Origin of the sequence: Spelaeicoccus albus (assembly GCF_013409065.1) — a bacterium.
GTDB lineage: Bacteria > Actinomycetota > Actinomycetes > Actinomycetales > Brevibacteriaceae > Spelaeicoccus > Spelaeicoccus albus.
Genome location: NZ_JACBZP010000001.1, coordinates 3,907,453 through 4,021,715, shown reverse-complemented (window position 1 = coordinate 4,021,715; position 114,263 = coordinate 3,907,453). Strand labels below are relative to the sequence as shown.

General features: G+C 65.9%; 107 protein-coding genes and 4 tRNA genes (2 of these 111 only partly in view). 82 read left to right on the top strand and 29 right to left on the bottom strand.

The genetic code is table 11. The features are described from left to right. The 12 genes from folE to BJY26_RS18650 form a co-directional block, all read left to right on the top strand. Window positions 1-241 carry the 3' end of a GTP cyclohydrolase I FolE gene (gene folE / locus BJY26_RS18705; RefSeq protein WP_179429659.1) on the top strand. 353 nt of this gene lie to the left of the window's left edge, so only the last 241 of its 594 coding nucleotides appear in the window; its start codon lies off the left edge, out of view; its stop codon occupies window positions 239-241. Window positions 242-245: 4 nt separating this feature from the next. Further along, window positions 246-1,103 (top strand): dihydropteroate synthase, encoded by an 858-nt coding sequence (gene folP / locus BJY26_RS18700; protein WP_179429658.1) that lies wholly within the window; start codon window positions 246-248, stop codon window positions 1,101-1,103. Then, window positions 1,103-1,465 (top strand): dihydroneopterin aldolase, encoded by a 363-nt coding sequence (folB, locus tag BJY26_RS18695; protein ID WP_218852502.1) that lies wholly within the window; start codon window positions 1,103-1,105, stop codon window positions 1,463-1,465. Before folP ends, folB begins: the two co-directional genes overlap by 1 nt. After that, window positions 1,465-2,115, top strand: a complete 651-nt coding sequence (gene folK / locus BJY26_RS18690) for a 2-amino-4-hydroxy-6-hydroxymethyldihydropteridine diphosphokinase (RefSeq protein ID WP_237248884.1) — start codon at window positions 1,465-1,467, stop codon at window positions 2,113-2,115. The genes folB and folK overlap by 1 nt, the downstream gene beginning before the upstream one ends. Beyond that, window positions 2,115-2,582 carry a DUF3180 domain-containing protein gene (locus tag BJY26_RS18685; RefSeq protein ID WP_179429657.1) on the top strand — a complete coding sequence of 156 codons (468 nt, stop codon included), beginning with the start codon at window positions 2,115-2,117 and terminating at the stop codon, window positions 2,580-2,582. Before folK ends, BJY26_RS18685 begins: the two co-directional genes overlap by 1 nt. 1 nt (window position 2,583) lies before the next feature. Further along, window positions 2,584-3,114, top strand: coding sequence for a PH domain-containing protein (locus tag BJY26_RS18680; RefSeq protein ID WP_237248892.1), 531 nt, complete (start codon window positions 2,584-2,586; stop codon window positions 3,112-3,114). Further along, window positions 3,111-4,547, top strand: a complete 1,437-nt coding sequence (locus tag BJY26_RS18675; protein ID WP_179429655.1) for a PH domain-containing protein — start codon at window positions 3,111-3,113, stop codon at window positions 4,545-4,547. Before BJY26_RS18680 ends, BJY26_RS18675 begins: the two co-directional genes overlap by 4 nt. Beyond that, window positions 4,511-5,449: a Rossmann-like and DUF2520 domain-containing protein gene (locus BJY26_RS18670; RefSeq protein WP_179429654.1), complete on the top strand. Its 939-nt coding sequence runs from the start codon at window positions 4,511-4,513 to the stop codon at window positions 5,447-5,449. Before BJY26_RS18675 ends, BJY26_RS18670 begins: the two co-directional genes overlap by 37 nt. Before the next feature lie 34 nt (window positions 5,450-5,483). Beyond that, window positions 5,484-6,953 carry a lysine--tRNA ligase gene (gene lysS, locus BJY26_RS18665; protein WP_237248893.1) on the top strand — a complete coding sequence of 490 codons (1,470 nt, stop codon included), beginning with the start codon at window positions 5,484-5,486 and terminating at the stop codon, window positions 6,951-6,953. 310 nt (window positions 6,954-7,263) lie between these two features. Further along, window positions 7,264-7,599, top strand: coding sequence for a histone-like nucleoid-structuring protein Lsr2 (locus BJY26_RS18660; protein WP_179429652.1), 336 nt, complete (start codon window positions 7,264-7,266; stop codon window positions 7,597-7,599). Between the two features lie 285 nt (window positions 7,600-7,884). Continuing rightward, on the top strand, window positions 7,885-10,386 hold the full coding sequence (locus BJY26_RS18655; protein ID WP_179429651.1) for an ATP-dependent Clp protease ATP-binding subunit: 2,502 nt from the start codon (window positions 7,885-7,887) through the stop codon (window positions 10,384-10,386). A gap of 69 nt (window positions 10,387-10,455) precedes the next feature. Beyond that, a complete protein-coding gene (locus BJY26_RS18650; protein ID WP_237248886.1) occupies window positions 10,456-11,106 on the top strand; it encodes an amino-acid N-acetyltransferase in 651 nt (216 codons plus the stop codon). Here the strand turns inward: BJY26_RS18650 and BJY26_RS18645 are convergent. After that, window positions 11,103-12,086, bottom strand: coding sequence for a LacI family DNA-binding transcriptional regulator (locus BJY26_RS18645; protein WP_179429650.1), 984 nt, complete (start codon window positions 12,084-12,086; stop codon window positions 11,103-11,105). The genes BJY26_RS18650 and BJY26_RS18645 overlap by 4 nt on opposite strands. Before the next feature lie 136 nt (window positions 12,087-12,222). On the opposite strand from BJY26_RS18645, the gene BJY26_RS18640 reads away from it, so the two are divergent. The 3 genes from BJY26_RS18640 to BJY26_RS18630 are packed head-to-tail and all read left to right on the top strand — an operon-like array spanning window position 12,223 to window position 15,444. Next, window positions 12,223-13,659: an extracellular solute-binding protein gene (locus tag BJY26_RS18640; RefSeq protein ID WP_218852500.1), complete on the top strand. Its 1,437-nt coding sequence runs from the start codon at window positions 12,223-12,225 to the stop codon at window positions 13,657-13,659. After that, window positions 13,659-14,585: a carbohydrate ABC transporter permease gene (locus tag BJY26_RS18635; protein WP_179429649.1), complete on the top strand. Its 927-nt coding sequence runs from the start codon at window positions 13,659-13,661 to the stop codon at window positions 14,583-14,585. Before BJY26_RS18640 ends, BJY26_RS18635 begins: the two co-directional genes overlap by 1 nt. Then, complete coding sequence (locus BJY26_RS18630) at window positions 14,569-15,444, top strand: carbohydrate ABC transporter permease (protein ID WP_218852498.1); 876 nt, start codon at window positions 14,569-14,571, stop codon at window positions 15,442-15,444. The genes BJY26_RS18635 and BJY26_RS18630 overlap by 17 nt, the downstream gene beginning before the upstream one ends. Here BJY26_RS18630 and BJY26_RS18625 read toward each other — a convergent pair. From BJY26_RS18625 to BJY26_RS18610, 4 genes are read right to left on the bottom strand one after another with little or no spacing between them, the layout of a single operon-like run. Next, window positions 15,430-17,706, bottom strand: a complete 2,277-nt coding sequence (locus tag BJY26_RS18625) for a GH116 family glycosyl-hydrolase (protein WP_179429648.1) — start codon at window positions 17,704-17,706, stop codon at window positions 15,430-15,432. The two genes, BJY26_RS18630 and BJY26_RS18625, sit on opposite strands and share 15 nt — an antisense overlap. A 26-nt stretch (window positions 17,707-17,732) precedes the next feature. Then, window positions 17,733-18,827 (bottom strand): glycoside hydrolase family 172 protein, encoded by a 1,095-nt coding sequence (locus BJY26_RS18620; RefSeq protein ID WP_179429647.1) that lies wholly within the window; start codon window positions 18,825-18,827, stop codon window positions 17,733-17,735. 16 nt (window positions 18,828-18,843) lie between these two features. Continuing rightward, entirely contained in the window at window positions 18,844-20,478 is a 1,635-nt protein-coding gene (locus BJY26_RS18615) for a fucose isomerase (protein WP_179429646.1), read from the bottom strand. Beyond that, a complete protein-coding gene (locus tag BJY26_RS18610) occupies window positions 20,475-22,019 on the bottom strand; it encodes an FGGY-family carbohydrate kinase (protein WP_179429645.1) in 1,545 nt (514 codons plus the stop codon). Before BJY26_RS18610 ends, BJY26_RS18615 begins: the two co-directional genes overlap by 4 nt. A gap of 121 nt (window positions 22,020-22,140) precedes the next feature. Between BJY26_RS18610 and BJY26_RS18605 the strand changes: the two genes are divergently transcribed. Next, entirely contained in the window at window positions 22,141-23,055 is a 915-nt protein-coding gene (locus tag BJY26_RS18605) for a methyltransferase domain-containing protein (RefSeq protein ID WP_237248888.1), read from the top strand. Here BJY26_RS18605 and BJY26_RS18600 read toward each other — a convergent pair. Both BJY26_RS18600 and BJY26_RS18595 read right to left on the bottom strand, forming a co-directional pair. After that, entirely contained in the window at window positions 23,052-23,444 is a 393-nt protein-coding gene (locus tag BJY26_RS18600; RefSeq protein ID WP_179429644.1) for a YybH family protein, read from the bottom strand. The genes BJY26_RS18605 and BJY26_RS18600 overlap by 4 nt on opposite strands. A 2-nt stretch (window positions 23,445-23,446) precedes the next feature. Beyond that, on the bottom strand, window positions 23,447-23,980 hold the full coding sequence (locus BJY26_RS18595; RefSeq protein WP_179429643.1) for a MarR family winged helix-turn-helix transcriptional regulator: 534 nt from the start codon (window positions 23,978-23,980) through the stop codon (window positions 23,447-23,449). 54 nt (window positions 23,981-24,034) lie between these two features. Between BJY26_RS18595 and BJY26_RS18590 the strand changes: the two genes are divergently transcribed. Next, window positions 24,035-24,649 carry a mycothiol-dependent nitroreductase Rv2466c family protein gene (locus BJY26_RS18590; RefSeq protein ID WP_179429642.1) on the top strand — a complete coding sequence of 205 codons (615 nt, stop codon included), beginning with the start codon at window positions 24,035-24,037 and terminating at the stop codon, window positions 24,647-24,649. 59 nt (window positions 24,650-24,708) lie between these two features. Here BJY26_RS18590 and BJY26_RS18585 read toward each other — a convergent pair whose 3' ends face one another. Then, window positions 24,709-25,665 (bottom strand): HhH-GPD family protein, encoded by a 957-nt coding sequence (locus BJY26_RS18585; RefSeq protein WP_179429641.1) that lies wholly within the window; start codon window positions 25,663-25,665, stop codon window positions 24,709-24,711. A 71-nt stretch (window positions 25,666-25,736) separates the two neighbouring features. On the opposite strand from BJY26_RS18585, the gene BJY26_RS18580 reads away from it, so the two are divergent. Further along, window positions 25,737-26,438, top strand: a complete 702-nt coding sequence (locus tag BJY26_RS18580; RefSeq protein ID WP_179429640.1) for a hypothetical protein — start codon at window positions 25,737-25,739, stop codon at window positions 26,436-26,438. 29 nt (window positions 26,439-26,467) lie between these two features. Here the strand turns inward: BJY26_RS18580 and disA are convergent, their stop codons facing one another. The 3 genes from disA to BJY26_RS18565 are packed head-to-tail and all read right to left on the bottom strand — an operon-like array spanning window position 26,468 to window position 30,058. Further along, window positions 26,468-27,550, bottom strand: coding sequence for a DNA integrity scanning diadenylate cyclase DisA (gene disA / locus BJY26_RS18575; RefSeq protein WP_308191230.1), 1,083 nt, complete (start codon window positions 27,548-27,550; stop codon window positions 26,468-26,470). A 51-nt stretch (window positions 27,551-27,601) separates the two neighbouring features. Beyond that, window positions 27,602-28,993 carry a DNA repair protein RadA gene (gene radA / locus BJY26_RS18570; RefSeq protein WP_179429639.1) on the bottom strand — a complete coding sequence of 464 codons (1,392 nt, stop codon included), beginning with the start codon at window positions 28,991-28,993 and terminating at the stop codon, window positions 27,602-27,604. A gap of 42 nt (window positions 28,994-29,035) precedes the next feature. After that, window positions 29,036-30,058, bottom strand: coding sequence for an NADP-dependent oxidoreductase (locus tag BJY26_RS18565; protein ID WP_179429638.1), 1,023 nt, complete (start codon window positions 30,056-30,058; stop codon window positions 29,036-29,038). Between the two features lie 247 nt (window positions 30,059-30,305). Here BJY26_RS18565 and BJY26_RS18560 point away from each other — a divergent pair, with 247 nt between their 5' ends. The 6 genes from BJY26_RS18560 (at window position 30,306) to proC (ending at window position 36,410) form a co-directional block, all read left to right on the top strand. Then, window positions 30,306-31,802 carry an MmgE/PrpD family protein gene (locus tag BJY26_RS18560; protein ID WP_179429637.1) on the top strand — a complete coding sequence of 499 codons (1,497 nt, stop codon included), beginning with the start codon at window positions 30,306-30,308 and terminating at the stop codon, window positions 31,800-31,802. Next, a complete protein-coding gene (prpB, locus tag BJY26_RS18555; protein WP_179429636.1) occupies window positions 31,802-32,695 on the top strand; it encodes a methylisocitrate lyase in 894 nt (297 codons plus the stop codon). Before BJY26_RS18560 ends, prpB begins: the two co-directional genes overlap by 1 nt. 19 nt (window positions 32,696-32,714) lie before the next feature. After that, on the top strand, window positions 32,715-33,836 hold the full coding sequence (locus tag BJY26_RS18550) for a bifunctional 2-methylcitrate synthase/citrate synthase (protein WP_179429635.1): 1,122 nt from the start codon (window positions 32,715-32,717) through the stop codon (window positions 33,834-33,836). Between the two features lies 1 nt (window position 33,837). Further along, window positions 33,838-34,584 (top strand): enoyl-CoA hydratase/isomerase family protein, encoded by a 747-nt coding sequence (locus tag BJY26_RS18545; RefSeq protein ID WP_179429634.1) that lies wholly within the window; start codon window positions 33,838-33,840, stop codon window positions 34,582-34,584. Between the two features lie 175 nt (window positions 34,585-34,759). Further along, a complete protein-coding gene (locus tag BJY26_RS18540; RefSeq protein WP_179430075.1) occupies window positions 34,760-35,593 on the top strand; it encodes a sugar phosphate isomerase/epimerase family protein in 834 nt (277 codons plus the stop codon). After that, entirely contained in the window at window positions 35,580-36,410 is an 831-nt protein-coding gene (proC, locus tag BJY26_RS18535) for a pyrroline-5-carboxylate reductase (RefSeq protein WP_179429633.1), read from the top strand. Before BJY26_RS18540 ends, proC begins: the two co-directional genes overlap by 14 nt. Before the next feature lie 70 nt (window positions 36,411-36,480). Here proC and BJY26_RS18530 read toward each other — a convergent pair whose 3' ends face one another. Then, window positions 36,481-37,152, bottom strand: a complete 672-nt coding sequence (locus BJY26_RS18530) for a potassium channel family protein (RefSeq protein WP_179429632.1) — start codon at window positions 37,150-37,152, stop codon at window positions 36,481-36,483. Continuing rightward, window positions 37,145-38,563 carry a TrkH family potassium uptake protein gene (locus tag BJY26_RS18525; protein ID WP_179429631.1) on the bottom strand — a complete coding sequence of 473 codons (1,419 nt, stop codon included), beginning with the start codon at window positions 38,561-38,563 and terminating at the stop codon, window positions 37,145-37,147. Before BJY26_RS18525 ends, BJY26_RS18530 begins: the two co-directional genes overlap by 8 nt. Window positions 38,564-38,666: 103 nt before the next feature. Here BJY26_RS18525 and BJY26_RS18520 point away from each other — a divergent pair, with 103 nt between their 5' ends. From BJY26_RS18520 to BJY26_RS18510, 3 genes are all read left to right on the top strand, one after another. Further along, window positions 38,667-39,863, top strand: coding sequence for an acetoin utilization protein AcuC (locus BJY26_RS18520; RefSeq protein WP_179429630.1), 1,197 nt, complete (start codon window positions 38,667-38,669; stop codon window positions 39,861-39,863). Between the two features lie 134 nt (window positions 39,864-39,997). After that, window positions 39,998-40,225, top strand: coding sequence for a helix-turn-helix domain-containing protein (locus BJY26_RS18515; RefSeq protein ID WP_179429629.1), 228 nt, complete (start codon window positions 39,998-40,000; stop codon window positions 40,223-40,225). Window positions 40,226-40,569: 344 nt separating this feature from the next. Next, window positions 40,570-40,668 (top strand): 30S ribosomal protein bS22, encoded by a 99-nt coding sequence (locus BJY26_RS18510; protein ID WP_003792170.1) that lies wholly within the window; start codon window positions 40,570-40,572, stop codon window positions 40,666-40,668. A gap of 72 nt (window positions 40,669-40,740) precedes the next feature. On the opposite strand, the gene BJY26_RS18505 is transcribed toward BJY26_RS18510, so the two are convergent. After that, on the bottom strand, window positions 40,741-41,556 hold the full coding sequence (locus tag BJY26_RS18505; RefSeq protein ID WP_179429628.1) for an HAD family hydrolase: 816 nt from the start codon (window positions 41,554-41,556) through the stop codon (window positions 40,741-40,743). A 63-nt stretch (window positions 41,557-41,619) separates the two neighbouring features. Here BJY26_RS18505 and BJY26_RS18500 point away from each other — a divergent pair, with 63 nt between their 5' ends. The 13 genes from BJY26_RS18500 (at window position 41,620) to ccsB (ending at window position 54,400) form a co-directional block, all read left to right on the top strand. Further along, complete coding sequence (locus BJY26_RS18500) at window positions 41,620-41,880, top strand: glutaredoxin family protein (protein WP_179429627.1); 261 nt, start codon at window positions 41,620-41,622, stop codon at window positions 41,878-41,880. Window positions 41,881-41,974: 94 nt separating this feature from the next. Continuing rightward, window positions 41,975-42,721: a redox-sensing transcriptional repressor Rex gene (locus BJY26_RS18495; protein WP_237248889.1), complete on the top strand. Its 747-nt coding sequence runs from the start codon at window positions 41,975-41,977 to the stop codon at window positions 42,719-42,721. Next, on the top strand, window positions 42,718-44,133 hold the full coding sequence (locus BJY26_RS18490; protein ID WP_179429626.1) for a glutamyl-tRNA reductase: 1,416 nt from the start codon (window positions 42,718-42,720) through the stop codon (window positions 44,131-44,133). Before BJY26_RS18495 ends, BJY26_RS18490 begins: the two co-directional genes overlap by 4 nt. Beyond that, the gene (hemC, locus tag BJY26_RS18485) at window positions 44,130-45,095 is read left to right on the top strand and encodes a hydroxymethylbilane synthase (protein ID WP_179429625.1); all 966 of its coding nucleotides are present in this window, start codon (window positions 44,130-44,132) and stop codon (window positions 45,093-45,095) included. The genes BJY26_RS18490 and hemC overlap by 4 nt, the downstream gene beginning before the upstream one ends. Continuing rightward, entirely contained in the window at window positions 45,092-46,702 is a 1,611-nt protein-coding gene (locus BJY26_RS18480) for a bifunctional uroporphyrinogen-III C-methyltransferase/uroporphyrinogen-III synthase (RefSeq protein ID WP_179429624.1), read from the top strand. Before hemC ends, BJY26_RS18480 begins: the two co-directional genes overlap by 4 nt. Then, on the top strand, window positions 46,699-47,679 hold the full coding sequence (gene hemB, locus BJY26_RS18475) for a porphobilinogen synthase (RefSeq protein WP_179429623.1): 981 nt from the start codon (window positions 46,699-46,701) through the stop codon (window positions 47,677-47,679). Before BJY26_RS18480 ends, hemB begins: the two co-directional genes overlap by 4 nt. Beyond that, window positions 47,676-48,170, top strand: a complete 495-nt coding sequence (locus tag BJY26_RS18470; protein ID WP_179429622.1) for a MarR family winged helix-turn-helix transcriptional regulator — start codon at window positions 47,676-47,678, stop codon at window positions 48,168-48,170. Before hemB ends, BJY26_RS18470 begins: the two co-directional genes overlap by 4 nt. A 100-nt stretch (window positions 48,171-48,270) precedes the next feature. Further along, window positions 48,271-49,635 (top strand): glutamate-1-semialdehyde 2,1-aminomutase, encoded by a 1,365-nt coding sequence (gene hemL / locus BJY26_RS18465; RefSeq protein WP_179429621.1) that lies wholly within the window; start codon window positions 48,271-48,273, stop codon window positions 49,633-49,635. Window positions 49,636-49,697: 62 nt separating this feature from the next. Further along, complete coding sequence (locus BJY26_RS18460; RefSeq protein WP_179429620.1) at window positions 49,698-50,327, top strand: histidine phosphatase family protein; 630 nt, start codon at window positions 49,698-49,700, stop codon at window positions 50,325-50,327. Further along, on the top strand, window positions 50,324-50,935 hold the full coding sequence (locus BJY26_RS18455; RefSeq protein WP_179429619.1) for a TlpA family protein disulfide reductase: 612 nt from the start codon (window positions 50,324-50,326) through the stop codon (window positions 50,933-50,935). The genes BJY26_RS18460 and BJY26_RS18455 overlap by 4 nt, the downstream gene beginning before the upstream one ends. Continuing rightward, entirely contained in the window at window positions 50,932-51,711 is a 780-nt protein-coding gene (locus BJY26_RS18450; protein ID WP_179429618.1) for a cytochrome c biogenesis CcdA family protein, read from the top strand. Before BJY26_RS18455 ends, BJY26_RS18450 begins: the two co-directional genes overlap by 4 nt. After that, window positions 51,711-53,387 carry a cytochrome c biogenesis protein ResB gene (gene resB, locus BJY26_RS18445; protein ID WP_179429617.1) on the top strand — a complete coding sequence of 559 codons (1,677 nt, stop codon included), beginning with the start codon at window positions 51,711-51,713 and terminating at the stop codon, window positions 53,385-53,387. The genes BJY26_RS18450 and resB overlap by 1 nt, the downstream gene beginning before the upstream one ends. Continuing rightward, on the top strand, window positions 53,387-54,400 hold the full coding sequence (gene ccsB, locus BJY26_RS18440) for a c-type cytochrome biogenesis protein CcsB (protein ID WP_179429616.1): 1,014 nt from the start codon (window positions 53,387-53,389) through the stop codon (window positions 54,398-54,400). Before resB ends, ccsB begins: the two co-directional genes overlap by 1 nt. Window positions 54,401-54,439: 39 nt before the next feature. On the opposite strand, the gene BJY26_RS18435 is transcribed toward ccsB, so the two are convergent. Then, on the bottom strand, window positions 54,440-54,739 hold the full coding sequence (locus tag BJY26_RS18435; protein ID WP_237248890.1) for a PLD nuclease N-terminal domain-containing protein: 300 nt from the start codon (window positions 54,737-54,739) through the stop codon (window positions 54,440-54,442). A 44-nt stretch (window positions 54,740-54,783) separates the two neighbouring features. Between BJY26_RS18435 and BJY26_RS18430 the strand changes: the two genes are divergently transcribed. Further along, window positions 54,784-55,110 (top strand): DUF4229 domain-containing protein, encoded by a 327-nt coding sequence (locus tag BJY26_RS18430; protein WP_179429615.1) that lies wholly within the window; start codon window positions 54,784-54,786, stop codon window positions 55,108-55,110. Between the two features lie 63 nt (window positions 55,111-55,173). On the opposite strand, the gene BJY26_RS18425 is transcribed toward BJY26_RS18430, so the two are convergent. The 3 genes from BJY26_RS18425 to BJY26_RS18415 form a co-directional block, all read right to left on the bottom strand. Continuing rightward, window positions 55,174-56,109, bottom strand: coding sequence for a 1,4-dihydroxy-2-naphthoate polyprenyltransferase (locus tag BJY26_RS18425; protein WP_179429614.1), 936 nt, complete (start codon window positions 56,107-56,109; stop codon window positions 55,174-55,176). A 100-nt stretch (window positions 56,110-56,209) separates the two neighbouring features. Beyond that, entirely contained in the window at window positions 56,210-57,376 is a 1,167-nt protein-coding gene (gene menE, locus BJY26_RS18420; protein ID WP_179429613.1) for an o-succinylbenzoate--CoA ligase, read from the bottom strand. 5 nt (window positions 57,377-57,381) lie between these two features. Then, window positions 57,382-58,365, bottom strand: coding sequence for a 1,4-dihydroxy-2-naphthoyl-CoA synthase (locus BJY26_RS18415; RefSeq protein ID WP_179429612.1), 984 nt, complete (start codon window positions 58,363-58,365; stop codon window positions 57,382-57,384). Window positions 58,366-58,382: 17 nt separating this feature from the next. Between BJY26_RS18415 and BJY26_RS18410 the strand changes: the two genes are divergently transcribed. The 3 genes from BJY26_RS18410 (at window position 58,383) to menD (ending at window position 62,551) form a co-directional block, all read left to right on the top strand. Further along, window positions 58,383-59,492, top strand: coding sequence for an o-succinylbenzoate synthase (locus tag BJY26_RS18410; protein WP_269151136.1), 1,110 nt, complete (start codon window positions 58,383-58,385; stop codon window positions 59,490-59,492). A gap of 123 nt (window positions 59,493-59,615) precedes the next feature. After that, window positions 59,616-60,542: an LLM class flavin-dependent oxidoreductase gene (locus BJY26_RS18405; protein ID WP_179429611.1), complete on the top strand. Its 927-nt coding sequence runs from the start codon at window positions 59,616-59,618 to the stop codon at window positions 60,540-60,542. 173 nt (window positions 60,543-60,715) lie between these two features. Then, complete coding sequence (gene menD, locus BJY26_RS18400; RefSeq protein WP_179429610.1) at window positions 60,716-62,551, top strand: 2-succinyl-5-enolpyruvyl-6-hydroxy-3-cyclohexene-1-carboxylic-acid synthase; 1,836 nt, start codon at window positions 60,716-60,718, stop codon at window positions 62,549-62,551. A 52-nt stretch (window positions 62,552-62,603) separates the two neighbouring features. On the opposite strand, the gene BJY26_RS18395 is transcribed toward menD, so the two are convergent. Next, window positions 62,604-63,911: an isochorismate synthase gene (locus BJY26_RS18395; RefSeq protein WP_179429609.1), complete on the bottom strand. Its 1,308-nt coding sequence runs from the start codon at window positions 63,909-63,911 to the stop codon at window positions 62,604-62,606. 140 nt (window positions 63,912-64,051) lie between these two features. Here BJY26_RS18395 and BJY26_RS18390 point away from each other — a divergent pair, with 140 nt between their 5' ends. The 3 genes from BJY26_RS18390 to BJY26_RS18380 are packed head-to-tail and all read left to right on the top strand — an operon-like array spanning window position 64,052 to window position 67,185. Further along, a complete protein-coding gene (locus BJY26_RS18390) occupies window positions 64,052-64,813 on the top strand; it encodes a demethylmenaquinone methyltransferase (protein WP_179429608.1) in 762 nt (253 codons plus the stop codon). Next, window positions 64,810-66,135 carry a geranylgeranyl reductase family protein gene (locus BJY26_RS18385; protein WP_179429607.1) on the top strand — a complete coding sequence of 442 codons (1,326 nt, stop codon included), beginning with the start codon at window positions 64,810-64,812 and terminating at the stop codon, window positions 66,133-66,135. Before BJY26_RS18390 ends, BJY26_RS18385 begins: the two co-directional genes overlap by 4 nt. A gap of 12 nt (window positions 66,136-66,147) precedes the next feature. Then, complete coding sequence (locus BJY26_RS18380; protein ID WP_179429606.1) at window positions 66,148-67,185, top strand: polyprenyl synthetase family protein; 1,038 nt, start codon at window positions 66,148-66,150, stop codon at window positions 67,183-67,185. On the opposite strand, the gene rarD is transcribed toward BJY26_RS18380, so the two are convergent. Next, window positions 67,182-68,153 (bottom strand): EamA family transporter RarD, encoded by a 972-nt coding sequence (gene rarD, locus BJY26_RS18375; protein WP_308191232.1) that lies wholly within the window; start codon window positions 68,151-68,153, stop codon window positions 67,182-67,184. The two genes, BJY26_RS18380 and rarD, sit on opposite strands and share 4 nt — an antisense overlap. Before the next feature lie 218 nt (window positions 68,154-68,371). Between rarD and BJY26_RS18370 the strand changes: the two genes are divergently transcribed. Next, entirely contained in the window at window positions 68,372-69,733 is a 1,362-nt protein-coding gene (locus tag BJY26_RS18370) for an FAD-dependent oxidoreductase (RefSeq protein WP_179429605.1), read from the top strand. Here the strand turns inward: BJY26_RS18370 and BJY26_RS18365 are convergent. Beyond that, window positions 69,730-71,139 (bottom strand): MDR family MFS transporter, encoded by a 1,410-nt coding sequence (locus BJY26_RS18365; protein WP_218852496.1) that lies wholly within the window; start codon window positions 71,137-71,139, stop codon window positions 69,730-69,732. The two genes, BJY26_RS18370 and BJY26_RS18365, sit on opposite strands and share 4 nt — an antisense overlap. Window positions 71,140-71,169: 30 nt before the next feature. After that, on the bottom strand, window positions 71,170-71,748 hold the full coding sequence (locus tag BJY26_RS18360; RefSeq protein ID WP_179429604.1) for a TetR/AcrR family transcriptional regulator: 579 nt from the start codon (window positions 71,746-71,748) through the stop codon (window positions 71,170-71,172). 86 nt (window positions 71,749-71,834) lie between these two features. On the opposite strand from BJY26_RS18360, the gene BJY26_RS18355 reads away from it, so the two are divergent. Beyond that, window positions 71,835-72,749 carry an SDR family NAD(P)-dependent oxidoreductase gene (locus BJY26_RS18355; RefSeq protein ID WP_179429603.1) on the top strand — a complete coding sequence of 305 codons (915 nt, stop codon included), beginning with the start codon at window positions 71,835-71,837 and terminating at the stop codon, window positions 72,747-72,749. Window positions 72,750-72,808: 59 nt separating this feature from the next. On the opposite strand, the gene BJY26_RS18350 is transcribed toward BJY26_RS18355, so the two are convergent. Next, window positions 72,809-73,300 (bottom strand): YajQ family cyclic di-GMP-binding protein, encoded by a 492-nt coding sequence (locus tag BJY26_RS18350; protein ID WP_179429602.1) that lies wholly within the window; start codon window positions 73,298-73,300, stop codon window positions 72,809-72,811. Between the two features lie 171 nt (window positions 73,301-73,471). Here BJY26_RS18350 and BJY26_RS18345 point away from each other — a divergent pair. The 4 genes from BJY26_RS18345 to BJY26_RS18330 all read left to right on the top strand — a co-directional run bounded on the left by BJY26_RS18345 (window position 73,472) and on the right by BJY26_RS18330 (window position 77,552). Then, a tRNA-Tyr gene (locus BJY26_RS18345) sits at window positions 73,472-73,556 on the top strand. Window positions 73,557-73,726: 170 nt separating this feature from the next. After that, window positions 73,727-74,998 (top strand): MFS transporter, encoded by a 1,272-nt coding sequence (locus BJY26_RS18340; protein ID WP_179429601.1) that lies wholly within the window; start codon window positions 73,727-73,729, stop codon window positions 74,996-74,998. Between the two features lie 90 nt (window positions 74,999-75,088). Continuing rightward, window positions 75,089-75,850: a VOC family protein gene (locus BJY26_RS18335; RefSeq protein WP_179429600.1), complete on the top strand. Its 762-nt coding sequence runs from the start codon at window positions 75,089-75,091 to the stop codon at window positions 75,848-75,850. Between the two features lie 46 nt (window positions 75,851-75,896). Beyond that, window positions 75,897-77,552 carry a S53 family peptidase gene (locus tag BJY26_RS18330; protein WP_179429599.1) on the top strand — a complete coding sequence of 552 codons (1,656 nt, stop codon included), beginning with the start codon at window positions 75,897-75,899 and terminating at the stop codon, window positions 77,550-77,552. Between the two features lie 33 nt (window positions 77,553-77,585). Here the strand turns inward: BJY26_RS18330 and BJY26_RS18325 are convergent, their stop codons facing one another. Continuing rightward, on the bottom strand, window positions 77,586-78,767 hold the full coding sequence (locus tag BJY26_RS18325; protein ID WP_237248891.1) for an ArsB/NhaD family transporter: 1,182 nt from the start codon (window positions 78,765-78,767) through the stop codon (window positions 77,586-77,588). 112 nt (window positions 78,768-78,879) lie between these two features. On the opposite strand from BJY26_RS18325, the gene BJY26_RS18320 reads away from it, so the two are divergent. The 6 genes from BJY26_RS18320 to BJY26_RS18295 all read left to right on the top strand — a co-directional run bounded on the left by BJY26_RS18320 (window position 78,880) and on the right by BJY26_RS18295 (window position 82,099). Next, on the top strand, window positions 78,880-79,737 hold the full coding sequence (locus BJY26_RS18320) for a glycerophosphodiester phosphodiesterase (protein ID WP_179429598.1): 858 nt from the start codon (window positions 78,880-78,882) through the stop codon (window positions 79,735-79,737). Between the two features lie 186 nt (window positions 79,738-79,923). After that, window positions 79,924-79,996 (top strand) — tRNA-Thr (locus tag BJY26_RS18315). 37 nt (window positions 79,997-80,033) lie between these two features. Then, window positions 80,034-80,107, top strand: a tRNA-Met gene (locus BJY26_RS18310). A gap of 50 nt (window positions 80,108-80,157) precedes the next feature. Then, on the top strand, window positions 80,158-80,601 hold the full coding sequence (locus BJY26_RS18305) for an FAS1-like dehydratase domain-containing protein (protein ID WP_179429597.1): 444 nt from the start codon (window positions 80,158-80,160) through the stop codon (window positions 80,599-80,601). Next, window positions 80,598-81,041, top strand: a complete 444-nt coding sequence (locus BJY26_RS18300) for a MaoC/PaaZ C-terminal domain-containing protein (RefSeq protein ID WP_179429596.1) — start codon at window positions 80,598-80,600, stop codon at window positions 81,039-81,041. Before BJY26_RS18305 ends, BJY26_RS18300 begins: the two co-directional genes overlap by 4 nt. Beyond that, entirely contained in the window at window positions 81,038-82,099 is a 1,062-nt protein-coding gene (locus tag BJY26_RS18295; protein WP_179429595.1) for a UDP-N-acetylmuramate dehydrogenase, read from the top strand. The genes BJY26_RS18300 and BJY26_RS18295 overlap by 4 nt, the downstream gene beginning before the upstream one ends. Here the strand turns inward: BJY26_RS18295 and BJY26_RS18290 are convergent. Further along, window positions 82,096-83,118, bottom strand: a complete 1,023-nt coding sequence (locus BJY26_RS18290; RefSeq protein ID WP_237248895.1) for an adenosine deaminase — start codon at window positions 83,116-83,118, stop codon at window positions 82,096-82,098. The two genes, BJY26_RS18295 and BJY26_RS18290, sit on opposite strands and share 4 nt — an antisense overlap. A 46-nt stretch (window positions 83,119-83,164) precedes the next feature. On the opposite strand from BJY26_RS18290, the gene BJY26_RS18285 reads away from it, so the two are divergent. Continuing rightward, entirely contained in the window at window positions 83,165-84,856 is a 1,692-nt protein-coding gene (locus BJY26_RS18285) for a metallophosphoesterase family protein (protein WP_179429593.1), read from the top strand. A gap of 38 nt (window positions 84,857-84,894) precedes the next feature. Here BJY26_RS18285 and BJY26_RS18280 read toward each other — a convergent pair whose 3' ends face one another. Continuing rightward, the gene (locus BJY26_RS18280; protein WP_179430068.1) at window positions 84,895-85,398 is read right to left on the bottom strand and encodes a methylated-DNA--[protein]-cysteine S-methyltransferase; all 504 of its coding nucleotides are present in this window, start codon (window positions 85,396-85,398) and stop codon (window positions 84,895-84,897) included. Then, window positions 85,398-86,321 carry a tRNA glutamyl-Q(34) synthetase GluQRS gene (gene gluQRS / locus BJY26_RS18275; protein WP_179429592.1) on the bottom strand — a complete coding sequence of 308 codons (924 nt, stop codon included), beginning with the start codon at window positions 86,319-86,321 and terminating at the stop codon, window positions 85,398-85,400. Before gluQRS ends, BJY26_RS18280 begins: the two co-directional genes overlap by 1 nt. Before the next feature lie 145 nt (window positions 86,322-86,466). On the opposite strand from gluQRS, the gene BJY26_RS18270 reads away from it, so the two are divergent. The 6 genes from BJY26_RS18270 (at window position 86,467) to BJY26_RS18245 (ending at window position 90,378) form a co-directional block, all read left to right on the top strand. After that, window positions 86,467-86,539 (top strand) — tRNA-Trp (locus tag BJY26_RS18270). Between the two features lie 49 nt (window positions 86,540-86,588). Next, a complete protein-coding gene (gene secE, locus BJY26_RS18265; protein WP_179429591.1) occupies window positions 86,589-86,855 on the top strand; it encodes a preprotein translocase subunit SecE in 267 nt (88 codons plus the stop codon). A 60-nt stretch (window positions 86,856-86,915) separates the two neighbouring features. Beyond that, window positions 86,916-87,764 (top strand): transcription termination/antitermination protein NusG, encoded by an 849-nt coding sequence (gene nusG / locus BJY26_RS18260; RefSeq protein WP_179429590.1) that lies wholly within the window; start codon window positions 86,916-86,918, stop codon window positions 87,762-87,764. Window positions 87,765-87,909: 145 nt separating this feature from the next. Further along, a complete protein-coding gene (gene rplK / locus BJY26_RS18255; protein WP_179429589.1) occupies window positions 87,910-88,341 on the top strand; it encodes a 50S ribosomal protein L11 in 432 nt (143 codons plus the stop codon). Window positions 88,342-88,419: 78 nt separating this feature from the next. After that, window positions 88,420-89,115: a 50S ribosomal protein L1 gene (gene rplA, locus BJY26_RS18250; protein WP_179429588.1), complete on the top strand. Its 696-nt coding sequence runs from the start codon at window positions 88,420-88,422 to the stop codon at window positions 89,113-89,115. Window positions 89,116-89,256: 141 nt separating this feature from the next. Continuing rightward, window positions 89,257-90,378: a GNAT family N-acetyltransferase gene (locus BJY26_RS18245; protein ID WP_179429587.1), complete on the top strand. Its 1,122-nt coding sequence runs from the start codon at window positions 89,257-89,259 to the stop codon at window positions 90,376-90,378. Here BJY26_RS18245 and BJY26_RS18240 read toward each other — a convergent pair. Then, window positions 90,368-91,123: a DedA family protein gene (locus BJY26_RS18240; protein WP_179429586.1), complete on the bottom strand. Its 756-nt coding sequence runs from the start codon at window positions 91,121-91,123 to the stop codon at window positions 90,368-90,370. The genes BJY26_RS18245 and BJY26_RS18240 overlap by 11 nt on opposite strands. Before the next feature lie 390 nt (window positions 91,124-91,513). On the opposite strand from BJY26_RS18240, the gene rplJ reads away from it, so the two are divergent. From rplJ to BJY26_RS19670, 10 genes are all read left to right on the top strand, one after another. Beyond that, the gene (gene rplJ / locus BJY26_RS18235) at window positions 91,514-92,104 is read left to right on the top strand and encodes a 50S ribosomal protein L10 (protein WP_179429585.1); all 591 of its coding nucleotides are present in this window, start codon (window positions 91,514-91,516) and stop codon (window positions 92,102-92,104) included. A gap of 122 nt (window positions 92,105-92,226) precedes the next feature. Then, on the top strand, window positions 92,227-92,616 hold the full coding sequence (gene rplL / locus BJY26_RS18230; RefSeq protein WP_179429584.1) for a 50S ribosomal protein L7/L12: 390 nt from the start codon (window positions 92,227-92,229) through the stop codon (window positions 92,614-92,616). A 124-nt stretch (window positions 92,617-92,740) separates the two neighbouring features. Then, on the top strand, window positions 92,741-93,874 hold the full coding sequence (locus tag BJY26_RS18225; RefSeq protein WP_179429583.1) for a hypothetical protein: 1,134 nt from the start codon (window positions 92,741-92,743) through the stop codon (window positions 93,872-93,874). After that, a complete protein-coding gene (locus BJY26_RS18220) occupies window positions 93,861-94,595 on the top strand; it encodes a hypothetical protein (RefSeq protein WP_179429582.1) in 735 nt (244 codons plus the stop codon). The genes BJY26_RS18225 and BJY26_RS18220 overlap by 14 nt, the downstream gene beginning before the upstream one ends. Further along, window positions 94,592-95,944 carry a hypothetical protein gene (locus BJY26_RS18215; protein ID WP_179429581.1) on the top strand — a complete coding sequence of 451 codons (1,353 nt, stop codon included), beginning with the start codon at window positions 94,592-94,594 and terminating at the stop codon, window positions 95,942-95,944. The genes BJY26_RS18220 and BJY26_RS18215 overlap by 4 nt, the downstream gene beginning before the upstream one ends. Next, window positions 95,941-96,807 carry a hypothetical protein gene (locus BJY26_RS18210; RefSeq protein WP_179429580.1) on the top strand — a complete coding sequence of 289 codons (867 nt, stop codon included), beginning with the start codon at window positions 95,941-95,943 and terminating at the stop codon, window positions 96,805-96,807. Before BJY26_RS18215 ends, BJY26_RS18210 begins: the two co-directional genes overlap by 4 nt. Continuing rightward, on the top strand, window positions 96,797-98,047 hold the full coding sequence (locus tag BJY26_RS18205; RefSeq protein WP_179429579.1) for a hypothetical protein: 1,251 nt from the start codon (window positions 96,797-96,799) through the stop codon (window positions 98,045-98,047). The genes BJY26_RS18210 and BJY26_RS18205 overlap by 11 nt, the downstream gene beginning before the upstream one ends. A 331-nt stretch (window positions 98,048-98,378) precedes the next feature. Continuing rightward, window positions 98,379-101,873, top strand: a complete 3,495-nt coding sequence (gene rpoB, locus BJY26_RS18200) for a DNA-directed RNA polymerase subunit beta (protein ID WP_179429578.1) — start codon at window positions 98,379-98,381, stop codon at window positions 101,871-101,873. An 82-nt stretch (window positions 101,874-101,955) separates the two neighbouring features. Continuing rightward, window positions 101,956-105,837: a DNA-directed RNA polymerase subunit beta' gene (locus tag BJY26_RS18195; RefSeq protein WP_179429577.1), complete on the top strand. Its 3,882-nt coding sequence runs from the start codon at window positions 101,956-101,958 to the stop codon at window positions 105,835-105,837. Between the two features lie 135 nt (window positions 105,838-105,972). After that, the gene (locus BJY26_RS19670; RefSeq protein ID WP_308191234.1) at window positions 105,973-106,716 is read left to right on the top strand and encodes an NUDIX domain-containing protein; all 744 of its coding nucleotides are present in this window, start codon (window positions 105,973-105,975) and stop codon (window positions 106,714-106,716) included. A gap of 173 nt (window positions 106,717-106,889) precedes the next feature. Here the strand turns inward: BJY26_RS19670 and BJY26_RS18180 are convergent, their stop codons facing one another. Further along, window positions 106,890-107,903, bottom strand: coding sequence for a type IV toxin-antitoxin system AbiEi family antitoxin domain-containing protein (locus BJY26_RS18180; protein ID WP_179429576.1), 1,014 nt, complete (start codon window positions 107,901-107,903; stop codon window positions 106,890-106,892). Window positions 107,904-108,238: 335 nt separating this feature from the next. Here BJY26_RS18180 and BJY26_RS18175 point away from each other — a divergent pair, with 335 nt between their 5' ends. The 6 genes from BJY26_RS18175 to fusA form a co-directional block, all read left to right on the top strand. Continuing rightward, window positions 108,239-109,264, top strand: coding sequence for a 6-phosphofructokinase (locus BJY26_RS18175; RefSeq protein ID WP_179429575.1), 1,026 nt, complete (start codon window positions 108,239-108,241; stop codon window positions 109,262-109,264). Between the two features lie 246 nt (window positions 109,265-109,510). Beyond that, window positions 109,511-110,830: a glycosyltransferase gene (locus tag BJY26_RS18170; RefSeq protein ID WP_179429574.1), complete on the top strand. Its 1,320-nt coding sequence runs from the start codon at window positions 109,511-109,513 to the stop codon at window positions 110,828-110,830. Then, a complete protein-coding gene (locus BJY26_RS18165) occupies window positions 110,827-112,965 on the top strand; it encodes an ArnT family glycosyltransferase (RefSeq protein ID WP_179429573.1) in 2,139 nt (712 codons plus the stop codon). Before BJY26_RS18170 ends, BJY26_RS18165 begins: the two co-directional genes overlap by 4 nt. 310 nt (window positions 112,966-113,275) lie before the next feature. Then, window positions 113,276-113,650, top strand: a complete 375-nt coding sequence (gene rpsL / locus BJY26_RS18160; RefSeq protein ID WP_179429572.1) for a 30S ribosomal protein S12 — start codon at window positions 113,276-113,278, stop codon at window positions 113,648-113,650. Further along, window positions 113,650-114,120 carry a 30S ribosomal protein S7 gene (rpsG, locus tag BJY26_RS18155; protein WP_179429571.1) on the top strand — a complete coding sequence of 157 codons (471 nt, stop codon included), beginning with the start codon at window positions 113,650-113,652 and terminating at the stop codon, window positions 114,118-114,120. Before rpsL ends, rpsG begins: the two co-directional genes overlap by 1 nt. Before the next feature lie 67 nt (window positions 114,121-114,187). Then, a protein-coding gene (gene fusA / locus BJY26_RS18150; RefSeq protein ID WP_179429570.1) for an elongation factor G crosses the window boundary here: on the top strand, window positions 114,188-114,263 show its 5' end (the start). The gene runs 2,027 nt beyond the window's last position; only the first 76 of its 2,103 coding nucleotides appear in the window; it begins with the start codon at window positions 114,188-114,190; its stop codon lies beyond the right edge, outside the window.

Here is a 114,263-nt window from a genome sequence, read left to right as displayed (position 1 = left end):
CGTTGAAATGTTTGCCCGGCGCCCGCAGGTGCAAGAGCGGATGACCACCCAGATCGCCGACGCGCTCGTGACGAACCTGGCTCCGCGCGGTGCAATTGTCGTCATTGAATGCGAGCATTTGTGCATGTCCATGCGCGGCGTCCGCAAGCCGGGCGCGTCAACCGTGACGTCGGCCGTCCGCGGCCAGCTGCGCGATCCCTCGACGAGGGCCGAAGCCATGAGCCTGATCCTGAGGCGTTAACCGGATGAAGTCGGCCGAGCGCACCCGGATCATGGGCGTCGTGAACGTGACGCCCGATTCGTTCAGCGACGGCGGAAAATACTTCAAACAAGGTGACGCCGTGCGGCACGGTCTCGACCTCCTGGGCGAGGGGGCGGACATTTTGGACGTCGGCGGCGAATCGACCCGTCCGGGCGCGGTCCGCGTCGATGAAGACGAAGAGCTCCGCAGGGTGATCCCCGTCGTCCGCGCGCTTGCGGCCGAGGGGGCGCCGATCAGCGTCGACACCATGCGCGTGAGCGTGGCCGAGCGCGCCCTCGATGCCGGCGCCACGATTTTGAACGATGTCTCCGGCACCCGCGCCGAGCCGGAAATGGCGTTGCTGGCGGCGCGCAGCGGGGCCCGTCTGATAGTCATGCACTGGCGTGAGCACAGCGTATCGATGCAGAATGCCGCCCACTACGACGAGGTCCGCGCCGACGTGGTGCGCGAGTTGAGCGAGCAACTGGCGATCGTCCGGCATGCCGGCGTGCCTGCCGAGAACATCATCGTCGACCCGGGTCTGGGGTTTTCCAAGACGGGGGAGCACAACTGGGAACTGCTTGCCGGCCTGGCGCGCATCCAAAGCCTCGGGTATCCGGTGCTCGTGGCCGCCAGCCGCAAACGATTCCTTTCCACTATGCTTGCCGCAGCGGACCTCGACCGGAACGCCCGGACGGACGCCGGCCAGGCCGACGGCAGGGACGACGCGACGGCCGCGATCTCGGCATTGTCCGCGGCGTCCGGCGCTTGGGCGGTGCGCGTGCACGCCGTACGCGCCAGCCGTATCGCCGTCGAAGTCTGCGCCGAATGGAACGCGCGTCGAACGGCCGGGGAGGTCTGATGGATCGGATTGCGCTGCGGGGCCTGACCGTCTTCGGCAGACACGGCGTCTTCGACCACGAACGCCGCGACGGGCAGGACTTCGTCGTCGACCTGGTCTTGAGCGTGCCGCTCGAGCATGCGGCCCGCACCGACGATGTGGCCGATACCGTCCATTACGGCGAGCTGGCCGACGCGGTCGCCGGAATCGTCGCCGGCGAACCCGTGAACTTGCTGGAAACGCTTGCCGACTCGGTGGCGACCGAGGTGCTGCGCGACACGCGCATTGCGGCAGTGGACGTGACGATCCACAAGCCGCACGCGCCCATCGAATGGCGATTCTCCGACGTCAGCGTCACAGTCAGCCGGAAGAACGGACGTTAATGGAACTGACAACGCAGCAGCAGGCGGCCGGCCGCGATCTCGCACGCAAGGACATGCGCCGTCGCCAGGCCAAGGATGCGGCAGTCGAACGGTTCGGTAAGAAACCCAAAACCGGCAAACGCAGCGGAAAGGACACGATGAGCGACAGTGTGACGGTGGTGTTGGCGCTTGGCGCGAACCTGGGAGATCGCGCCGACACGCTCTCCTCGGCAGTCCGTGCGCTTGCAGCCCATCCGCGGATCGATCTCACCGGAGTGTCGCCGGTCGTCGAAACCGAGCCGGTCGGCGGCCCCGACCAGCCCACGTACCTGAACGCCGTCGTCACGGCCGACGTCACGCTCACGGCCCACGCGCTGCTCGATGCGGTCCACCGGATTGAAGCGGAGCACGGCCGCGTCCGGATCGAACGCTGGGGGCCCCGCACCCTCGATATCGACATCATCGACTTTGGCGGAACCCTGCTGTCCGAGCCCGACCTGATGCTGCCCCATCCGCGGGCCAACGAGCGTGCGTTCGTGCTCGAACCATGGCGCTTGCTCGACCCGGACGCCGTCCTCCCGGGGGCCGGGAAAGTGGCCGACCTGGCCGTGGCCGCTGCGGACGCCGACGGGCTGCGGCTCCGCCGCGACGTCGAGCTGCCGAGCGGCTGATGCAACCCACGAAAGTCCGCACTCTGCTGATCGCCGGACTCGTCGGCGGCGTCTTGGGGTGGTCGTTCTACCGGGTATGGGAGTCCGCCGGGCAGAAACTGCCCGGCCTGCCCATCTACGCGATCATCGGCATGGTGGTGCTGGGCATCATCCTGCTGGCGGCCGGCTGGCCCATCCGTCGATGGGTGCGCGGCGATCGCGACAGGCCGCTCGACCCGCTCCGTGCCGCGCGCGTGCTGGTCCTGGCCAAGGCGGCAAGCGCGGCCGGATCGGTGTTGACGGGATGGTACGTCGGAACTGCCGTGTACTTCTTCACCTTCGCGTCGAACCCGGCGCGCGTGAATACCGGTCTGGAAACGCTTTTCGTCGTGGGCGCCGCGCTGTTCCTGGTCGTCGTAGGATTGGTCGTTGAATACTTTTGTCGGCTGCCGCCCGACGATGAGGACGAAGGAAAACATAGTGCCTGAGATCCCGCCGATCCCCGACCACGACCCCGCCGCCGGCCCGGCGCCGGAAGCCGGCGACCCGCTGAGCCCGCCCGGCCTGACCTGGATCGGAGTGTCGCCCGCGCTGACGAAGGTCCGCGTCATCACCGAAACCATCTCGACCGGAATCCCGTTGCTGGTTTGCCTGGTGCTGGCGCTGACCGTCACGGCGTATCTGTGGATCGGAGTCGGCGTGTTCGCCGTCCTGCTCGTCTGGCTGCTGTGGCTCATTCCGCGGCAGGTCCGCGCAATCGGATACGCCGAGCGACACGAAGACCTGCTGATCAAACGCGGCATCATGTTCCGCCGGCTGGTCGTCGTACCGTACGGCCGCATGCAATACGTGGACATTGCCGCGGGTCCGATCGCCCGCAAACTGGGTATCGCCGATGTCAAGCTGCACACGGCTTCCGCTGCCACTGACGCATCCATTCCGGGGCTTCCGGCGGCCGAAGCCGCGCGGCTTCGCGAACAGTTGGCCTCGCGCGGCGAGGCACGTCTGGCGGGACTGTGACCGACGACAGGGACCGGGCGGCGGACGACGGCTGGCGGCACGTGCATCGTGCGACGCCGTTGCTGCGCAGCTGGGGCATCTTTGCGGTCATCATCGTGGCCGGCGTCCGATCGATGGCCGAAAACGCGGGGCAGGACGACAGAGGGGTCGGCTGGCTCTTCACCTCCGGTATCACCTGGCTTCCCATCGCGGTGATCGGCGGAATCGTCGTCATCGTTGCCGTGGCCGGCCTCTGGCTGTACGTGTCGTGGCGGCACATGCGCTACCGGGCCACCCGCGAGGCAGTGCACATCGAACAGGGCGTGTTCTTCAAACAGCAGCGTCAGGCCCGGCTCGACAGGGTTCAATCGATCGACGTCGCCCAGCCGTTGCTGGCCAGAATATTCGGATTGGCGCAGCTGAAGTTCGAAGTCGCCGGCGGCAAGGACTCCCGGGTGGTGCTGTCCTATCTGTCGCTGTCCGTGGCCGAGGAACTCCGCGCCTCCCTCTTGGCCGGCGCCGCGGGGATCGACGTGGAGGAAGGCGCTGCAGCTCCGCGTGCCCCCGAAAACGAACTGCTCAGCGTATCGCCGCTGAAAATCCTCGGAGCGCAATTCCTGACATTCTGGGGGATCATCCTGCCGGCCGTCGTCCTCGCGCTGATCGTCATCACGATCGTCACGGGGGAGCCGGCGATCCTGACAAGCGTCATCCCGGTGGGCATCGGAGCGGCGGCGGCCATCTGGAAGCGATTCGCGACCGAGTCGAACTTCTCCATCGCCGCCTCTCCGGACGGCATCCGGATCCGCAGCGGCCTCTTGGAGACCAACGCGCAAACCGTACCGCCCGGCCGCATCCAAGCAATCGGTTTTTCGCAACCGTTCTTGTGGCGCTTGCCGGGATGGTGGCGTGTCAGCGTCAATCTGGCATCGCTGTCCGATCAGCAAGGTATGGCCCGCGGAGTACTGTTGCCGGTCGGCAGCAGGGCCGACCTCATGGCCGTGATGAGCCTGGCCCTTCCGGAGCCGGGCGTGGACGACGCCGGCGCGCTGGTGACGGCGCTGATGTCCGGCCGGCGCGACGACGGCGACATGGTGCCGGTGCCGCTGCGGGCCCGGTGGCTCGATCCGCTGTCGTATACGCGCACCGCCTACTTCGTCACCGAAACGGCTGTCGCCGTGCGGACCGGCCGGATCAACCGCGCAGCGACGTGGGTGCCGCACGCCAAGACCCAAAGCCTGCACCTGCGGCAAGGACCGGCGCAGCGCTCGTTCACGCTGGCGACCGTCACGTTCGACACGACGAGCGGCCCCGTCTCGCCGGTCATCAAACATCTGGCCACCGACGTCGCGACCGCGTTCATCGATGCGCAGGCCGAACGCGCCAGGGGAGCGCGCGGGACGGCCGGCCCGGAACAATGGATGCGCCGCCGGACCGCGGGAGGGACGACGTGAGCGCCGAGCGTCCGGGTCGGCTCGGCGTCGGCATCATCGGGGCCGGCAAGGTCGGCGCCGTGCTGGGCAGCGCACTTCGCGCGGCCGGTCATTCGGTCGTCGGGGTCAGCGCAACAAGTGACGCCAGCCTGGAACGGGCCGAAACGCTGCTGCCCGGGGTACCGGTGCTCGACATTCCGGCCGTCGTCGAGCGTGCCGAGCTCGTCTTGCTGGCCGTGCCGGACGACGTGTTGGGACCGCTGGTGGCCGGCCTGGCCGAGACCGGTGCATGGCAACCGGGCCAACTCGTGGCCCACTGTTCGGGTCGGTACGGTGCCGGTGTGCTGCGTCCGGCGGCGACGGCCGGAGCCATACCGTTGGCGTTGCACCCGGCCATGACCTTCACGGGCACCAGTCTCGATATTGCGCGTCTTGCCGATACGGTGTTCGGCGTCACGGCGCCAGCGCCCGTCCTGCCCGTCGCGCAGGCGCTCGTCGTTGAAATGGGAGCCGAGCCCGTCGTCATCGCCGAAGCCGACAGGGCCGCCTACCATGCGGCTATCGCACACGCATCCAACCACACGGTCACGATCATTGCCGGCGCGGCCGAGTTGCTGACCTCGATCGGCGTCTCCGACCCGGCTGCAGTGCTTGGACCGTTGCTGCACGCCACCATCGACAACGCGCTCGATCGCGGCCAAGAGGCCTTGACCGGGCCGGTGGCCCGCGGCGACTCGGGCACAGTTGCGGCACATCTGGCCGCGCTCGACGAACATGCGCAGGCCACCGGCAGCGAAGAGCTGCTGCAGACGTACCGATTCTTGTCCAGACAGACCGCCGACCGGGCATTGGCGGCCGGAATGATCGATGCCGAGACCGGTGAGCGGCTCCTCGGGATTCTTCAGCAGGGCACCGACCGGTAGCCTAGGACTCGTGCCTGAATCAACTGATCTCGAAATGCCCGAACAACTGCGCATCCGCCGGGAAAAGCGCGACCGCCTGATCGCCGCCGGCCGGGAAGCTTACCCGGTGAGCGTGCAGCGCACGCATTCGCTGGCGCAGGTACGACAAGCGCACGGCGATCTTGAAGCCGGCCAGGAAACCGACGACGTCGTCGGCGTGACCGGCCGGGTCGTCTTCGGGCGCAACACCGGCAAATTGTGCTTTGCCACTCTGCAGGCCGGCGACGGAACGCGGTTGCAAGCCATGCTGAGTCTTGCCGAGGTCGGCGCCGATTCGCTGCAGGCATGGAAGGACGACATCGACCTCGGCGACCACGTGCTGGTGCACGGACGCGTTATTTCCTCCAAACGAGGTGAGCTGTCGGTTCTCGCCGATTCCTGGCAATTGACGTCAAAGGCGCTGCGCCCGCTTCCGACCTTGCATAATGAATTATCCGACGAAGGCAGGGTCCGCCGTCGGTATATCGACTTGATTGTGCGCGACGAAGCGCGGGCGGCGGTGCGCACGCGCTCAGCAGTGATGAAAAGCCTGAGATCCACATTCGATTCTCGGGGATTTCTCGAAGTGGAAACGCCGATGCTGCAGACTTTGCATGGCGGGGCCGCAGCCCGACCGTTCGTCACGCATATGAATGCATACGATATTGACCTTTACCTGAGAATTGCCCCTGAATTGTTTCTCAAGCGTGCAGTCGTCGGCGGCATTGACAGGGTCTTCGAGATAAACCGCAACTTCAGAAACGAAGGCGCGGATTCGACCCATTCGCCCGAGTTCGCCATGCTGGAGGCATACGAGTCATACGGCGATTATCACTCGATCGCCGATTTGACGCAGACACTCGTGCAAAATGCGGCACGCGATGCGCTGGGCACTTTGACGCCGACGCTTACCGACGGCACCGAATACGATTTGAGCGGAAAATGGCGGCGAATCGAAATGTACGGTTCGCTCTCCGATGCCGTGGGAATCGCTGTGACACCGGAAACGTCGATCGACGAACTGCGGGACCTTGCCGGAAAGCACGACGTCCCGCTTCCGGCCGGGCACGTCACTCACGGCAAGCTCGTGGAAGAGCTGTGGGAGCACTTCGTCGGACACGATTTGTACGAGCCCACGTTCGTGTGCGATTTCCCGGTGGAGACCTCGCCGCTGGTTCGCGACCACAGGTCGACGCCGGGCGTCGTGGAGAAGTGGGATCTCTACGTCCGCGGCTTTGAATTGGCGACCGGCTATTCCGAACTCGTCGATCCGGTAATTCAGCGCGCCCGCCTGGTGGAGCAGGCCAAGGCCGGGAAAGCCGGCGACGTCGAGGCGATGGCGCTGGACGAGGACTTCCTGACTGCCATGGAGCAGGGTATGCCGCCGACCGGCGGCATGGGGATGGGGATCGACAGGCTCCTGATGGCGCTGACCGGCCTCGGAGTGCGTGAGACGATCATGTTCCCGCTGGTCAAACCCGAATAGTCTCGTACGCCCCGGCGGCGGTAGAATCGAGTCGTGCAGTACGTAGCGGTAATATTTCCGACGGTCGGCGTAGCGGCGATTTTCTATGTCGCAATGCGGGCGATCATTTTGGCCGATCGACGCGAGCGTGCGGAATTGGCCAAGTTGGAACGGAAAGAGCACGCTCACGATGACATAAATAACGAGAGTCATCAAAACACCCGGTAACGCTACTTGAGAATCATTGATTTTGCCGGCACTTCTTTGGCGCGTATTATCAAAGACGTCAACCGACTAGCAGAATTCCAATAGCTCTGGGGGATAGCCTCTAATGGCACAAAAAGTCCAGGTCATCTTGATTGACGATTTCGATGGCGGCGACGCGACCGAGACGGTTCGCTTTTCACTTGATCGCGGAACCTATGAAATCGATCTGTCGACGAAGAATGCGGATGCGCTGCGCGAAACCATGGCGCCGTGGATTGCGAAAGCTCGCCGGGTAGCAGCCGATAAGCCGGCTCGCCGCGGAAAGAGCAGCGGCTCGTCGGCTGCCCGGAAGGAAACCGGAGAAATCCGCGAATGGGCAAAGCAGAACGGCCATAACATTGGCGATCGGGGCCGAATTCCGACCGAGATCGTGGAGGCATTCCGCGCAGCCAAGCGGTAAATGAATTTGCGGTAATTCAGCGATAAAGGCGGGCGGCTCTTCGAGTCGCCCGCCTTTCGCGTGCAGCGAACACATTTTCGGAACAGGCGGGCGGCCGGTCATGGTTGACATAGATGTCTTCAATGTCAGCAGCCTTCCGGCCGATCGTCGGCGGGAAGAATCTCTCACGCTGATGGCGAAACTGGAGCGCCGGCCCCGTTTGGGTCGATAGCATCGAAGTAAGCAAGAGGGCAGTAAGCGACATCGGCCTTACCGGTGTGATGGCGAGGAGTGAAGGAAGTGCCCATGTTCGAACGATTTACCGACCGTGCGCGTCGTGTCGTTGTTCTGGCTCAAGAAGAAGCCAGGATGCTCAACCACAACTACATCGGCACCGAGCACATTCTGCTTGGTCTCATCCATGAAGGTGAGGGCGTTGCGGCCAAGTCGCTTGAATCGCTCGGCATCTCTCTTGATGCCGTTCGCGAGCAGGTGCAGGAGATCATCGGTCAGGGCCAGCAGGCGCCGAGCGGTCATATCCCGTTCACGCCGCGTGCCAAGAAGGTGCTCGAGCTGAGCTTGCGCGAGGCGTTGCAGCTCGGCCACAACTACATCGGCACCGAGCACGTCCTGCTCGGCCTGATCCGTGAAGGCGAAGGCGTCGCGGCCCAGGTTCTGGTCAAGCTCGGCGCCGATCTGACCCGGGTACGTCAGCAGGTCATTCAGTTGCTGCAGGGGTATCAGGGCAAGGAGCCGGCGAACGCCGGCGGAGCCACCGAGGGACAGCCGTCCGGATCGCTGGTCCTCGATCAGTTCGGACGCAATCTCACGGCAGCCGCACGCGAACGCAAGCTCGATCCCGTGATAGGGCGCGAAGGCCAAATGGAGCGCGTCATGCAGGTGCTCTCGCGTCGCACCAAGAACAACCCGGTGCTGATCGGCGAGCCGGGAGTCGGCAAGACCGCCGTCGTCGAAGGGCTTGCTCAAGCCATCGTGCGCGGCGAAGTACCGGAGATGCTCCGGGACAAGCAGCTGTACACGCTCGACCTGGGGTCGCTCGTGGCAGGCTCGCGCTACCGCGGCGATTTCGAAGAGCGCTTGAAGAAGGTGCTCAAGGAGATCCGCACCCGCGGCGACATCATCTTGTTCATTGATGAGATTCACACGCTCGTCGGCGCGGGCGCCGCCGAAGGCGCAATCGACGCGGCATCGATCTTGAAGCCGATGCTGGCGCGCGGCGAATTGCAGACCATTGGCGCCACCACCATTGACGAGTACCGCAAGTACATCGAAAAGGACGCGGCTCTTGAGCGGCGCTTCCAGCCGATCCAGGTTCCCGAGCCCTCGCTGGCGCACACCATTGAGATCTTGAAGGGTCTGCGCGACAGGTATGAGGCGCACCACCGCGTGACGATCACCGACGGCGCGTTGACCTCGGCGGCCAATCTGGCCGACCGGTACATCAACGACAGGTACCTGCCGGACAAGGCGATCGATTTGATCGACGAGGCCGGAGCCCGGCTGCGCATCCGCCGGCTCAGCGCCCCGCCCGAGATGAAGGAGTTCGACGAGAAGATCGCCCACGCCAGGCGTGAGAAGGAAGCCGCTATCGACGGCCAGGACTTCGAAAAAGCCGCAGGCCTGCGCGATAAGGAAAAGCAGCTCATCGAGGAGAAGTCCGAACGTGAGCGGCAATGGAAGGCCGGCGATATGGACGTCATCGCCGAGGTCGACGAGGAATTGATCGCCGAGGTTCTGGCGAACGCGACGGGCATCCCGATCTTCAAGCTCACGGAAGAGGAATCCTCCAGGCTGCTGCGGATGGAAGACGAACTGCACAAGCGCATCATCGGCCAGGACGACGCCGTCAAGGCGCTGTCGCAGGCGATCCGACGCACCCGTGCGGGCCTGAAGGATCCGAAGCGCCCGGGTGGATCGTTCATCTTTGCCGGGCCGACCGGTGTCGGCAAGACTGAGCTGGCCAAGGCGCTTGCCGAGTTCTTGTTCGGTGACGAGGATTCGTTGATTCAACTCGATATGAGCGAGTTCAGCGAAAAGCACACCGTCTCGCGGTTGTTCGGTTCGCCTCCCGGCTACGTCGGATACGAAGAGGGCGGCCAGCTGACCGAGAAGGTCCGCCGCAAGCCGTTCTCCGTCGTCCTGTTCGACGAAGTGGAGAAGGCCCACGCGGACATCTTCAACTCGTTGCTGCAGATTCTTGAAGACGGGCATCTGACGGACTCGCAAGGCCGGCTCGTCGATTTCAAGAACACCGTGATCATCATGACCACCAACCTCGGCACTCGGGACATCTCGAAGGGCCAGCAGATGGGCTTCCAAATCGAAGGCGATCACAAGACCGACTACGACCGGATGAAGCGTCGCGTCAACGACGAGCTCAAGCAGCACTTCCGTCCCGAGTTCTTGAACCGTGTCGACGACACCATCGTGTTCCCGCAGCTCAGTCAGGAAGAGATCGTGCAAATCGTCGATCTGTTCGTGGCCCGGCTCGATGAACGGTTGCACGACAAGGACATGGGGATCGAGCTCACCAGCGCGGCCAAGAGGATTCTTGCCACTCGCGGATACGACCCGGTGCTCGGCGCCCGGCCGTTGCGTAGGACCATCCAACGCGAGGTCGAGGATCAGATCTCGGAGAAGATCCTTTACGGGGAGCTCAACTCCGGGCAAATCATCCTGGTCGACGTCGAAGGCGAAGGAGACGACGCCGTGTTCACGTTCCGCGGCGAAAGCAAGCCGGAGCTGCCGGAGGTCGCTTCGGTCACGGGAGCATCCGACGAGGAGTAACCGAAACAAGCACACTCGATCCACGGGCCGCGGCGGGGGCGCCGCGGCCCGTGGTGCGAAAATTCATCTATGATGTCTCAACCCGCCGGCCACCGCCCGCACGACTTCATCGATTCCGGCCACTCGCCAAGAAGGCCGCAGAGCGCAGGTGAGGGCGCCGCCCGGGCCGACAACGCGGCGGGCCCGGACGGCATCGAATTCGAAGTACGCCGGGCACGCACGTCCGATGTCAAAACGATCCGCCGGCTTGTCGAGCCGCTTGCCGAAGATCGGATTCTGCTCGGTAAGGACGCTGTGTCGTATTTCGAAGGCCTACAAGAATTCAAAATCGTCACGGCCGGCCCTACGCGCGCGGTGGCCGGAAACGGCGGCGGGGAAACCGTCGCGTGCGGCGCCCTGCACGTGTTGTGGGAGGATCTGGCCGAAGTGCGCACCGTTGCCACTGACGCACGGTGGCGCGGCCGCGGGATCGGCCGCCGGCTGATTGAATCCCTGCTGGCCGATGCGGCCGATCTCGGCGTGCGCCGAGTGTTTTGCCTGACGTTTGAGGTGAGCTTTTTCACGGGGCTCGGCTTTACGCCGATCGATGGAGCCCCGGTGGAGCCCGACGTGTACGCCGAACTGCTGCGCTCGCACGACGAAGGCGTTGCGGAATTCCTCGACCTGGCGCGCGTGAAACCCAATACGCTCGGCAACACCCGGATGTTGAAAATCCTCTAGCGGCGCGAGCTCTCGCGCACTATCAACGTGGCCGGCAGGTATTCGTTGCGAGGCTCGGCCGGGCCCGAGCCGCTCAGCCGATCGAGCAGCAACTCGCCGGCGCGGCCGCCCATCTCGTACGCCGATTGCGACACCACCGAGATCGCGGGATCGAGCAGCCGAGCCCACGGCGCGTCGTCGAACATGACAAGCCCGACGTCCGAGCCGACCCGCAGTGCCCGGCGTCGCAGCTCGCCGAGAACGCCGAGTGCCAACATCGAATTGGCCACAAAGAACGCATCGGGCCGCGCGTCGGAATCAAGCAAATCAGCCGCGGCGGCCCTCCCGCCCTCGCTGTCGTAGGAAACATGCCGCGTGAGATCGTCGGTGCCGTGCGCGTCCACGGCGAGCACGGAGCCGGCATGTCTGGCCTCGGCAGTCTCGGCGTCCGCGGGGCCGGTAATGCATGCCGGACGACGCCAGCCTTCAGCCAGTAAATGCTCGGTAGCGATCCTCGCCCCCTCGGACGACTTGGTGCGAACCGTGTCGAGTTCGGCGCCGCACGAGCGATCGACAACGACAACCGGGATCCCCGCGGCACGAAGCTCGGAGACGTCCGTCGACGCATTGCGCGGCGCCAAAATGAGGCCGGCGACATGCTCGCCGGCCGCGACTTGCAAGTAGCGGGCCTCCCGCTCCTGGTCCTCATCGGAATTGCAAAGCAGCACCGAGTATCCGTTGCTGCGGGCGGCATCCTCCACGCCGCGTGCCACGGCCGTGTAGAAGGGGTTTTCGATGTCGGTGATGACAAGCGCCCATACGGATGTCCGGCGGCGGCGAAGATTTCGCGCGACGGCGTTCGGGCGGTAACCCAGGGACTCCGCGGCCGCCCGCACCCGTTCGGCAAGAGCCGGGTCGACGGTGGAGTTGTTGTTCAAAGTGCGTGACACCGTCGCCACGGATACGTCGGCCGCTGCAGCGACATCGCCGATCTTGACCACGCTCACTCCAATCGTCGTCCGGGGTTTTCACTCATTTTCCGTTCAGGGAAAGCTGCCTGCAATCGTAGCGCCGTACACCCTTGACGGGTCCATACCGACGTGGTTCTATGGACGGTAATCGATTACCGAGAGTGTGGTGGTCGAATACCGAAGGCTCTTTCCGCACGGTGCGGACGAGGCGGCCGCAATCATTGGGGGCAAAGTGATCGAGTCTGACAACCAGCAAGTCGCGGCACGGCCGGACGGGCTCGACAGGCGCGGATTCCTTCGCCTGGGAGCCGGAGCGGCAGCTGTCGGAGCGGTCACTCCGTTGTTGGCGTCCTGTGGCGGAAGCAGTGGCGGCGGCAGTGCAAAAGAACTGACGTTCTGGAACTTCTACGGCCCGGCACCGGACAAGAACCCGGCGAGTAAGTGGTTCGTCAAAATGGCGTCGGACTGGAACGACAGCCACGACGTCAAGGTCAAGCTACGGTATATCGCCAACAAGGACTACGTTTCCGGCAATACGCTGCAAAGCTCGTTTGCGGCGGGCAGCGGCCCGGACATTTTCCTTTTGAGCCCGGGCGACTTTCTGCGCTATTACAACGGCGGCGTCCTGAAGGACCTGACGCCGAGTCTGAAGAAGGAAGTCATCGACGATTTCCTGCCCGGGACGCTCGACACGCGCAAAGTCGACGACAAGATCTTTGCCGTCCCCATGGAGAGCGAGCCGCTGGCCATCTATTACTCCAAGAAGCTCTTTGACCGCGAAGGCATCAAACACGAACCGCGGACATGGGACGAACTGCTTGACGTGGCGAAGCAACTGACGACGAAAAAGCGGTTTGGAATGCTGTTCGAACCGGAGCCGAGCGTGTATCAGAATTTCACGTGGTATCCGTACATGTGGCAAGGCGGCGGAGCACCGGTCGACAAGAACAACAAGGGAACCTTCGACTCCGATCCGGTACGTGCGGCCTTGAAACTGTGGGGCGACTCGGTCAAGACCGGGGTGGCCCCCAAAAAGGCGCTCGGCACCGGCAGCAACGACGCGCCGGCCAACCTGGCGAGCGGATATTGCGCCATGCAGGAGACCGGCATTTGGAGCATTGCCGATTTGAAGGACAAGAACCCGGACTTCGACTACGGCATCTTTCCGCTCCCGACCCCTCCGGGCGGCAAGCCCACGACGATCATGGGCGGGTGGGCTTTTTGCGCAAATGCGAAAGGCGGAAACCCGGACGCCGCCGCGGAGTTCATCGCGTGGGCGCTGGGCTCGATGGACAAGGGCAGCATCGAACGCGGTCGCACGTGGAACACGGGAGCGAAGTCGAACATCCCGGTGCGTGCTTCGGTGCAAAAGGCAGCGGACGCCCGGGGAGCCTTTGACGATCCGAACATGAAGTTCTTTGCGCATGAGATCGCCCCGACCGGCCAAAGCGAGCCGCGGTATCCGCCCAAAATGATCAAGGCGATTTCGAACGCCATCCAGAACGTCCAGCTCAGCGGCGAGGACTCCGTCAAAGCAGCAAAGACGGCGGCGGCGAACATCGACAACTTCCTGAAATCCTATAAGGGAGCACCGATCCTCTAGTGGCACTTCGCACCGGGCGCGGCCAACTCAGTGCGCGCCGGCGCCGGCGGGAGGCGCGAGCCGGCATCCTGTTCCTGCTGCCCGACGCCGTCGGCCTCATCGCGTTCGTCGGGATCCCGATGGTGCTGGCCCTCATCGTGTCGATGTTCTCGGCCGACGGGTTTGGAAATTTCCGGTTCGTCGGGATGGCGAATTTCGAGCACATGGTCGCGGACGACCTGTTTTGGCGCAGCGTGCGGGTCACAGCGCTTTTCGTGCTCGGGTTCGTTCCCGTGACGTTCTTCCTTGCGCTGGGACTGGCCGTGTTGGTGAAGGACAAATTTCCCGGGGTCGGGGCGGTTCGGGCCATCCTGTTTCTGCCGAACGTGCTCAGCCTGGTGGTCATCGGAGTGCTGTGGCAATTCATGCTTGTCGACAAACGCGGCGTGCTGACACAGCTCGGCGGACTCATCGGTCTTGGCGACGTGTCATGGCTCGGCACGCCGAGCCTGGCCCTTGGCACCCTCATCGTCGTGAGCGTGTGGTTCACGATGGGCTACCAGATGTTCTTGTTCTTGGGCGGGTTGACCGATATCCCGCCCGAATATCTCGATGCGGCGCGCATTGACGGCGCGGGGGCGTGGCGCCGGTTCTGGACAGTCACATGGCCGCTCCTGGCACCCACCAGCTTCTTCGTGCTCGTGACATCGCTGGTCGCGGCCGTCACCGGTGTCCAGGCTTTCGACCTCGTCTACGTGCTGACAAAGGGCGGGCCGGCGAATGCCACGTCGACGATAGTGTTCTACATCTACCAGCAGGCATTCAATTTCGGCGATTACGGCTATGCCGCCGCCCTGACGGCCGTGACGGTGATCTTCCTTGTCATTGTGACGGCGGTGCTGCTTTACGTGACGAGAGGCGGACGATTCAATGCCGACGCTGACTAAGCCGCAGACGACCCCGGCTCGGGTGCGTCCGGCACGGCGCCGGAATGCCGAAGTCGGGCGGCGCTCGATGATAGTACGAGCCCTGGTGGCGTGGGCCATCGCGCTGATCACAATGTTCCCGGTCGCTTGGCTCGCGCTTGGCGCGTTCCGCGATTCCGGCGATGTCTTCTCCGGCAAGATCTTCACGCCGCTCACGGTGCACAACTTCGTCTACGTGCTCACCGAGATCCCGTTTCCGCGGTACCTGCTCAACAGTGCGATCGTGTCGGTCAGCGTCACCGTCGTGGCGCTCCTGTTCCATTCGATGGCCGCGTACGCACTGGCCAGGCTCAGGTTTCCCGGCCGAGATCTTGGCTTCACCATGATCCTTTCCACAATGCTGGTCTCGATGCCGGTGATCCTGGTCCCCTTGTTCTTGATCATCAAATGGCTCGGCCTCGTCGACACGTACGGCGGACTCATCGTGCCGGCCATCTTCAACGCATTCGGCATCTTCTTGCTGCGCCAGTACTACCTGAATATTCCGCGCGAGCTCGAAGAGGCAGCGGAATTGGACGGCTGCGGGTATCCGCGGTTGTACTGGAACGTCATTCTGCCGCTCAGCCGCCCGATTCTTGCGTCCCTTGGCGTCTTGTTCTTCCTGGCGAATTGGAACTCGTTCATTTGGCCGTTGGCAATCACCCAGGATCCCAAGCTATGGGTCATCCAGCTGGGCATTTCCAGCCTGCAGGGGCAGTACTCGTCGTCCTGGGGATATATCCTGGCCGGCGCGCTACTGGCGGCCGTCCCCACCGTCGTCGTGTTCTTGCTCGGACAGCGGTGGCTGGTGGATTCGTTGAAGACGTCAGGAAGCAAATAGGCCGAGCGCCTCGGCAACGCCCCACGACGCCATCGAGCGCACGTAGTGGCTACCGCATTCGACTTCGTCGAAAGGGTTGCGCGCCCGGCCGTCGTAACGGCTCCGGACGTCCGCCACGACTCGGAGTCCCTCGTCTCGTCGTCCGGCAAGGATCAGCCCGATGGCTGCCGAATACTCCAGACCGGTCCACACCTCGTTGCAGTACGGCAGCGGCCTGGCCGGCCTATCGCCGTAGGGGAACGTGCAGACCAACAGGCCCGCCTCGTCGCCGGCCGCGAAGGTGCGCATGTGATTGAAATGCCCGTGAAAATCGTCCCGGTGGTTGAACCGGTAGACGCTTCCCATGGCCGTCCGGACGCGGGCCGGGTCCAGACGGGTGTCGAGTCCGCCAAGGGCGGCCATGGCGTGACCCACGAGCTGATCGGCCGTGCATCCGCCGGCGATCTGCAAGTCCGGTGATTCGAGGTCTTCGGAGCCGACGTCGGCATCCGGATCGGGGTACCGGATCCGCAGTCCGTCGGCGATGTTCTTATCCGTACCGGCCGGGATCACCCGCTGCCGGTAATAGTCCCCATTGAACAGTTCACTGTCGGTCAGGCGCGCCCCGCTTGTCAGCACGCGCTCGCAGTCGTCGGCGAAATCGTCGCAGCCGAGCGCCCGAGCCATCTCCGTGCCGGCCGCAAGAGCGGCAAGATACCAGGACTGGATCACACCGGACGGGCCGTAGTACTCGACGTCCATGGTGTTGTGTTGGCAGCCTTCCATCAGGCCGTCCTTGTCGGCGTCCCAGCCTCCCGGGATCCACGCGAATTCCAAGGCGCTGCGCACTCCCGGCCACAGCTCGGCCAGCCGCGCGTCGTCGCCGGTGATCTTCCACAGTCGGTGCATCCGCACTATCGCACCCATCTGACCGTCGGCCGCCCCGGTCGGCCACGCATTGGCGTACTTCTCGGCGGGAAGGCCGGTGCGAAAGCTCATCATGCCGCGTTCGTCGAGCGAATCGACGAACTCGGTACGGCGCATGCTCCAGGCGAGTTCGGGGAAGAGTCGTTCGAGGGCGTACTGGTAGTTCCATACGTGCGTGCAACTGCCGTGGCAGCTGCCCTCGTGCGGCCAGCATCCTTCCCACGCGTAAAACCGGCCGTCGGCAGTGCGAAAGCAGGTAGGGGACTTCAAAACGGCGAGATTGGCAAGCGCGGCGTCCGCGACGGAGGCCGGCAGCGCATCGGCTACTTTCCGAACGAACTCGATGGTTCGCTGCTCGTCGCCGGCCAGGCGGGGCGCGAGCCGTGCGGCGACGGCGGCGGCGTCCGAGTCCATGCCGCAGTAGTGGTTACCGATGAAATCATCGGAATAGGGGCCGAGCCCGTAGGAATCGAACGCGTGGGTCCACGCTCGCCGATGCGGGAAATGCCAGGTGATGAGGAATCGGAACGAGACAGTCTCGCCCGGTGCAATTCGCTTGCCGACCGTCAGGGTGCCGGTCGGGGTGTCGGCTCCGACGTCCGGCTCCGTCACCCGGCCGTCTTCCGTGAAATCGTCCCAGAACTCGAGGAGTGAATCGCCCCACGTCCGTTTGGCCCAGTTCAGTCGGTGTGACGCCGGTACGTCGCCGAGCACGCTGAGCCCGACGGTCCCGTCCGATTCGCCGGGCGCGTCGGAAGTCGAGTGGGAACCGAGCAACGTCGTCACGCCGTCCGCTTCAACCAGTCGAAACGCTCCTCCCGCGCGGATTTGCTTGCCCGTGGCGGCACCGGCGACATTTTGCATGTTCGCGCACACCGAGACCGCCAGTTCGGCGTCACCGGTGTTCGTGATGTCCGCCCGGTAGCTCAGCGCCGGTGCACCGCTGGCATCGGCATCGCCCGGGACGAGCGGATTGAACACGTGCAAGTCCGCGGTCACGGGCAGGTCCGGGTCGGTGAGGTGCACCTGGCCGAGCGGGTAGGCGTGGGCAAACGTGCTGCGGCGGAACCGTGGTAGGCCGTGCATGGTGGCCTCGGATCCGCCCGGACCGGAGCGCTCGGCCGGCCCGAGTTCGCTTTCCAGCACCCGGGTGGCGTGCAGCGACGACGAGCGCAGGTCGACGGCGAAGAACGCGGCAGGGTTGAAGCCGACGCCCGGGCGATTGAACAACTCCCAGTCGACCAGCTGGCCGCGACCGCCCACACTGATGCAGCCGGTGCCGATACCGCCGACAGGCATTTTGACGGCGGCGAGTGCGTCGCCGGCGAACTGGCGGACGTGCGGCCACGCATGCATGTGATCCTCCTGAAGCGGGTCGGTGATCAGGTCAGCGGGTCCATCGGCTCACCCGCCGTGAGTAAAAAATCGGCGCCCGGAAAATCGGGACGGCGCGCGGTGTCCCGGTCGAGGTAGAAGAACGCCGTGGACGCGATGTCGTCGTGCAACGGGTTGTACCGGTGGCCCGGTTTCCACCCGAGCGCCTGGATGTCGACGGTGAGATCCTCGTGGAACCGGATGGGGTCGGGGACGTGCCACCTGTACATGCCGAATCGCTGTTGCGAGTTGTAGAGGCCGTCCGGGCGCAAGACCTGCGGCATTCCGAGGTACGGAGTGCTGAATTCGGTATATCCGGTGCCCGGTACGTCGAAATTCCAGGCGCCGCCAAAGTAGTCCTCGGTGCCGGTGCCGCAAATCGTCGGGTACTCCCGATCGCCGTCCAAGTAGAACTTGATCTCTCCTTCGCCCCACCAACCCGGCGAGTTCACGCCCCACGCCATATACGTGCCAACGTACTGTCCGCGGCCCGTCACGCCCGTGACTATCGGGTGGGTCTCCTTGTCCGGCAACGGGTTCGAGCGCCGGAACTGCGCGTGCAGGACTCCGGACGCCGCTGCCTCCTCGGCGATCGGCGCCCCCTGGTCGTACGTCACCTGGTAATAGAGCGTGGCAACGCTGTCGGCGAGGTTTTCAATTGTCAGTCGGGCCGATCCGGTGAACGGCATGGGCCAATAGCTGTTGAACCCGCCGTGCGGATTCGCGGCAACCATCGCCGAGCCGACCTGGGCGAAGGTGCCCCACCCGTTGGCGAAGAAATCGCCAAGCGGCACTTCGATTGCCGGCTGCTCGGCGCCGTTCCAATACGCCCGCAACACCAGGGAACGCCAGTTGTTGCGGTGGGTGGTGAGCCAGATGTGGGTGATCTTGGCCGGACCGGCGATCGACGCCATCTCGAACGTGGACGACGCGGGGATGTCGACGCTGGGGGAGACCTTCCATCCGGTGCCCAAGTCGGCGGCCGGGGCCGCGCCGGTGCCTTCGGTGGCACGGCCGCCGCCGGCTTTCGCGCCGTCGAAGTTCTCGGGGCTGATCGACCTGGTCTCGATGTCGCGAAGCACTGCGATGCCGGTGGGGAGCATGAGGAGTCCTTTCGAGCTAAAGGGCGACGTCGCCGCACAGGTGCACGTGCAGGCCGAGGGCGTCGAAGAGCGCGGCCTTCGCCGTGAGCGCCTTATCCGCCGTCGCCCCGTCCGGTGCGTACACGACTTGCGCGTGATTGGCCCGGTGGCGGCCCATCAGCTGATTGCGCGAAACGCCGTGCAAGACGGCGTGCATGATCGGCCACTGCGGGTCGGTCGCATCCAAGCGGCGCCGGGTCTCGGCGGCCGGGAGGTCGGCAACGTGTCCGCGGCCGATGTCGACGTGCAATTCGCCGCCCATGATGAACACGCGCGACCACACGATCTGCCCCGGTTTGGAGCAACCGCTGAGGGTGCCGCCGCCGAGCGGGAAGAACATGGGAGGCTGCCGCATGCTGTAGGTCTTGTCGTAGCCGCCGTTGTGGCTGGCCGGCACCGAGCCGGAGATCTCGAAGACCCAGACGAATTCGCCGTCGTATTCCTCGCCCCACCGGATATCGTGCAAGGTAGTGGCAGGGTCGAGCCCCATCGCCGTCCACACCCGGTTCGTCACGAGCGCATCGACGGCCACGCCCTCGTCGACCTCGTTGAAGTGGGGAAGCGGCCGGCCGGCGAACAGTTCACGGGAGCCGTCGCGCGAGAACGCAGGCGGACGGGCGACGTTGTTGAGCAGCCCTTCGGCCAGATCGGACGCCGGTACCGTGTCCTTGAGTCCTTGCTGGTACTGGATGCCGACGGCGTCCAGCCCGAAATCGTCGGATATGCGCAGCGCCGCGATGTACATTTTCATCTGGCTGTGCACTTGCGCCGGCGTGAGGTCGGTCTTCTCGTCCTGTCCGAAGTGGAAGATCAGGCCGGCTTCGTCGAGCCATGTGCGCGCAGCAGCGGCTTCGTCGTCGGTCACCCGGTTCATCTCGGCGACAAGAGCGCTTTGCGACAGTCGTTCCTTGTAAATGCCCAGCGGATTGAGAAGTTCGTCGTCGAAGATGGCGTTGTACATGCCCATGCAGCCTTCATCGAAGACGCCGATGATCGCTTTTTCGTCCCGCAATTGCACGGCAAGTGCGCGGCCCAGTTCGACCTCTTCGGATGTGCCGTCCAAAGCGGGAAGATCGCGCACGTGCGAAGCGTCGTGCGTGATCCGTCCATTGCCCAGCCAGTCCTCGAGCTTGTCGAGGGCCCACTCGTCGGTGAATTCTTTGCTCCACAGGGCCGAGTAGTCGACACCTGCCTTGGTCATCGACCCGGTGAGATTCAACAGTCCGACGAGGCCGGGGAATTCGCCCGCCCAATTGGCCACGACAAGGATCGGCCCCCGGTGGGTGCGTAGGCCCGGCAGCACGTGGTGGCTGTATTGCCAGACCGCTTCGACGACGATCAGCGGGGCATCCGGCGGGATGTGTTTGAATATCTCGATACCGGCGCGCTGGGAGTCGATGAAGCCGTGGCCCTTTTCCGAGTCGACCGGGTGGGCGCGGACCACCGAATACCCCAGGCCCGTCACGGCGCGGGACAGATCGTCTTCAAGCTTCGCTTGCGTGGGCCAGCACTTGACGTTGGCGGCCGGCCGCAGATCTCCGCTTGCCACCGTGTAGACGGCGCCGGGTTCGGCTTTCGAAACCTGCGGGCTCGGCGGGAATGTGTAACTCATTGAGTGCTCCTGTTCCGTGGAGAGGGCCGGTCGGTACGTTCCGGGAAGCCGGCCAGTTCGTGCATGATGTCGGCAGTCGCCGGGTACAGCCGGCGATAGGCGTCGTACAGGCCGTCGTAGACGCGCACAGCGGCCGGTTCGGGCTCTTGGACGTGGGAGATCGGATTCCAGTCGTCCATCACGACGTCCGCTTGCGTTCGGGCGGCCAGGAACGCGGCGCCAAAGCTCGCGCCGATGGTCTTTTCGCGGATCAACTGCGGCCGGCCAGTGACGTCGGAGACTATCTGCGTCCAAATCCCGCCCTGTGTACCGCCGCCGGCAGCGACTATCCGTTCGATGCCGGCCCCTGCTTGTTCCATCGTCTCGATGTTGTGTCGGACGCCGAAGGCCGTCGCCTCGAGTGCGGCCCGGTAGACATCCCCGCGGCCGTGGCTGAGCGTCAAGCCGGCGATGACGCCGCGGGCATCCGGGTCCTGGATGGGAGTGCGCTCGCCGGCGAAGTACGGCAACATGAGCAGCCCGCGTGCTCCGGGCCCGGAGCTCTCGGCATCGGCCAGCAGCGAGGCGTAGCCGGGGGAGCCGAACAATTCGTTCAGCCAGGAGGTGATGGCGCCGGACGTCGCCATGCCGCCGGCGAGATTGCGGGTGCCTTTGAAAGCGCCGACGGTGCCCCACAGGGTCGGTGCGGTGATCTTGCTTTGCAAGGTGTGCACCAGGAACATGGTGGTGCCGTACATGAGCAGGAGGTCGCCGGGGTTTTGTCCGTCGACGCTGACGGCTTCGCTCCACGCGTCGATGGTGCCGGCGATGACGGGGATTCCGGCATGCAGGCCGGTCTCCGCGGCCGCGGCCGCCGTGACGACACCCGCGACGTCGCCCGGCCATACCAGCTCGGGTAGTTCGACGGGACCGGCTATCTCGCTTGCCCACGGCTGCAGCCAGGTCAATGAATCGGTGTCGTACATCGGGGTCGACTGGGATGCCGAATGGTGGTCGAGCACGTATGCGCCGGTGAGCTTGTGGGCCAGGAATGAGCTCGGCATGAAGAGCCTGCGCGCACGGGCGAACGCATCCGGGTCATTGTCGGCGACCCAGGCGATCTTGGGCCCTGCGGCTTGGCTGGAAAGGGCCGATCCGCAAGCAGCTGCTATCCGATCGGCGCCGTAGGTGCGGTTCATGGCGTCTATTTGGCTTGTCGCGCGCGTATCGACTCCGTAGAGGATTGCAGGGCGCACGGGGTGTGCATCGGCATCGGTCAGCAATACGCACGGGCCCATGCCGCTGACTCCGATCGCGACGATTTCGGCGTCGGACGACGCGGTGAGCTTACCGGCCAGACGGACGAATTCGTGCCACCAGAGCTCTCCGTCCATCTCGACCCAGCCCGGATGGGGCCGGGAGACGTCATGCTCGGCTACCTCGGTACCCAAGATTCGGCCATCGAGGCCGACAAGAACTGCCTTGGAGCTGGACGTGCCGATGTCGACTCCCAAGACGGCAGGCACCCGAGCGCGCGTCTGCTTGGAATCGTCCAATGGCATGCTTCCTCCTTGCGGCACCCGGGCAGCTGTCGTGTGCGTTCAGGCTATCCGTAAGAAATCGATTACACAACCGTTGGGCGATGATGATGTCCTCATTGGACGGAATGCTCGGCGTGGCCGCATGAGTCGAGTAGACCACTGCGTCGACACGTTCGTCCTCGTTTCGGGCATCGTGAAAAACAGTGCGGCGACAATTCCGATCAGCGTAGTGTCCGGACACATGGAAGCCGATGGCATTGAACGGGATAATCTCGAGTCACAACAGCGGAAGGACGATCCGGCCGACGAGTGGTTCCCGGAAAGCGTCGCAGCGGATTACGACCTTCCCGGCGGCGCCAACGCGCCGGACGTGATCGAGCCGGTTGTCGAATTGCTGTCCGGTCTCGCCGGCAACGGCCCGGTGCTGGAGTTCGCAGTAGGGACGGGACGGATAGCGGCTCCGCTGGCAGCCCGCGGGGTCGAGGTCAAGGGAATTGAACTCAGCCGGGCGATGGCACCCCGGGTCGTCGAGAAACCCGGTGGCAATGCGGTGGACGTCGCGATCGGGGACATGACAACCACTCGGGTGGCAGGTGAGTTCTCTCTCGTCTATCTGGTGTTCAATACGATCAGCAACCTCACGACGCAGGACGAGCAAGTAGCCGCCTTTTGCAACGCATCCGCGCACTTGCGCCCGGGCGGGTTCTTTCTGATCGAGGACGGCCTACCCGATCTACGACGACTCCCGCCGGGGCAAAACACCGTTCCGTTCTCCGTGTTGCCGGGCCGGGAAGGCGGTGGATACGTGGGGTTTGATCAGTACGATGTGGTGACGCAGAGGTTCACCTCGAACCATGTGAGCGTGTCGGCCGACGGTTCCGGGTCGTTTCGACGGATTCCGTTCCGCTTCGCATGGCCGGCCGAGATGGACTTGATGGCCCGTATTGCCGGAATGAAGCTGAAACATCGTTGGTCCGGCTGGGATCGGTCGGAACTGACCGAAGAGAGCACGAGTCATGTGTCGGTTTGGGTGAAATCGGGCTCGACGCTGCGCTAGGGCATATCGGCGTGCCGGTGGACGAGTTTCCATTCGTCGTTTTCAAAGCGGAAGATCTCGGTCGTGCGCAGCACCATCGGCACGGGGAGCTCCCGGCCTTTGATGTCCATCGTGGCGATCTGCCGCCCCGTCCAGTATGCGAGGTCGCCGCTGGCACCGTGACCGAGTACTTCGAAATGTCCGGTGCTTGCCGGCCCGAATGACGCTGCGCCGGCAATTTGCGCTCGTGCCGCCTCGCTCGCTCCGACTGCCACGTCTCCGCCGGGGGACATGAATGTGGCAGGATCCCGCTTGGTAAGGAGGGATTCCAGTGCTGTCGCATCGCCGCGAATGTAGTCGCCCGATGCCGCTTCCCGCTCGCGCATGAATTCCTCGAACCGTGCTCCCATTGTCAGATTCCTTCCTGGCCGTTGTCGGCTTCGATGTGATTCAGGATTCGGGCGAGCAGGCCGGCGAGCTGGTCTTGTTCGGCGTCATCGAGTGCGGCGATGACCGTCGCTTCATTGGCCATGTGCTCGTTCATGAGGCGATCGGTGAGCGTTCGTCCTCGACCGGTCAACGCGATACTGCGGCCGCGCCGGTCGGACTCGGACGCCTCGCGTGTCACGAGCCCGGCCGCGGCCAGCCGGTCGACGCGCTTTGTGGCCGCGCCCGGGGTGACGAGCATCGCCTCCGCAAGATCGCCGGCCGGCACCGGCCCCGCGGGGTCCCGGCGACGTAGCGCGGCAAGAACGTCGAAGTCTCCGGCGCCCAACCCGGCGGCGGCGAAGGCGGGCCGCAACGATGCGTCGCTGCGGGCCACGATGCGTTGCAATCGGCCGAGGACAAGCAGGGGCCGGGTATCGAGATCGGGCAGCACGTGCTTCCACTCATCGGCCATGCCGGCGACGGCATCCGCTGCCGGTTGGTTCGAACTGCCGCTCATGAAGCGTGCCTCTTTCCTTGACAATTAGTTTCCGTGGAAAATAATATCGTTTCCATGGAAATTATTCAAGAATCGCAGGCAATTGTCTTCGTCGATCCGCAGTGCCCATTTGCGTGGATCACGGCCGGATGGCTGCTTGAAGTCAGTCGCCGGTCACCGCTTCGGCTTCGAATCGAGTTGATGAGCTTGGCCTGCGTCAATGAAAACCGCGAGTTGGATGACTGGTACCGCGACTACAACGACCAGGCGTGGCGTCCGGCCCGGGTCGCGGCCGCGCTGCTTGCCTCGCCGGCCGCGAATATGTGGCAACGCTTTTACTCGACATTTGGCAAGCGTCGCCACGTCGACGGAATGCGTGAGAATGCGACAAATCTGGCCACGACGCTTGCCGAGTTGGAGTTGCCCGCAGTTCTTGCAGAGGCGGCCGAGGACCCCACCTGGGACGACGACCTGAGAGCGCGTACTCGAGCGGCAGTCGAGCCTTCCGGCGGCGAAGGAGGAACCCCCATGGTCCACACCGGCGGTAGGGCGTTCTTCGGCCCGGTCCTCACGGCCATCCCTCGCGGACGTGATGCCATCCGCATGTGGGACGCCGTCAGTACTCTCGCGGGCACTGCCGCCTTTGCAGAGATTCGCGGAGCTCGCGCCGATGGCCTGAACACCGTCTGACTCGGGGAAAGCCCATCGGGGAAAGACGAGCCCAAGCCAACGAAGGCCGCGCTGACGGATCATTGCGGTAGCGACAAGCTGCCGTCGCGCGTTACGGCCAAACCGTCGGCGCACAAGTCGCCGATCAAGCGGTCGACTCTGGCGTCGTCCGGGTTCAAATCGCGTAGGCGAGCCAGCGCATCGATTTGCGCAGCGCCGAGGCCGGCCTCCGGCACCTCGGCTCCGGACGCCGGGTCGGCGCGGAAATTCTCGAGCACGACCGGCCCGCCGGCCCGCAGTACCGCCATGATGGCGCCGCGAAGCTGGCGGTCGGTACCGTGCCATGCCTGCCGTGGCCGGCCCGGAGTCTCGGCGGCAGGCCGACCGGCGCGGAGCCATGCGCAATCGGTCCGCAGCGGACAATCGTCGCAGCGCGGCGTGCGCGCCGTGCACACCAGCGCTCCGAGCTCCATTACTGCGGAGTTCCAGCGGGCCGCCGCGTTCCCGGTCGCCGGCAGCAACCTGGCGGCCAGTGCGTATTCGGCGGCGCTCGGCGACGCCGACGGCTCCGGCGTGGCGGTCAGGACGCGTCCGAGTACTCGCCGGATGTTCGTATCCAGCACCGGATGAGCTTGCTGAAAGGCAAAGGAAGCGACGGCGGCGGCCGTGTACCTGCCCACGCCCGGAAGAGCCAGCAGCGCGTCGTTGTCCGGCGGAACCTCGCCCCCGTGATCGCGCACGATGGCAGTTGCCGCCGCGTGCAGTCTGAGCGCCCGGCGAGGGTAACCAAGGCGTCCCCATGCGCGAACGGCATCGCCGGTCGGCGCGGCGGCCAAGTCGGCCGGAGCCGGATAGGTCTCCACCCACGATCGCCAGACCGGCAGCACTCGGGCGACCGGAGTCTGCTGCAACATGAACTCGCTGACGAGTACGCCCCACGGACTGCAGTCGCTGTGACGCCACGGCAGATCGCGGGCATTGCGCCCATACCAGCGCACCGTCTTGCGGCGCAGGGCAGAAGCGTCGACGTCATTCATGGCATGCAACAGTCTGCCAGTCGGCGCGCCGAGGCGCGATCCGGGCGCCAAGTGCATAGGGTGTGAAGCAAATGAGTAACAATCGAGATCCGCGGCGGCCGTCGCCTGCAGTCTATCGGCGCCGGCGCATCGTCGTCCTCATCATCGCGCTTATCGTGGTAGCGGTTCTCGCGGTCGGCGTGACGACAATAGTGCGCGGCGTGAGCGGCCTGTTCGGCGGCGATGAGGAAACCTCGACGGCGCCGTCACCGAATGACGCGGCAGCCTCGCAAAACCCCTCGGGTGGCTCGTCCGCCAGCCCGTCCGCCAGTCCGTCCGCCAGCGCCGGAAAAGCCGGAACTGCGAGCCCCAGCGGGGCGAAGAAGAAGACGACGAAATGTTCGCCGGACAGCATCGAGGTCACCGCGAGCACCGATAAGAAGTCGTATTCCGGCAAGGCCAAACCCAAGCTGACGCTGAGTGTGAAGAACGTCTCGGATACGGCGTGCATTATCGACGTCGGAACCAAACAGTTGGAATTCGACATCACCTCGGGATCCGACCGGATCTGGTCGAGCCGCGACTGCCAGGACGACTCGAAAAACCCGGACGCCACCGTCAACAAGATCAAGTTCAAGTCCGGCGACAAGAAATCGGCAAGTATGACCTGGCAACGGATCCGATCGGTCAAGGGGTGCAAGGCCGGGCTTCCGGACGTCAAGCCCGGAACCTACCGGTTGGAGACCAAGGTCGGGTCGAACGAGTCGAAGGGTGCTTACTTCATCCTGAAGTGAGAGCCCCGAAATGGCGACCGCCGACGCGGTTACGAATACCTGTCGACGAGCGAGACCTCGGCGAGCCTCGACAGCGCCTCGCGAACGGTACGGGCACGCTGTTCCCCGACGCCTTCGACGGCCATGAGGTCGTCGACGTTCGCGGCGAGCAATTGTTGAAGGCCGCCGAAATGTTCGACGAGCCGGTCGGCGATCGCACCGGGGACGCGTTGGATCCGCGCCAACAGCCGGTGGCCCTTCGGGCTCACCGTCGAATCGAGCGCGTCGCCCCCGACTGGAGCGCCGAGGATTCGAGCCACCTGTGTAATGTCGACAAGCTCGGTCGATGACAGCTTGGAAACATCGGCGAGGATATCGGCGACGGCGCGGGGTGATTTCATCGCGGTGTGATAATCGCGCACCAGTAATTCCTGCGCCGGGCCGAGATTGCCGATCAATTCCTCGAGCTGCAATGTCAGCAGTCGGCCGTCGGTCCCCAGCTCGATGATGTACGTCGAGATTTCGTCGACGATGCGCCGGACCATTTCCAGTCGCTGCAAAACCGTGCAAATATCGCCGACCGTGGCCAGATCCTCGATCTCCAGCGCCGTGAGCGACCCGGTCACCTCGTCCAACCGGGACTTGTACCGCTCGAGTGTCGCCACTGCCTGGTTTGCCCTGGCCAGGATGACCTCCGAGCCTTCGAGGACGTGCCGCCGATCGCCGGCGTACAGCTGAATGATCTGCATCGACTGGCTGACGGAGATGACCGGGAGCCCCGTCTGCTTGGCGACGCGTTCGGCGGTACGGTGCCGGGTGCCCGATTCGCTGGTTTCAATGGCCGGGTCGGGCACGAGCTGCACTGCGGCCCTGACGATCCGCGTCGCATCGCGTTCGCAAATGATCGCGCCGTCCATTTTCGCCAATTCGCGCAGCCTGGTGGCCGAGAAATCGGCGTCGATGATGAAGCCGCCGGTGCAGATCGACTCGACTGCGCGGGTCGCGCCCAAGACGACGAGTGCGCCGGTGCGGCCGCGAAGGATTCGCTCGAGCCCGTCCCGCAATGCGGTGCCGGGAGCCATTGCCGCGAGGGTGGATCGCAGCAGCTCGTCCGTCGTCCGTTCGGTCGGCACGAATGTTCCCCTAGTTGTCGGCTTGTGGTCGGCGCAGGTCTCGCTGACATTCTACGCGGGCGTGTTCGGCAAGGCCGCGTGAAGTGCCTCGTAAAGCTGGGAGACTTCGAGGACCTTCATGTTCTCCGGAGTCGGGGTGCCATCGGCCGTGCCGGCCGGAACTATCGCATGAGTGAAGCCCAGACGTGCTGCTTCCATCAACCGGCGATGGCAGCCCGGCACCGTGCGCACTTCGCCCGACAGCCCGACTTCGCCGAACGCGACGAGCCGGAACGGGAAAGTTTGTTCCAGATGTGCCGACGCCAAGGCCAGCGCCGTTGCCAGATCGGCCGTCGGTTCGGTGACCTTGGCGCCGCCGACGGTCGCCGCGTACACGTCCTTTCTGGCCAGTGGAATGTTCAGGCGTTTGCCGAGTACGGCAAGCACCATGGCGACGCGGTTCGTGTCCAGCCCGCTCGTGGCCCGCCGGGGCGCGCCGCCGGCGCACTCCGACACGAGGGCCTGAATCTCGGCCACCAGGGGCCTTCGGCCCTCGAGGGAGACTGTCACGCACGTTCCGGAGACCGGCTCGGTCATCCGGGACAAGAACAGCCCGGACGGATCGGGAAGACCGGTGATCCCGCTTTCGTTCAGGTCGAAGCAGCCGACCTCATCGGTGGGGCCGTACCGGTTTTTCACGGCGCGCACCATGCGCAGGCGCGAGTGCCGCTCGCCTTCGAACTGGCAGACCACGTCGACAAGGTGCTCGAGCATGCGCGGTCCGGCGATCGACCCGTCTTTCGTGACGTGTCCGACGAGGATGGTGGCCAGACCCTTGTCCTTGGCCTCGCGGATCAGGCAACCGGCGACCTCGCGCACCTGGGTCACCCCGCCGGCCGACCCGTCGACCTGTGAACTGGCGATGGTTTGCACCGAGTCCACGACGAGCAGATCGGGCTCGGATTTTTCAATGTGGCCGAGCACGGTGCCCAGATCCGTTTCCGAGGCCAGGAGCAGCCGCGGCCGCAGCGCGCCAATCCGTTCGGCGCGCAACCGTATTTGTGCTTCGGATTCCTCGCCGCTGATGTAGAGCACGGTCCGGCCGTGCGATGCGGCGCGGGAGGCGACGTCCAGCAGGAGAGTCGATTTGCCCACGCCCGGCTCGCCGGCCAGCAGGACGACGGCTCCCGGCACTATGCCGCCGCCGAGCACCCTGTCGAGCTCGCCGACGCCGGTGGGCGCCGCCGTCGCGGATTCGACGCTGACTTCGGCGATCGGGCGGGCCGGCACCGCCACGCGTGCGGCGGTGGTGCTGCGCGTCGCGGCTCCGCCGACTTCCTCCACCGTGCCCCATGCCTGGCATTCGCCGCAGCGGCCGGCCCATTTCGCCGTCGTCCAGCCGCACTCGGCACAGCGGAACTGTGCGGCGCTTTTACGTTTGGCAGTGGCGGATGAGGAGCTCATGTGTGACAAGGTATCGGACGGTACCGACACCGGCCCGAATCGCTAGTCGGCGGCGCCGGTGCGCACCAGCATCTTGCCGGTGTTCTTCCCGTGCATCATGCCGAGGAACGCTTCGACGGCGTTCTCGATTCCCTCGACGACCGTGGTGTCCCAATTGATGCGGCCTGCCGCGAGCCAGCCGCTCATTTCGCGGGTGAATTCCGGCTGGTGTTCGGTGTAATTGCCGACCGTGAACCCCTTGAGCATCAGCCCGCGCGTGACAAGATTTGCCATGTTCGACGGGCCGGGGGTCCGTTCGGTGGAGTTGTAGGTCGAGATGGCGCCGCACAGCGCGGCCCGGCCGCCATCGCGCAGGCGGGAGATCGCCGCTTCCAGGTGTTCGCCGCCGACATTGTCGAAATACACGTCGATGCCGTCGGGCGCGGCGTCCGCCAGTTGATCGCGCACCGGGCCGTCGTGGTAATTGAATCCGGCGTCGAATCCGTAGCTGTCGGTGAGCCGGCGGACCTTGTCGGCCGAGCCTGCAGATCCGACGACGAGTCCGGCTCCCTTGATCTTGGCGATCTGCCCGACGATGCTGCCGACCGCGCCGGCCGCTCCGGACACGAAGACCGTGTCGCCTTCCGTGAATTCCGCAATAGTGAGCAGCCCGACGTACGCCGTCAGGCCGGTCAGTCCGAGTACGCCCAAATACGCCGACAGCGGGATGTCGGGCGATTCGGGGGAGAGGCGCGTGAACTGCTCGGCCGGCCCTTGTGCGACGTCCCGCCAGCCTTGGAAATGCAGGACGGCGTCGCCGGGCGACAGCGCGTCGTCCGATGATTCGACGACTCGGCCGACCGCGCCGCCGGTCATGACCTCGTTCAGGGCAAAGGGAGGAATATACGATTTCACGTCGTTCATCCGCCCGCGCATGTATGGATCGACCGAGATGTACTCGTTACGCACGCGCACTTCGCCGGCGCGTGGCGGCTGGAGGGAGACCGTCTCGAGCGAAAAGTTCCGCTCCGTCGGCCAGCCGGTCGGCCGGGATCGCAAATGGACTTGCGTGCTTACTGAATTCATGGTGCCTCGTGCTTCCTGCGCCGTGCTTCCCGGCCTTGCTTCCCGGGCCGGCGCCCCGGCTCGATGTGGGCGGACCGACAGTCTATCGGCCAGGGGTATCCGAGGTGGGGCATCGGTGACAGAATGACGTCCACGGATGGCCGATCCTGGCTATTTTGCTTGCCATTAAGTATCTTGATGACAAGGTAAAAATGGGTCCGGAAAGGACTCCGGACGGTCCGGCAAGTCGAAGGGGATACGAGGACAGATGGTCGAGCACGAGGTACGCACATATCGCAGCAGCGAGGAGCTTCCCCGCGAAAAGCAACTTGCCTGGAAGATCGCCGAGGTGGCCACCGACCCGGTCGCCGTCCAAGCCGACGTCTCCGACATGGTGGTCAACCGGATCATCGACAACGCCGCGGTCGCGGCCGCGTCGATTTCCCGCAGGCCGGTCGCCCATGCCCGTGAACAAGCGCTTCCGCACGTGCTGGAGCCCGGGGCGCGCGTCTTCGGCATGCCGGAGAGCAGGAGCGTCTCTCCCGAATGGGCGGCATGGGCCAACGGCGTCGCAGTGCGCGAACTGGATTTCCACGACACGTTCCTGGCTGCCGAGTATTCGCATCCGGGCGACAACATTCCGCCGATCCTCGCCGTTGCACAGCACAAGTCGATGGCCGGGGCCGACCTGATCCGCGGCATCGCGACCGGATACGAGATCCAGGTGGCATTGACCAAGGGCATTTGCCTGCATGAGCACAAGATCGACCATGTGGCGCATCTCGGCCCGTCGGCCGCGGCCGGCATCGGCACGCTGCTGGGCCTCGACACCGAAACCGTTTACCAGGCGATCCAGCAGGCCCTGCACGTCACGACCGCCACTCGCCAGTCCCGCAAGGGCGAGATTTCGAGCTGGAAGGCGCACGCTCCGGCGTTCGCCGGCAAGATGGCAGTGGAAGCCGTCGACCGGGCGATGCGCGGTGAGGGAGCGCCGTCCCCGATCTATGAAGGCGAGGACGGGTTCATCGCGTGGATCCTCTCCGGCCCGGACGCCCGCTACACGGTTCCGCTGCCGGCACCCGGCGAAGCCAAGCACGGCATCCTCGAGACCTACACCAAGGAGCACTCGGCCGAGTACCAGTCCCAAGCCCTGATCGACCTGGCCCGCAAAATGGGTCCGAAGATCGGCGACCTGTCCAAGGTCAAGAAGATCACCATCGCGACGTCGCACCACACGCATTACGTGATCGGCACCGGCTCGGGCGATCCGCAAAAGATGGATCCGAATGCCAGCCGCGAGACCCTCGACCACTCGATCATGTACATCTTCGCCGTTGCGCTCGAGGACGGCGGCTGGCATCACGAGCGCTCCTACGCGCCGGAACGCGCACGTCGCCCGGAGACAGTCGAATTGTGGCACAAGATCTCGACGACCGAAGACCCGGAATGGACGAAGCGGTACCACAGCACGGACCCGAACGAGATAGCGTTCGGCGGCCGGGTCGACGTCGAACTGGACGACGGCACCGTGATCAGCGACGAGCTCGCGGTGGCCGACGCGCACCCGCTCGGTGCCCGGCCGTTCGCCCGCGAGCAGTACATTGCGAAATTCCGCACGTTGGCCGACGGCGTGCTGACGGGCGACGAGCAGGACCGGTTCCTCGGGCTTGCCGAGAACCTTGCGCAGCTCGGGCCGGACGACGTGGCACGGCTGAGCTGGTCGCTCGCCTCGGCGCCGGCCATCACCTCGAAAGGAATCTTCTGATGCTTGGAGCACACACATCGGCGGCCGATCGCCGACTCCGGCTACGCGAGGAGCTTGCCGGCGACGCCATCCTGCGGTTCCCCGGCGCCATCAACCCGTTGAACGCCCAGCTCATCGAGCAGATCGGGTTCGAAGGCGTCTACATCTCGGGCGGGGCGTTCTCGGCCGCCCAGGGCTTGCCGGACATCGGCCTGACGACGCTCAGCGAGGTCACCGAGCATGGTAGGACGATCGCGGGGATGACGAACCTTCCGGCGTTCATCGACGCCGACACGGGATTCGGCGAACCCATGAACGTGGCGCGCACTATTCAATCGCTTGAGGACGCCGGACTCGCGGCCTGCCACCTCGAGGACCAGGTGAATCCCAAGCGTTGCGGTCACTTGGACGGTAAAGAGGTGGTTGCGACAAGCGAAATGACCAAGCGGATCACCGCTGCGGCGGGCGCCCGGCGCGACCCGAACTTCGTGATCTCGGCGCGCACCGACGCCCGGGCCGGCGAAGGTCTGGACGCCGCGATCGACAGGGCCAAGGCGTACGCCGATGCCGGTGCCGATCTGATCTTCCCGGAAGCGATGCGGGACTTAAGCGAATTCGAGACGTTCGCCAAGGCGCTCGATGTGCCGATCCTGGCCAATATGACCGAATTCGGCAAGAGCGAGCTCTTTACCGCCGATCAGCTTGCCGACGCCGGCGTCAAGATGGTCATCTATCCGGTCACGACCCTCCGGCTGGCCATGGGCGCCATCGAGGACGGCTTGCGCACCATCATGGCCGACGGAACGCAGTCCGGCGTTGTCGATAGGATGCAGACGAGAGCCAGACTGTACGAAGTGCTCGACTACGAGTCGTACAACGCCTTTGACGAGAACGTATTCAACTTCACCGTTTAGGTTTAAGGAAGTCACACCGATGGAAGACACCGAAATTCACAAAGGTCTCGCCGGAGTCGTCGTCGACACCACGGCCATATCCAAGGTCGTCCAAGAGACCAATTCGCTGACGTATCGCGGCTACCCCGTGCAGGAACTTGCCGCGAACTGCTCCTTTGAAGAGGTTGCCTATCTGATCTGGAACGGGGAGTTGCCGACGGCCGATCAGCTGAAGGAATTCACCGAGCGGGAGCGCGCCGACCGTCAAGTAGACCCGAAGATCGTCGATCTGATCCTCGGCCTGCCGACCGATTCGCACCCCATGCAGGTGCTGCGCACGGCGATCTCGTATATCGGCGCCGTCGACCCGGACGGAGAGGCCGCGGGACCGGAAGCGAACCAGAAGAAGGCCGAACGACTGTTTGCGCAGATCCCCACGCTCGTGGCAATCGATCACCGCCGCCGGCACGGCCTCGATCCGATCGCGCCCGATCCCTCGCTCGGGTTCAGCGCGAACTTCTTCCACATGACGTTCGGCGAAGTGCCCGAAAAAGAGGTGGTTCGCTGCTTCGACGTTTCGATGATCTTGTACGCCGAGCACTCCTTCAACGCCTCGACGTTCACCGCTCGCGTCGTCACGTCGACATTGTCCGACCTCTACAGCGCCGTGACGGCGGCCGTCGGAGCACTCAAGGGCCCGCTGCACGGCGGTGCCAACGAAGCGGTGATGGCAGCGCTCGAAGAGGTCGGAACCGCCGACAACGTCGGGGCTTGGCTTGACGATGCGCTTGCCGAGAAGAAGAAGATCATGGGCTTTGGTCACCGCGTCTACAAGCACGGCGATTCGCGCGTTCCCACCATGCGCAAGGCGTTCGAGGACATGGCCGCCATCAAAAAGGCCGACGACCTCTTGGCCCTGTACAACACGTTCGAAGAGGACTTCGTCTCCCGCAAGGGCATCTACCCGAATCTCGACTATCCGTCCGGCCCGGCCTACCATCTGATGGGCTTCGACACCCAGGCGTTCACTCCGATCTTCGTGATGTCGCGGATCACCGGCTGGACGGCGCACATCATGGAACAGCAGGCCTCGAACGCCCTGATCCGTCCGCTGAGCGCATACGACGGCGCGGCCCAGCGCGAGGTCCCGGCCGAGCGCTGACGTGGAGGGATTCATCGTCACGCGCCGCGAGCGGGTGGCAACTCTCACCATCGACCGTCCGGAGAAGCGCAATGCGCTCACGACGGCGATGTGGGAGGGGCTGCCCGCAGTCCTGGCCGAGATCGCCGAAGACCCGCTGACCGACGTCCTCATCGTCACCGGCAGCGGCGGCCACTTCTCGGCCGGCTCCGATATCCACGACCTGCCGGGGGACCTCGAGAAATTCTGGTTCATCAATACCGCCGCCGAGGACGCCGTGGCTAGATTTCCGAAGCCGACGATCGCTGCCGTGCGCGGCGCGTGCATTGGCGGCGGCACCGAGATCGCCGCGGCTTGTGATATCCGGATCGCCGACGACAGCGCGAAATTCGGTATCACGGCAAGCCGGCTGGGGGTGCTCTACCCGAAAGGGCCCATCGACAGACTCGCCGGCCTGATCGGACCCGGTGCGGCGAAGTACCTGTTGTTCACCGGCGCGCACGTCGACGCGCCGGCGGCGGCACGCATGGGACTGATCGACGAAGTGGCCGAGGACGCGGCGCTCCGTGCCGCCGAGCTCGCCGGCGACCTGGTGGCGCGCTCGCAACTGTCGATCCGGTTCATCAAACATGTCATGCTGGGCGCCGACCCTGCCGCGACACGCGATCTCAAGGACGCGGCTCGGGACGAGCTCGACGAAGGACGGCGGGCGTTCGCGGAGAAGCGTCGTCCGCGGTTTCCGTCCGGATCGAACGAGTGGCCGACGTGAATATTGGCCCAAACCCGCCGGCGCGGAATAACCTGACTCCGTGAGCCGCGATCCATTGAGCAGAGGAACCGACGATACCCGTCGCAGTGGGAAATTGAAGCTGACGACCCGGAACCGGGCAAAGGTGAACGGCACCCGGTACCGGGAACGGGACGAGACCCGCCGCGTACCGGACATCAGCCGGCCGGCACGACGCATTCCCGTCGGCCTGGCGTCGTCGTCCGTCTACCCGCTGTCGGTTCCCGAGTGCTTCACGGTTGCCTCGCATCTGGGGTATGACGGCGTGGAGATCATGGTGTCGATGAACGCCATCAGCCAAAACGCGGCCGCCATCAACGAACTCAGCCATCACTACGGGCTGCCGGTCCTGTCGATCCATGCCCCGACCCTCTTGGTCATGCAGCGCGTCTGGGGCAAGGACGCCTGGACAAAGGTCGCGCGGTCGGCCGAGCTGGCCGCCGAGGTCGGCGCCGACACCGTCGTCGTCCATCCGCCGTTCCGTTGGCAATCCGACTATGCCGAGAACTTCGTGTCCGGCGTCCGATCGATAGCCGCCGACACCGGCGTCCACATTGCAGTCGAGAACATGTTCCCGTGGCGAACCGGTCTGCGCGAAGTCATGGTGTACCTGCCCGGCTGGGACCCCGTGGGGCAGGACTACGACGACGTCACGCTGGACTTCTCCCACGCGGCGACGGCGGGATCGGATGTGCTGCACATGATCGAATCGCTGGGCAGTCGATTACGCCACATTCACTTGGCTGACGGATCCGGGTCGCTCAAGGACGAGCATTTGGCGCCCGGCTACGGCGCTCAGCCGGTGGGGCACGCGCTCGAGCTTTTGGCCGAACGCGGCTGGCACGGATCGGTGGTCGTCGAGGTCAACACCCGCAAGACCAAATCGCTCGTCGAGCGGGACGAACTGCTGGCGCACAGCCTGAAGTTCGCACGCGAACACATGGGACACGAACGGGCCGGCGAAAGGACGCAGGACAATGGCAGCCGCTGATCAGGGCAATATCGCATTTCTCGGTGCCGGGTCGATGGGCGGGGCGATCCTGTCCGGCCTGCTGGCATCGGGATACCCGGCCGCATCGATACGCGCCACGACCTCCTCGCGTGCCAGCGCCGAGAAACTTGCCGCGGACCACTCGATAGTGGCGGTATCCGGCGAATCCAACGAACGGGCGAACCTCGACGCGGCCGAATGGGCCGATGTCGTGGTGCTGGGCGTGAAGCCGTACCGGATCGTTGAACTGGTCGGCCGGATCGCCCCGGCGCTGGCGTCGTCCGGCACGCTCGTCGTCAGCGTGGCCGCCGGAATCACCATTGACGCAATAGTGCAGGCCGCCCCGGGCGCCGCCGTCGTCCGGGCCATGCCGAATACGCCGTCGCTGATCGGACGCGGAATGGCCGGCGTGGCTGCCGGTGGCTCCGCCTCGGACGACGATCTCGAGGCGGCACGTGCAATTTTGCGTTCCGTCGGGGACGTGCTGACGGTGGACGAGGCGCAGATGGATGCCGTCGGCGCGATCTGCGGCTCCGGCCCGGCCTACTATTTCGCGTTCACCGAGGCTCTCATCGAGGCCGGGAAGGCGCTCGGACTGAGCGCCGAGGACGCCGGGACGCTCGCCGTCCGCACGGCCGCCGGCGCCGGGGCGCTGATGGTTGAATCCGGAACGGACCCGGCGACCCTGCGCAGCAACGTGACGAGCCCGGGAGGTACTACCGAGGCCGCGTTGAAGCACTTCGGCCCGCTTGCCGGAATGATTGCCGATGCGACGGCGGCGGCTGTCGACCGTTCGCGTGAAATGTCCCGGCCCTAGCCGCACTGTTCCGCCCGCCGCGAGTGGTGGCGAATGGCTCCCGGCCCGCCGCGAGTGGTGGCGAATGGGGTTACGGACGGGAGGCGAACCGATTGAGCAAGTCGGTCTGCCCGGCCACGATGATGGTGTCCTGCTTGTTCACCCGGGTGTCCGGCTGCGCGTACGTGAAGTCCTGACCGGGCGACTTCACGCCCACGACCGTCACGCCGTATTTGCGGCGCACCGACGACTCGCCGAGCGTGAACCCCTGGATCTCCTTGGGCGGGCGCATTTTGACGATGCCGAAGTACCCCTCGTCGAATTCGATGTAATCGAGCATCCGGCTGGACACCAGGTGGGCCACGCGGTCTCCGGCGTCCGTTTCCGGATACAGCACGTGATGCGCGCCGATACGTCCGAGGATCTTGCCGTGCGACGGGCTGATCGCCTTGGCCCAGATCTGGCCGATCCCCAAGTCGACCAGATTGGCCGTCGTGAGCACGCTTGCCTCGATCGACGTGCCGATGCCGACCACCGCGATGGAGAAATCGCCGGCGCCGATATGGCGCAGCGCTTCGATGTTCGTCGAATCCGCCTCCACCACGTGGGTGAGCTGGCCGGACCACTCCTGAGCCAGCTGCGGATCGCGCTCGACGGCAAGCACTTCGCGGCCCAGCTGCGTCAGCCGGTTGGCGGTCGCGGCGCCGAACCTGCCGAGTCCGACAACGAGAACCGGTGCGTGCGGTGCTGATCGTTCAGCCAACTATCGGCCTCTCTTCCGGATACGTGTACAGGCGCCGGCGTTCGCGCAAGGCAAGCGCGGCGGCCAGGGTGATGGTGCCGGTGCGTCCCACAAACATAACCGCAGCAAGCACGTATTGCCCAGGAGCGTCCAGCTGGGTAGTCACGCCGGACGACAGCCCGCACGTGGCGAAGGCGGAGATCACGTCGAGCAGCACGTCGTCCAGGCTCAAGCTCGACATGGCGACGATTGCCATGGACGCCGACGCGACGATAGTGGCGCCGGCCAGGGTGACTGCCACGGCCAATCGCAGCGACCCCGGCGGGATGCGGCGTCCGAAAGCTTCGACGTGCTCGTTGCCGCGTGCTTCGGCATACGCCGCCAGAAACAGCACGGCCAGGGTTGTGACCTTGATGCCGCCGGCTGTGGAGGCCGAACCGCCGCCGATGAACATGAGCATGTCCAGCACCAGATGCGTCGACTGGTGCATGCTGCCGACGTCAATCGTGGCAAACCCGCCCGAACGCGGCATGACGGCGGCGAATACCGTGTCGAGCACGTCCTGGCCGCCGCTCATGCTCCCGAGCGTCTTTGGATTGTTGAGCTCGAATCCGCCGATCAGGATGGTGCCGAGGACGACGAGAATCACGGACGTCGTCAGCGTCATCTTCGCGTGCAGATCCCAGCGACTCGGAGTGCGCCAGTGCAGCGCGACGGTCAGGATGACGGGGAACCCGAGGGCGCCCACGAACACGCCGAGCATCAGCGGGATGAGGATCCACGGGTCCCCGCCGAACGTGGCGAGCCCGCCTTCGTGGATGTTGAATCCGGCATTGTTGAACGCCGAGATGGAGTAGAAGACGCCGTGCCAGACGGCCTGACCGGCGTCCTCGCCGCGGACCATGAAGCGCGGCGTGAGGAACGCGGCAAGCACGACCTCGCTGAGGAGCGATGTCACGATGACGCCGCGCAGCAGCGTGCCGACCTCGCCGAGCCGCAGCGCCTTCGTCTCTTGCGCCGCCACAAGTCGTTGTTTCAGGCCGAGTCGACGGGAAACGGCCAGGCCCATGATGGACGCCAGCGTCAAGATGCCCAGTCCGCCGACCTGCACGCCGACGATGATGACGACTTGGCCGAAGGTGGACCAGTAGTCCACAAGCTCGACGGGGCTCAGCCCGGTGACGCAGACGGCCGAGATGGCGTCGAAGACCGCATAGGAAAACCGCGGGGAATGGCCCGACCGGGTGGAGATCGGCAAGGTCAGCAAGGCGATGAAGACGACGTTGACGAAGGTGAAAGTGATGAGCGCGAGGCGGGCGGGGGAGGACTTCGCCAGGTCGTCGACGACGTCGCGTACCCAGGCCAAGCCGATGGAACGCCGGCGCCGGCCGGGAAGCCGGCCGGTGTACCCGTGATTGCGTGCGCGAGCCATCGCCCTCCCTCCGATCGCCGCGGCCCGGCTGGTGCCGTGCCTACAAGAGTCTAAGCTCAGGCCGGCACGGTTTTCACGCACCAAGCCGGTTAGGGTGATGTGCATGACATCTCGACCCGTCTACGTCGTATGGGATGACGTCTTTACGAAATACAATTTCGGACCGGCTCATCCCATGCATCCGCTGCGGTTGGAGTTCACTGCGAGCCTGTGCCGGGAATTCGGGCTCTTCGACGATCCGGCCGCGGATCTGCATACGGCCGGCGTGGCGAACGACGAAACGCTTTTGACGGTGCATTCGCGCGAGTACATCGATGCAGTGCGCGCCGCGTCGGCGCCGGGAACGCGCGATGCAGCGCAGTTGCGGCGGTACGGATTGGGAACCGACGACGTGCCGTACTTCGACGAGATGCACGACGCGTCGGCCCGGATCGTGTCGGGAACCGTCGATGCGGCGTCGGCAATCGCGTCGGGCGCGACGGATCGCGCCGTCAACTTCTGCGGCGGCATGCACCATGCCAAGTCGTCGGCGGCAAGCGGGTTCTGCGTCTACAACGACGCGGCCGCCGGGATCCGCCGGCTGCAAGCCGAAGGGTTTACCCGGATCGCGTACATCGACATCGACGCGCATCACGGGGACGGCACCGAGGCGGTGTTCTGGAACGACCCCGGCGTGCTGACCATCTCGCTGCACGAAACCGGCCGGATGCTCTTTCCCGGCACCGGGTTCGCCACCGATGTCGGCGGCGACGGGGCCGAAGGCCAGACGGTCAACATCGCCTTGCCGCCGCGGACGACGGACGCCGGGTGGTTGCGTGCGTTCGATGCGTGCGTGCCGCCGCTGATCCGGGCCTTTCAGCCGCAGGTCATCGTCAGCCAGCACGGCTGCGACGGTCACAGCCGCGACCCGCTCACACACCTCCAGTTGAGCGTGGACGCCGGCCGGGAAGCCGCCCTGATGATCGAGGGGCTCGCGGACAGATACGCCGGCGGACGGTGGTTGGCAGTCGGCGGGGGCGGATACGAGCTGGTGGACGTCGTCCCGAGAGCGTGGGCGCATCTGCTTGCCATCGCCCTGGGCCGACCGATCGGAGTTGCCGAGCCGACGCCCGAAACCTGGCGGGCCTTTGTACAGGCGCGTGTGGGCAGGACGGCGCCGGCGACCATGGGGGACGGCGCCGACTTGTGGTGGCGCTCATGGCAGGTGGGGTTCGACCCTGCCGATGCGACGGACCGCGCCATCATGGGCACCAGGAACGCGGTATTTCCGTTGAACGGTCTCGATCCGTACTTCGATTGAGGTTTCTCATATACCACGTGAGCCACTAGCGTGTAGTATCGACACGCGGTATAACTTGTGAAACTTGCGACAATTCCCGAGTGTATGCCGCTTATCCCCAAGCAGGGCGTGTCGACTGACGTTAGGAGACGGAGATGGAAACGAACGGACGGCAGGGCCTGTCCGACATCCGGTTCCTCACCGTCGCCGAAGTGGCGGATGTCATGCGCGTGTCGAAGATGACCGTCTACCGGCTTGTGCACTCGGGGGACTTGCCGGCAGTGCGGTTCGGCCGATCGTTCCGGGTGCCCGAGCGCGCCGTGCACGACTACTTGGAATCCTCTTTCGTCGATCGCCGTTCCGGCGGTGACTCCGCCGGCTGACGGCAACGACCCGTTGATCGAATGGGCGGGCCCCGTCGATGCCGCCGGCACCGCTCGTCGGCGGGCGCTCGGGGGTGCGATTGTGGGCTGGGCCGGGCGAACCGGTATTGTAGAGGCCGGACTGGCGCTTGGCTGCATGCGGCAGTGCGGTAACCGGTGCCCGAGGTCGTCAACGTCAGGGGATCGGCCGCCGCCGGTGCACGTGCGTTTTGGCCGAGTGCGCCGGTATGACCGGGCTGCATGTACTGGGCCGAAATTATCGGGCCGAACGCATGGGACCGGGATTATCGGCCCCTTGAACATCGGGTCGACCGAACGTGACTTAAGAAAGTTAAGGAGATCTCATGGGATCCGTTATCAAGAAGCGCCGCAAGCGGATGGCGAAGAAGAAGCACCGCAAGCTGCTGCGCAAGACGCGTCACCAGCGTCGCAACAAGAAGTAGCGCCGAAAAGCGCCCGCCGGCCGCGTGCCTGCGGGCGCTTTTGCCGTGTCGGGACAGTTCAAGGCGGAAGCTCTATCCGGTCCGGCCGCGCCGGGACTTCAAATATCTGTATCCGCCGTAGATGGCGCCGACGCCGACCGCACCAATCAGATTGCGACGGGCGGAGCGCCTGCGCCCCCGGAAATCGCGGATCTCCCACCCGTGCTCGCGAGCGTACTCGCCAAGGATCAGGTCGGGGTTCACGGCGAACGGGTGCCCCACCAACGACAACATCGGGATGTCATTGGCCGAATCGCTGTACGCATACGCATCGGCAAGATCGAAACCGCGCTGCTCGGCCATCCCGCGAATCGCCTCCGCCTTGGCCTCGCCGTGCAGCACCTGACCCTTCAGCCGGCCCGTGTACACGCCGTCGATATGCTCGGCGACCGTCCCGATTCCGCCGGTGACGCCGAGCCTGTCGGCGATGGTGGACGCGATCTCGTCGGGAGTGGCGGTGACGAGCCACACCTCGTCGCCCCGGCGTAAGTGCTCGGCGGCCAGCTCGCGAGTTCCCGGCCAGATCTTCGAAGCCATCAACTCGTCGTACACCTCTTCGCCGATTCGACGAATCTCCGGGACCGTGTAACCGGCAACGAACGACAGCGCGCGCGTACGGATCCGGTCCAAATTGATCACGTGTTCGCCCTTGGAGATGAACCTGAGCTGCTCGAGCGCAAACCGCACGAGCTCGCGGTACGTCAGCAGCTTGCGGCGGCGCATTCCGCGGGCCAGGTGATACAGGCTCGCCCCGCGCATCACCGTGTTATCGACGTCGAAGAACGCGGCGCGCCCGGACGATCCGGCCGACGGGGAGCCGGGGGAATGCGGCTCGGGATTCGATGGCATACCACCACTGTAGCGGCCCGAGTCGTCCGCTCGGCCGGATTCGAGAGCGGTACGCTGGCGACTATGACACGAGTCGAATTACTGACCCGGCCGGGCTGCCATTTGTGCGATGCGGCCCGGGAGACGGTGCTGCGGGAGGCTGCCGCGGCCGGCATCGAGGTCCGCGAGACGAACATCGACGACGACGCCGAACTGACGAGGCGGTACGGCGAAGAGATTCCGGTAGTGCTGATCGACGGTCGCGTGCACACCTATTGGCGCGTGGACGCCGGCCGGTTTCGGGCCGCTCTCGAAGGGTTGGACGTCAGCGGCGGGAGAGCATGATACGCCGTGATGCGTCACTTTGTGCAAACGACCCGTGACGCTTAAGGTTGGGGCAGTATTACATCCATCAGTTTGGTAGGAGACACCGACCCCCTTGTCCCAGCCTGAGTACGCTGAGCTGCCTGCGGTCAACACGCGTCGAATCGCACCGGGCAGCGCTGCCGACGGCAGCGGAATCGACGAGATTCGCGGCATTCCGGACGCAACCGTGGCCCGGCTCCCCGTATATCTACAGGCGCTGGGCACCTTTGCGGCCACCGACACCGAAACCGTGTCGAGCGAGGACTTGGCCGAGCTGGCCGGGGTGGGCGCGGCAAAGCTCCGCAAGGATTTATCGTACTTGGGCTCGTACGGCACCCGCGGCGTCGGTTACAGCGTCGGCAGGCTTGTCACGCAAATCTCCGAAACCCTCGGCCTGACGCTCGATTGGCGCGTCGTCATTGTCGGCGTCGGTCATCTGGGCCGCGCTTTGGCCGGCTACTCGGGATTCGCCTCCCGCGGATTCTCGGTGGTCGGCATGTTCGACGTGGACGAGTCGGTGGTCGGCAGCAGCGTCGGCGGGCTCACGGTACGCGACGCCGCCGAACTTGAAGCCGGCATCGCCGAGGCGCAGGCCCAACTGGCAGTGCTGGCGGTTCCGGCGGATGCCGCGCAGGGCCTCTGCGACAAACTGGTCGGCGCCGGCATCCACGGAATTCTGAACTTCGCGCCGTGCGTGCTGCAGGTTCCTGCGCACGTGCAATTGCGGCGCGTCGACTTGGCGACGGAACTGCAGATTCTCGCTTTTCATGCGGGACGCCGCGAGGCCGCCGATCTTCTCGCAGGAAAGGTGTCATCGTGACCGCACTCATCGTGGGCCTGTCGCACCACTCCGCGCCCATTGGCGTTTTGGAGTCGGCGGCGCTCGGGGCGACGCGTGCCGAAGAGCTTGCCGGCGGAATGCTGGCGGGCGAGTACGTCGACGGCGCACTGGTCGTCTCCACGTGCAATCGGCTGGAATTGATCGCCGACGTGACGTCGTTCCACGGCGGCCTGGCCGACTTGGGCGGCGCACTGGTCGATGCGCTGGCCATGGACTGGACGTCGCTGACCGATCACTTGTACGTGCACTACGACGAAGCCGCGGTGCGGCACGTGTTCTCGGTGGCGTGCGGCCTGGATTCGATGGCTCTGGGCGAAGCGCAAATCCTCGGCCAGCTGCGCACGACGCTCGCGCGAGCGACATCGGCCGGGCACGTCAGCTCGAATTTGTCACGGTTGATGCAAACCGCCCTGCGCGTCGGTAAACGGGCGCACGCGGAAACCGATCTCGACCAGGTGGCCCGGTCGATGCTGGACGACGCACTCGAACCCGCGCCGAACTGGATCGGCGACCTGTCCGGCGCCCACGCTCTCGTGCTGGGGGCCGGCGCCATGAGCGGCCTGGTGACAGCGGAGCTTGCCCGCAGCGGCGTGAAAAGCATCACAGTGGCCAACCGGACGCTTGCCAGAGCCGAGCGTCTGGCCGCCGGCGTGGGCGGGCGCGCCGTGCCCATGACCGGAGAAATACTGGACGCCGAGTTGCCGCACGCCGACCTGGTAGTGGCCTGCACGGGCGCCCGCACGACAGTCATTTCGGCCGACCGGGTCGCCCGGGCCGACAGGCCCGACCGGCAGTTCTTCGTCGACCTGGCGTTGCCGCGCGATATCGACGAAGCCGTCGGCGAGCTGCCCGGCGTTCAAGTCGTCGGTCTGCGTCAGCTGTCCGAGTTGATCGACCGCGGGGCCGACTCCCCGGCCTCCGCCGCGCTCATTCGCGCCGACGAGATAGTCGCCGAAGAGGTCGAACGGTTCTTGTCAGCCAAGCGCTCGAAGGCGGCGCTGCCGACTGTCATTGCCCTGCGCAAGCGCGCCCAACGCGTGCTCGACGCCGAAATGGAGCGCTTGAACTCCCGGTTGTCCGGCGTGGACGAACACGTCCTGACCGAAGTGCGCACCAGCTTGAACCGGATGGCCGACAAACTCATGCACACCCCGACGGTGCGGGTCAAGCAATTGGCGTCGCAGCCGGGCGGCTCCGGATATGCCGACGCGCTGCGCGCCCTTTTCGACTTGAAGCTCGACCAGCCCGATTCGGACACCGCGGCGGGGCAATCCGGCGGCCATTCGTTGACCGCGCCGGACGACACCGCCGCGTTGAATGCCATGCCGTCGGCCATGTTCGACGCCGGGGCCCTTTCCGACGCCACAACAGGCCCGGGGGAGGAACGATGACGGCGCGTCCCATTCGGCTGGGCACCCGGCGGTCCGCCCTGGCACGTACCCAGTCCGGACTGATCGCGGACCGGCTGCGCGAGTTGACCGGCCGCGAGGTCGAACTCGTCAACGTGACCACCGAGGGCGATACCAATCGGGCGCCGCTTACGTCGATGGGCGGCGCCGGCGTGTTCGTCTCCGCCGTGCGCGGCGCGTTGACGGACGGCACCGTCGACGTCGTCGTCCATTCGCTGAAGGACCTGCCGACAACCCCCGAACCCGGTATCCGGCTGGCCGCCGTGCCGCGCCGCGCCGACCCGCGCGACGCTCTCGTCTCGGCCGGCGGCAAGAAACTCGTCGAACTGCCCGCCGGCGCCGTCATCGGCACCGGCTCGCCGCGGCGGCATGCCCAGTTGAAAGCCCTCGGCCTCGGATTCGACGTCGTCGACATCCGCGGCAACGTCGAGACCCGGATGGGGTATGTCACGTCCGGGCGGCTGGATGCGGTGGTGCTGGCCATGGCCGGCCTCGAACGGCTCGGCAAACAGGCCGACATCACCGAGAAGATCGACCCGATCAACATGCTCCCGGCACCCGGACAGGGTGCGTTGGCCGTGGAGACCCGGGACGAATCCGGCGGCGCCGTCGACGACGAGCTGGTCCGGGCGCTGGCCGAGATCGACGACGCCGACACCCGCAGTGCCACGACCGCCGAACGGGCGGTGCTTGCCGAGACGGGAGCGGGGTGCTCGGCTCCTCTGGGAGCGTTGGCGGAGATTGTGGAAGACGAAGACGGCCCGGCGCTGTCGCTGCGTGCGGCATTGTGCCCCGAAGAGAGCATCGACGACGGCGACGTCGTCCGGCTGTCGGTGCAGGGCGGCGTCGCCGACGCCGACCGGCTGGGCCGAGAACTAGCTATCGAATTACTTGACCGATTGTCGATCGGTGAGAAGACAAACGACCAGGAGCGTGAAGCGTGAGTAAGGGAACCGTGGCCCGCGCGGCCGGAACCGTGACGTTTGTGGGAGTGGGCCCGGGCGACCCGGGGCTCTTGACGGTGAAGGCGATCGATGCGCTGGGCGTGGCCGACGCGGTGGTGTACGAAACCAGCCTGCACGTCGACGTGGCCGGTAAATACGCGCCCGGCACGGCCGATCTGACGGCCGCCGTCGATCCGGGCGGGTCGACCGCCACGGCCGTGCGCGCCAAGCGCATCGTCAAGGCCGCTAAAACCCACGCGCACGTGGTGCGGCTGTTGGACGGCGACGCCGCCACCTTTGCCGGGCTCGCCGAAGAAGCGCATGCGTTGCACAAGGAAGGCATCCGCTTCGAAGTGGTACCGGGCGTTTCCGCACCGTCGGCCATCGCCACCTATTCGGGCGTGCCGCTGACCACCAACACCGTGAAGGCCGTGCACGTGGTGCACGCCGGCGGCAATGTGGCCGGCAACATCGTCAGCAGCAAACGCGCCTCGACGGTGCTGGTCGGCGATGCCGGCGAACTTGCCGACGCCGCCGAACAACTCGTCGCCGGCGGATGGCCGTCCGACACGCCGGTAGTCGTCGCGGTCGACGGGACCCGGTCGGACCAGGTGTCGGTCGCCACGACGCTTGACGGGCTCGCCTCCGAGCTCGCCGCGTTGGGCCGGCGCCGCGAACTCGGCGCCAACGTGCACGCCATGATCGGGCCCGGCACGTCATCGCGCGACGAATTCTCGTGGTTCGAGTCGAAATCGCTGTTCGGCTGGAAGGTGCTCATTCCGCGGACCAAGGACCAGGCGGCATCGACGATCGACAGGATCCGCGAACACGGCGGCGTACCGACGGTCGTGCCGACCATCTCGGTCGAGCCGCCGCGTACGCCGCAGCAGATGGAAAAGGCCATCAAGGGCATGGTGACGGGCCGGTACGAATGGGTCGGCTTCACCTCGGTCAACGCGGTGCGTGCCGTCAAGGAGAAGTTCACCGAGTTCGGCCTGGACGCCCGGGCATTTGCCGGCTTGAAGATCGCGGCCGTCGGCGGCGTGACGGCTGCGGCGTTGCGCGACTGGGGAATCGAACCGGACCTCGTGCCGTCGTCCGAGCAGTCGGCGCACGGCCTCTTGGCCGACTGGCCGCCGTTCGACCCGGTTCTCGACCCGGTGGGGCGCGTGTTCTTGCCGCGAGCCGATATCGCCACCGACACGCTTGTGGCCGGGCTGCAGGAGAACGGCTGGGAGGTCGACGACGTCACCGCATACCGGACGGTTCGTGCGGCGCCGCCGGCGGCCCCGATCCGCGAATCGATCAAGAACGGCACATTCGACGCAGTGCTGTTCACCTCGTCGTCCACCGTGCGCAACCTGGTGGGCATCGCCGGGAAGCCGCACACCTCCACCGTGATCGCGTGTATCGGCCCGGCCACGGCCAAGACGGCCGAGGAACACGGCCTGCGGGTCGACGTGCTGGCCGGCACTGCCGACGCCGCCACCCTCGTCGAGGATCTGGCCGACTTCGCACGAGCCTCCCGCGAGAGCGCGCTGGCGGCCGGCGAGCCGGTACTCCGGCCCAGCCAGCGTAAGGGTGCGGCCCGGCGGCGCGCTCGATGAGAATCCTCGAACGGCCCCGCCGGCTGCGCGCGACCGCACCGCTGCGCCGACTGGTCAGCGAGAACAGGCTGCACGCGGCGGATCTCGTGCTGCCCATGTTCGTGCGCGAGGGTATCGACGAACCAGTCGCGATCGAATCCATGCCGGGCGTGTACCAGCACACCCTGCCGTCGCTGCTCGAAGCGGCCCGCGCGGCGATCGACGCCGGCGTCGGCGGCCTCATGCTGTTCGGCGTCCCGGCCCGGCGCGACGCCATCGGCTCGGGCGCCGACGACCCGGACGGGATCTTGAACAGGGGCTTGAGCGCCCTGGTCGACGAATTCGGCGACAGGACAGTCGTCATGGCGGACTTGTGCCTGGACGAATTCACCGACCACGGCCACTGCGGCGTCCTCGATGACGACGGCCGGATCGACAATGACGCGACGCTCGAACGCTACGCCGACATGGCTCTGGCGCAAGCGGCTGCCGGCACGCACGTGCTGGGGATGTCCGGCATGATGGACGGCCAGGTCGGCTATGTGCGTGAGGTGCTCGACGCGCACGGCTACACCGACGTGTCGGTGCTGGCCTACGCGGCGAAATACGCCTCCGCGTTCTACGGGCCGTTCCGCGAGGCGGTCGACTCGCAGCTCACCGGGGATCGCCGCACGTACCAGCAGGACGCTGCAAACGGGCGTGAAGCGTTGCGCGAAGTACGTCTCGACGTGGCCGAGGGCGCCGATATCCTGATGGTCAAACCGGGTATGCCGTATCTGGACGTGCTTGCCGAAGTAGCCGCCACCCAAGACATCCCGGTCTTCAGCTATCAGATTTCCGGTGAGTACGCCATGATCGAGCTCGCCGCCGAGCGCGGCGCGATCGACAGGGACGAAGCGATCATGGAATCGCTGCTCGCCTTCCGACGCGCCGGCGCCGATGGAATCCTCACCTACTGGGCGACCGAAGTCGCATTGAAACTCCGAGCGGAACAATGACCAAGACGACTTCTCCCGACACCGTCCGATGGCTCACCTCGGACCAGCAGCACGCGTGGCGTAATTATCTCGAGGCCAGCCAGCTTCTGATGGCCCAACTGGACAAGGAATTGCGCGAAACGCACCAATTGGCGATCGGCGAATACGAACTGCTGGTGCGACTGTCGGAGCAGCCGGAGCACTCGATGCGGATGGCGCGGCTGGCCGCCGAAGTGGCGATCTCCCGGTCGCGACTGACGCACATCGTCTCGCGAATGGAATCACGCGGCCTGTTGGCGCGCAGCACCACGTGCGGCGACGGCCGCGGCGTCCTGTGCACGATGACGGACGCCGGCTACCGGCTGCTCGAGGACGCCGCACCCAGCCACGTGACGAGTGTGCGCGAGCATTTCATCGACCGCACCGACGACGCTCATCTCGACGCGTGCGGCGAGGCCATGGAGGGCATCGTCACGCACTTGCGCCACGTGCGCCGCATCGACCGCGAATAACGCTCGAGGCCGACGGGGCATTTTCACAGACAGGGCAATTGCACAGACAACTCTCACCGCCGGAACCACGGCGGCCGTTCAACCGAAAGGTGCCGACATCATGACCAACCGCACGGCCGGCAGCTCCGCGCCGACCGCCCAGTCGTCCGCATTGTTCGCCCGCGCACGGGCGGTCACGCCCGGCGGCGTGAACTCGCCGGTGCGCGCGTTCGGCGCGGTCGGCGGCGACCCGCGGTTCATCACGTCGGCCAAGGGCGCTCTGATCACCGACGTCGACGGCAACGAGTATGTCGATCTCATCTCGTCGTGGGGGCCGATGATCTTGGGGCACGCGCATCCCGACGTCGAGGCGGCAGTTGCCGAGGCGGCGTCCCGCGGGTTCTCCTTCGGCACTCCCAGCGAAAACGAAGTGGCGCTGGCCGAGGAGATCGTCTCCCGCGTCGACCCGGTCGAGCAGGTCCGGCTGGTGTCGTCCGGCACCGAAGCGACGATGAGCGCCGTCCGGCTGGCCCGCGGCGCCACCGGCCGCGCCAAGATCGTGAAATTCGCCGGCTGCTACCACGGCCACGTCGATGCCCTGCTGGCTTCGGCGGGCTCCGGAGTCGCCACCTTCGGCCTTCCGGACACGCCCGGTGTGACCGGAGCCAGCGCCGCCGACACGATAGTGCTGCCCTATAACGATGCCGACGCGCTGCGCCGGGTCTTTGCCGAGAACGGCGACGAGATCGCCGCAGTCATCACCGAGGCGTCGCCCGGCAATATGGGTGTCGTCCCGCCGCTGCCGGGATTCACCGAGCTGATCCGCAACCTGAGCGCCGGCCACGGCGCGCTCATGATCTCCGACGAGGTGATGACCGGGTTCCGCGTGTCGGCCGCCGGCTGGTACGGCCACGAGGGCCCCTACGACAGCGGGCCGGCCGACCTGTTCACCTTTGGCAAGATCATGGGCGGCGGGTTCCCGGCTGCCGCGTTCGGCGGCCGCGCCGACCTGATGGCGAAATTGGCGCCCGACGGCCCCGTCTACCAGGCCGGCACCCTGTCCGGCAACCCGGTCGCGACGGCCGCCGGCATCGCGACCTTGCGCGGCACGGTGTCCCACGACGTGTACCCCAAGCTGACCCGCGCCGCCGATGCGCTCCGCGGCGCCGTGCACGACTCGCTCGATGCGGCGGGAGTGCCGCACGCCGTCCAATCGGCCGGATCGATGTTCAGCGTGTTCTTCCTGGATCCGGACGCCCCCGGATTCGACGAGCGCCGGACCCGCGGCGTCATTGACTACGACGACGCCCGCGCGCAAAACGTGCCGGCGTACGCCGCGTTCTTCCACTCCATGCTGGACGCCGGCGTGCACCTGCCGCCGAGCCCGTTCGAAGCGTGGTTCTTGTCCCTTGCCCACGACGACTTGGTGCTCGACAGGGTCATCGACGCGCTTCCGGCGGCGGCTCGCGCCGCTGCCGCCGCGTAACTTCTACACGCCGTCGAACCCCGGATGCGTCACGGGGACCGACATTTGAGAAAATTGGAGCTATGGCCACAGCGACCATCCATCTGTTACGCCACGGTGAGGTATTCAACCCGGAAGGCGTGCTGTACGGGCGCCTGCCGGATTACCACTTGTCCGACCTGGGTGCGCGGATGGCCGACCGAGCGGCCGACTATCTCGGCGGGCGCGATATTCGCGCCGTCGTGGCCTCGCCGCTGGTGCGCGCGCAAGAAACCGCGGCGCCGCTCGCGCGCGCGCTCGCTCTCGACATCGACACGGACCGGCGTGTCATCGAGGCAGCGAACGAGTTCGAGGGTCTGGTCTTCACGCCGGCAAAACTTCTCGACCCGTCCATCGCCCGGCGCGTGTGGAACCCGCTACGCCCGTCCTGGGGCGAGCCCTACGCCGACCAGGCCTTGCGCATGTGCGCCGCCATCGCGACGCTCCGCGCCCGCGTGGAGGGCCACGAGGGAGTCATCGTCAGCCACCAACTGCCGATCTGGGTGACCCGCCTCCGGGCCGAGGGGCGCCGACTGTGGCACGACCCGCGTCGGCGCGAATGCGCTCTGGCCTCGGTCACGAGCCTCCGGTTCGACGCCGGCCGCCTGATCGGCGTCGACTACTCCGAGCCGGCGCGTGACCTCCTGCCGGACAAGGCGGTGCCGGGAGCATGATCGGCCCGGAGACCCCGCGCCGCACCGTATTGCGCTCGGCGCTGGCCGCAACCGGAACCGCCGCTCTCGGCGTCGCCCTGGCAGCGTGCGGCGACAAGGACTCGCTGTCCGAACAAGCCAACTCCGGCAGCGACAAGGGGTACATCGCCGGCGACGGCGTCGTCACCCAACTGCCGCCGTCGAAGCGCGGGCATCCCGTCGAGGCCGGCGGCAAACTGCTGAACGGCAAACACTTCGATCTTGCCGACTGGCGCGGCAACATCCTCGTGCTCAATCTCTGGTACGCGGCCTGCCCGCCGTGCCGCAAGGAGGCCAAGGACGTCGAAGCCGCCTACCGTGCGTACAAGGACAAAGGCGTGCGCTTCCTGGGCGTGAACGTGCGCGACGGCGCAGCAGCCGCGAAATCGTATATGCGCACGTTCGACATCACGTACCCGGTCATGCTCGACACTGCCGGACGAGTCGTGTCGGCGCTGCACGGCGTCCTGCCTCCCGAAGCGACACCGTCGACGTTGCTGCTCGACCCGAAGGGCCGCATTGCCGGCCGCGTCGTCGGCGAGGTCGACAAGACAACGCTCAAGGGCATGATCGGCGACCTGCGCACATGACACTCCTGGCATCGATCTCGAGCGACTTCGCCGATACGGTACTCGGCGGGCCGATGCTGCTGGCCATCCCGATCGCCGCATTGGCCGGGCTCGTGTCGTTCCTGTCGCCGTGCATCCTGCCGCTCGTGCCGGGCTACGTCGGCTACGTGACGGGGCTGACCGGCGCCGATCTGGTGCAGCACAAATCCCGTCGGATCTTTGCCGGGGTCGGCTTGTTCGTGCTCGGATTTTCCGTCATCTACATTGCCTACGGCCTGGCGTTCAGCATTGCCGGTGCGGCCCTGCGGCCGTGGGTCGAACCGGTCACCCGCGTGCTCGGCGTCGTGGTCATCCTGGCCGGCGTCGTGTTCATGGGCGGCATGAAGTGGTTCCAGCGCGACCGCAAGATCACCCGGCGGCCGCCGGCCGGACTGTGGGGCGCCCCGGTGCTCGGTGCCACGTTCGGGCTCGGATGGGGGCCGTGCATCGGGCCGACCCTTGCGGCGGTGCTCAGCTTGTCGTACACGATGGGGCCGGACGCCGGCAGCGGAGTGGCTCGCGGCACGCTCTTGACGTTCGTGTACTGCCTGGGCCTCGGCATTCCGTTCGTGGTAGTCGCCCTGCTGCTGCGCGCCGGGATGGGCAAGATGCAATTTTTCCGTCGACACCGCGTTTCCGTCATGCGAATCGGCGGTGTCATGTTGATATGTGTGGGTGTGTTGTTGGTCAGTGGCGTGTGGACGGACCTGGTCGGGAACCTCCAGAACACTATCGGTACGTTCAGGCCGGTGATTTGATGAGTGACCCGCACGGTCCCGAGGACAGGCGCGACGAATACGGCGCCGTCGGCACCCTGGAACGATCGAAGCGCGAGGCCGCGCAGCCGAAGCTCGGATTCTTCGGCTGGATCCGCTGGGCCTGGCGGCAGCTGACCACTATGCGGGTGGCATTGTTCCTGCTGCTCATGCTCGCACTTGCCGCGGTCCCGGCGTCGGTGTTCCCGCAGCGCGTACAGGATCCGACAGCCGTCGCCGACTATATCGATGCGCACGGGCAAATCGGCAGGATCATGGACAAACTCCAACTGTTCGATGTGAATTCGTCGGTCTGGTTCTCGGCCATCTACATTCTGCTGCTCGTATCGCTCGTCGGATGCATCCTGCCGCGCACCAAGGTGCATTGGCGGGCCTTGCGCGCCGATCCGCCCAAGGCGCCCCGCCGGCTGTCGCGGATGCCGGCCCACGTGCCCGCCCGCGACGTGCAGGTCGACGAGCAGACGGCTCTGAGCGCCGCTGCAGCAGCGCTGAAGCGTCGTGGCTACCGGGTGAAGACGAACTCCGACCATGTTGCGGCCGAACGCGGCTACCTGCGCGAGACCGGCAACCTGGTGTTCCACATTGCGGTGCTGGGCGTCGTGGTCACGGCGGCCATCGGCGGCATGCTCAGTTATTCGGGCCAGCGGATCCTCGTCGAGGGCGATACGTTCAATGACTCGCTGCCGGCGTACGACTCGTTCACCAAGGGCACGTACTTCAACCCGGACCGGCTGCCGAAATATTCGGTGAAGCTGGACAAGTTCGATGCGACGTTCGACACGACGTCCAGCGGGAACCAGGCAGGCGAGCCGCGGTCGTTCGTCGGCCACGTGACGACCCGCGAGGACGGACAGACGAAGAAGCAGCTGCTCAAGGTCAATGACCCGCTGCACCTCGGCGGCGCGAACCTGTACCTGTCGGGCAACGGGTACGCCCCGGTCGTCACGGTGAAGGACGGCACGGGCCACACCGTCTACTCCGGGCCCACCGTCTTCCTGCCGCAAAACGGCAATTACGTCTCGCGCGGCGTCGTCAAGGCGCCGGACGCCGCTCCCAAGCAGCTCGGCTTCGTCGGGGTCTTCTTCCCGACGGCCGGCGAGGACAAGGCGACCGGCACCGCCACGTCGATATTCGCCGGACTCGCCAATCCGGTGCTGCTCTTGTCCGGATACTCCGGCGATCTCGGGCTCGACAACGGCACGGCGCAATCCGTGTACTCGCTCGACCCGACGAATATGACCGAGATGACAACGGCGGGCGGCAAGCCATTGACGGTGCAGCTGAAACCGGGCCAGTCGAAGAAACTGCCGAACGGGTTGGGCAGCGTCCGGTTCGACGGGGTCAAACGGTATGTGTCGATGGACGTTCGCGCGGATCCGTCCAAGATGTACGTGTTGGTGTTCGCGCTGCTCGGCATGCTGGGCTTGGGCGGATCGCTGTTCGTGCCGCGCCGTCGGATCTGGGTCCGCGTGGCCGCCGCGGACGACGGTTCGAGCGTCGAGGTGGCGGGACTTGCCCGCGGGGAAGATAATCGATTGAACGGCGAAGTCGATTTGGTCGCGAAAAGCGTACTGACACGGCTGGGACACGATCCCGCTGCGGCCGAGGACGAATCGCTTGGGGATCGCCGTCCCGGGGAAGGCGACAAGGGAGAGTAATGACCACCAACGAAACGATGGCCGGCCTGTCGAATACGCTCGTGTATTCGGCGATGACCGTCTACATGATCGCGTTCGTGCTCTACGCCTTCGACCTGGTGCAGGGCAGGAACCGGGTGGTGCGCACGAGCGCGAAGGCACGGACCGAACGCAGCCGCGAACTCGTCGGCAACGCCGGTACCCAGATCGAAACGCCGGCCACCAGCGATTACGGGGCCGTGACCGAAGAGGACGGCGGGCCGCGTCGGCTGGCTCGCATCGCCACGGCGCTGACCGTCTTGGGCGCGCTCGTCCACATCGGCGCCGTCGTGACGCGCGCCCTGTCGGTGGACAGGGCGCCGTGGGGGAACATGTACGAGTTCTCCATCACGGCATCGGCAGTGCTGATCACCGCGTACCTGATAGTGATCATCGCCAAGGACCTGCGCTTCCTGGGTACGTTCATCACCGGATTCACGCTTGTCATGCTCGGCATGGCAGTCATCGCGTTCTACACGCCGGCCGCCGAACTGGTGCCGGCGTTGCAAAGTTATTGGCTCCTCATCCACGTCTCCATCGCGGTGGTGGCGTCGGCAGTGCTGACGATTGCGTTCGCGCTGGCCGTGCTGCAGCTGATGCAGACCTGGCGGGAAAACAGGATCACCGGCGGCAAGGGCGAAGTGATGCGGTTCCTGCGCGCCATTCCCGGCTCGGTCGAACTGGAGAACCTCGCCTACCGGTTGGCCGCCGTCGGATTCATCCTGTGGACGTTCACGCTGATCGCCGGAGCCATTTGGGCCGAGAAGGCCTGGGGGCGGTATTGGGGCTGGGACTCCAAGGAGGTCTGGACCTTCGTGGTCTGGGTCGTCTACGCCGCCTATCTGCACGCCCGTGCCACGCGCGGCTGGAGCCGCACCATGATCGCCGTCCTCCTGATCATCGGGTTCGCTTCGGTCGTGTTCAACTTCACGATCGTGAACGTGTACTTCCACGGCCTGCACGCGTATTCCGGACTGGATTCCCCGTCCAGCTGACCTCGGCCCCGGGGCGGGCGGCCGGTGCCCGGCGGCGGGTCAGTGATCGCGACGTCCGGACGGACCGAGCCCTCGCAGGAAGTCCGGATCGTCGTCCGGCGCCACCGGCCCGCGCCGGCCGCGCTGTCCGCCGGGAGGACCTTGTCCGTCGACCGGCCCCCTGCCCAGCAGGAACCAGAGAATAGTGCCGATCGCCGGCAGCAGGATGATGACCGCGACCCATGCGACCTTCGGCAAACTGCGCACCTCCGCCGGATCGCGCCGCACGCAATCGATGACCGAATAGATCATCATCGCGATCACGATGACTATCACGAATAGCAAACCCCGTACGCCCATGACACAAGTTTAGGCGAAAGCTTCTTCGGCGTACCCTGGTGTGTATGAATCCCGTGCTCAAATACAGTGTGCTGCGCATTGGCATCTTCGCCGTGCTCCTCGCAATTTTCTGGATGGTGCACCTGCTGAGCCTGCTCACGATCGTCGCGGCGGCGGTGCTGGCGTTCTTGATCTCGTTCCTGGCCTTGCGCGGCGCCCGGCGGGACATGATCACGTATCTGGACGAACGCAGGCGGTCAAGGGCCGAAAAGGCGGAAACGCGCGTCAAGCGCCGCGACGCCGACGAGAACTACGAGGATTCGCTGTTCGACGACGACCTGCCGGCCACAGACACCGCCGACTCACGGCCCGGGACGGCGTCCGAGACCTGACCGGTTTCGTGCTCGACGGCCCTGTTCCGCATGCGTGCCGGCGCCGGGCCGTTACCGTTCGAGTCAGAGAGACAGGCCGAGGGCCAGCAACGCTCCGTAAGTCAGCGCGACGATTCCGGTTTGCTTCAGGACCGGCACCAATGCCGCACCCGTCGCACCCGACAGGACGGTGCGCACCGGCGTCACGGCAGTCGTCAGGGCCAGCAGCGCCAGTGCCGCGCCCCAATGCCCGAAGGCGATCGGCACGAGCAGCAGCAGGAACGGCAGCGTGAGCATGACGGCATAGCTATGGCGAGCTCGCACGTCTCCGATCCGTACGGCCAGCGTGGTCTTCCCGGCCTCGCGGTCGGTGGGGATGTCGCGCAAATTGTTTGCCATCAGCAATCCGCACGAGATCAAGCCGATGCCGACGGCGCCTCCCCACGCGCATGCAGAAAGCGAATGCACTTGCGTGTACGTGGTCCCGAGCGTGGCGACCAGGCCGAAGAACACGAAGACGAACACCTCGCCCAAGCCGATATATCCGTAGGGATGCTTGCCGCCCGTGTACAGCCACGCGGCCGGCAAGCAGATGGCGCCGATCAGCAGAAACCACCATGCCTGCGATAACACGACAAGCACCAGTCCGAGGACGGCGGCCGCGGCGAATGCCCCGAACGCGGCTCGTTTGACTGCGTGCGGTGCGGCCGCGCCGCTTGCCGTCAGCCGGAGCGGGCCGACGCGCTCCTCATCGGTGCCGCGCACGCCGTCCGAATAATCGTTGGCGAAGTTCGTGCCGATTTGCAGAAGAAGCGCCACGCCGAGCGCCAGCACGAACCGCAAGGTCCACTGGCCGGCGCCGATCTCGGTGTGCCCGGGGGCATCCACGGCGCCGATGAATTGCTCGGACAGCCCGCCCGTGAGCCCCAAAGCCGCACCGGTTCCGATGATTACCGGGGCGATAGCCAACGGAAGGGTCCGCAGCCGGGCACCGGACACCCACTGGGCTGCAGTGGCCATCGAGCTCCTTTTGTTGAATTTTTTCAAGAAGGTGACGGACGAGTGACGTCCCGTTCAAGTTTACTCACCGGTAACTCGGGTCGAGCCACCCGGTGGACGCTTACTCGAGCGCCTCGAGGATGCCCGCGGCCGCCAGGTTCGTTGCGGCCTTCCGGTCAGGTTTGCCGAGGCTGCGCAGCGGCAGCTCGTCGACGATCAAGACGGTGCGCGGCGTTGCGGCGGGGCCGACGAGCGGCTTCAACATCGACCGGATCCGGGCAAGCTCCGGGACGCCGCTCGCGGTCCGCCGGTCCGGCACGATCAGCGCCGTCACGGCCGAACCCCATTCGGCATCCGGCACTCCGACGACGAGGGCCTCGCGGATACCGGGCAATGTGACCAAGGCGGCCTCCACCGGCGCCGGGGCGACGTTCCGACCGCCGGAAATGATGACGTCGTCGGCACGCCCCGTCAGCTCGAGCCGTCCGCCCGACATCGAACCCAGATCGTTCGTCGTGAACCAGCGCGTGCCCGAGTCGTCGATGCTGAACCCGGCGGTGTCGAACCGGCCGTCGTTGAGATATCCGGCAGCGACGACCGGCCCGCCGAGAGCGAGTCGCCCGGCGTCGTCCGCACGAACCAGCACGCCGTCCAGCGGCTGACCGTCGTAGAGGCAACCGCCGCACGTCTCGCTCATGCCGTACGTGGTGACGACCCGGATTCCCGCGGCCGCGGCCTCCTGCGCCGTCGCCTCGGCGAGCGACGCCCCGCCGACCAGGATGGCGTCGAACGAGGCCGCCGCGTCCCTGGCCCGGGCGTCCTGCAGCACGCGGATCAGCTGGGTCGGGACGAGTGAGGCGTACCGGGTGCCGGCGGGCATGCGGGCCACGGCGTCGGCGAAGTCGCGCGCCGTGAACGGCTTCGAGGTGTCCTGCACCGTCGGGGTGGTGCCTGCCAGGACGCTGCGGATGAGTACTTGCAGTCCGGCGACGTGGGCCGTCGACAAGGCCAGCAGCCAGTGGCCCGGTCCGGCGAGCCGCGCGGACGTGCCGTCGGCCGAGGCACGCAGCGCGTCGGCAGGCAGCAAGACAAGCTTGGGTGAGCCGGTCGAGCCGGAAGTGCGCACGGCGACTGCCGGATCGGGCACGTCGACCTGGTCGTCCGGCGCGGCCGGGCCGGAATCGTCGACGCAGACGGCCGGCCCGGCGCCGAGCGCGGCTTCGATGGGGTCCAGCAGCGTCAGAGCCGCTTGCCCGCGCGGCTCGACGTAATGGCGGATGGTGGTCATGCCGGTCAGTAGTACCAGGGGTACGGGGAGAAGTCGGGGTCGCGCCGCTGCAAGAACGCGTCCCGGCCCTCGACCGCCTCATCGGTCATATACGCCAGTCTCGTGGCTTCTCCGGCGAACACTTGCTGACCGGTCAGGCCGTCGTCGGTGAGGTTGAACGCAAATTTCAACATCCGCTGCGCGGTCGGCGACTTTCCGTTGATCTCGCGCGCCCATTGCAACGCCGTCTGCTCGAGATCGGCGTGATCGACCACTTCGTTGACCGCGCCCATGGCCGCCATGGACTCGGCATCGTAGGCGCGCCCGAGGAAGAAAATTTCCCGGGCCTTCTTTTGACCGACCATCTTGGCAAGATATGCCGAACCGTAGCCGGCATCGAACGAGCCGACGTCGGCGTCGGTCTGCTTGAATCGGGCGTGTTCGCGGCTGGCCAACGTCAGATCGCACACGACGTGCAGGCTGTGCCCGCCACCGGCGGCCCAGCCGGGGACCACCGCCATCACCACCTTGGGCATGGTGCGAATGAGCCGCTGGACCTCGAGGATGTGCAGCCGTCCGGCGCGGGCAGGATCGACCGATTCGGCCGGAGCATCGGCGTCGTTATCGCGCTGGTACTGATACCCCGAGCGGCCGCGAATACGCTGATCCCCGCCCGAACAAAACGCCCAGCCGCCGTCCTTGGCGCTCGGCCCGTTGCCCGTCAACAGGACGGCGCCGACGTCCGACGTCTGCCGGGCGTGGTCAAGCGCCCGGTAGAGCTCATCGACAGTATGCGGGCGGAAGGCATTGCGCACTTCGGGCCTGTCGATGGCGATGCGCACAGTGCCGAGATCCCGCACTCGGCCGGCCTCATCGCGTTCAACGGCACGGTGATAACTAATATCGGAAAAGGAAAAGCCCTCGACCTCGCGCCAGGATTCCGGGTTGAAAATCTCCGAGACCTTGGCCGGACGATCGCGGCCGGACGGTTGAGAATCTGTGGTCGTCATAGTGGAATCAAGGATAGATGCCGAATATTTCGTCGCCGTGCCCGCCGTCCCCGAACATGCCCCACCGGCAGGGCCCGTACGCGCCGGACGGCGGGCCGTCCGGCTGGGGCGAGGGAATCGAATGGCCGGATTGGCGTGAACTTGTCGCGGGAGCGCGGGTCGTGAGCATTCCGATGCCCGTGCGCTTTCGCGGCATCACCATTCGCGAAGCCTTGCTGGTGCGCGGCCCCGCCGGGTGGGGAGAGTTCGCCCCCTTCAACGAATACGGCGACGAGGAGTCATCCCGCTGGTTGCTATCCGCCATGGAAGCCGGATGGGCCGGCTGGCCCGAGCCGCGACGCGACAGGATCGCCGTCAACGCCACGGTGCCGGCCGTTCCGGCCTCGGAGGTCGCGTCGGTACTGGCCAGATTCCCCGGCGCCCGCACTGCCAAGGTGAAGGTGGCCGAACCCGGGCAGAACCTGCGCGAGGACGTTGCCCGCGTCGAGGCGGTGCGCGAGTTGCTGGGCGACGATGCGCAGGTGCGCATCGATGCAAACGCCAAGTGGAGCATGGACGACGCCCGGGCGGGCTTGCGCGCGCTGGCCGGCGTGCGGCTCGAATACGCCGAGCAGCCGGTGGCGAGCGTGCCGGAGATGGCCGGTTTGCGCTCGTGGTTGGCAGGCGAGGGGATCGACGTGCCGATCGCGGCCGACGAGTCGATTCGTAAGGCCGACGATCCGATCACGGTGGCGAGGGCCGGTGCTGCCGACATCGTCATCGTCAAGGTGGCGCCGCTCGGCGGTGTGCGGGCGGCGCTCGCGGTTGCTGCCGAATGCGGGCTGCCCACCGTCGTGTCTTCGGCATTGGACACATCGGTCGGTATCCGGGCCGGCCTCGCTCTGGCCGCGGCGTTGCCGGAGCTGGACCATGCGTGCGGACTGGGAACCATCGGATTGTTCAGCAGCGACGTGGCCGACCCGCCGTTACTACCGTCCGGCGGCGAACTCCGGGTCGGCAACCTGAACGTGGACGAAGAGCGGTTGGACGCGTTGGCGGCCCCGACGGATCGTCGCGACTGGTGGCTGGACAGGCTGCGTCGCTGTTACACGCTGTTGACCAGCCGCAAAACGCGCCGGCGAGTATAGAACGCGCCGTCATGACGGCGCGTTCTATACGCGCTGGCGCGTTTTGCGGAAATGGCGGAGACGGGAATTGCGCAATTGGCGAAAGCCGAAGCAACCGGACACCGATCGTGCTCTACTGGCCGAATGAGTATCGAATTCTCGGTACAAGGCTCGCCCGGCAACCCATCGGCATGGCTGGCGTTGGCACGCCGGGCAGACGAGGGGTCGGTGCAACGCTTGTACTGTCCCGACCATCCGGGGACGACGCTTTCGCCGGTGCCGGCGCTTGCTGCCGCAGCCGCCGTCACATCACGTGTCCGGCTCGGCGCACTCGTCATGAACGCCGGAGTGCGGGAACCTTTCGACGTGGCCGCCGATGCGGCAAGTCTCGACGTGATCTCCGGCGGCCGCGCGGTGTTGGGCCTCGGCGCGGGACATACGCCTGCCGAATGGGAATACTACGGCCGTACTCGGCCCGGTCCGGCCGAGCGTGTCGACCGGTTGATTGAAGTCGCGGATGCCGCGCGGCGGTTGTTGGACGGCAGCACCGTGACGGTTCGCGGCAAGCATGTCGCACTGGACGATGCAGTCCTCGAATGCCCGAGACCCGTGCAAAGTCGCGTGCCGCTGCTGGTGGGCGGCAATAACTCCCGGCTTTTGCGGTATGCCGGGCAGCACGCCGATATCGTCGGCCTCTCCGGCCTGGGGAAAACTCGCGCCGACGGGCATTCGCACGAGGTGCGATGGACGCCGGCGGAAATCGAAAGGCATCTCGATGCAGTTCGCGACGGTGTTGAGGATGGGCCGGGGCCGCAGCTGGAGGCACTGGTGCAGTATGTCGAGATCACGGACGACGCGGAGCGCGCCGCGGCAGCGCTCCTGGACCGATTCGACGTCGACTCAATGACCCCGGCCGAACTATTGGACGCCCCGTTTGCGTTGATCGGCACGGTCACGGAGATCGCCGACCACGTGCGGGCCCAAGAACGCCGGCGAGGGATTGGAGGCTACGCGGTCCGCGCCGATTCGATTGATGCCCTCGAACGAATCCAACGGGCGCTCACGCAGTAGCTGCTCCGAAGTCCCGCCCGGCCACCTGCGCCACGCTCCCGTCCGCGCCCCGGCAAAACGCGCCGGCGTGTATAGAACGCGCCGTCATGACGGCGCGTTCTATACGCCGCGGCGCGTTTTGCGGCGAGGGATGCGAGAAGGTATTGCGGCGAGGGGTGCGAGAAGATGGCGGGGTGAACGTTTCCACCCTGACCGCCCGAGCCCTCGTCACCGAGCTCATCCGCTCGCGAATCCGCCACGTGGTGCTCTCACCGGGCTCGCGCAGCGCCCCGTTGGCGTATGCCTTGACGGCTGCAGCGGACCGGGGCCTCATCCGGTTGCACGTGCGTATCGACGAGCGCGTCGCCGGATTCACGGCGCTGGGCTTGGCAAAGGGCGAGTTGGTTCAGAATGCCCTGATCGGCGGCGACCCGGTCGGTGAGGGCGCGACGCCTTCGGATCCGGTCGCGATTGTGACGACGTCGGGCACGGCCGTGGCGAACCTCCACCCGGCCGTGCTCGAAGCAAGTTACGGGGGAGTGCCGCTGATCGTCCTGAGCGCCGACCGGCCGGCCGAGCTGCGCGGTACCGGCTCGAACCAAACGCTACGCGCTCAGCACACGCTCTTCACGACCGACGTGCGGCACGCCGTGGATGTGCCTGCCGTCGGGCAGCCGAGCGACGTCGCCGAGCCGGCTGAGGCACTGCGCACGGCAATCGCGCTGGCGCGGGGAGGCGCCGGGCCGGCCGCGGACGGCGCGGATCCTCGCCCCGGGCCGGTCCACGTGAACGTATCCTTTCGGCCGCCGCTGGTGCCGGACGACGAACCGTACACCCCGGAGCAGAATGCGGACGGTCCGGCGACCCCGGGCAGCCCCCGGGTGCGGCAGCGGCAGACGGCGGGCTCCGAGACGGGGCAGTTACGTCTTCGACGGGGGCCGCGGACCGTCATCGTGGCCGGCGACTCCCCGAATCCGGCGACCGGCCGGGCGGCCTGCCGTCTTGCCGATGCCGCCGGCTGGCCGGTTCTTGCCGAGCCGACGTCCGGCGCTCGCCGCGGATCCGTCGATGCCTACCGGCTCGTGCTGGCCGAGTCGCCACTGACCGAACGGATCGAACGGGTAGTCGTTTTCGGCCACCCCACGTTGAGCCGTCCCGTGAACGAGCTTTTGTCCCGCCCCGACATCGAGCACGTCGTGGTGACCGCCGACCCCCGAGCGTTTGGCGCGGGCGTGCCCGGCGGCCGGTGCGTCCCGGGCGTGACTTTCGATCCGGGCAACCCGGATGCCTCGGGCGACGCGGACGCTGCAGTCGGGGAATCGGCCGACCGAGCCTGGCGGGACGCGTGGATCCGCGAAGGCGCCCGCGCCTTGTCGGCGGTTGCCGACGTGCTGGACGACGCCGTCGAACTCACGGGGCCGGCAGTGGCGGCCGACGTCGTGGCCGCCACCGGGCCGCGGGACGTCCTGGTCGTCGGTTCGTCGAACCCGATTCGCGACGTCGACCTGGTGATGCCCGCCGAAGAGCGGACGGTGGTGGCCTCGCGCGGGCTGGCGGGAATCGACGGCACGATCGCGACGGCGTCCGGCATCGCCTTGGCGCTTCCGCAATCGAGAGTCCGCGTGCTGGTGGGCGACCTGACCGCGTTGCACGATTCCGGCGCCCTCATGATCGGGCCGCTCGAGGACGCCCCGGATCTGGAAATCATCGTCTTCAATGACGACGGCGGCGGCATCTTTGCGACCTTGGAACAAGGCGACGACCGGTTGGCGGCCTCGTTCGAACGGATCTTCGGCACGCCGCACGGCGCCCGATTCGACCACCTGGCCGCCGCTTACGGGCTGGAGTATGAATGCGTCGACTTGGCGGCGGGGCTGCGCCGCGCCTTGGGCACCTGGACGTGGGGACGACGCCGGCTCATCGAGGTGCGCGGCGATCGGCTCGGTCGTCGCCGGTTGGATCGCCGCATCCGTGCCCGTGTCCACGCCGCGCTGGAAGCGCCGGCCCGGCCGGACGTGCCCCCGGCCTGACCCGGCCGGACTTGTGAATCCGCCCGGCCGGCGAGAACGCCGCCGAGGCCGGCTATCGTTCGGTCCGGACGCCGAGCGCGGCAAGCATGGGTGCCAGTTTGGCAACTGTCTCGAGCCACTCGTATTCCGGCACGCTCTCGCCGACGATCCCGCCGCCGGCGAACAACCGAACGCCGCGGCCGTCCTCGTCCAGACGCCCGCCGCGCAGAGCAAGGCCCCACTCGCCGTCGCCGGACGCGCCGATCCAGCCGACCGGCCCGGCGTACCTGCCGCGATCCGTTGCCTCGAGTTCGTCGATCAGTTCGAGGGCACGGCCGCGAGGGGTGCCGCCGACCGCTGCCGTCGGATGCAGCGCGGCAGCGATTTCCAGCGAGCTGACCCGGCTTCCGTCGGATCGATGCGTCAGGTGCCCGCGTGCGTCCGAGGCCAAGTGGATGACGTTGGGCAGTTCGAGCAGGAACGGTTCGCAGTCGACCTCGAGCGAGCTGCACAGCGGTGAAAGGGTTTCGACAAGTGAATCAACCGCGTACTTGTGTTCGGCGCTGTCCTTGGATTTCGCCAGCACATGGCGGGCCGCCTCGACATCGACGTCGTGATCGCCCGAGTTGTTGTAGAACGTGCCGGCCAGCACCCGCGAATGCACCGCCCCGTCGTGCGAGCTCACCAACAACTCCGGCGTAGCGCCGAGCATTCCGTCGACGTGGTAGGTCCAACAGGTCGGGTAGTGTGCGTTCAAATGGCCGAGAAGGAACCGCACGTCGAGCGGCTCGTCGCTGCGGGCCGCGGCGTCCCGGGCCATCACCACCTTTTTCGCTTCGCCGGCGCGGATACGGTCGACCACCTTCCCGACGGTTTCTTCCCAGTCGTCGCGGCCGCCGGCCGTCACGGTGACGGCGCGCGGCCGCTCCAACGGGGACGGCGCTCCCAGCCGCTCCGGCGCGGGCTCGTCGTCAAAACTCATGGTCGTCACCCATACGCGGCCCGAATGCCTGCCCAGCACGACGCGCGGAACAATCAGGACGGACGGGATATCGGTTCGGTCGGAGAAGCCGAACGAGCCGAAAGCGACGGGCCCCGACCCGGGGAGCCGGACGGCGTCGTCGACGTCCGCGCCGGCCGAGAGTTGTTTCCAGAAGTCCGACGCATCGGCGAACCTGTCGGCGCCCTTGGTCTCGAACCGGGAAAGCTCGCCCCATCCGACGAGCCCCGAATGTCCGCGCACCCACGCCGAGAGGCCGCTCGCGGGCAGCCGGGTCAGGAAATCGGTCAGGTCGGTCGGCAGCTCGCTGTCGAAAGGCGAGACGGCCGAGCCGACCCCGTCGATGAAGTACGAACGAGCGTGCAAATGCTGCTTTGTCATCGTAAGCACAAAGGATAGTCTCCCTCACCGGCCCGGATGTGCTGCCGGCGTGTGCCGGTGGGCAACCTCACAGCCTTCCCGCGCCGGATTCGGCCCTCCCGATTCGCTACTCGACTGGCTTCCTTGCGATCATGGGAGATATGAATCGGGCTCACCTGGACAAACAGCCGAGCGAGGTCGCCGCAATGTTCGATCGCGTCGCTGCCCGCTACGACGTCACCAATGACGTGGCGTCGCTCGGCCAAGCCAGGCTGTGGCGTACGCAGGTGGTCCGCGCCGTGCACGCCGTCCGCGGCGAATCGGTGCTTGATCTGGCTGCCGGCACCGGCACCTCCAGCGAACCGTTCGCCGACCTCGGCGCGCGCGTGGTGGCCGGGGACATCTCGGAAGGCATGCTTGCCGAAGGCCGCCGCCGACGTCCCGATATCGATTTTCGCTACGCCGACGCCATGGATCTTCCGTTCGGCGACGACACTTTCGACGCCGTCACCATCTCGTTCGGCCTGCGCAACGTGCATGACACGATCCGCGCGCTCAGCGAGATGCGCCGGGTGACGAAACCGGGTGGACGCATTGTCGTGTGTGAGTTCTCCACTCCGACATTCGCCCCGTTCCGGCGGGTCTATTTCGAATACCTGATGCGCGCGTTGCCGTCCGTGGCTCGCACCGTCAGCTCGAACCCGGACGCGTACGTGTACTTGGCCGAGTCGATCCGGGCGTGGCCCGATCAAGACGGACTCGCCGCGCTCATGTCGGACGCCGGCTGGGCGCGCGTGCGCTATCGGAACCTCACGGGCGGCATCGTCGCCTTGCACCGGGCGGTCAAGCCGGACGCCGCGAAGCCGGACGCCGCGGCACGCGATGAAGACCGGCGGAGCGGATCGGCGGCCGGAGCCGAGTGAGCACACCAGCAGGCGGGCCCTCGCGGCAGGCAGATGTCATAGTGGTCGGCGCCGGACCGGCCGGCGCGACAACCGCGTACTACTTGGCCAAGGCCGGCCTCGACGTGCTGGCCGTCGAGAAGTCGAAGTTCCCGCGCGAAAAGGTGTGCGGGGATGGTCTCACGCCGCGCGCGACCCGGGAGATCGAATGCATGGGGCTGCCGACGACGTACGAGCGCGGGTGGCGTCGCAATAAGGGGCTGCGCCTGATCGGCGGCGGGCATTCCTTGGAAATGCCTTGGCCCGATGTCAGCGCCTTCCCGAACTATGGGCTCGTGCGCACCAGGCTCGGATTCGACGCCGAACTCGCCGCCCACGCCGAACGGGCCGGAGCGCGCTTGCTGCAGCAACACGCCGTGACGGCGCCGATCGTCGATGAGAAGACCGGCCGGGTGTCGGGCGTCCGCGTGCGCGAAACCGACGACGCCGGACGCAAGACCGGCCCGGAAGCCGACTTCCGAGCGCCCGTCGTCGTCGCGGCCGACGGCATCTCGGCGCGCATGGCGCTGGCCCTCGGTCTGGAAAAACGCGACGACCGCCCCATGGGGGTGGCAGTGCGCACCTATTTCACGTCGCCGCGTCACGACGACGACTGGCTGGAAAGCTGGGTGGAGATCCGCGCCAAAGGCACGGCCGGGCACCCGGGACCGGTGCTGCCCGGATACGGGTGGGTGTTCGGCGTCGGCGACGGCACGTCGAACGTCGGACTGGGCATTTTGAACTCCTCCAAGCAGTTCGGCAAGGTCGACTACCGGCGGGTGCTGCGCGACTGGACCGACTCGACGCCCGAAGCGTGGGGGTTCCGCCCGGAAAATCAAGTCGGACGGGTGCGCGGGGCCGCGCTGCCCATGGCATTCAACCGGACGCCGCATTACGTGCCGGGCATGCTGCTGGTCGGCGACTCGGCAGGTATGGTGAACCCGTTCAACGGCGAAGGCATCGCCTACGCCATGGAAGCCGGCAGGATCGCCGCCGACACGATCGCCCAGGCATTCACCCGCCGTCCGGCAATGAACGCCGACCGCGAACTTGCCGCCTATCCGGACCGGATCAAAACCGCATGGGGCAGCTATTTCACCCTGGGCCGCGGTTTCGTCCAAGTGATCGGCAGGCCCGCGCTGATGGCACTGGGCATCAAATACGGAATGTCGTCACGCACCCTGATGCGGTTCGTCGTCAAGCTCTTGGCTAACCTCACGGAGGACCCCCGTCACCGTCGGGACGGATACGATCGAGTTATTCATGCCTTGGATCGTTTAGTCCCGGCCACCTCGAACCAGTGAATGTGAAAGCTCATGAACCAGGCTGAACCGCAGACGTCGCCCATTAACGTGGGCGCGGGATTTGCTCTCGCCCCGGACGACCCCGTGCTGGCGAAGAACATGACGGACGGTCTGGCAATCGTCGAGGACCGGCTGCGCGCCGCCGTCGCGCAGACCGACGACATCGCCGACGCCAGCTCGAAACATCTGATTGACGCCGGCGGCAAGCGCGTTCGCCCGCTGCTCGTCCTGTTGGCCGCGCAGTTGGGCGATTCGCGGCACCACGAAGTGGTTGAAGCGGCGGTCGTGACCGAACTGACCCACTTGGCCACCCTGTACCACGATGACGTGATGGATTCGGCGCCCATGCGCCGCGGCGCGCCCAGTGCGCACGAGGTGTGGGGCAACTCGATTGCGATCTTGACCGGCGACCTGTTGTTCGCCCGTGCGTCGAGCATCGTTGCCGAGCTCGGTCCCGAGGCCGTCTCGTTGCAAGCGAAGACCTTCGAGCGGCTTTGCCTGGGCCAAATGCGCGAAACGCTCGGCCCGGACGACGGCGCCGACCGGATCGAGCACTACATCGGCGTGCTATCCGACAAGACCGGGTCGCTGATTTCGGCGGCCGGCCAGTTCGGGACGCGTTTTTCCGGTGCCCCGGCGGCATATGTGCCGGTTTTGGCCGAATTCGGCGAAAAGATCGGCGTGGCGTTTCAACTGGCCGACGACGTCATCGACCTGACAATCGACGCGGCGACGTCCGGTAAGACTCCCGGAACCGATTTGCGCGAACGTGTGCCGACCCTGCCGGTTCTGCTGGCGCGCAAGGCCGCGGACGACGGCGACGCGGCAAGCCGCGATCTGGTCGCCTTGTTGGACGCCGATCTATCCACCGACGAGGCATTGGCCGGCGCAGTCGCGGCCATGCGGGCGCACCCCGCCGTCGCCGAGGCGTCCGCTGAAGCGCGCAAATGGGCGGATGCGGCAATTGCCGCGTTGGCACCGCTGCCGGACGGCAGCGTGAAGGATGCGTTGAGTGCGTTTGCACGCACCGTCGTCGAGCGGACGGCCTAGCTCGCGTCTTCGCACGGCTCATTTGCCCGGGCACGGCTACGGAGCTGACGCTGCCGGCGTCGGCGCAGCATGTCGGTCGTGAGCACGGCAAGCGCCGTCCAAACGAGGAAGAAACCGATCCACCGGGCCGGCGCCATGTGCTCGCCGAACACCGTGACGCCCAGGACGAACTGCATGATGGGCGTGATGTACTGCAGCATCCCCATCCAGACCAGCGGCAGACGCCGTGCTCCCGCGCCGAAAAGCAGCAACGGGATCGCCGTGACGGCTCCGAGCCCCATCAACAGCAGCGTGTGGCCCGCCCCGTTGCCGGTGAACGTGCCGTGGCCGGCCGCTTCGATCCACAGCACGTAGGCCAGCGAGATGGGGGTCAGCACGAGCGATTCGATCGACAGGCCCTCGAGCGAGCCGACCGACTTGCCGACCCGGTTCTTCAGCAATCCGTACATGCCGAAGCTGAACGCCACAACGAGTGCGAGCCAGGGAAGACGCCCGTACGCGACGGCGATGACGATGACGGCCACCGTACCGATGATCACGGCCGCCCATTGCGTCCGCGAGAGGCGCTCCCGGAGCACGACCACGCCCAACAGCACCGTGAACAGCGGGTTGATGAAGTAGCCGAGGGATACCTCGACCACACGCCCGGTCATCACGCCGTACACGTACGTCAGCCAGTTGCCGGCAATGAACACCGATGCGGCGGCGATGGTCAGCAGTACGCGCGGTGAGCGCATAAGGGCGAAGACTCGCCGGTAGCCGCGGGTGAAGATCAGCGCTATCGCGCACAGCACGAGGCACCACAGCACCCGGTGGGCGACGATCTCGATGGATCCGGCCGGCTCCAGAATCGCAAAGTAGAGCGGAATGAACCCCCACGACACGTACCCGAGCATGCCGAAGAGCAATCCGAGGCGGTCGGTGTTCTCTTCGGGGGCAGCCGTGGTGGAAGTCTCGATCTCGGGCACGCCACCAGCTTATGCGCGCCCGGTCCGAAACGTGCCGGTATTTCAGTGCGTGGAACGCCTGCCGGCCGGACGTGGCGAAGCTCACGAACCCCTCGCGGGCGTTCGGCAAGCGCGTTAGGCTTGAATTACGATAGATTTGCCTACCCTAAACGGGTGGATTTTTACGGCGCCGCTTCATGGCGCGTTGCAGGCCCCGAGGGCCGAGGGAGGACATTTTTATGCGCCCAATGCGGGTGGCAATTGTCGGCGCCGGTCCGGCCGGTATCTACGCGGCGGATCTGCTGACGAAGGCCGAACGCGATTTCGAGGTCAGCATCGACATGTTCGAGAGGCTTCCGGTACCGTTCGGGCTGGTCCGCTACGGCGTCGCGCCGGATCATCCCCGCATCAAACTGATCATCAATGCACTGATCAAGGTGCTCGACCGGGGCGACGTGCGCGTATTCGGCAATGTGGAATACGGCCGTGACATCGACCTTGCCGAACTGCAGTCGATGTACGATGCGGTGATCTTTTCGACCGGGTGCGTGCGCGACGCCGACCTCGACATCCCCGGGATCGATCTGCCCGGGTCGCACGGCGGAGCCGAGTTCGTCAACTGGTACGACTCGCATCCGGACTACTCGCAGGAATGGTCGCTGGACGCCGGGCAGGTGGCGGTGATCGGCAACGGGAACGTCGCGCTCGACGTTTCCCGGATGCTCTCGAAACATGCCGACGACCTGCTGCCGACCGAAATTCCGGACCACGTGTACAAGACGTTGAAGAATTCGTCGGTCACGGATGTGCACGTGTTCGGACGGCGCGGGCCGGCCCAGGTGAAATTCACGCCGCTGGAGTTGCGCGAGCTGGGCAAGGTTCCGGACGTCGACGTCATCGTGTATCCGGAGGATTTCGATTTCGACGACGCATCGATGCGGCAGATCCACTCGAACAATCAGACCAAGCAGGTCACGAAGACTTTGACCGACTGGACGTTGCGCGAGCCCTCGGGCGCCTCGCGCCGGCTGCACCTGCATTTCCTGCACGCGCCCGTCGAAGTGCTCGGCGAGGACAAGGTCGAAGGTTTGCGCACCGAGCGGATGGAACTCGACGGCAACGCCGGCGTCAAGGGGACCGGCGAGTTCCACGAGTGGCCGGTACAGGCCGTGTATCGCGCGGTCGGCTACTTCGGATCCCCGCTGGATGCGTTGCCGTTCGATTCAAAGCGCGGAGTCATTCCCAATGACGGCGGAGTCGTGTTGTCGTCGACGGAGGCCGGCGCGGAGCCGGTCCCCGGCGTCTACGCGACGGGCTGGATCAAACGCGGGCCGGTCGGACTGATCGGGCACACCAAGGGCGACGCACTGGAAACCATCACGCACGTGATCGAGGATCGGCCCGGCCTGCCGGAACCGGAGAATCCGGATCCGGCGGCGATAGTGGACTTTTTGGAAAGCCGCGGAATCGAAGCCACCGACTGGTCGGGCTACCACGCCATGGACGATCAGGAGCGTCGCAACGGCGAGGCCCGTGGACGCGAACGCATCAAATTCGCCACCCGCGAGGAGATGTTGAAGGCCGCGCACGCGCCCAGTTAAGCGGAGTGCGCGTCGATGGTGGGGAAGTGCCGCGGCACGACTATCAGCAAAATCGCCGCCGTCACCGCTGCCGCAACCAACAGCCCGATGAACGTGGCGTGCGTTGCCGCGTTCGTCGCCACGTCGAGCGGCGCGCCGTGGTGACTCCGTAGCACGTTGTTCGTGACGGCGCCGAACACCGCGGCGCCGATGCTCTGCCCGAAGAACCTGGCGAACATGGCGCCGCCCGTGATTGTGCCGCGTTCGGACCAGCCGACGGTGCTTTGCAGTCCGACGAGCAGCGGCGAGACGATGAGCCCCATTCCGGCGCCCATCAGGGCGCTGCCGAGCACCGGCTGCCAGATGGGCGACGTCGTGCCCAAAAGGCTGAACACGATTCCGGACGCTATCGCGAATCCGGTGCCGACAAGCGCCGTGTTGCGGAATCCGATGCGCAGGTAGAGCCGTGCCGAGAGACCGGACGCGGTGGGCCAGGTCAGGCTCATGACCGCCAGGACGAACCCGGCCTCGACCGCGTTCAACCCCAGGACGTGCTGGCCCCAGTTGGGCAGGTAGATCGAGAGGCCGATCACCATCAGCCCCGCCGTCAAGGTCGCGGCATACGATCCGGCCGGCAGCCGGCGGGTCCACAAATGGCCCGGCAGAATCGGTTCGCTGGCGCGTCGTTCGCAGGCGATGGTGACGATCAATGCGGCGACGGCCGCCGCGAAGGTGGCGATGCTCGGCACCGACAGCCACGGCCACGCCGTCCCGCCTTGTAAAAGGCCGAGAATGAGCGCGCACGCCGCGACCAACACGGCGGAAGCACCGGCGTAGTCGATGCGGTGACGCTGCGGGCGTACATCCTCGTGCAGGCCGCGCACTATCAAGACCAGCGCAAAGACGCCGATCGGCAGATTGACCAGGAAGATCCATCGCCACGATGCGTATTGTGCGAAGACGCCGCCGATAGCAGGTGCCACGACTGCCGAAATTCCCCACACGCTGGACAAGTAGCCCTGTATCCGGCCGCGCTCTTCAATGGTGTAGATGTCGCCGGCCACCGTGTTCACCGTTGCGCCGATCGAGCCGGCGCCGAGGCCCTGCAGCGCGCGGAAGACGATCAGCGCCACCATCGACCACGACAGCGCCGACAGCAGTGAACCGGCAAGAAAGATCACCACGCCGATGACCAGGATCGGCTTGCGTCCGAACAGGTCGGCGAGTTTTCCGTAAACCGGGATGGTCACGGTCTGCGCCAACAGATAGACGGAAAAGACCCAGCCCACCAGGGCGAACCCGCCCAGGTCGTCGACGACCTGGGGGATCGCCGTGGCGACGATGGTGGTGTCCATGGCCACGAGTGCCATGGCAAGGATCAAGGCAAACAGCACGGGCGTGCGGTGATCGCGAGCGGAACGGGCCATGGCACCAGAATGTCACGCCCCGCCTTGGCGTTAGTGAGGTCGCAGCCCGGCCACGAGGATCTCGAGGTATCGCGAAGGATCGGCTACCGGCTCGGTGCCGGCGTGCGTGGCCGCAGCGAGTCCGCAGAGCAGCCGGCGAAGGTCGTCCGGCCCGACGTCCTCGCGCAGCAGCCCTTCCCGGCGCGCACGCGCCAGCACGTCGGTGAACGCCGTGACGAGATCGCTCGCGATCGCTGCCGTATCGGCACAGGAGAACGCACCGGAACTGAGGATCTTGGCCAGCGCGGCGTCGCCTCGGAGCTCATTGAAGGCGGCTTGGAGGGCCCCTCGCAGTGCGGCTGCCGTATCGGTTCCAGAGGCGACGATTGCAGCGCTGACTTGTTCCAGCAATGCCTCGAAGGCGTCAATAGCCAGTGCTTCCAGTAGCGTTGCGCGGTTCGGGAAGTGCCGGTACGCGGTTCCCACGCCGACCGCTGCCTCGCGGGCGATCGTATTGAGTGGCAGGTCATTGCCGGCAAGCAGGTGAGCTCGGGCGACCTCGAGGAGTCGGGCGCGATTCCGGGCGGCGTCGACCCGTTGTGCCTGGGGTCTGGCAAGAATCTCGGGCATACGACAACAATACCGGATGAATAATCCGGTTGTGCTAGGCTTACCGGATAAGGCATCCGCTTAAGTCTTTTGAGGAGTACCCACTCGTGCCCACCACCCCCTTCGATTTCAGCTTTGCCGACATTCCGGACCAACGCGGTCGTACTATCGTGATCACCGGCGCCACGAGCGGTCTCGGTTTCGTCGCCGCTCGCGAGCTCGCGAAAGCGGGCGCCCACATCATCATCGGGGCGCGCAATCGTGACAAGGCCGCGCATGTTGCCGCTGCTCTGGCCGGACGGGGCAGCGTCGAAATTCGACCTCTCGATACCGCCTCTCTCGACTCCATCGCCGCCTTTGCGCACGATGTGTTGAGTGAGGGTCCGAGGATCGGGGCGCTCATCAACAACGCCGGGGTAAGCGTGGCGAGATTCGACAAGGGAGTCGACGGGACCGAGCTCACCTGGGCGACGAACGTCGTGGGTCCTGCCGCTCTCGCCGAGCGGCTGCTTCCGGCGATGACCGGGACGGATCCGCGAATAGTGCTCGTCGGCTCGAACCTTTCTCAGCGGACGACGGCGGTGCCGGATCTTTCCGGCATCGACGACGCATCCGCATTTGCCCAATTGGGCACGTACCGGAGTTCGAAGACGGCTGCCGCCGCCGTTGCCGTTGACTTGACCGACCGACTGGAGGCGACCGGGTCGCCCATCCGCTCCGTGATCGCGCATCCCGGCGTAGCGGCGACCGCCATGAACCAGCAGGCGACGACTCCCATGAGCCGGGTGACCGCCCGTGCCGTGGATGCGCTCCTCGCTCGCACGCCGGATGATGCCGCCCGATCGATTGTCTGGGCCGCCGTCGCGCCGGACGTACCTCAGCGGACGTTCATTGGGCCACGGCTGCGCAGAGGCGATCACCGCCTGCATACCGTGCCGGTTCGAGGAGCTGCCGCCGACCCGGAGTTCCGGGCGCAGGTGCGCAATTTCGTGGCACAGCGAACCGGGCTGACGGTGCCCTGACGTCCGTGCGGCGCACGTCGGCTCCGGGGGAGAGCGCCGGTCCGGTCAAATTTTGTCGACTACCGGTAGTTGGTGAACTGCAGGTCGATGTCCAGATCCTTGCCTTTCAACAGGGCAATGACATCTTGGAGGTCGTCGCGCTTTTTCGAACTCACGCGCAGCTCGTCGCCCTGGATCTGCGATTTGACGCCCTTGGGCCCTTCGTCGCGGATGATTTTGGAGACCTTTTTGGCGTCGTCCTGCCCAATGCCTTCCTTGAGTGCGGCCTCGAGGCGGTACTCCTTGCCCGACGGGTACGGGTCGCCGTCGTCGAGGGATTTCAGCGAAATGCCCCGCTTGACCAGCTTCGACTGGAAGACGTCCAAAACGGCTTTCACCCGGTCTTCGCTAGCCGCTTTGATCATGATCTTCTCGCCGCTCCACTCGATCGACGCGTTCATGCCGCGGAAGTCGTAGCGCTGCGACACTTCCTTGGCCGCCTGGTTGAGTGCGTTGTCGGCTTCCTGCTTGTCGACCTTGCTGACGATGTCGAACGAGGATTCGCTTGCCATGGATGATGCTCCCTACTGGTCGGGGTGGGCGGACTCCTTCGGCCAGCTTAACCAAGACGGCGGTGCCGCGACGAAGTGCCGGGCGACGCGCCCCGGAAGGCCCGGCGGACCCGATTTCCTAGTCGGCGCCCTGGGCTAGTATTCTCTTCTAGGTGCATGAAGCACCCCCACGGCAGGTTGCCCGAGCGGCCAAAGGGAGCTGACTGTAAATCAGCCGCGTTACGCTTCGAAGGTTCGAATCCTTCACCTGCCACCAGGGAGAGGAAGCCCTCGCCGGATTGAGTTCCGGCGGGGGCTCTTCTGTATCCGCGTGGCGGGCCCGTTCCCTCGCTCCAACCGTTCCGCGTGGGCGCGTCCTTCTACCGCTCCGGCGAACGGACGCCCACGCGGAACAAGCCGCGGGAACGTGGGCCGTACACTAAGTCGGTGCCCCGACTCCTTGCCGATCTGACGCCGCTGCGGGAAAACCCCGACTACCGGCGGCTGTGGACCGGACTGGCGTTGTCGTCGATCGGCACTCAGTTGACGACCGTTGCGGTCAGCCTGGAAATCTACGCCATCACCAAATCCACGTTCGCGGTCGGCCTGCTCGGGGTGTTCGCGCTGGTCCCACTCGTGGCCTCGGGGCTGTACGGCGGTTCGGTCGTCGATGCGCACGACCGTCGCAAGGTCGCCATTTACGCCTCGCTCGTGCTCTGGGCGGTCACGATCGGCATTGCCGCCCAGGCATGGTTCGGGCTTGGCAATGTGTGGGTGCTCTACTGCCTCGTGGCGGTGCAGAACGCTGCGGCCGGGTTGAATCAGCCCGCCCGCAGTGCCATCATCCCGCGATTGGTGCGCAAGGAGATGCTCCCGGCCGCGAACGCGCTCGGGTCGATCATCTTCAGCGTGTCCATGACGGTTGGACCCATGCTGGCCGGTGTCCTCGTCGCCTCGGTCGGCTACGGCGCCACCTATACGATCGACGTCCTCACGTTCTCGTTCGCGCTGTGGGCGTTGGTGAAACTGCCGCCGATCCCACCCGAAGGCGAAGTCCACAAAGCCGGACTGCGATCCGTCGTACAGGGATTCACATTCCTATCGACTCGGCCCAATATCCGAATGACTTTCTTGTCGGACATGTGTGCCATGATCTTTGCCCAGCCGCGTGCCTTGTTGCCGGCCGTGGGGGAGGCGGTGCTGGGTGGCAACGGCACGACCGTCGGTTTCCTGCTGGCGTCGACGGCACTTGGATCGATGGGAGCCGCGCTGTTCTCCGGACCGCTCGGCAGGGTGCGCCGCCAAGGCATGGTCGTCATCAACTGTGTCGGCCTGTGGGGGCTTGCGATAGCGGGCTTCGGCGTCGTCATCGTGATCGCGCACCGCACCGGCCCGAACCCGTCGGATTTGTTCCTCTGGCTGGCGGCCGCGTGCCTGCTGGTGTCGGGCGGGGTCGATTCGATCAGCATGGTGTTCCGCAATACCATCCTGCAGGCAGCCACGCCGGACGCGATGCGCGGCCGGCTGCAGGGAATCTTCATCGTGGTGGTCGCCGGCGGCCCGCGCATGGGGGACGTCGTGGCCGGAGCCGGCGGATCGCTGCTCGGCGAAGGGCTGGAAGCGCTCGCCGGCGGACTTGCCTGCGTGCTGGCCGTGCTGATCCTGGCAAAGCTGCAGCCGGCTTTCCGTCGCTACGATTCGCGCAACCCGCAGCCGTGACACGCAAGACTGTTGCTAGCAAACTAATACACGACTACGCTCGTGGAGCAACAGGTGTCAAGACCCGGTGTCCCTGGAAAGGAATGAGCGATGACCGAACGCGCTGCGGCGTCCGACTATCGGGTGAGCCCGTATCGGTTCACCGACGGGCCCGCCGAGATGCGGCGCTTCCTGGAAGCCGTCGGGCTCCGTCCGGTGGTCACGAAGGACGACTTCGCGGTGCTGGGCGGCGCCGGCGGCATTGTCGCCGTCCACCCGCTTGCCTCTGCCGAGACGGCTGAGAGCGTGACCACGTCATTCGGCCTCGAAACGCCCGACGCTCGCGCGGCAGCAGAGGATCTTATTCGCGGCGGGCTTCACGCGCGTTGGTGGGACGAGGCATTTGGCCGGCGGGCGGCGGTCCTCGGACCCGGGCACGAGATCGGCGTCCGCGAGCCGCCCGATGACTTCTACGGCTTCAGCAAGCACTCGTCCAACGATCGGCCGGGCGGCCGGTCCGACGGCGGCACGGCCGACGGACCGGCCGTCGACGTGGTGGCCGTCGTCTTCACCCCGGACCTTGACGGGTGGCAGGCGTTCTTCGACCGCCTGGGATTCTCCGTCGCCGCCACGGCGTCCGGGTGGCGTGAACTCCGCGCCGGCGCCGAGTCGGGGGTGATAGGGCTGCACGCAAGCGAGACGGGCACGGAATACCGCTGCGGACTGAGCTTCAAAACCTCCGAGCCGCTTGCCGATTTCGTGCACCGGATGCGTGCCGAGGGATACGCGGTGACCGAAGAGCCCGAGGCGCAGGCTCCGCACGTCACCGTCACCGATCCCGACGGCGAACTGATCGAGATTCACCGGCGCTGAGCACGAGCCCATCGACGTTGTCGGTGATGAAGCGCACAATGGCCGTATGACCACGGACCAGCCCCGCAACCAGTCGTCCACCCAGCCGTTCGAACTCTCGGCCAGCCACCGGCAAGCCGCTCCGGACGTCCGAATCTTGGGGGAGGTCGACAAATCGGAACGAATCGGTCTGACGGTGCTGCTTCGCCGCAAGGCCGAACTGCCCGACGACGTCATGGCGGCCGGCGCGCTGACGCCCGCCGAACTGGCGGAGAGCTATGGCGCGTCGGACGCCGATATCGGCGCGGTGACCGCCGCCTTGACGTCCGCCGGGCTGGCGGTGACCGCGGTCGACCCCGGTGCGCGCACCATGCGCGTCGAAGGACCGGCCGGGGCGCTCGCCACCACGTTCGGTGTCCGGTTGAACCGCGCCGAATCGGCGGACCCGGCGACCGGACGCCCCATGACACACCGGCACCGGGAAGGGACGTTGAGTGTTCCGTCCGGTCTGCGGGACGTCGTCACGGGCGTGTTCGGCCTGGACGACCGGCCGCAATCGCGTGCTCACTCGTGGGCGTCCGCGAAACCGGACGCCAGCTACACCCCGCTTGACCTGGCGAAGATCTATTCAATGCCGGACGGCGACGGTGCAGGCCAATCGATCGGCATCATCGAACTGGGCGGCGGCTTTGGCGATGACGACTTGACGCACTACTTCTCGCACCTCGGCATCGACAAGCCGAAGGTCACGGCCGTCGGCGTTGACGGCGCCAAGAACAATCCCGGCAAGGACCCGAAGGGCGCGGATGGCGAAGTGCTCCTCGACATCGAAATAGCCGGGGCCATTGCGCCAAAAGCCGATATCGTCGTGTACTTCGGTCCCAACACGGATGACGGATTCATCGACGCCGTCTCCAAGGCCGTGCACGCCGATCCCACCCCTGCCGCAATCAGTATCAGCTGGGGTCAGAGCGAGGACGCATGGACGGCGCAGGCCCGGGGCGCTCTCGACGACGCGTTCGCCGATGCGGCAGCACTTGGCGTGTGCGTCACGGCCGCGGCCGGGGATCACGGCAGCAGCGATGCCGCCGATACCGGTTCGGCCGATACGGGTGCGGCAGGGCCGCACGTCGACTTCCCGGCGTCCAGTCCGCACGCATTGGCATGCGGCGGCACGACGTTGCACGCTGACGCGGACACCGGCACCGTGACGAGCGAAACGGTGTGGAACGTGCAAGGCGGCGGCGCCACCGGCGGGGGCGTCAGCGACGTCTTCGACCAGCCCAAGTGGCAGGCCGATGCCGGAGTTCCGCCCAGGAAAGGCGCATCGACGGCCACCTCGGCGGAGGCGTCGACCGGGAAAGGCGGCAGGGGAGTGCCCGACGTGGCGGCGACGGCCGACCCGAATACCGGATACCAGGTGTACGTGGACGGAAAATCGGCGGTCTACGGCGGAACCAGCGCCGTGGCCCCGCTGTGGGCCGGGCTGCTCACGCGCATTGCCGCGAACGCCGCGGGCTCGGACGGCAGTGCCGCGGGCTCGCCCGGCAAACGACCGGGCCTGATCCACCCGGTCATCTACAAGGGCGTGACACCGGGGCACACCACGGATGGATTTCGCGATATCACGTCCGGCTCGAACGGCGCCTACGAGTCCGGTCCGGGATGGGACGCGTGCACGGGGCTCGGCGTGCCGGACAAGTTCACGTTGGGAGGGAAATAGCACGGGGGCGACCGGCGGCCGCGCCGTGCCGTGCTAACCGGGCAGCCCGTGCGCCAGCCACAGCGCGCCCACGGCGGCCGGCACGAGCACCACGGTCAACCCGAGCCCCACGAGTGAATACCGGCGCCACGACATCCGTACTCCAAGGGAGGCGACCCTCTCATGCCACAACAGCACGGCCAGTGACGCCCACGGCGTCACGATGGCACCCAGGTTGACTCCGATCAAGAGCGCCCCGAGGCGGATCGGCGTGCCGGCAGCCGGCTCAAGTGCCAGGTATGCCGGCAAGTTGTTGACGACGTTTGCCGCCAACGCTGCGACGCCCGCCAGCCGCAGCAGCTCCGGATAGCCGTTGCCGGTTCCTGCCAGTGTCAGGACTGCCGTGGTGAGACCGTGCGCCGCCGCGGCCTGCACCACGATGAACAACACTGCCGCAATCGACACGGCACGCCACGGAATCAGCGCGGGCCGCAATGTCCCCGGACGGCGCACGGCGAACGCGGCCGTCAGCAAAACGGCGGCCGCCGTGGACGGGATCCAGACGGGAACCCCGGACACCAGCGCGGGCAACAGGGCGGCCACAACAGTGCCGCTTGTCACCAACAACGGCTTGTCGGCAGCCACATGGCGCGGCGGAGGCGAGTACCGGTGTGCCAGCCGGCGGCGGTAGAGCAGCCAGACCAGCGCGGCAGGAAGTGCCACACCGACGACGAACGGCGCCCACATGGCTCCGGCGAACCCGATCGGGTGCACGGGCCAGCGATGCCACGCCAGCAGGTTCGTCACATTCGATACCGGCAACAGCACGGACGCCGTATTGGCCAGCCACACGGTTGTCAGTGCAAACGGCAGGGGAGACATCGACGCCTTGCGGGCCAGCAGAACGACGATCGGAGTGAGCACGACTGCCGTCGTGTCGAGGGAGAGGAACGCCGTGCTGACGGTGGCCGCGCCGACGACCAGCAGCCAGATCAACCATCCGGTATGCCTGCCCCACGCTGCAATCCGGTCTCCCACGACGTCGAAGAGTCCGGCCGAGGTGGCAAGCTCGACGACCACGGTGATGGACGCGACGAACCCCAGGATCGGCCCAACTCGCCAGGCGAGCGCCGCAAAATCGTCCGGCGGCAACACGCCCGTGACCACGACCAGGACGCCGAGCAGCCACCAGGCAAGCCACCGGGCAAGCTGCCGGCCGGGCCACTGCAACGCCACGTCGTCATCTCAATCCTGTTCAAACGCCCGCTGTCGGGCGCGCGCCGGGCCCGTGCCGCGGCGTCGCCTAGCGGACATCCTATTCGCCGCCGGGCTCGGCTAGGCTGACGGGATGGAATCCGAATGGCAGAAATTCCAGCAGCGGATCGGCCTTCCCGATCCACACGAGACCGGACGGCCGTGGGTCAGTGCCCATCGCGGATACTCCGGCGCCGTCCCCGAGAACACGCTGGCCGCCGTTGACGCGGCCCGCGCCGTCGGCGTCGATTTCATCGAGTTCGACGTCACCCGCACCTCGGACGGCGTGCCGATCATCATCCACGACGACACGCTCGAGCGCACAACCGACGGCACCGGAACCGTCGAGCAACAAACGCTGTCCGAGCTGGCCGATATCGATGCCGGCTCGTGGCTCGGGCCGGGATTTGCCGGCGCCCGGATCCCGACGCTGGAGTCGATGCTTGCCGGATTTGCCGAGCACGGCGGCCGGATGCTTTTCGAATTCAAGGGCCTGTGGGAGCCCGACGGGGTGAAGGCCGTGTGCGAGCGGATCCGGAGCGCCGGACTGGACGATCGCGTGCTTGTGCAAAGCTTCAACGTCAGAACGGTGCGCAATCTGTTGAGCGTTGCGCCCGATCTGCCGCGCGGACTGTTGCGCAGTGCGCCGCGGCAAAGCGACCTCGAACTCTTGCCGGAACTCGAAGTTGCAGCGTACAACCCCAGCGTGCAGGGCCTGCTGCACCGACCGGACGAAATGCGCGCCATCGTGGATACCGGCGTCGGAAGTTTCGTGTGGTTCGTGGACGAACAAGATCAGTGGCGCCGGCTGCTCGACTTCGGCGTGAGCTCGATCATCACCGACCATCCGGCCCGCCTGCAGGGCTACCTGGACGCCGTCCTCGGCGAAGCCGGTCATCCGGCCCCGCCGCGCTCGGTGCCGTACCGGCTGCCGGCGAATCTGCCGAATTGACGTCATCGAGTGGTGGCGAATGGTCGTGTGCCGTCATCGAGTGGTGGCGAATGGTCGTGATTTTTAAAAAATCACGACCATTCGCCACCACTCGGCGAAAAGGGGGAGCCATTGGCCGCCACTCGGGAGCGTGTGGAGGCGCCGATTTTCTAATGCGCGACATTGCCTGTAAAGTTTTATGGCGTTGCCCCGATAGCTCAGTCGGCAGAGCGTCTCCATGGTAAGGAGAAGGTCAAGGGTTCGATTCCCTTTCGGGGCTCGGTACGTCAGAATGACTGTGTCAGCCTGATGAACGCGGCGGGGTAGCTCAGTTGGTTAGAGCGCACGACTCATAATCGTGAGGTCGCGGGATCGTGCCCCGCCCCCGCTACAGACACCTCCAACGGGTCTCTAGCCGCGCCGGATCGACATGGAGGTTGGATGAATTCCGATATCGAAGGCCGGCAGTATCCTGCCGGCGACGTCTACGAAGTTGGACGCGAGCAGATCCGCGCATTTGCCGCCGCCACCCACGCCGACCACGCGGCGTACACGGATCCGGACGCCGCTCAGGCGCTCGGCTACTCCGACGTCATCGCCCCGCCCACCTTCGCCGTCATCCCGGCGCAACGCTCGGACGCGCGGCTGATCGCCGACCCGGACGCCGGCATCGACTTCTCCCGCGTCGTGCACGGCTCGCAGCGCTTCACCCACCACCGTCCGATCGTCGCCGGCGACCGGCTCGTCGCCGAGCTCTTCGTCGACTCGGTGCGTACGGTCGGCCCGAACGCCATGGTCACCACCCGTTCCGAGATCGAGGCGGAGGACGGCGAGCGCGTCGTCACTGCCATCTCGTCCATCGTGATCCGAGGAGACGACTCATGAGCGCCCCGCAAGTAACCGACCTGAGCGTCGGCGACGAAGTCGCATCGGCCGAGTACCCGGTCTCGCGCGGCGACCTGGTGCGCTATGCCGGCGCGTCGGGCGACTTCAACCCGATCCACTGGAACGAGCGGTTCGCCCGGGAAGTGGGCCTGGACGGCGTCATCGCGCACGGCATGTTCACGATGGGCGCCGTCGTGGGCGTCGTCGTCGACTGGGTCGGGGATCCCGGACGCGTCCGGGACTACCAGGTCCGGTTCACCCGCCCGGTCCCCGTGCCCGATGCCGCGAGCGGATCGCCCGATGAGGCTACGGCGGTCATCGCCGTCACCGCCGCTGTCGGCGCGTTGGATGTCGACGCCGGCACGGCCCGTATCGACCTGACCGCGACAACCGGAGGCAAGACGGTGCTGGGCAAGGCGCAAGCCGTCGTCGCACTATGACCGGTGAAGGAGCGCCGTCGCTGGCCGACCTGACCACTTTCAAGGTCGGCGGCCCGATCGGAGACTACCGCCGGGCCGCGACCCGCGAGGAGCTCGTGGGGCTTCTGGCCGAGCACCCCATGCCGGGCGGGGCGTCCGGGCGCGACGTGCTGGTGCTCGGCGGCGGATCCAATCTGCTGGTCGCCGACGAAGGCTTCACCGGCACGGTGATCCACGTGCGTACCCGCGGCATCACCGTCACCCCCGACGGGCCCGGCCGGGCGTTGGTCCGCGTCGAGGCCGGTATGACGTGGGACGACGTCGTGGCCCGCACTTTGGAAGAGGGACTGTCCGGGCTCGAGGCCCTCTCCGGCGTGCCCGGCTCCGCGGGCGCCACGCCCGTGCAGAACGTGGGCGCCTACGGCACCGAAGTCGCGACCCGCATCACGACGGTGCACGTGTGGGATCGGCAGGCCGGCGCCGAATTGGAACTCTCCGGCTCCGAATGCGAATTCGCCTACCGCGATTCACTGTTCAAACGTACGGCGCGCGCACTCGGACAACCGCGGTACATAGTTCTCGACGTCGAATTCGCCCTGGACGTGTCCGACGGGAGTGCACCCGTCGCCTACGCCGAACTCGCCCGAACGCTCGGCGTCCGGATCGGCGAGCGTGCATCGGCACAAGCCGTCCGGCACGCCGTCCTGCGTCTGCGCGCCGGCAAAGGCATGGTCCTCGACAAGAACGATCCGGACACGTACAGCGCCGGCTCGTTTTTCACCAACCCGATCATCGAGCCGTCCGCCGTGCCGGACGGCGCCCCAACGTGGCCGGTCGACGGTGGGCTGGTGAAGTCCAGCGCGGCGTGGCTGATCGATCACGCTGGATTTGCCAAGGGGTTCGGCATTGACCCGTCAGTCGCGTCGCTGTCGACCAAGCACACGTTGGCGCTGACGAACCGGGGGAGCGCGACGGCGTCCGATCTGATCGAACTGGCGCGTGTCGTCCGGGCCGGCGTCCGGGATGCGTACGGCATCGACCTGCGCCCCGAACCCGACCTGATCGGCTGCCGGCTCTAAGAGGAAGAGGCCAGCCAGTCGTCGATCCCGGCCAAGACGTTCGTCTTGAACGCGTCCGGCGCCCGGGAGGCGCGCACCGAGCCGCGCGCCAATTCGGCAAGTTCCGGATCGGAGAAGCCCGCAGCGTCCCGCGCCGTCTCGTATTGAGCCAGCAGTCGGCTGCCGAACAGCAGCGGATCGTCGGCGCCCAACGCAATCCGGGCCCCGGCGTCGAACAACCTCCGCAACGGTACCCGGTCGGGCCCGTCGTACACGCCCAAGCTGACATTGGACGCCGGGCAGACCTCGAGTGCGATCTGCTCGTCAATGACGCGTGCCAGCAGGTCCGAATCTTCCGTCACTCGGACGCCGTGACCAAGCCTGTCGGGGTGCAAGGTCGCGAGTACTTCGCGCACGTGATCGGGGCCGAGCAGCTCGCCGCCGTGCGGCATCGATCCGAGTCCCGCTCGACGGGCGATATCGAACGCCCTGCCGAAATCGGTGGTGACGCCGCGGCGTTCATCGTTGCTCAATCCGAAACCGACGACGGTGCCGGGTCGGTCGCCGGCGTACCGGGCCGCCAGTCGGGCCAGGGCGCGTGCATCCAGGGGGTGGCGCGTGCGCGAAGCCGCAACGATGACGGCGACGCCGAAATCGTCGTCGGAAGCCTGTGCGGCGGCATCCAGCACTATCTCGAGTGCCGGCGTGATGCCCCCGACGTGCGGCGCGTACGACGTCGGGTCGACTTGCAGCTCAAGCCACGCCGACCCCTCGGCCCTGTCGTCCTCCGCGGCCTCGGCGACGATCCGGCGCATGTCCGATTCGCTGCGCACGACCGCGCGTGCGGCGTCGTAAATGCGTTGGAACCGGAACCAGCCGCGCGCATCCGGCGTCAGGTCGGGCAGTTCCTGCGTGCGCACGCTTGCCGGTACGGGGATGCCGTGTTGCTCGCCCAGATCGACGACGGTATCGACCCGCATCGAGCCGGTGAAATGCACGTGCAGATGCGCTTTGGGCAGTGTCGCCAAATCCAAGACCATTTCTCGAGTTTGCCTCATCCGCCCGGCTGTCCGGCAGTATGGTCTCATGAGCATTCGCGGCCGCCGGCTCCCAAGCGTGCGATCGGCCGCCACCTCGCCGGCCGCCCGGCGAGTCTGGGCACTACTCGTCGTTTTCGCGATCAGTGCTGTCCTGATGGCGCCGTGGGCGATCTTATCGGCCCGCGCAACTGCCCAGTTCGGTCCGCATACCGCCATCGTCGAGGTGACGGCGTCGAACATTCTGGACGTTGATCTCGGGCCTCTCGGCACGATCGAGATGCCGCTGCCGCAGGTACCCGGGCCGCTGGGCGTGCACGTGCAGGTCGAAGAGATCGAAGCCGATCTGTCCGCCGTCAACAAGCCGTCGACGATGGACGACTTGTCCAGCGATGTGCAAAGTTATTCGCTGTTCTTCGCCGACCCGGACGCGCAAATTGACCGGGCGGTGCGAGAAGTGGTCCGTGACGTCGTGTTTCGCGATGTCGTGGGCGCCCTCGCCTTGACGGCCGCAGCGGCCGGGCTGTCCGTGTTGGTGGGGCGCGCCCGGCGCGACGAGATTCGTGGCCGGCTGCGCCGGCGTCCGAAGATGACCGCCGGCGGCATCGCTGCGGCTGCGGTGGTCGCGCTCGTCGCCGGAGTACTGACCTGGCCGAGCTCGCCGGCGCCGTTCGAGGGTGACCCGCTGTTTGCCGGGACGCCGCTCGAAGGGGCTCGCGTGACCGGCCGGTTCAGTTCGATTGTCGATCGGGTCGGCGGCACGGTGGTGGACTACTACGACGCCAACGAAAAATTCTACGCGAAGGCGTTGTCCAATTTGAACGACGAGCTGGCTTCGGAGCCGGCGGCAATGAACGCGCTCAACCCGCCCCCGTCGTCCACTTCATCGCCGAGTCCCGGCGGTATCCCGGATCCGGACGAGACGCCGCTTCCGAACGACATCGCCACATTCCTGATCGTGTCGGACATTCACTGCAACGTCGGAATGTCGCGGATCATCGGCCGTGTTGCGGGCGCCCGCCAGGTCGATGCCGTGTTGGCGGCCGGCGATGCCACTATGACGGGAACGCCGACCGAGAAATATTGCGTCGATTCGATGACCAAGGCGATTCCGCACGGTATCTCCAAGGTCTGGGTGAAAGGCAATCACGATTCCGCGGCCACCGTGGACGAGGAGAAGAAGGCCGGCGTCACGGTCTTGGAAGGCAAAGCCGTCACCGTAGACGGTATCCGCATCATTGGCGATGCCGATCCGCGGCGCACCATTTTCGGCCAGGGCACCAAGCGTGTCGGCAAGGAGACGGTGCAGAGCCTGAGTGCCCGCATGGCCGACACGACGTGCCGTGCCGCCAAACCCATCGATTTGCTGCTGATCCACGACCCGCTGGCCGGAGCGGCAACTACCGACAAGGGATGCGTGCCCTTGCAGATTTCCGGACACTGGCACCGGCGCGTCGGCCCGGAGCAAGTGGGGAAGTCCATCCGCTACGTCAATTCGACGACCGGCGGCGCACGTGCCAACGCGCTCACGCCGGGGCCGTTGAAGATGGATGCGGAAATGACGCTGTTCCGCTTCGACAAGAGCACGGGCCGGGCGCTCGACTACCAATTGATCACCGTGCATCCGGATCGCAGCGTGACAATCGCGCCGTGGAAGCCGGTGCCCGGCATTGCGCCGGGTACCGTGAAGAAACACGACAAGGTCCCGGAGCCGGTCAAATCCGAAGGTTCCGGGGGGTAGCGGGCCGTTGCGAGGCCCGCCGGCGCGGTGACGTACGTTCACGCTTGTTGTTCGAGGGCCAGGAGCGCGGCCTTCGCCTCGAGCCCGCCGAGATACCCGCCCGGCGTGCCGTCGGCATGCACGACGCGGTGACACGGGACGAGGATCGGCAGCGGATTCGTCCGGCACGCGCTGCCGACGGCCCGCGCCGCACGAGGGTGGCCGACCGCGCCCGCGACCTCCCCGTATGAGACGGTGCTCGCGTACGGCACCTGCGGCAGATACCGGAGCACGAGCAGCCTGAATCCCGACGACAGCGCGTAGTCGACCGGGACAGTGAATACCGTGCGCCGCCCGGCGAAGTACTCGCCGAGCTGCCGGGCCGCGGCGGCCGGATGCGTCGTCGGACGGGCAACCGTCGGACCGAGTGCGGCCGCGAGATCAGCAAGGACGACATCGAAATTCTCCCGTTCGAACGCGACCCGGACGATCCCGGCCTCGGTGGCCGCGAGCAACAGCGCACCGACCGGGGTGTCGATGATTCGGTGCCGGACGGCGTCCATCACGGCAACTCGGTCGGAACCGACCACGGGCCGGCAGGCAGCAGCGCCGGATCGAAGGAGTCGAGTAACTGGGCGGGCGAACGTCCGGGCCGGGCGGCCACGGCACCGCTCAAGGACGACGCGATGAGGTCGAGTGCCCACTGCGCCGACCGGCCGCGTGCGGCAAGCCGTTCGAGGGTGACGTCGCCGTCCCGCTTGGCCAGCCGGCGTCCGGAGCGCCCCACAGCCAGCGGCACGTGTGCATACTCGGGCACCGGAAGGTCGAGCAAGCCGGCCAGGTACGCCTGACTCACCGCCGAATCGAGCAGGTCGTCGGCGCGGACGACCTGATCAATGCCGCAGGCGGCATCGTCGACGACGACCGCGAGATTGTAGGCCGGTGTGCCGTCGCGGCGCTGGAGGACCATGTCGTCGAGCGCGGCGCGGTGGACGCCGGCCACGAGATCGTGCACGGTGCCCGTCGAGGCATCGGTACGCAACCGCAGTGCCGGCGCTCGATCCCGGCGGCGCTGCCGTACCTCTGCGTCCGTCAAATTGCGGCACGTGCCCGGATAACGGCGGACCGGCGAATGCGGCGCGCTGGCGGCCTGTCGGATCTCCCGCCTCGAGCAAAAACACTCGTACACGTGTCCGGCTTCGCGCAAGACGTCGAGAGCCTCCCGGTAAAGCGGCAGCCGGTCGGACTGGTAGACCGGCTCGCCGTCCCACGTCAACCCGAGCGACTGCAATTCGTCGAGCTGCTGACCGGCGAAACGCGAGCGGTCGGCATCCAGATCCTCTACGCGCAGCAGGAACCGGCGACCGGTCGACCGGGCGAACAGCCAGGCCAGCAACGCCGTGCGAAGATTACCCAGATGCAACGGGCCCGACGGGCTGGGCGCGAAACGTCCGGCCCCGCGGGGACTCGGATGCGAAGAAGTCATCGGTGTTCATTATCCTCGGACCCGGTCATTCGTCAGAGCCGGTCGGGGGCGCCCGAGCTTTTGCGCAGGAGTGCACCTTCTGCGTAAACTCGAGTCTTGGCGGTTTAATCCGCTGTAATCGACTGCGCCCATTCGGACGTAGCCAAGGGTAGTGGCGCAATTGGTAGCGCAGCGGTCTCCAAAACCGCAGGTTGCAGGTTCGAGTCCTGTCTACCCTGCTCAGGTAAACGGTAGCCGCCGACATCGAGATGGACGAGTGAGGAATTCGTGACCGAAACGCCATCAAAGGCGAAAGAGAGCCCAGGCGGCAAGGACCGCCCGCGGAACATTTTCGCGCGGATGTGGCGATTCCTGCGGGAAGTCATTGCCGAGCTGAAGAAAGTCGTTCGGCCCACTCGCAAAGAACTCGTCAACATGACGATCGTCGTGGTGGTCTTCGTGGTCATCATGATGGCGATCGTGACCGGCTTGGATTTCTTGTTCGGCGGAATTGCCGGATGGGTATTTGCCGGAAAATTCAACTGGAGCATGTAGCGGCCCGGATCCGCCGCACGGCCCCGCACGCATGAGTGACAATGAACAGAAAGCAGGAGAATGTCGGAATCTGAAGCCGGTTCGAACGTCGACCCGGCCGTCGACCCCGAGACCGTGACGCCCGAAGTCGGAACGCCTGACGCCGGCGTCGAGGCAGAGTCGCAGGCGGCTGCCGACAACGCCACCGAGACAGTTGACGCCGATCAAGTGGACTCCGTTGCCGAGATGGACGACGCTGCCGGTGCCGAAGACGTTTCCGGCGCGGACGATGCCGGCGCGGACGATGCCGAGGCCGCCGCTGTCGACCCTGCCGAAGAGTTCAAGGCCGAATTGCGCGTCCAAGACGGCGACTGGTACGTCATCCACTCGTACGCAGGGTACGAAAACCGCGTCAAGGCGAATCTGGAAAACCGCATTGTCAGCCTCAACATGGAAGATTTCATCTTCCAGATCGAGGTGCCGATGGAAGACGTCGTCGAGATCAAGAACTCGGTGCGCAAGCAAGTGCGCCGCGTCCGGATCCCCGGCTACGTGCTGGTGCGGATGGAACTGACCGACGAGTCCTGGGGCGCCGTCCGGCATACCCCCGGCGTGACTGGATTCGTGGGCAATGCGCACAACCCCGTGCCGCTTCGTATCGATGAGGTCTTCACGATGCTCGCTCCGGTGTTCGAAACCGAACAGCCCGAAGCGGCCGGCAGCGGCAAGGGCGGACAGGAAAAGGCCTCGCCCATCGAGGTCGAGTTCGAGGTCGGCGAATCGATCATGGTCAAGGAAGGGTCGTTCGAAGGACACCCGGCCACCGTCACCGAGATCAAGGCCGAGACCCAGAAGCTCGTCGTGTTGCTGTCGATCTTTGAGCGCGACGTCCCGGTGGAACTCGCGTTCAACCAGGTTGCCAAGATTTAAGAACTTCCGGCACGGCAGGCCGTGCAGGGAAGCTTCCGCCGTCGCTGGTTTCAGCGGCGGCGAAAGCATGGAATAATGGATGCGTTTGCTCCGCGCCCGGCGCGGGGAAGGCAAACGTCTCACAACAGAAGTTAAGGACCCGAAAATGCCTCCGAAGAAAAAGGTCGCCGGCCTTATCAAGCTCCAGATTCAAGCTGGTGCTGCTAACCCGGCCCCGCCGATCGGCCCCGCGCTGGGCCAGCACGGCGTCAACATCATGGAATTCTGCAAGGCGTACAACGCCGAGACGGAATCCCAGCGCGGCAACGTCGTGCCGGTGGAGATCACCGTGTACGAAGACCGTTCGTTCACATTCATCACGAAGACGCCGCCTGCGGCCGAACTGATCAAAAAGGCGGCGGGCGTCGCCAAGGGATCGGGAACGCCGCACACGGACAAGGTCGGCAAGATCACCGCCGAGCAGGTCCGCGAGATCGCGACGACGAAGATGGAAGATCTGAACGCGAACGATATGGACGCCGCGTCCAAGATCGTGGCGGGCACGGCCCGCTCCATGGGCGTCACCGTCGAAGACTGACGTTCCGTCGATTAACCAAACCCCAGTGGCAGGGCCAACTGCCGGCCCACACCACGACTGCTAAGGAGAGATACGCAGATGACAAAGCGCAGCAAGGCCTATCGGGCCGCAGCGGCCAAGGTCGAAGCCGACTACCAGTACTCGTCGACCGAAGCATTGAAACTGGCCAAGGAGACCTCGGTTTCCAAATTCGACGCGACCGTCGAGGTCGCCCTGCGTCTGGGCGTCGACCCGCGCAAGGCCGATCAAATGGTGCGCGGCACCGTCAACCTTCCGAACGGCACCGGTAAGACGGCCCGGGTCCTGGTTTTCGCAACCGGTGACCGTGCGGAAGCGGCACGCGAAGCCGGAGCCGACTTCGTCGGTTCCGACGAATTGCTGGAAAAGGTGGCGAACGGCTTCACCGACTTCGATTCGGCAGTCGCCACGCCCGACCTGATGGGCAAGGTCGGCCGACTCGGCAAGGTACTCGGGCCGCGCGGCCTGATGCCGAACCCGAAGACCGGCACCGTGACCATGGACGTGGCCAAGGCCGTGACCGACATCAAGGGCGGCAAGATCGAATTCCGCGTCGATCGGCACGCCAACCTGCACTTCGTGGTGGGGAAGGTGTCGTTCTCCGAAAGCGCGCTGCAGGAAAACCTGAACGCAGCTCTCGAAGAGGTTGTGCGGTTGAAGCCGTCGTCGTCCAAGGGACGCTACGTGCAGAAGGCGACGATCTCCACGACGAATGGTCCCGGCATCGCGCTGGACCCGAACGTTGCGGGCGCCTAACGCTCGAACCTGCAAAAAGGGCCGTCGGTGAGGAGACTCGCCGGCGGCCCTTTTTGTTGCCGGCCCGCCGTCCACCGATCCACGCGGAACGGGCGGATAAATCGGTTGCGGACGCGTCGCCGGATGGGTGAACGTTAGCGGATGACCACCGAGGTGAACTTTGAGCGAAACGGCATCGTCATCGAGCCGATGGCCCGGCCGCGATCGCTGGACGACGCGGACGCCGCCGGCCTCCACGGCCTGATTGCACTGGAGCGGGAGTGCGCCCTCACCGATTTCGGTTATACCGACCTCGTGCATACGGCGCGCGAGCGATTTGCCGAACTGGCCCACGAGGAATACAGCCGTATCGACAGGCTGCTGGCCTGGGACGGCGATCTGGTGGTCGGCCGCGCGTCGATAGGCCGATCGCTGGTCGACGACACCGATCGGGCCCGCGCGCACGTGGCGGTTCTCCCGGACCGGAGGCGGCAGGGTATCGGCTCGGCGTTGTTTGTCGCGCTCACCGAATTCTGTCGTCGGAACGGACGGTCCGTGCTTGTGTCGGATTCGGATCATCCGGCCGGCACCGCCTGCGGGCGTCGCGATGTGAGAGCCAAATCCGGAGTCGGGGAGATTCCGGATGATGCCGCGGCGCGGTTTGCGTTGGCCCGCGGATTCGTGCTCGAGCAGGTCGAACGCTACAGCGTGCTGCCGATGCCGGCGGACGCCCGGCTGGTGGCGCGACTCGAAGCCGAAGCGATCGGGCGGGCAAATGCGCCGCACGACTATCGACTCGTGACCTGGACCGACCGCTGCCCGGACGAATGGGTCGACGACCTGGCATGGTTGAGCACGCGCATGAGCACCGACGCGCCGTCCGCCGGCATCGAGGCCGTCGAGGAGAGTTGGGACGCCGCACGCGTGCGCGACAACGAGTCGACACTTCGTCAGCAGAGGCGCACTGCGCTGGTCTGCGCAGCCGAGCACGTGCCGTCCGGGCGACTTGTCGGCTTCACCGAGATAGTGGTGCCCGATCATGACGAGACTATTGCGTTTCAAAACGACACGCTCGTTCTCGCCGAGCATCGCGGGCGCAAGCTCGGTCAGTTCGTGAAGACCGGGAATTTGCGCAGGCTGGCTGCCGCGCGGCCGGCTGTGCGACGAGTCCACACGTGGAACGCCGCCGAGAACTCGTACATGTTGTCGGTCAACGTGGCACTGGGATTCACAACGGCCGGCTGGTGTGCTCAGTGGCAAAAGCGCATGAACGCTATTTCTTGACGCAATCCGATGCCCGGTGCGCCGGCGCCTCGATCGTAGTGGTCTCGTCCGCAGCTATCGCGTCGTCCCGATCAACTATTCCGGCGGGAGAGCCGGACCGTGCCCGGGACCGTGCCTTGGCCGTAGTTCGAGAGTTCGCCTGAGACTGCGCACGCCGGGCGAACAATCGCTCGACGGCCCAATTGATGATGAGCCCGAGAACTATGGCGACGGCGATCGCAACTCCCACGCTGAGCAGCGGATGCACTTGTGCCCAGCTGCCCGCGATCGCGCCGACGCAGACCGAGTACCCCGCCCACGCGATGCCGGCCCCAGCGGAGATCGGTAGGAACCTGCCCCAGCGGAATTTGGTGGCGCCCGCCGTGATGTTCACGGCAAGCCGGACGAACGGCACGAATCGGGCGGTGATGATGAACAGGGGAGCCCGGTCGGCAAGCCCGGACCTCGCTCGTTCGAGGGCCCGCTGGGCCTTGGGGCGGCGCATGATCGGCCACTTTTCCGGGTGAAAGCTCCGGCCGAGCCAATAGGCCACGTTATCGCCGAAAAACGCGCCGAACGCGGCCGAGACGCCGATTGCCGCGATGTTCGGCGAGCTCGTCGATGCGGCAAGTGCGGACAATGAGACGACTGCGGTTTCCGATGGAAACGACGGGAAGCAGGCGTCGAAGGCGATGCACAGCGCCAAGATGGGAAACAGCCAATAGGAATTGGCGGCGTCCATGATGAAATTGGAGAGCGCATCCATGCGTGAATTACGAGCCTTTCGAGTGCCGTCGGCAGCCATCACAGAGTATCCGAGAAAACTGTGCGCGACGTGTGTCCGGCCGATGAGATAGCCCGCCGGGGCTTATGCGGGACGCCGTGCCGGGAGTACGAGTGCCCGAAGGAGGCGTGATTTGGGACTGAGCCCGCGTACCGGCTATGATGAAGTCTGCCCAAGACCGCCGGTCGTCGCCGGGGCTCGTTCACCCGAACCACAGCCGATAGCGACTTAAGGCCCGTACAACATGCGGGCGTCCTGCGTAGGTGTTTCGAAGTAGCTTGTGTTCGATCCCGAACACTCTGCGTTTCGTGCATCCTGCGCGGAACGCATTTTTTGTTGTCGGCCGGCCGGTACCTGTAAGAAAGGAATGCCATGGCGAGGCCTGACAAGGCAGCCGCGGTTAGTGAGATTGCGGAGAACCTGCGCAATTCGAACTCCGCCGTGCTGACCGAGTACCGCGGGCTCACCGTTGCACAGCTCAAGGAGTTGCGCACCAAGCTCGGTGAGAACGCTAGCTACGCCGTGGTGAAGAACACGCTGACCTCAATAGCGGCCAAGGAGGCGGGCGTCGATGCATTCGACGGCCACCTGACCGGACCCACCGCTATCGCGTATGTCTCCGGCGATGCCGTCGACACTGCCAAGGCCCTGCGTGACTTCGCCAAGGCCAACCCTCAGCTCGTCATCAAAGCCGGTTACTTCGACGGCGCCCCGATGACCGCTGAGGACATCAACAAACTCGCCGACCTCGAGTCGCGCGAGGTGCTGCTGGCCAAGCTGGCCGGCGCAATGAAGGCGAGCCTCTTCCAGGCCGCCTACCTGTTCACCGCACCGTTGGCGCAGGCGGCTCGCACCGTCGACGCCCTTCGGGCCAAGGTCGAGACCGAAGGTGGAGCCGCCGGTTCCTCCGACGCCCCGGCCGAAGCGGAAGCAGCCCCCGCCGAGGACGGCGACGAGGCGTAAAACACCCCGCCGCCCACCAGGCAAGTTAGGTACGACGCGGGGTCAATGCTCCGCCGAACGGTTAGATCACAACGGCTCCAAACCTCACCGGTTTGGACCACGCAACGGAAGGACACGCCATCATGGCGAAGCTCACCACTGACGAACTGCTTGACGCGTTCAAGGAGCTCTCCCTTATCGAACTCTCCGACTTCGTGAAGAAGTTCGAAGAGACCTTCGAGGTCACCGCGGCCGCTCCGGTCGCCGCTGCGGCCCCGGCTGCCGGCGGAAACGGCGGCGCTGCCGAAGCCGAGGAAGAGAAGGACGAGTTCGACGTCGTCCTCGAAGCCGCCGGCGACAAGAAGGTCCCGGTCATCAAGGAGGTCCGCACGCTGACCTCGCTCGGACTCAAGGAAGCCAAGGACCTGGTCGACGGTGCCCCGAAGAACGTCCTCGAGGGCGTCGACAAGGACACCGCCGAGAAGGCCAAGGCTCAGCTCGAAGGCGCGGGCGCGACGGTTACCTTGAAGTAATCAGCCTCACCGCCACGCAAAAGGGGAGCCCCGAATCTGATTCGGGGCTCCCCTTTCGTATTGGTATTCTGGTCGACGGCACGGTGGATGGCGGAGCGCAGTGAGGCAGGGGGGAGTGCGGTGAGTGGCCGGTAATCCGATGCAATACCGGCGGGCAGCCGTACGCGCCGGGGGAGCGATGCTCCTCGTGGCCGCTGCCGCATGCATGGCTTTTGCTTCCCCGGCCGACGCGTCGGCTCATTTCATCGCGTTGAGCTATCACGCCAAATATGAGGCCACGTTGCTGTGGTGCGCGCTGCTCGTCATCCCGGGAACTGTCGTGGCGTTCACGCTCTACGAAGTCGACCGACAACGGGGGCGCGTGAAGCCGCCGTTCCGCACCCGGCTCGATCCGCAGGCCAGACGCCGGGCGTCACTGGCGCTGGCCGATGTGCGCGCCGGCGCGCGGCGCGCACGAGAACTGATGAAGTCGGACGACGACGTGTCGCCCGCTCAATTGGCGAGCCGGCGCCGGTTGATCGATATCGCGACCGCCGCCGAGATCCTCGGCGATCCGTGGGGCACCGGCGACGGCCGGAAGATCACCGCGCTCGTCGTGTTCGGCCGGTTGGCCGAGTTCCACGCAGCCGCGCTCGAATCCGATGGTGCGCATCATGATGTGCCCCGTGCGTGTTTCTTCGATCCCATGCATCATGTCGCCTACAGCGACTGGGCGTGGCGGGCGGACACCCCGGAAAGCGTGCGCGTGCCGGTGTGCAGTGAGTGCGCGCGCGCCCTGGGAAGCGATGACCGGCCGCGTTCGCTCGGCGTGCGCCGCGGCCGGAAGGTCGTTCCGTACTGGACCGTGCGCGACGGCGTGTTCACCAAGACGGGGTTTGGCGCATTCGGCGATCTGGTCGACGCCGTATCGACCGCCGACGAACTTCGAGCGGCCGACAAACCGGACAAGACGAACTTTCGCTTGCGGCGGCGTTCGCACTCCCGACCCGGCCGCAAGGGCCACCGCCTGCTTCCGATCGGCGTGGCGTTGCTTGCCGGGGCCATCGGCGCGTTCGTCACGGTGGGCACTAAGCCGTTGACCGGCTCCGCGCACGGCCACGTGCTCCTCTTCGGCGTTCCGGGATACGGCGTCTTCATCGGGCTGCTGGTCGGCCTGGTCCTCGGCGGCTTAGGCTGCCTGCCGATCTTGTTATGCTTGCTGATCGTGCGAACAGTGAAGAAGACTGTCGATTCAGTGAGGTCTCATGAGCGTGGTTAGCCGTCAACTCGGGCACGCGGGCTTCCTTGCCGCCGACTCCTCCGACTCGTCCGACGGGTGGTTGGGGCTTATCGTCATCGTCGTGCTGGCGGCCATCATCGCCGGCATCGTCGCGTTGATCGTCCACCTCGTGAACAAGCATCGCGCCAACAGTCGCCGCTTCAAGATTCCGGACGCCGTCGTCAATGCGGCTCGGCAATCGCAGCGCGACGCACTGCGGCAACGTTTGTCGACGAACACCTTGAACGTTGCCGCGGAACTCGAATCGTGCAAGACCGATGACATCGATGCCGAGACGGCCCGGACCATCACGCACGGCCTCGACGCCTATTCCCTGGCCAGCGGCATTGTGGACGAGGACAGCCCCCGGACCGTGGACATGGCCGGAGCGCTCGTCCTGACCCGGATCGCCGAGCAGGATCTCGAAATCGTGCGATCCGGCCGAAAGCGCACCGCTTCGGCAATTTTGTGCGCGGTGAACCCATTGCACGGCGACGCGACTCATGACGCAGTGCTCGAAGGCTCCAGCGGCCACAGCCAGCATTTGCGGGCCTGTCGGACGTGCGCACGCGCGCTTGACGCGGGCCGAACACCGGATTGGCTTTATGACGCCAATGCTCCGTACGTCGAAGGCGGCACGGTGTGGGCCCGTACCCTCTTCGGCTCCGCGGGCGTCGATCTTGTCGCAGCGGTGACCCGAGCGGAAGGCAGCGGCGAATGAGCCGACATCGGCAGATCACCGTCCAACTCGCCGCGCTTGTCGCTGCGGCCGCATTGGTGTGCATTCCGACGGCGGCCGCCGCAACGGGCCCGGCGGTCTCGGCGCAGGCCGTCGGCACGGAAGTCGTACGGGCAGACAAATCGACCGCGCTGGCGTCGGTTCGCCGGAGTTTGACGAAAGAGGTCGTTGCCGGATGGCGCAAGGACCCGTTGTTCGTCGACGACATAGTCGGCGCCGCGGCCACCCGGTCGCAGATACGAGCCATTCATCGGGCGATCGACGACGCGCAGGCCGACCATGTCTATGTCGCGCTCTTGCCGGAGATCGGCGAAGACACGGACGATCCGCTTCTGCTGTCGGATACCCGACCCGTCATGGCGGGAGTCGCCGGGGACGCGGTAGCAAGCCTTCACCGCGAATCGGCGGTAGTCATTTTGGCCACTGCCACGCACTACGGGCGCTGGGAGCCTAATTCGTATTGGGTCGACGCCGACGGGGTTTCCGCGTCGGCGACGTCGCACTTCCCGCAGGGCGTCGATACCGGTCACCCGGCTTCGGTCGTCAGCTACGGCATCCGCAGCGTCGGCAACGCCCAAGCCGGCGAGGACCCGCCGAAACCGAACGATGCGGAAGCCCCGCCGTTTCTTGCCAATTCGAACTTCGACTACTGGATGGACCCCGACGGGCCGAACCTCATCACGCTGATCCTCACCGGACTGGCGTTGGCCGGAGCAGTGATGTTGATACGGCTGCGTGCGCGTGCCGGACGTGGCTTGACGCCGACCGAGTTGAGCGCGAAGCAGCAGCGGTCCGTACGCAAGGCCGAGGCCGACATTCGCCGGATCGCCGACGACGTCATCGAGTCGGAACCGACCGGTCAGGCGCAGCTGGACGCGCGGGACGCGATCATGACTATCGACAAGGCGGCAAGCGTCCTGACGTCCGGACGGTTCCCGGACGACGCGCGCAAGGACGCCGCATTGCTGGTGCTTGCCGACGATGCCCGGCTCGCCCACCGAGCGGTCACCGGGCGCTCGGACACGACGAAGCCCGGCGGTCCGCACCGGCACGAGCATTGCTTCTTCAACCCGTTGCACGGCCGGGCCGCCGCGGAGGCCCGCTGGCGGGGAGAAAGCCGTCAATGGCTCGATGTGCCGGCATGTAAAACCTGTTCGGCGGATCTGAAGCGTCGCCGCCGCCCCGCGTCCCTGGCGGTGCGCGTGGGCAGACGCGTCAAGCCGTACTGGGCTCTGGACGACGTGTTTTACGCCCGATCCGGGTTCGGGGCTTTTGAGAATCTGGCCGAGACTATCGTCCAGGTCGACGCCGAAGCGAGGGCGACGACGTGAGCGGAGCAAAGAAACGCAAAAAGCAGGCCAACCGAAAGGCGTCCGCGGCGGACAAGCGAGCCCTCCGCCGCGCGGCGATAGTTCTCGGCTCGGTCGTAGCGGCATTCGTCCTTTCGGTGGTGGCGACCGGCGGGCTGATCGGTGCCATGCCTCCCGATCCGCCGTCGGAAGAGTCATCCGCCGTGACAATCCCCGACTACGACCACACCCGGGTCGATCGGATAGTGGCCAAGCTCGACAAGAGCCCGGTCGTCGTCCATCCGATGATGCGAACGGTTGTCAGCAACCCGCAGCAGGTGCAGCTCGCCAAGAAAATCAAAGCGCTGGACAAGTCCATCGACGTCGTCGTGACGCCCGAGAACGCCTATGACGAATCCCGCGCCGATATGGAACTGCTCGCCCGGCGCGTGGCTGCGAAATCCGGACTGACGGGCGTCGTGGTCGTAGCAACTTCCAACGACTTCTACCTTGCCGCGAACAACGTGGCACTCACCTCTGCCGGCTTCATTCAAACGGATGCCAGGGAGGCGGCGGAAAGCCGCTCCGGCGCGGAGAGCGGAGCATCCGTGTCGGCGGTGCTGTCCGAGATGGTCACTTTGATTGCCCACAAGGAATGGCAGCAAGGCCCGCCCGTCGATCTGTCCGAACCCAGTTCGAATGCACCGAACTACACCGAGGACGAGGATCCTCCGATGATGCTTGCCGGATTCCCGGTGGCCGGATACGTCTTTGGCGGAGTCCTCGGCCTGCTTGCCGGGGTAGTGATCTTGGCGATCGCCATCCCGATTGAAAACGCTCTCGGAGACGGTCCGCGCTCAAAACCCGGAGCGGGCCCGGGAAAGGACGGCACCGATGACAAATAGACAGCTCGTCGCGCGCGGGCGGGTGGCACCGGTGATCGCGATTGCCGCATTGCTGTTGGTGCTCGTGACATTCGTGCCGGCCGGCGGGACCGTTCGGCCGGGGGCGCCAAGCAGCGAAGCCGCCGGCATTGCCGCCGTGTTGCAGAAGAAGCGGTTGTACGTCGGGCCCGGCGTTGCCGACGCGTTGGGGAAGAAGCCCCTCGACAGGGCGGCCGACAAGGCTCGGGGCCTCGACTATCCGGTGTACATCATCGCGGTCAAAGACGATGACGCCGACAACAGTGTTGACAGTACGGACCTGCTGGATTCGATACACAGCGCACTCGGTCGGAAGGGACTGTACATCCTGGTTCCGGCCGGAGGTCTCGTCAACTTTGACGTCTACGACGTGAAGCAGTTCGAACAGATTTATGAACAGGCAAAGAACTGGCGCGCACAGACGCCGTCCGGCACGCCCGCCGCGACGTCGCTGAACACGTTTCTGAACTTCTTGGCGCACCCGAAGAAGGCGCCGTCGGACGACGCCGGACAAGTTGTCGTGCCGCCGTCGTCAATCGACACCGACGCGGGTATCGGCGTCGGCGGAATCATCGGGTACGGATCGCTGGCGCTGATCGCCGTCATTGCCGCGGTTGCTGCCCTCATCGTCCGTGGACGCCGCCGGAAGTACCGGATGCCCCGTCGGATCCTCACGGCCGTACGGAACTCGCAACGCTCCGACCTGCGCAAGGAACTCTCCGACGACACGCTCGGAATCTCCGCCAGGCTGCAACAATTGCACGTCACCTCGCTGACGGCGAACGCAGCCGACCGGGTACGGCACGGCCTCGACGCCTATGATCTGGCCGGCCGCATCGTCGACGACGACAACTCCGGCGCGGTCGACCTGGCCGGGGCAATGGTGCTCCTCCGGGTGGCGGAACGCGACCTGTTCGCCGTCGACAGCGGCGGAAAGTCCGCGGGCCGGGGCCCGCGTGCCTTCAGCTCGGTGAACCCGTTGCACGGCGAAGCGACGACGACCGCCAAGATCACGACGTCCGGCGGGGCGACAATTGAAGTCCCCGCCACCAAAGACGAAGCCGCCGATCTGAAAGCCGGACGCACGCCCGCGTGGCTGAACGACGGCGACGCGCCGTATTTCACGCGGCAGAGCGTCTGGGCGAGTACACTGTTCGGAGCGACCGGCGCAGATCTGGTCGACACCGTGACGAAGGAGATCGCGACGCGGGGAAGCCTGTGACGAGAACGCCTGCGCGTAGACACGCAGGCCAAGTGGGTGTATGCTAATGGCTTACGCTCCCATAACTCTTGCCTTCATATAGCGGTGGGCTAGTCGGTCATGGGCCGTGAAGAAAACCGGCCACCAATTTTCACCGCGTCGCATTGGAAACCCGACCGATCCACGTCGAACCACATCGATCGACACCGATCGGATTCCCGGGCGCGCGGTCATCGAACGTCGGCGGATTCACGCCCATGCTGCTGCGGCGGAAGGTGTCACGGCGGCGATGATCGACGGTTAGGCCAGCGTCAATGCAACCGAAGTTCTTAAGAACACTGGAAGGACTGTCTTGGCTGCCTCGCGCACCTCTACAACTGGTTCAACGTCCGCACACATAGCGGGCCCCAATCGCATTTCATTCGCTAAGATCCACGAGCCGCTGGAGGTCCCGAATCTTCTCGGGCTGCAGACGGACAGTTTCGATTGGCTGCTGGGTAACGAACGCTGGGAACAGCGCGTTATCGCTGCCACCGAAGCCGGTGACGACAGCGTCCCGGAGACCTCCGGACTGGAGGACATCTTCGAAGAGATCTCTCCGATCGAAGATTTCTCCGGCTCGATGTCCCTGACGTTCCGCGACCACCGTTTCGAACCGCCCAAGTACTCGATCGACGAGTGCAAAGAGCGGGACATGACCTACTCGGCGCCGCTGTTCGTCACCGCGGAATTCATGAACACCAACACCGGCGAGATCAAAAGCCAGACGGTGTTCATGGGTGACTTCCCGCTGATGACCGAAAAGGGCACGTTCATCATCAACGGCACCGAACGCGTCGTCGTTTCGCAGCTGGTCCGCTCGCCCGGCGCCTACTTCGAGAGCGTGCCGGACAAGACGTCCGACAAGGACATCTTCACGGCGAAGATCATCCCGTCGCGCGGCGCGTGGCTGGAATTCGAGATCGACAAGCGCGACCAGGTCGGCGTCCGCCTCGACCGCAAGCGCAAGCAGTCCGTCACGGTGCTGCTCAAGGCCCTCGGGTGGACCGAGGCGAAGATCCTCGAGGAATTCGGCGACTTCGAGCCCATCCGCGCCACGCTGGAAAAGGACACCACCGCGACGCAGGACGAGGCGCTTCTCGACATCTACCGCAAGCTGCGCCCGGGTGAGCCGCCGACAACCGAGGCCGCCCGCAACCTGCTGCACAACCTGTACTACAACCCGAAGCGCTACGACCTGGCCAAGGTCGGCCGCTACAAGATCGACCGCAAGCTCGGTATCGACGCGCCGCTGAGTGAGTCGGTGCTGCGCGACGAGGACATCGTTGCGGCGATCCGTTACATCGTCAACCTGCACGCCGGCACCGAAACGTTGCCCGGCAAGCTGGGCGGCGAAGACGTCGAGATCCCGGTCGCCGTCGACGATATCGACCACTTCGGCAACCGGCGCATCCGCGCCGTCGGCGAACTGATCGAAAACCAGGTCCGCACGGGCCTGTCCCGGATGGAGCGCGTCGTCCGCGAACGCATGACGACGCAGGACGTCGAAGCGATCACGCCGCAGACGCTGATCAATATCCGACCGGTCTCGGCGGCAATCAAGGAATTCTTCGGCACCAGCCAGCTGTCGCAGTTCATGGACCAGAACAACCCGCTGGCCGGCCTGACGCACAAGCGCCGCCTGTCGGCGCTCGGCCCGGGCGGCCTGAGCCGCGATCGCGCCGGCATGGAGGTCCGCGACGTCCACGCCAGCCACTACGGCCGCATGTGCCCGATCGAGACGCCCGAAGGCCCGAACATCGGCTTGATCGGCTCACTGGCGTCGTACGCGCGCATTAACCCGTTCGGGTTCATCGAAACGCCGTACCGCAAGGTCGTGAACGGTACCGTCACCGAAGAGACCGTCTACTTGACGGCCGACGAGGAGAGCGGGTTCGCGATCGCCCAGGCGAACGCACCGCTGACGGATGACAGCCACTTCGCCGAAGAGCGCGTCCTTGCACGTTCGGCCGGCGGTGACCGCGAAGCCGAACTGATCCCGGCCGAGGACATCTCCTACATGGACGTCTCGGCCCGCCAGATGGTGTCGGTCGCCACGGCGCTCATCCCGTTCCTCGAGCACGACGACGCGAACCGCGCGCTCATGGGCGCCAACATGCAGCGTCAGGCCGTGCCGCTGGTCCAGACCGAAGCGCCGCTGGTCGGCACCGGCATGGAATACCGTGCCGCAGTCGATGCCGGCGACGTGATCGTGGCGGACAAGGCCGGAGTCGTTTCCGACGTCTCTGCCGACCAGGTCACGGTGGCCAACGACGACGCGACGTCCACGACGTACCGCGTGTCGAAGTTCCACCGCTCGAACCACGGCACCTCGTACAACCAGCGCGTGCTGGCGGCCGAGGGTGACCGGCTCGAGGTCGGAAGCGTGATCGCGGACGGACCGTCGACCGATGACGGCGAGATGGCGCTCGGTCGCAACCTGCTCGTCGCGTTCATGTCCTGGGAGGGTCACAACTTCGAGGACGCCATCATCTTGAGCCAACGACTGGTGCAGGACGACGTGCTCAGCTCGATCCACATCGAGGAGCACGAGGTCGATGCTCGCGACACCAAGCTCGGTGCCGAGGAAATCACTCGCGACATTCCGAACATCTCTCCGGAAGCCCTCGCCGATCTCGACGAACGCGGCATCATCCGCATCGGCGCCGAGGTCACCGACGGCGACATCCTGGTCGGCAAGGTCACCCCGAAGGGCGAGACCGAGCTGACTCCGGAAGAGCGGCTGCTCCGTGCGATCTTCGGCGAGAAGTCCCGCGAGGTGCGCGATACGTCGCTCAAGGTTCCGCACGGCGAGCGCGGCACCGTCATCGGCGTCAAGGTGTTCGACCGTGGCGAGGACGACGAACTGGCCCCCGGCGTCAACCAGCTGGTGCGCGTGTACGTGGCGCAAAAGCGCAAGATCACCGATGGTGACAAGCTTGCCGGCCGTCACGGCAACAAGGGCGTCATCTCGAAGATCCTGCCGGTCGAGGACATGCCGTTCCTCGAGGACGGCACGCCCGTCGATATCATCCTGAACCCGCACGGCGTCCCGCGCCGTATGAACATCGGTCAGGTCTTCGAAGTCCACCTCGGCTGGATCGCCAAACAGGGCTGGAACATCAACGGCGACCCGGAATGGGCTAAGAAGCTCGGCGACGTCGCGCGTTCGGCGGAACCGAACACCAATGTGGCAACGCCGGTGTTCGACGGTGCGCACGAAGAAGAACTCGTCGGCCTGCTCGAGTCGACGTTGCCGAACCGCGATGGTGACCGGATGGTCGGCGTCGACGGCAAGGCGCGTTTGTTCGACGGCCGGTCCGGCGAGCCCTACCCCGTTCCGGTCTCGGTCGGCTACATGTACATCTTGAAGCTCCACCACCTGGTGGACGACAAGATTCACGCACGGTCGACAGGACCGTACTCGATGATCACGCAGCAGCCGCTGGGCGGTAAGGCCCAGTTCGGCGGACAGCGTTTCGGCGAGATGGAGGTGTGGGCGCTCGAGGCCTATGGCGCGGCGTACACCCTGCAGGAGCTGCTGACCATCAAGTCCGACGACATCCCGGGCCGCGTGAAGGTGTACGAAGCCATCGTCAAGGGCGAGAACGTGCCGGATCCCGGTATTCCCGAATCGTTCAAGGTGCTGATCAAGGAAATGCAGTCGCTCTGCTTGAACGTCGAGGTCTTGTCCTCCGACGGCGCGCAGATCGAGATGCGTGACTCCGACGAAGAGGTCTTCCGCGCTGCGGAAGAACTCGGCATCGACCTGTCCCGCCGTGAAGCCAACACGGTCGAAGAGGTCTGAAGTTTCAGGGCGAGACCCTGAAACCGACACCAGGAATCAAATCGAATTATCTGGCTGGTAAGCCAAGGAGAGAAGGACTCACGTGCTCGACGTCAACTTCTTTGATGAGTTGCGCATCGGCCTCGCGACGGCCGACGAAATCCGTCAGTGGTCGTACGGTGAAGTGAAAAAGCCCGAGACCATCAACTACCGCACCCTGAAGCCGGAAAAGGACGGTCTTTTCTGCGAAAAGATCTTCGGCCCGACCCGCGACTGGGAATGCTACTGCGGCAAATACAAGCGTGTCCGCTTCAAGGGCATCATCTGCGAACGCTGCGGCGTCGAGGTGACCCGTGCCAAGGTCCGCCGTGAGCGGATGGGACACATCGAACTGGCCGCCCCGGTCACCCACATCTGGTACTTCAAGGGCGTCCCGTCACGCCTGGGGTACCTGCTCGATCTGGCGCCGAAGGACCTTGAAAAGGTCATCTACTTCGCCGCCTACATGATCACCGACGTCGATGAGGAATCCCGGCACCGCGATCTGCCGAGCCTGCAGAGCAATATCGACGTGGAAAAGAAGGATCTGGGCGACGCTCGCGACCACAACATCGAACTGCGCGCCAAGAAGCTGGAAGAAGATCTCGCCCAGCTCGAGGCCGACGGCGCGCGCGCCGATGCCAAGCGCAAGACCAAGGACTCCGCCGAACGCGAGATGAACAACATTCGCAAGCGCGCGGACGCCGAGATCGAGCGCCTGGAACAGGTATGGGACCGCTTCAAGAACCTCCAGGTCTCGGACCTGGAAGGCGACGAGGCGCTCTACCGCGAACTCGTCGACCGGTACGGTCTGTACTTCGAAGGCTCGATGGGGGCCGAAGCCATCCAGAAGCGTCTGGCGAGCTTCGACCTCAACGCCGAGTCCGAAATGCTCCGCGAGCTGATCCGCACCGGCAAGGGACAGCGCAAGACCCGCGCCCTGAAGCGTTTGAAGGTCGTCAACGCGTTCCTCACGACGACGAACTCGCCGCTCGGCATGGTGCTGGACGCCGTCCCGGTCATTCCGCCGGAGCTCCGTCCCATGGTGCAGCTCGACGGCGGCCGGTTCGCCACGTCGGACTTGAACGACCTGTACCGCCGGGTGATCAACCGCAACAACCGCCTCAAGCGGCTGCTCGATCTGGGCGCGCCGGAGATCATCGTCAACAACGAAAAGCGGATGCTGCAAGAAGCCGTCGACTCGCTGTTCGACAACGGCCGTCGCGGCCGTCCGGTCACGGGACCGGGCAACCGCCCGCTCAAGTCGCTGTCCGACATGCTCAAGGGCAAGCAGGGACGTTTCCGTCAGAACCTGCTCGGCAAGCGCGTCGACTACTCGGGCCGTAGCGTCATCGTTGTCGGCCCGCAGCTGAAACTGCACCAGTGCGGCCTGCCGAAGGCCATGGCGCTGGAGCTGTTCAAGCCGTTCGTGATGAAGCGTCTCGTGGATTTGAACCACGCGCAGAACATCAAGAGCGCCAAGCGGATGGTCGAACGTCAGCGCGGACCGGTGTGGGACGTCCTCGAAGAGGTCATCACCGAACACCCCGTGCTGCTCAACCGTGCGCCGACGCTGCACCGTCTCGGCATCCAGGCCTTCGAACCGCAACTCGTTGAAGGCAAGGCCATTCAAATTCACCCGCTCGTGTGCTCGGCGTTCAACGCCGACTTCGACGGTGACCAGATGGCCGTGCACCTGCCGCTGTCGACCGAGGCTCAGGCCGAGGCGCGCGTGCTGATGCTCTCGAGCAACAACATCCTCAAGCCGTCGGACGGCCGTCCGGTCACCATGCCCAGCCAGGACATGATCATCGGCCTGTACCACCTGACGAGCGCAAAGGATGGCGCGGAAGGCGAAGGCTCGGCGTTCTCGTCCATGGCGGAGGCCATCATGGCGTTCGACCGCGGCGATATCGAACTCGGCTCCCGGGTGAAGATCCGCGTTGACGGCTTCGTGCCGCCCGCGGGCTGGGAAGCTCCCGAGGGTTTCGAAGAAGGCGCGCCGGTCACGGTGGACACCACCTTGGGCCGGGCCATCTTCAACGAGACGCTGCCCGAGGACTACCCGTACGTGGAAGCGACCGCCGACAAGAAGCGGCTGTCCAGCATCGTCAACGACCTGGCCGAACGGTATCCGAAGGTCGACGTTGCCCAGGCGCTGGACAACTTCAAGGCCGCCGGTTTCCACTGGGCCACCCGCTCGGGTGTCACGGTCGCCATGTCGGATGTCGTGTCGCCGGCGTCCAAGCCGGAGATTCTCGCCGAGTACGAGGCGAAGGCCACGAAAATCCAGTCGGACTTCGAAAACGGCTTCATCCTCGATGAAGAGCGGCGTGAATCGCTGGTCAAACTGTGGACCGCCGCCACCGAAGAGGTCGCCGACCGGATGGAAGGCAACTTCGACGAGGACAACTCGGTGATGCGCCTCGTCAACTCGGGCGCCTCCGGTAACTGGATGCAGGTCCGTCAGCTGGCCGGCATGCGCGGTCTCGTGACGAACCCGAAGGGCGAGATCATTCCCCGCCCGATCAAGTCGAACTACCGTGAAGGCTTGAGCGTGCTCGAGTACTTCATTGCCAGCCACGGTGCCCGTAAGGGACTGGCCGACACCGCGTTGCGTACGGCCGACTCCGGTTACCTGACGCGTCGCTTGGTGGACGTCAGCCAGGACGTGATCGTGCGCGAGCACGACTGCGGAACGGCACGCGGACTGGAACTGCCGATCGCCGAAGAGGGGATCGACGGGAAGCTGTTGCGCGACGAGAACGTCGAGTCGAGCGTGTACGGCCGTACGTTGGCCGCGGACATCGAGGTGAACGGCGAACTCGTCGCGACCCCGGGCGACGACGTCGGCGATGTGCTGATCGACAAGCTGATCTCGCTCGGCGTGAAGACCGTCAAGGTTCGCTCGGTGCTGACGTGCGCGTCAAAGGTCGGGACCTGCGCGCTGTGCTACGGCCGCTCGCTGGCCACCGGCAAACTCGTCGACATCGGCGAGGCCATCGGTACGGTTGCGGCACAGTCGATCGGCGAGCCCGGAACCCAGCTGACCATGCGTACGTTCCACACCGGCGGTGTTGCTGCGGACGGCGGCGACATCACGCAGGGCCTGCCGCGCGTCACCGAGCTGTTCGAAGCCCGCACTCCGAAGGGTGTTTCGCCCATCTCGGAGTCGGCCGGCCGCGTCACCATCGACGATTCCGGCAAGACGCGCCAGGTCATCGTCACTCCGGACGACGGATCGGAAGAAATTCCGCACCCGGTCGGCCGGCGTGCTCGGCTCTTGGTGTCCGACGGCGACCACGTCGATGCCGGCGAAAAGCTGGTGCAGGGCGCTGCGGATCCGAAGCAGGTGCTACGCATCCTGAGCCGTCGTGCCGTGCAGAAGTTCCTGGTGGACGAGGTGCAGAACGTGTACCGGAGCCAGGGCGTCGGCATTCACGACAAGCACATCGAGGTCATCGTGCGGCAGATGCTGCGGCGCGTGACGGTCATCGAGTCGGGCGACACGAACCTGTTGCCGGGCGAGCTGGCCGAACGTCCGCGGTACGAGTCGGAGAACCGTCGCGTTCTCGCCGAGGGCGGCCAGCCCGCCTCCGGTCGTGACGAGCTGATGGGCATCACGAAGGCCTCGCTGGCCACTGAATCGTGGCTGTCGGCCGCCTCCTTCCAGGAGACGACCCGCGTTCTCACCGAGGCGGCAATGGAAGGCAAGTCCGATCCGTTGCTCGGCCTGAAGGAGAACGTCATCCTCGGCAAGCTCATCCCGGCCGGTACCGGACTTCCGCGGTACCGCGATATCGAGATCGAACCGACCGAAGAGGCGAAGGCCGAACTGTTCAACTCGTCGTCGTACGCCGATTTCGGCTACCCGACACTGGGTGGAAGCGTCGACGCCGGCGCAGCCATCCCGTTGGAGGACTACGACCTGGGCGATTACCGCTAACGCCCCGGCAGTGACGAGTGGCCCCGGCACGTGTCAACGTGCCGGGGCCACTCGTCGTTGCCGGCCGTCTCGCGAGGTTGTTTGTCCGTTATGGGGTACTAGTTATCACCCCGCGAATGACAAGTCACCCCACGGATGGCCGCGACCGTCGCCGATGAATTGGCACTCCCGGGTGGGGGAATCGAGCCGGGCGAAGCACCCGAAGATGCCGTCGTCCGAGAATTTTTTGAAGAGACCGGATTGACGATACGACCAGGCAGACTGCTCGGCACCGATACGTTCGCCCGCGATGTCGGCGGAGCCGTCAAACATTCGCTTCGTTTGATGTTCGAGGTCGAGGCCGCGGCAGGTGAACTTCGTGCCGAGGTCATTGACGGCGTGGAGTGCTTGCCGCGTTGGGTGTCGTTGGATGAGCTGGATTCCGTGCCGCATCTTCCGGTCGTGGAAGCCGGGCTGCGGCTCCGGCGCGACGTGCTGCGGCAGGCGCCGGTGGAAGGGAAGCTGCATCACGTCGAGTTGTGGCTCGAGGACTTCGAACGCGATGGCGCCCCTTGGGCCTGGGTGCTGAATGAGCTGGGATACTCCGTCGATGCCGAATGGACGAACGGCGTGAGCTACCGCTTGGGTGGCACCTACATAGTTTTGGAAACGTCGCCGGACATCGCACGACAACCCCACGATCGGATGCGGCCGGGGCTGAACCATCTCGCTTTCGGCGTGAGTAGCCGGGAACGCCTCGACAAACTGAACGAGGCCGCACCGCTGCACGGCTGGGCACCGTTGTTCGCCGAGAAATACCCACACGCCGGCGGCCCACGGACGTACGCTGCCTATTGGGAAAATTCTGCCGGGTTCGAAATTGAGCTCGTTGCACAATAGTCGATAGTTCGTCGGTCCGCTGCGGGTACCGGCAGAGGGGTCGGCGCGGGGTTGTTTGCCCGTTGTGGGGTAGTAGTTATCACCCCGTGGATGACAAGCCACCCCGTGGATGACAAGCCACCCCGCGGTTGGCGGCCGGATTCCGCCCGACGCGCCGCGATCGGGTCGGTGTATCAGACCAGGATTCCCCGACGCTTTGCCCGTGCGGCGGCTTTGAGAACCCTTGTCAGCACGATTTGCGGATTGGCGAGATCGGCCCAGGAGAGGCGAACGATTTCCCAGCCGGCTTCCTGAAGTTCGATATGGCGCAGGCGTTCGTTTTCCACGGCACGGGCCGCATCCTTTGTCAATGGATCGCGGACTTTTACGAATCCGTCAACCTCCACGAGCACTCCGAGTTGGGCGAACGCGAAGTCCGGGTAGCGTCGTGCACGATCGGTTCGGACTTCCAGCTGGGGAATCGGTGGGGGCAACGGCATCCCGGAGAAGATTATCCGGGCCCTGGACTCGGCCGGAGACTCCGTGCGGCAGTCAGCGAATTCAATTGCCTTCCGGGCGGTGGCGGCGCCGCGCGGGCGACGCTTGTCGACGAGGGCGAGAAGGCGGCCGCGTATCGGCTCTTGTGCGAGGTCCACGGCGTGCGGCTGCAATCGGGTATTGCCGACTAGTCGTGCCAGAGCAGCATCGGCGATGACTACTGCCTCGGTGAAAGTTGTCGATGCGCAGGCGTCGGCCACGGTCCGGTCCAGCCGTGTCGCGACCACGCCGTGTTCGAGTTCGACGGCGCCCTCGTCAAGATCGGAATGATGGCTCACGATTCCGTCCGATGAACGCCCGCCACGGCAACTGGGCCGGACGATATGCACGTCGCTGCGGGTTCGAAGGAGAGGCAGGTCCCACGCGAGGGCCGCCGAGAAATGGCTGATCGCGCCGGCGGGATGCGGCGACCCGAGTTTGTGGGCGGAAACCGCGCGAATCTTCAGCAACGTCGAACCGTTTCGCCGTGCGCAGGCGTCATCCCAAATCGCGCGAGGAGTGTAGACACCCCGGATCAGTCGGTGCAAAACGCCGGCCGCGGCAAGCTGTGCTTGTCGTTCCCGGCCGAGCCCGAACGACTCGAGCTGATGGCCCGTGACCACCCCATTGTTCGTCAGTGCAAAGTGGTTGACGTCTGCCGGAAGTTCCATGGGCCAACAATGACCTGTCGGACGCCGCTCGACCACCGCCGAACTGAAATCTGTGCATAACTCGGATCCGCCAGGCGGCTGTGGACGAGAGCATCAATGCCGCCGGCGGTCAATCTGCCCGGTCTGCGGGCAAACGGAACGGACACGGCAGCACGCGGGGTAGTTGGTTGCCCACGGTGTCGAATTTGCCGCCTCGCGGGTGACAAACCGCCCCGCGGGCGGTGCGCGCACGGACGGCCGCTACCTCTATGATCGGTGGTGAGTTACGACACTGTCGTAACTTTTCATTCGACGTGCCGCAAAAGTAGGTGCCGCAAAAATAGGAGATTGACTCTTTGAAGATCGGAATACTGACGTCCGGAGGCGACTGCCCGGGATTGAACGCCGTCATTCGCGGTGCCGTGTTGAAAGGCGTGCGGATTTACGGCCAGCATTTCGCCGGAATCCGCGACGGCTGGCGAGGCCTAGTCGAGGGTGACGTTTTCGACTTGGAGCAACGCGACGTCAGGGGATTGTCGAAGGTTGGCGGCACGATTCTGGGCACATCACGCACGAACCCGTTCGACGGTAATGGCGGAACCGAATCGATCAAGGCCACGCTGGCACGGCTCGACATCGATGCGGTCATTGCCATCGGGGGAGAAGGCACGCTGACCGCCGCTCGGCGACTGTCGGATGAGGGCTTGAACATCGTCGGCGTGCCGAAGACCATCGACAACGACCTGTCGGCAACGGATTACACCTTCGGGTTCGACACGGCAGTCTCCATCGCCACCGAAGCCATTGACCGGCTGCGCACCACTGCGGAATCGCATCACCGCTGCATGGTGGTCGAGGTTATGGGCCGTCACGTTGGCTGGATAGCCCTCCATGCGGGCATGGCCTCCGGGGCGCACGCCATTTTGATACCGGAACAGCCGGCGTCCCTCGACCAGATCTCCGAATGGGTGCACGAGGCGAACGACCGCGGCCGGGCCCCGGTCGTCGTCGTCGCCGAAGGGTTCATCCCGGCCGGCCACGAACATCCGCATGCCGAACGCGGGCTCGACACCTTCGGGCGTCCGCGTCTTGGCGGGATCGGCGAGCAACTGGCGCCGGAAATCGAGGCGCGCACGGGTATTGAGACCCGCTGCGCTACGCTCGGTCACTTGCAGCGTGGCGGTGTGCCCACCGCATACGATCGGATCCTGGCCACCCGGCTCGGAATGGCGGCCATCGATTCGGTCGTGGGCGGCGTGTGGGGGACGATGGTGGCGTTGAACGGCACCGAGATCGTCCACGTGCCGTTCGCCGATGCCACCGATGTGCTGAAGACAGTGCCGCAACACCGTTACGACGAAGCGGCGATTCTCTTCGGCTAGCCGGGGCGCCGATTTATCGATGACGGCCCGGCAGCCCACCGCCGTCGACGGCGGCTCAGCTGCTCGGAACGGCGGCAAATAACCGTCCCCTCGGCCGCCGACGTGCCCACCGGGCACGATGGGAGAAGTTGAGACCCGGCCTCGAGCCACACGGAAAAGCTGTGCGCCGGCTGCGAATTTTCGCCCCACAGGGCAGTCAATGGCCGATCAAAGTATCGGCATAGCCACGCTCGACACGCTTGGGCAATGACGGATTCTCAGGCGGCCGGCAGATCCGGCGACACGGTCAGCGACCGGGCGGTCACAGTCGACATCGCGCTCCCGGTCTTCAACGAGCAAGCTGCCGTGGAAGCTGCGGCCATGCGACTGCGCAGGGCCAGCCGCGATTTGCCGTACCGGGTCCGCATCATCATCGTCGACAACGCCAGCACCGACCGGACGCCTGCCATTTCCCGCCGCTTGGCGGAGCGCTTCGACGACGTGAGCTACTTGCGCTTGAATCGCAAGGGCCGGGGGCGAGCGCTGAAAACGGCCTGGCAGACCTCCGACGCGGACATATGCGCCTATATGGACGTCGATCTCTCCACCGACCTCACCGCATTGGCGCCCGCCCTTGCTGCCTTGGCCTCCGGACATTCCGATATCAGCATCGGCAGCAGACTTGCCCACGGCGCACGCGTACAACGCGGCCTGAAACGCGAATTCATATCGCGCGGGTACAACACCATTCTCAAAACGGCGCTCGACATCCGATATTCCGACGCTCAGTGCGGCTTCAAAGCGGTCCGGCGCGATACGGCACGTGCCCTGCTGCCGTTTGTCTCCGACGTGGGATGGTTCTTCGATACCGAGCTGTTGACTCTTGCCGAATGGGCGGGGATGCGGATCCACGAAATACCCGTTGACTGGATCGACGACCCGGACAGCTCGGTCGACATCGTCGCCACCGCCCGGGAGGATCTGCGCGGCGTGGTCCGGATGATCGGCACCCGGGTGCGCGGCGGCTATCCGCTTCGGGAAATAGCGGACGATGCGGCGTTCCCCGGCTCCGGACGCCGTCCGGCCGGCGCACACCGGCTTCCACACCAAATCATGAGTTTTGGGCTCATCGGGGTTCTCAGCACGGCCGCGTTCGCGTTGCTGTTTCTTCTGCTCGCGCCCGCGCTGGGCGCGCAAACGGCGAACTTCGCGGCGCTTGTCATTACGGCGATCGCCAATACCGCCGCCAACAGGCGCGTGACCTTCGGCGTCCGAGGCAGAGCCGGGGCCGCTCGCCATCAGGGCCGGGGCCTCATCGTCTTCGGCCTGGGATGGGCGTTGACGTCCGGTGCCTTGGCGGCCTTGCACACCGAGGCGCCGGACGCCGGGCGGGCCACAGAGCTCGGCGCCCTCGTAGCGGCGAATATCGCTGCCACGGCCATCCGCTTCCTGCTCCTGCACTTCTGGGTGTTCGGACCTCGCGAAGGCTCTCGACTCGCCGTCGCAACCGACCCTCCGAGCCGGCCGCCGTTGAACCGTCAGCCGGTCGACGACCACCCGCTGACCTGCAAAGGACGCCAATCATGACCACTGCGACTTCCGCTCCCGCACGGCGTCGAACCGCATCAAGAAAATTTCGTTGGGACTCGCCGGCGCTGCTGGTGCTCCTGGCCGGGACCGCTGCACTGTACCTAGTCGGCCGCTCGGCGTCCGGCTGGGCGAACTCGTTCTATTCGGCAGCAGTGCAAGCCGGCAGCGAGTCATGGAAGGCGTTCTTCTTCGGCGCATCCGACGCCGCGGGATCCATCACTGTCGACAAGCCGCCGGCAAGCCTGTGGGTGATGGCGCTGTCGGTGCGCGCATTCGGCCTTTCGTCGTGGTCGATCCTTGTGCCGCAGGCACTGATGGGCGTCGCCACGGTCGGCGTTCTTTACGCGTCGGTGCGCCGGACGGCGATCCGGCGACTCGGCCGTGCCGCCGCCTCGTGTGCGGGGCTCCTGGCCGGACTCGTCCTGGCACTGACGCCGGTGGCAGCTCTCATGTTCCGATTCAACAACCCCGACGCACTGTTGGTTCTGCTCATGACCGGGGCCACCGCGCTGACCCTGCGCGCCGTTCGTACCGGACGCGCTCGCTGGATCCTCCTGGCCGGCGTCCTGATCGGGTTCGGCTTCCTGACCAAGCAGCTGCAAGTGTTCTTGATCCTCCCGGCACTCGTCGCCGTGTACGCCGCATGCGCGCCGCATGGTTGGTGGGCCCGTATCCGTCATCTTCTCGGCGCTGCCGCCGCAATTGTCGTGTCCGCCGGATGGTGGGTCGCGGCCGTGCAGCTCACCCCGGCGTCCGATCGGCCGTACATCGGCGGTTCGCAACACAACTCGATACTGGAACTCACGTTCGGCTACAACGGATTCGGCCGTCTGACCGGCAATGAGACGGGCAGCGTCGGGGGCGGCGGCACGGGGGGAGCCGGCGGCATGTGGGGAACGCCGGGAATCGGCAGGCTGTTCGGTTCCGAAATGGGCGGCCAGATCTCCTGGCTGTTGCCCGCCGCGCTGGCAGTGCTCGCGGCCGGCCTCGTCGTGCTGGGCCGTGCCCGGCGCACCGACGTGTATCGGGCAGCGTTGATCGCCTGGGGACTGTGGCTCGTCGTCACCGGACTCACCTTCAGTCTGATGTCCGGAATCATCCACCCGTACTACATGGTGGCCTTGGCTCCGGCGCTGGCGGCAGTGGTCGGGCTGGGCACGGTGCTGCTGTGGCGCAATCGTTCGCGGGGCTGGGTGATGACCGTACTCGCGCCGGCGACCGCCGGAACGGCCGTGTGGGAATTCGTTCTCTTGGGCCGGACGCCGGACTGGTATCCCTGGCTGCGCATCGTCATCCTGGTCGGGGGCATCGCTGCGGCGATCCTTCTCGAACTGATTGCGACGCTGCGGAGACTGCGGAACGGCGCTTCGATGCGACGTCGTGAGCGACTTGCCGCCTCTCTTGCGCTGGTGACGGCGCTCGCCGGCCCGTTCGCCTACACGCTGCAGACCGCATCCACCGGACACAGCGGGTCGATAGTCAGCGCCGGCCCGACGGCGACAGGCTTCGGCGGCGGACCGGGAGGCGGTCCGGCGGGCGGCGGTGCGCCCGGAACTGCGGGCGGCAAGCGCGGCGCCATCGGTCAGCCGCCGGGAGGCCCTGGGAACGGGGCCCCGCAGCAGGGTTCGCAGCAGCGCGGTCCCGGGCAGAGCCCCCCGCACGGCACACCGCCCGCCATGGCACAGGGCTCACGGGGCTCACAGGGCTCGACACAGGGCGGCATGCGTGGCGGTCCCGGTCGGGGCAACGCCGCGGGCGCCGGCAACGGCTCGGGCGGCGGGCTCTTGAACGGCAGCACGCCGGGCAAGAAGCTCACCCAGCTGCTCGACGCCGATTCCGGCGACTACACGTGGGTCGCGGCAACGATTGGCGCCAACAGCGCGGCCGGATATCAACTGGCAACCGAACTGCCGGTCATGCCGATCGGCGGCTTCAACGGAACGGATCCGTCGCCCACCCTTGCGGAATTCAAGGCGGACGTCGCTGCCGGCAAGATCCACTACTTCATTGCGGGCGGCGGTATGGGCGGCGGACAGTCGACGGGCCCGTCGTCCCGAATCACGTCGTGGGTGAAAGCGCACTACTCAGAGCAAACGGTCGACGGCGTGAGCATCTTCGATCTGACGAAATGATGGACTCCGGACGCCGGGCCGGGTATTGTAGCCTTGCATTTTGACCGCTTACCGTCGACCAGGTAGATTAGTTGATGCCCGCGTACAACCGGGCAAGTTCGCGTGCGTAACTTTGGAAGGCCCGCGCGGTTGCGCGCATGGCCGGGTATCGGTATTCGGCGAGCAGCGGCTGACAGTCCGGCGACGACCATGAGGGCGCCGACCAGTCGAAACGGAACACATAGCTTCACGTTCCACTAGCAAGGTGAGGACTTGTCGTGCTGCGCGCGGCAAGACCATCGCAACATCGAGAAGCAACGGAGACATATTAGTGCCAACGATCCAGCAGCTGGTCCGAAAGGGCCGGCAGGACAAGTCGGGGAAGTCCACGACCCCGGCTCTCAAGGGGAGCCCCCAGCGCCGCGGCGTGTGCACGCGTGTGTACACCACGACGCCTAAGAAGCCGAACTCGGCATTGCGCAAGGTTGCGCGCGTGCGACTGAGCAGTCAGATCGAAGTGACCGCCTACATTCCGGGCGAAGGACACAACCTGCAGGAGCACTCGATCGTGCTCGTCCGCGGCGGCCGTGTGAAGGACCTCCCCGGCGTCCGCTACAAGATCGTCCGAGGCTCGCTCGACACGCAGGGCGTCAAGGGACGCAAGCAGGGACGCAGCAAGTACGGCGCGAAGATGGAGAAGAAGTAATGCCCCGCAAAGGCCCGGCCCCCACGCGGCCGCTCGTGGTCGACCCGGTCTACAAGTCGCCGCTGGTCACCCAACTGATCAACAAGATCCTGCTTGACGGCAAACGCTCGACCGCCGAGCGCATCGTGTACGGCGCCATGGAAGGTGCTCGCGAAAAGACCGGCACCGATCCGGTCGTCGCCTTGAAGAAGGCCCTCGACAATGTGAAGCCGGCCCTCGAGGTCCGCTCCCGCCGAGTCGGCGGCGCCACCTACCAGGTGCCGGTCGAGGTCCGCGGAACCCGTTCGACGACGCTGGCTCTGCGCTGGCTTGTCGGCTATGCGCGTCAGCGTCGCGAGAAGACGATGACCGAGCGCCTGCAGAACGAGATCCTGGACGCCTCCAACGGCCTGGGAGCCGCTGTGAAGCGCCGCGAGGACACCCACAAGATGGCCGAGTCCAACAGGGCCTTCGCACACTACCGCTGGTAAACGCAGCGCCGACGGGCCGCTCAGCCCGCCACCGTTGCTTCCCAACACGAAGCGAGAGAGAGACACCGTGGCACTTGATGTGCTCAACGACCTGAAGAAGGTCCGCAATATCGGCATCATGGCTCATATCGATGCCGGTAAGA

Bases quoted from the DNA above. Each gene is read 5' to 3' on its own strand.
- folP (WP_179429658.1), top strand. From the start codon at position 246: ATGAAGTCGGCCGAGCGCACCCGGATCATGGGCGTCGTGAACGTGACG.
- folB (WP_218852502.1), top strand. From the start codon at position 1,103: ATGGATCGGATTGCGCTGCGGGGCCTGACCGTCTTCGGCAGACACGGC.
- folK (WP_237248884.1), top strand. From the start codon at position 1,465: ATGGAACTGACAACGCAGCAGCAGGCGGCCGGCCGCGATCTCGCACGC.
- BJY26_RS18685 (WP_179429657.1), top strand. From the start codon at position 2,115: ATGCAACCCACGAAAGTCCGCACTCTGCTGATCGCCGGACTCGTCGGC.
- BJY26_RS18670 (WP_179429654.1), top strand. From the start codon at position 4,511: ATGGATGCGCCGCCGGACCGCGGGAGGGACGACGTGAGCGCCGAGCGT.
- lysS (WP_237248893.1), top strand. From the start codon at position 5,484: ATGCCCGAACAACTGCGCATCCGCCGGGAAAAGCGCGACCGCCTGATC.
- BJY26_RS18660 (WP_179429652.1), top strand. From the start codon at position 7,264: ATGGCACAAAAAGTCCAGGTCATCTTGATTGACGATTTCGATGGCGGC.
- BJY26_RS18655 (WP_179429651.1), top strand. From the start codon at position 7,885: ATGTTCGAACGATTTACCGACCGTGCGCGTCGTGTCGTTGTTCTGGCT.
- BJY26_RS18650 (WP_237248886.1), top strand. From the start codon at position 10,456: ATGATGTCTCAACCCGCCGGCCACCGCCCGCACGACTTCATCGATTCC.
- BJY26_RS18630 (WP_218852498.1), top strand. From the start codon at position 14,569: ATGCCGACGCTGACTAAGCCGCAGACGACCCCGGCTCGGGTGCGTCCG.
- BJY26_RS18625 (WP_179429648.1), bottom strand. From the start codon at position 17,706: ATGCATGCGTGGCCGCACGTCCGCCAGTTCGCCGGCGACGCACTCGCC.
- BJY26_RS18620 (WP_179429647.1), bottom strand. From the start codon at position 18,827: ATGCTCCCCACCGGCATCGCAGTGCTTCGCGACATCGAGACCAGGTCG.
- BJY26_RS18615 (WP_179429646.1), bottom strand. From the start codon at position 20,478: ATGAGTTACACATTCCCGCCGAGCCCGCAGGTTTCGAAAGCCGAACCC.
- BJY26_RS18610 (WP_179429645.1), bottom strand. From the start codon at position 22,019: ATGCCATTGGACGATTCCAAGCAGACGCGCGCTCGGGTGCCTGCCGTC.
- BJY26_RS18605 (WP_237248888.1), top strand. From the start codon at position 22,141: ATGAGTCGAGTAGACCACTGCGTCGACACGTTCGTCCTCGTTTCGGGC.
- BJY26_RS18600 (WP_179429644.1), bottom strand. From the start codon at position 23,444: ATGGGAGCACGGTTCGAGGAATTCATGCGCGAGCGGGAAGCGGCATCG.
- BJY26_RS18595 (WP_179429643.1), bottom strand. From the start codon at position 23,980: ATGAGCGGCAGTTCGAACCAACCGGCAGCGGATGCCGTCGCCGGCATG.
- BJY26_RS18590 (WP_179429642.1), top strand. From the start codon at position 24,035: ATGGAAATTATTCAAGAATCGCAGGCAATTGTCTTCGTCGATCCGCAG.
- BJY26_RS18585 (WP_179429641.1), bottom strand. From the start codon at position 25,665: ATGAATGACGTCGACGCTTCTGCCCTGCGCCGCAAGACGGTGCGCTGG.
- BJY26_RS18580 (WP_179429640.1), top strand. From the start codon at position 25,737: ATGAGTAACAATCGAGATCCGCGGCGGCCGTCGCCTGCAGTCTATCGG.
- radA (WP_179429639.1), bottom strand. From the start codon at position 28,993: ATGAGCTCCTCATCCGCCACTGCCAAACGTAAAAGCGCCGCACAGTTC.
- BJY26_RS18565 (WP_179429638.1), bottom strand. From the start codon at position 30,058: ATGAATTCAGTAAGCACGCAAGTCCATTTGCGATCCCGGCCGACCGGC.
- BJY26_RS18560 (WP_179429637.1), top strand. From the start codon at position 30,306: ATGGTCGAGCACGAGGTACGCACATATCGCAGCAGCGAGGAGCTTCCC.
- prpB (WP_179429636.1), top strand. From the start codon at position 31,802: ATGCTTGGAGCACACACATCGGCGGCCGATCGCCGACTCCGGCTACGC.
- BJY26_RS18550 (WP_179429635.1), top strand. From the start codon at position 32,715: ATGGAAGACACCGAAATTCACAAAGGTCTCGCCGGAGTCGTCGTCGAC.
- proC (WP_179429633.1), top strand. From the start codon at position 35,580: ATGGCAGCCGCTGATCAGGGCAATATCGCATTTCTCGGTGCCGGGTCG.
- BJY26_RS18525 (WP_179429631.1), bottom strand. From the start codon at position 38,563: ATGGCTCGCGCACGCAATCACGGGTACACCGGCCGGCTTCCCGGCCGG.
- BJY26_RS18520 (WP_179429630.1), top strand. From the start codon at position 38,667: ATGACATCTCGACCCGTCTACGTCGTATGGGATGACGTCTTTACGAAA.
- BJY26_RS18515 (WP_179429629.1), top strand. From the start codon at position 39,998: ATGGAAACGAACGGACGGCAGGGCCTGTCCGACATCCGGTTCCTCACC.
- BJY26_RS18510 (WP_003792170.1), top strand. From the start codon at position 40,570: ATGGGATCCGTTATCAAGAAGCGCCGCAAGCGGATGGCGAAGAAGAAG.
- BJY26_RS18505 (WP_179429628.1), bottom strand. From the start codon at position 41,556: ATGCCATCGAATCCCGAGCCGCATTCCCCCGGCTCCCCGTCGGCCGGA.
- BJY26_RS18500 (WP_179429627.1), top strand. From the start codon at position 41,620: ATGACACGAGTCGAATTACTGACCCGGCCGGGCTGCCATTTGTGCGAT.
- hemC (WP_179429625.1), top strand. From the start codon at position 44,130: ATGACGGCGCGTCCCATTCGGCTGGGCACCCGGCGGTCCGCCCTGGCA.
- hemB (WP_179429623.1), top strand. From the start codon at position 46,699: ATGAGAATCCTCGAACGGCCCCGCCGGCTGCGCGCGACCGCACCGCTG.
- BJY26_RS18470 (WP_179429622.1), top strand. From the start codon at position 47,676: ATGACCAAGACGACTTCTCCCGACACCGTCCGATGGCTCACCTCGGAC.
- hemL (WP_179429621.1), top strand. From the start codon at position 48,271: ATGACCAACCGCACGGCCGGCAGCTCCGCGCCGACCGCCCAGTCGTCC.
- BJY26_RS18460 (WP_179429620.1), top strand. From the start codon at position 49,698: ATGGCCACAGCGACCATCCATCTGTTACGCCACGGTGAGGTATTCAAC.
- BJY26_RS18455 (WP_179429619.1), top strand. From the start codon at position 50,324: ATGATCGGCCCGGAGACCCCGCGCCGCACCGTATTGCGCTCGGCGCTG.
- BJY26_RS18450 (WP_179429618.1), top strand. From the start codon at position 50,932: ATGACACTCCTGGCATCGATCTCGAGCGACTTCGCCGATACGGTACTC.
- resB (WP_179429617.1), top strand. From the start codon at position 51,711: ATGAGTGACCCGCACGGTCCCGAGGACAGGCGCGACGAATACGGCGCC.
- ccsB (WP_179429616.1), top strand. From the start codon at position 53,387: ATGACCACCAACGAAACGATGGCCGGCCTGTCGAATACGCTCGTGTAT.
- BJY26_RS18435 (WP_237248890.1), bottom strand. From the start codon at position 54,739: ATGGGCGTACGGGGTTTGCTATTCGTGATAGTCATCGTGATCGCGATG.
- BJY26_RS18430 (WP_179429615.1), top strand. From the start codon at position 54,784: ATGAATCCCGTGCTCAAATACAGTGTGCTGCGCATTGGCATCTTCGCC.
- BJY26_RS18425 (WP_179429614.1), bottom strand. From the start codon at position 56,109: ATGGCCACTGCAGCCCAGTGGGTGTCCGGTGCCCGGCTGCGGACCCTT.
- menE (WP_179429613.1), bottom strand. From the start codon at position 57,376: ATGACCACCATCCGCCATTACGTCGAGCCGCGCGGGCAAGCGGCTCTG.
- BJY26_RS18415 (WP_179429612.1), bottom strand. From the start codon at position 58,365: ATGACGACCACAGATTCTCAACCGTCCGGCCGCGATCGTCCGGCCAAG.
- BJY26_RS18410 (WP_269151136.1), top strand. From the start codon at position 58,383: ATGCCGAATATTTCGTCGCCGTGCCCGCCGTCCCCGAACATGCCCCAC.
- BJY26_RS18405 (WP_179429611.1), top strand. From the start codon at position 59,616: ATGAGTATCGAATTCTCGGTACAAGGCTCGCCCGGCAACCCATCGGCA.
- BJY26_RS18395 (WP_179429609.1), bottom strand. From the start codon at position 63,911: ATGACAAAGCAGCATTTGCACGCTCGTTCGTACTTCATCGACGGGGTC.
- BJY26_RS18390 (WP_179429608.1), top strand. From the start codon at position 64,052: ATGAATCGGGCTCACCTGGACAAACAGCCGAGCGAGGTCGCCGCAATG.
- BJY26_RS18380 (WP_179429606.1), top strand. From the start codon at position 66,148: ATGAACCAGGCTGAACCGCAGACGTCGCCCATTAACGTGGGCGCGGGA.
- BJY26_RS18370 (WP_179429605.1), top strand. From the start codon at position 68,372: ATGCGCCCAATGCGGGTGGCAATTGTCGGCGCCGGTCCGGCCGGTATC.
- BJY26_RS18365 (WP_218852496.1), bottom strand. From the start codon at position 71,139: ATGGCCCGTTCCGCTCGCGATCACCGCACGCCCGTGCTGTTTGCCTTG.
- BJY26_RS18360 (WP_179429604.1), bottom strand. From the start codon at position 71,748: ATGCCCGAGATTCTTGCCAGACCCCAGGCACAACGGGTCGACGCCGCC.
- BJY26_RS18350 (WP_179429602.1), bottom strand. From the start codon at position 73,300: ATGGCAAGCGAATCCTCGTTCGACATCGTCAGCAAGGTCGACAAGCAG.
- BJY26_RS18335 (WP_179429600.1), top strand. From the start codon at position 75,089: ATGACCGAACGCGCTGCGGCGTCCGACTATCGGGTGAGCCCGTATCGG.
- BJY26_RS18330 (WP_179429599.1), top strand. From the start codon at position 75,897: ATGACCACGGACCAGCCCCGCAACCAGTCGTCCACCCAGCCGTTCGAA.
- BJY26_RS18320 (WP_179429598.1), top strand. From the start codon at position 78,880: ATGGAATCCGAATGGCAGAAATTCCAGCAGCGGATCGGCCTTCCCGAT.
- BJY26_RS18305 (WP_179429597.1), top strand. From the start codon at position 80,158: ATGAATTCCGATATCGAAGGCCGGCAGTATCCTGCCGGCGACGTCTAC.
- BJY26_RS18300 (WP_179429596.1), top strand. From the start codon at position 80,598: ATGAGCGCCCCGCAAGTAACCGACCTGAGCGTCGGCGACGAAGTCGCA.
- BJY26_RS18295 (WP_179429595.1), top strand. From the start codon at position 81,038: ATGACCGGTGAAGGAGCGCCGTCGCTGGCCGACCTGACCACTTTCAAG.
- BJY26_RS18290 (WP_237248895.1), bottom strand. From the start codon at position 83,118: ATGGTCTTGGATTTGGCGACACTGCCCAAAGCGCATCTGCACGTGCAT.
- BJY26_RS18285 (WP_179429593.1), top strand. From the start codon at position 83,165: ATGAGCATTCGCGGCCGCCGGCTCCCAAGCGTGCGATCGGCCGCCACC.
- BJY26_RS18280 (WP_179430068.1), bottom strand. From the start codon at position 85,398: ATGGACGCCGTCCGGCACCGAATCATCGACACCCCGGTCGGTGCGCTG.
- gluQRS (WP_179429592.1), bottom strand. From the start codon at position 86,321: ATGACTTCTTCGCATCCGAGTCCCCGCGGGGCCGGACGTTTCGCGCCC.
- nusG (WP_179429590.1), top strand. From the start codon at position 86,916: ATGTCGGAATCTGAAGCCGGTTCGAACGTCGACCCGGCCGTCGACCCC.
- rplK (WP_179429589.1), top strand. From the start codon at position 87,910: ATGCCTCCGAAGAAAAAGGTCGCCGGCCTTATCAAGCTCCAGATTCAA.
- rplA (WP_179429588.1), top strand. From the start codon at position 88,420: ATGACAAAGCGCAGCAAGGCCTATCGGGCCGCAGCGGCCAAGGTCGAA.
- BJY26_RS18245 (WP_179429587.1), top strand. From the start codon at position 89,257: ATGACCACCGAGGTGAACTTTGAGCGAAACGGCATCGTCATCGAGCCG.
- BJY26_RS18240 (WP_179429586.1), bottom strand. From the start codon at position 91,123: ATGGATGCGCTCTCCAATTTCATCATGGACGCCGCCAATTCCTATTGG.
- rplJ (WP_179429585.1), top strand. From the start codon at position 91,514: ATGGCGAGGCCTGACAAGGCAGCCGCGGTTAGTGAGATTGCGGAGAAC.
- rplL (WP_179429584.1), top strand. From the start codon at position 92,227: ATGGCGAAGCTCACCACTGACGAACTGCTTGACGCGTTCAAGGAGCTC.
- BJY26_RS18220 (WP_179429582.1), top strand. From the start codon at position 93,861: ATGAGCGTGGTTAGCCGTCAACTCGGGCACGCGGGCTTCCTTGCCGCC.
- BJY26_RS18215 (WP_179429581.1), top strand. From the start codon at position 94,592: ATGAGCCGACATCGGCAGATCACCGTCCAACTCGCCGCGCTTGTCGCT.
- BJY26_RS18205 (WP_179429579.1), top strand. From the start codon at position 96,797: ATGACAAATAGACAGCTCGTCGCGCGCGGGCGGGTGGCACCGGTGATC.
- BJY26_RS19670 (WP_308191234.1), top strand. From the start codon at position 105,973: ATGGCCGCGACCGTCGCCGATGAATTGGCACTCCCGGGTGGGGGAATC.
- BJY26_RS18180 (WP_179429576.1), bottom strand. From the start codon at position 107,903: ATGGAACTTCCGGCAGACGTCAACCACTTTGCACTGACGAACAATGGG.
- BJY26_RS18170 (WP_179429574.1), top strand. From the start codon at position 109,511: ATGACGGATTCTCAGGCGGCCGGCAGATCCGGCGACACGGTCAGCGAC.
- BJY26_RS18165 (WP_179429573.1), top strand. From the start codon at position 110,827: ATGACCACTGCGACTTCCGCTCCCGCACGGCGTCGAACCGCATCAAGA.
- rpsG (WP_179429571.1), top strand. From the start codon at position 113,650: ATGCCCCGCAAAGGCCCGGCCCCCACGCGGCCGCTCGTGGTCGACCCG.